The organism is Nocardia sp. NPDC051570 (genome assembly GCF_044454005.1).
In the GTDB taxonomy this organism is placed as follows: Bacteria; Actinomycetota; Actinomycetes; order Mycobacteriales; family Mycobacteriaceae; genus Nocardia.
Map to the genome: position 1 here is coordinate 1 of NZ_JBITDI010000002.1, position 113,909 is coordinate 113,909.

Sequence of the window (113,909 nt, forward strand, 5' to 3'; positions counted from 1 at the left end):
ATGACGGGCTGCGACGACCTGAGCTACACAGTTACATCAACCGGCCCTGAGGGCGCGATTCAAATGTTTCTGCCATACGTAAATCTCGTATATGGAGGGGTTAATGCGCAGACTCAGATTCCCGGCTCGAAAACCTCGCTACAACGCATGGCCGGCAACGGTAACGGGTGGCCCGGATATGGGCTTTGGCCGTTCGACTACGGAAACCCTATCCCAGGATTCTACAACTGACCCATAGCTCCACCACACGACAAAGGACTGGGAGCGGACCGGACACCAAGCGACAGTCCGCTCCCAGCACTGCACCAGAGGCATAGTCGCCATCCACAACAGCTGACTCGGTCATAGACCGGTTGTACATAAGATGGGACGGGTGAACTACTCCGTTCCATATGCCGACGGGCGGCCTGCGCTGCATCTGACTGATCAGCTCGTGCCGGCCTACGCATTGCGACCCCGCGCCGACAACACCCATAAGACAGCGCGTTCCCCAAGCACGTGAGCCAGCCTTCACTCGGTGATCCCCCAACGCCTGACACAGCGGACTCGCCATCGACCAGGGCGTTGACCAACCCATTCGTGCCATTCGCGGCGCGCTGGTCGTACATCGCGGCAAGCTGGTCCGGCGACGGCTCATCCTCCGACCGCCCAAGGGGGCGGAACTCGATCTGCTCTTGGTCCATGACCAGAATGTGGGCGCAACTCCCCTCCGCTCGAAACTGACTGTTACCCAACATGATCCGGCAACTCGACAAAGGAGGCGCCACATATACGAAGTCTGGTTAGGTCCAGCCGTCCAGGCCGTTGATGCGCTGGTAGTAGGCGTCGTCGGCTGCTTGAATCTCCTCTTCGGTCCTCGGCCGCTGGGGTGCGGTCGAGCCTTCCGTTTCGGAGACGTCGCGTAACTCGTTCAGCTGGTTCCTGATTCGAGGATCGACAGCTCGCAGGACTCGCTCGGCCTTGGCTGCGGCGTCGATACGGGCACGACGGTGACAGTCGAGCAGCGAAGCGGTCAATTGTGTGCTGGGCCAGCGCATCACGCCGGGCGCGATCTGCAGGTTGGTGATGTCACCGGCCGCGCTGACCTCGATGGTGATGCCGCGGACCTCGCCGCGTCCGCGGACGACCGCCATCGCCGCATTCAGCCGGTGGCCGCTGCGGCGGATGTCGGACAGCTCCTGTTTGAGCTGTCGTTCCCAGTCTTCGGGGTTTGTCATCGGATCCTGCATTTCGAGTTCATCGACTCGCGAGGAATTCGTTCCAGCCCGGCGCGATCTCGAGCATGATCTGTTCGGTCGGATCGGTTTGTTCGATGATGCCATCGTCATAGAGTTGGATGGCCTTGTCGTAGTCGGCCCAATAGATCCGTCCACGTCCTGCACATCGAGGCGGGCACGGTCGAGGAGTTCATGGCGCTGCTGCGGCGCATGGTCGAGTGGTCCGGCCGCTCCCGCGGGCAGATCACGACCATATCCGGATTGCCGCGATCCACGGTGTATCGCTACACCAGCGCGAAGAACTCGGCGCTACCGAAGAATCTGACCAGCTCAAGGCGGGCGGTTTCGAGCGATCGTCGCAAGACATAACCGGAGCCCATGGTGCCACTTGAACGCCAGTCGTCAATGGCAGAGATTGCCAAACATCCTGGATGGCCGACCGCTGTCGAGCTAGGGTGAGATTCAATACATCGAATGTCTCATTTGAGACACCATACTAATAGTGTCTCGGAAGGAGCGAATCTCTACTTCGCGCTCACGACTCTCGTCGAAGAGGAGGATGTTGTGAAGAGCATGTCTGAAAGCACTTTGACAGCAGAGGTTTTCGTCACTCCGACCATCCCGGCACAGACCAGCATCCCCGGGAAGAGCTCGATCTGGCCACCCATATCGGCCACCCTGATCTCCGGTACGCGCGACGCGGTCCTGGTCGATGCCTTCCTGACCGAGGATCAGGCCCGGGACCTGGGCGACTGGATCGAGGCATCGGGAAAGAACCTCACCACGATCTACCTCACCCACGGCCACGGCGACCACTTCTTCGGCATGACACCACTGCTGAAACGGTTCCCCAACGCCCGCGCCGTCGCCACCCCCGGCACCATCGCGCACATGCATCACGATCTGGAACCCGAATACTTCCAAGGATTTTGGGAATCAACCTTCCCCGGTCAACTCCCGAGCAACCTTCAGGTGGCCCAACCCCTGGCCGACGGAGTGATCGACCTCGAAGGACACGAACTACGCGCCGTCGAGGCAGGCTACAGCGACACCAACGACACCACATTCCTGCACGTACCCTCGCTCGACCTCGTCGTTGCGGGCGACATCATCTACAACGGCGTACACCAATACCTCGCCGAATCCAGCAAAACCACACGGCAACAATGGATCTCCGCAGTCGACCAGATCGAAGCCCTGCATCCGAAACGAGTGATCGCCGGCCACAAAGCACCAGGCGCCAAGGACTCCCCACAGGCAATCGCCGACACCCGCGCCTACCTCACCGATTTCGACCAGCTGCTCGACAAGGCCGGCGACCCGGCCGAACTCATCGACGCGATGCTCGCCCGCTACCCCGACCTCATCAACCCCTATGCCGTGGAACTGTCCGCACGAAGTGTCTTCGCCAGGCAACAAGCACACAGCCCTGCATGATCGGTCGCCCGACGCAGACGGCAGCGAACGGGGCACGTTTCAGGTGACCGGTGTGGCAGCCGGTGCTCCGCTCAGCGCCTGGCGCAAAAACTGTGTCAGTGCGCTGCGCGGATCATCGGCGACATCTTCCGGCGTACCCTGCGCGACGAGCAGGCCGCCGTCCGCCGGGCCGTCCGGGTGCTTCAGACCAGGGCCTCTTCTTCCCGGCGTTGTTGATCGCGAGCGCGGATCCTACGAGAAGATCGCCGGAGCCATCGGCGTGCCCGCCGAACAGATCCTGTTCCTGTCCGATCATCCCGACGAGCCCGACGCCGCGGTGGCCGCGGGCTGGTCGGCGGTCGGCGTGACGCGGCCCAGGGGAGCCGAATTCGCCTCGGCCGCCGCATCGCTGGATCGGTTCGTTCGCGCAGATCGAGCTGTAGCCCTCAGAAGCCGAACATCAGCCAGGATTGGTGGCTCACCCAATCCGGGTAGAGCTTGGTCATCTCGTTGTAGATCTCCTCATCGGAGAGCGACGACTCGCGCAGGCGGCCGAAGTCGCGCAGATAGTTCTTGGAACCCTCGATCGCATCGGGGGTATCCGGAGCACCGGTCTTCTTGTGCCCGGCGACCGCGATCCTCGGCTTCAGCGCGGCCAGGCGATCCAGCGCGGCGATCCAGTTCTCACGGCTCTCCGGCGTGGTGTCGCCGACGAACATGTGGCACTGGTTGTAGAGCACATCCCCGCCGACCACCAGATCGATCGACGGCACGTGCAGCGAGGTGCTGTCCACGGCTTCGGTGCGCCCCTGCTCGATGATGCGGAGCTCGTGGCCCTCGAGGGTGAAGGTATCGCCGGAATACGGTTCTGGCGTCACGATTCTCGTCGGGAACTGTCCCGGGAACATCTTCTGGGAATGCCGCGCCAGATCCGGATCGGTCCGGTTCATCAACTCCACCGACCCGGGCGTGGCGATGGCCCGCGCATCCGGGAACCGATCCAGCAGCACACTGAGCCCGAAGTAATGATCGAAATGCCCGTGCGTGATGTAGATGGTCGTCAGATTCCGCCGATGCAGCGCCACCCACTCGGCCAGCGCCCGCGCATCGTCCACCGTAGTCAGCGGATCCACCAGCACGGCATCGAATTCCCCGTAGATCAGCGTCGACGTTATCGGATCCCACCCGAACGGCGGCCCGAACGGCTGCGGCCGCTCACCCACCACCGCCTTCCCCGGCGCGGTGAAAACGTTGAGGCCCAATTCGGTCGGAGCAGTAGACATCGGAATCTACCTCCCTGTCAGGGATTGCGGACTTCACTATTCCGCGCGAGTACCTCGATCGCAATGCCACTACCGCTCCAGCTCTGCCGGCACCTTTCGCCATTCTCAGAGCACATCAGCTCAGTTCGCATGAATGCGTGAGGCTACGGTGTTGGCGTCGAGTTGCTGTCCAGTAATCATGAGACGCCCCCTGGTCACCTGTCGGTCGGATTGTGTGCGGCACTGGCGGTTTCGGGCGTGAGTAGTTCGACGGCAGCGCTGCCGAAGTCGAGTTCGAGACCGCTGGAGGTCTGCATGCCCTGTTGCATGAGCCGACCTATGCGGGCGGCGACGTCGGGGCGTCCGAGGGCTTCACGGAAGCGTTCGGACTCCTCGGCCAATTCCGCCGGGGCGGGCAGTGTGATCGGATCGACCATGGCCTTCACCGCGGCGATCGCCTCGGATGGGAGGGAAGCGATGCGGTGGGCGAGTCGGTCGACGAAGTCGTCGAGTTCGGCGTCGGGCAGTGCGCGGTTGATCCAGCCGTAGCGTTCGGCGAGCTGGGCCGGGAAATCCTCACCGCCGAGGAGCGCCTCGAGCGCTCGGCCTCGGCCCATCAGGCGCGGAAGCATCTGGGTGCCGCCGCTCCCGGGGAGGGCGCCGATGATGATTTCGAGCTGGCTCAAGATCGCTCGCTCCGCGGACGCGAACCGGAGATCGCACGCGAGTGCGACCTCACTGCCGATGCCGCGGGCCCGGCCGGCGATTTTGGCGATGGAGACTTTCGGTATGCCGGGCAGCCTCCCCAGAATCTTCTCGGCCGAAGGCATCGCGGCCGGGATGGCGGCGCCGACCGCGGTCATATCCCAGTGCGCGAGAAAGAATTCCGGGTTTGCCGATTCGAACACGACCACTCGGATCGAGTCGTCGTCCTCCACCCTGTCCACGAGCTTGTTGAGGCTGATGAGGGTCTGCGGTCCCACCAGGTTGATCGGCGGGTTGTCGAAACGTGCCCACAACACCCCGCCGTCCTGACGGGTCCGGATGGTCGGCAACCGTTCGTTCATCAGACGCTCCATTCTTGTTGTCGCACTGCCGTTTCCGCGTTATCCGTCCTGGTTCTCACTCAGGACCTGTGCGATTGGCAGGCGCTTGGAGACAGCGGGCCTGGCGAACGCGCTAGAACGCGTGCACCTGAAATAGCACGACACGGACGCGACCTACATCATAGTAGCTGGGTAGTTGCTGTTATCAGATAACCTGCTGTGGATCCCGCCTCTAGTGCCTCACCTGGAGGAACTGGTGAAATTCGCTCGTTCGGCGGCGATTGTCGCCGCGCTTGTCGCGACGGCCGCGATCAGCGCATGTGGGGGACAACTCGTCCTCGTCGTCGGAGTCGTCGGGCGCGGAACGGTCCTGTTCGGCAGCCGCCGACGAAGCGATCAATACGCAACCCTTCCCGGCACCACCGCGTCGGGCCGGGAACACCGTCATGACCGCGTCACGGTACGGGGAGCGCGGGACGCCGCCGAGCACACCCGCCAATACCGGAAATCGCCTGGACACCTACGGATTCCGCGCCAAAACGACTCGCCCGATCGCCTTGACCGCGTCACGTTCTGGAGCGAACGTTTGTGTCGTGAAGTGTACTGAATTGTCCCGAAATGCAGCGAAAACGCACCAAAGAACACTCTGAACTGCGGAAATGGGTGGTTTCAAATCCCCTATCCTCCGCCCCGGCAAACGCCTCCGACTGAGAACTGAGGCAGCCGACGGCGGCTATACATCGCAGCCTCCGTATTCGTGACCCGCGAGGACGTAGCGCTTCTCCGCGCAAAGTGCCATTGCGAGTTGTGTTCTCCTCACGATAATCGGCTACCACGTGTTCAGCCGCCGTCGCCACGATCGGTTCGCATAGCGGATCACCTGCTGTTGGTGGTCCCACAACTGACAACGGAGCCAAACTTGCCGGTCTACGATACACACAATGGAGGTAGACCGATCGTCTATTCAGACGGAGGTACGACCATGACTACGAGCACCCACCGGACCGTGACGATCCATCCCCACGCCGGCGGCTGGGCCGCACTGCGGCTCGATAACCCGCCGCTCAACCTGCTGGACCAGCATGTCTATCGGGAGCTGGTGGATGCTCTCGAACGGTTGGCGGCCGATCCGCGGACCAAGGTCGTTGTGCTGGAGTCGGCGGATCCGGAGTTCTTCTCGGCGCATTTCGATATGAGCCTCACCACCGAGGCGATGGCCGAGGCGTCCGCTCTCTATCCGCGACTGATCAAGGCGCTGCAATCGCCCGAATTGGTGAGCATCGCCAAGGTTCGTGGCCGCGCCCGTGGTGGCGGAGATGAGCTCATCCTGCTGTGCGATATGCGTTTCGCTTCGATCGACAACAGCTTCTTCGCCCAGCCGGAGGTCGGGTCCGGGCTCATCCCTGGTGGTGGCGCGCTGCAGCTGCTGCCCGCCTTGATCGGTCGGGGTCGGGCGCTCGAGCTGATGTTGAGTGGGCGCAATATCGACGGCGCCACCGCTGAGCGATACGGCGTCGTGAATCGCGCGCTGCCGGACGACGAACTCGACGACTACGTCGACAGCCTCGCTGCGCACATCGCGAGCCGTTCCGGTGCCGCCCTGGCGGCTGTCAAGAAGGCTGTCGATCGTCGGAACCTGCCCGCCGATGCCGACTTCCGCACGGATACCGAGGATTTCACTCGGCTGTATGCAACCGCCGAGGTCCGCGCGGCGACCGCTGCCGCTCTGGCCGCGGGTCTGCAAACCAGGGGACCGCTCGAATACAACCTGGGCGATTGAATCGACTGGACCTACCCGACGCGGACCTCTAGAGCTTCCTGTTGTCGAAATCGATGACCTGCACGACTGTTTGGTCGCTGGATGGAAGGCCTCGTGATGAAGCTCCCGAAAACCGCGCACACCGACCGCTCTTGGCGGATCCATGAGATCACCGGCGACTTCCGGCTCGAGGATGTGTGGGCGTTGCCGACGCCCGGCGGACCCGACGACTTCCCGCGACTGGTGCGGCAGCTGGCGGAAGGCGACGGCGCGCACAGATCAGGGATAGTCCGCGCGCTGTTCGCGATTCGCTGGAAGCTCGGGGAGCTGCTCGGCTGGGACGGACCCGACTGCGGCCTCGGTTCCCGAGTGCGTACGCTTCGCGACAGATTGCCGCCCGATCTCCGCGACATGCCCGCCGGTCCGGACCTGCACGCGGTTCCGTTCACCTCGGTGTACTTGACGCATGAGGAGTGGGCATTGGAGAGCGCCAACCGGACGGTGCACGCAATACTGCACATCGGTTGGGTACCGGACGAGGCGACTGGTGGCTACCGCGGCCAGATGGCCATGCTGGTGAAGCCCAACGGCGTGTTCGGGGTCATCTACTTGACGGCGATCGCACCCTTTCGGCGCCTGATTGTGTGGCCGTCCATGATCCGGATGATCGGGCGCGACTGGCAATATCGGCAGCGGCAATTCCAGAAGCTCCCACCGCATGTCCGTCAACACCCGGTACCGAACTCCAAACGACGAAACAACGATGACCTCGCCTGCCACGGGACGACCGCACCAACGACAGAGAGCCCAAGTCCCGATTGCACCGAGCTGTTCTGAAATACACTGGCCAACTTCGGTTTCCGCGACGGTCACGGCGACGGCCGGATGTGGTGCTGATGGACATCAGCATGCCCGGAATGAACGGTGTCGAGGCCGCCAGGCGTATCGGTGCGCAGAGTGACGGCCCGTCGGGTACGGCGAACCGTCCAGCCGGGACACCCGCGCCCCGATCAATCCGATCCGCCTGGCCTCAACATACTGACAGGTCCGAATTTCACATTGTGTCGAGCAATTCCGTTGTGCTCGAACGCATCTCATTCATGATCTTCCGCTGCGCTCACTCGCTGCTTGCTGGTATAACCGAAGCGCCCATTAGGGGCCGATCGTGCTCTTAGGATTGATCCGTCAACACATCCGGCGACAGGGGATGATTCCAATGACCGACAGCACCACGCATGTGGACCAGTCGAAGCCGAGTATCGCCCGCGTGTACGACTATCTGCTCGGTGGTAAGGACAACTACGCGATCGATCGCGAGGTCGGTGACTTCTTCGTCAAGGATCTACCCGGTTCGGTCGCGATCGCATTCGCCAACCGCCAGGCCCTGATTCGCGCCGTCGGTGATATCGCCCGCGACGGCATTCACCAGTTCGTCGATTTCGGCAGCGGACTGCCGACCGCGGACAATGTGCATCAGGTCGCCCAGCGCCGCGACTCCGATGCGCATGTGGTCTATGTCGACAACGATCCGATCGTGCTGGCCCACGGCCGCGCACTGCTGGCCACCGACACCAATACGACCGTCATCACCGCCGATCTGCGTGAGCCTGAGGCGATCTACAACAATCCGGAGGTGCAGCGCCTCATCGATTTCGACCAGCCGGTCGGTTTGATCTTCAGCGCGATCCTGCACCACCTCAACGACGATGAGCGGCCCGCCGATCTGGTGCGCTGGTGGGTGGACCGGGTGCCCTCGGGCAGCGAGGTCTACATCTCGCACTTCCAGTCCGGCCACAACGAGGAGACCCGCCTGGCCGAACAGAAGCTGCAGGGCAGCTTCGGGCGCGGCCGCTGGCGCAACGACGACGAGATCCTGGCCCTGTTCGGCGATCTCGAGGTCCTCGAACCCGGCCTGGAGTTGTGCACGCTGTGGCGTCCCGCGGCCGATCCGGGCGAGGACGTCACCAAGATCGGTGTGGACACCCGCGAGCTGACCGTCTGGGAACAGCTGATCTCGTGCGCTCTGGCCCGCAAACCCTGAGGTCGCTGTTACCTTGTGCGCATGATCCTCGGTGCGCACACCATCCTCTACGCCACCGACGCCGAGGCGGCGCGCGCATTCCTGCGCGACGTGCTGGGTCTGGCCCATGTCGATGCCGGTGGCGGCTGGCTGATTTTCCGATCGCCGCCCGCCGAGCTGGCCGTGCATCCGGCCGAGACTCCGGAGAACGGGCGGATCGAGTTGTATCTGATGTGTGACGACCTGGCCGCGACGATGGCGGAGCTGACCGCCAAGGGCGTGCGGTTCACCAGTGCGGTCAGCGAGGCGCGGTGGGGTCTGCTCACCACGCTCGCGGTGCCGGGCGCGGGTGAGATCGGGCTGTACGAGCCCCGGCATCCGGTCGCCTACGACCTGACCTGAGTCGGCCACTCCCCCAGGTCTTTTCGTCCGCGTCCACGGTGCGCACCGTGCCGACTTGCGCCTAATGAAATTAGGTATAACCTAATGTAATTAGGAAAGGAGGGCGGCATGTCCCCACGAGCGGGCCTGAGCGCGGAACGCATCACCGTGGCCGCGGCCGAACTGGCCGATGAGATCGGCTTCGATCGGTTGACGCTGTCGGCGGTGGCGCGGGCGGTCGGAGTGAAGGATCCGAGCCTGTATTCGCATGTGCGCAATCTGCACGACCTGCGGGTGCGGGTGGCGTTGCTGGCCGCGTCGCAGATGAACGAGCGCATCGCTGCGGCGGTGGCCGGGCGCGCGGGTAGGGATGCGTTGATCGGATTCGCCGACGCCTATCGCCGCTTCGCGCTCGACCATCCGGGTCGCTATGCGGCGACCCAGATTCGGATGGATCCGGCCGAGGTCGGCGCCGAATCCGCACTGCTGCGCAGCATCGAGCTGACCGCGGCCATCCTGCGCGCCTATGGGCTGGCCGAACCGGAGGGCACCGATGCGGGCCGGTTGCTGCGCAGCACCTTTCACGGTTTCACCACGCTCGAGGCGGCGGGCGGCTTCGCGCATTCGCGACCGACCGACGCCAGCTGGCGCCACATTCTCGACGCCCTGCATCAGACGTTGTCGCAGTGGCCGTCCCATACCGAGGAGACCGAGTCCCGATGAGATCGGACATCCTGGCCGTCCCCGGCGCGCACCTGTATTACGAGATCCGCGGTGAGGGCCCGCTGCTGTTGCTGATTCCCGGCGGCGGGGGTGACGCGAGCCATGCCGACGAGTTGGCCGAGGCGCTGGCCGCGCATTTCACGGTGGTCGCCTATGACGTGCGCGGCTATTCGCGCAGCACGCTCGATACCGGGCGTCCCGAGCCGCAGCGGGTGGCGGTGCAGAGCGAGGATGCGGCGCGGTTGATCGACCATCTCTCGGGGGCACCGGCTTTCGTGTTCGGCGGGAGATGGTCGATCACCGGGCTGGATCTGCTGGCGCGGTATCCCCAGCGGGTGCGCGCGTTGGTCGCGCACGAACCCCCGTGTTTCGGCGTGCTGCCCGATGCCGCGGATCATCGCGCCTGGGTCGAGCAGGTGTATCGACTGCTGCTCGCCGAGGGCCCCGCGGCGGCCGGCGCCCATTTCCTCGCGGGCCTCGGCAATGCGATGGGCCCGTCCCCGCAGCCCGCCGAGATGACGCCCCGCCAGGCCGAGACCTGGGCGCGGCTGGCGGCCAACGGCCCGATCATGATGCGGTACGAACTGCGCGAATTCACCTCACATATCCCCGATCTCGACGCCCTGGCCGCGGTCTCGGATCGGCTGATCATCGCGGCCGGGCGCGACACCCGCGGGTATCTGCCCTACCGGCCCGCCGCCGAGATCGCCGACCGACTGGGCCGCCCGCTCGCGGAATTCCCGGGCAAGCACAACGGGCCCCGCACCCATGCGGCGGAATTCGCCCGCCAGCTCATCGAGGTGTTCACCACCGAGGCGAGCCGCCTCAGCTGAGCAACCGGCGGGCGGCACGCACCAGAACAGCGTTGTCGCCCACCGGATTTCCGTCCGGATCGGTGAGCACATCCTCGAGCCCGATCCGGGTGGACAGCCCCGACGCCGCGGCCAACCGCAGCACAGGCCAGGCCCCGCCATCGACCCCGTGCAGCAGAATCGGCCGCGCCAGCCCCGAACCCAACTCGGCCAGCAGCGTTTCGGCCGTGCCGACCGCGGACCGCGGATCGGCGTCGACAACCTCGGCCAGCACCCGCAATACCCGCGCGGCCACCGCGGACCGGCGAAACCGTTGCGCCGCATCGGTTCCGGAGAAGATCCCCGCCTCGACCCCGACGCCCCGCTCCCACAGCGCACCGGCCACCGCCTCGGCCCCGTCCTCATGCCAGTTCACCGACGCATGATCGGGCAGCACCGTCCACGCCCGCACCGACGCCACCCGCCGCCGCGGATCCGGCTCGGCCCACGCCCCGGTGGTGACCCCGACCGCGACCCCCGGCACCGCCTGCCTGATGCGCGTCACGACCTCGGCCACCACCGCGCCATCGAGAGTGTCCCGCCCTGCCGAATCCTTCGGGTGCACATGCAGATCCACGGCCCCCGCCGCGACCGCCGCCCGCGCGGCGACCGCGATCTGTTCCGCTGTCATCGGCAACTGCGCACAGTCGGCCGTGGTCCGATCCCCGTTCACACACGCCTGCAGCACCCATGCAGCCTAGGCGCGATCGGTGGGAGTCGCGAGGGTCACATTGACCGCCGCCGCGGCCCTGATCACACTCGAGGAAGCTTCACCTGCGTGTTTTTCTTGTGCTCGATCACGAGGAGGAGACAGTGGGATCAGCGGTGCTGGCGGGAGTGGCGGCGGTGGCCGCCGGGTTGGTGTTGAATACCGGCGGGTTCGTGGTGCTGGCGGTCATCGGGCGGTCGCGGGGTCCGGTGCTCGACCCTCACAGTGCCGAGGGCAGCGGGTGGTCGGATTCCAGTGCGGGCAGCGCGTCGATGCTCGCGGAGTTGTCCCCGGCGATGCGGCGGGCGAAATCCTCATCGGATTTGCGGGCGTGATGTTTGTCCAGCACGGGGCGTTCGTCGACCAGTTCCAGATAGGGCACGCTGAAGCCGCACGAGTCGGCGATCCGCTCGCAGTCGACCACGATCACCGCACGCACGCCCGGATGGTCGGTGCCGAAATGTGCTCGTAGCGTCGTGAATTCGGCGTCGTCGGGGCGCACCACGCGGCCGGTTCCCTGCAGTCGCAGGATCTTCGAGTTGCGGGTGAACGAGCAGAACATGACGGTGATGCGGCCGTTCTCGCGCAGGTGCGCGATGGTTTCCACGCCGCTGCCGAACAGGTCCAGATAGGCCACGGTGTGATCGTCGAGCACCGCGAAGGTGTCGCGATATCCCTTGGGCGACAGGTTGATCCGACCGTCGTGGGTGGGTGCGGTGGCGACGAAGAACATCGGCTGGGCGAGGATGAACCGGCGCAGTGATTCGTCGATATGCGGGTACAGCTTGCTCATCAGGAGTACTCCCGTCTCCGGCACGGCGATCCCTTTACCGTAATGCCGCGGCCACCGGATCCGAACGTGTAATCGGACACGATCCGAGCGCGCGTCATGCGCGGGCGCGCACCAGGCCCGCGCGTAAGCTGCGGCCATCATGTGCGCACCCCACATCGTCCGCGTGGCCCACGACCAGGCCGTCGCGCACACCACCCGCCGGGGGCTGTTCGGGGCCGCGGGTCTGGCCGCGCTGGCCTTCACCGCCGCCCCGGCGGCAGCGCGCTCGGGCTCGGTGGTGGATCTGACCCATACCCTCACCCCGCAGCTGCCGATGTGGCCGGGCAGTCCCTCGTTCGTGGCGGTACCGGTGGCCTGGCATGCCGCGGGTGGTTTCGCCCAGCAGGCGCTGGCGCTGTGGGAGCACACCGGCACCCATATCGACGCCCCACTGCATCGGACCCCGGGCGGGGCGAGCGTGGATCGGCTGGCCGCCGAGGATCTGGTCGCGCCGCTGATCGTGATCGATATCAGCGCCCGCGCCGCCACCGATGCGGACACCACACTGACCCTGGCCGATATCGACGACTTCGAGGCCCGCCACGGCCGCATCCCGCCGCGCGCGTTCGTGGCGCTGCATTCGGGCTGGGAGCAGCGGCTGCCGATCGCGGCCGCGTTCGTCAACCTCGACCCCGGCGGGACTCCGCACGCACCCGGATTCGATGCGCGCGCCGCGGAATTCCTTGTGACCCAACGCGATATCGTCGGCGCGGGAGTGGACACGCTGAGCCTGGACCACGCGTCGAGCCGGGAATTCGGCGCGCATACCGCGGTGCTGGGCGCGGGCCGCTACGGGGTGGAGATGCTGGCCAATCTGGGCGCGGTCCCGCCGGTCGGGGCGACGGTGGTGGTCGGCGCGCCCAAACACGCCGGCGGCACCGGCGGGCCGTGCCGGGTGCTGGCGCTGCTGTGAGCGGTCAGGGCAGCTCGATCGACAGCCGGTGCCGGAACACGTTGCCCGGATCCCGGTCGGCCTTGATCCGTTGCAGCCGTGGATATCCCGCGCCGTAGTAGAACTCGTGCCACGGCACCCCGGAGGTGTTCCAGCGCGGATCGGCCAGATCCGGGTCCGGATAGTTGATGTAGCTGCCGCCGTTGGCCGCATCCGGCACCGGCGCCCCGCCGGTCTCGGCATAGATCTCGCCGTAGAACCGCCGCGCCCAGTCCAGGAAGTGCTCATCGTCGCCGGGCAGCCGCCAGGCCGCGTGGATGAGCATCTTCATGAACGAGTCGCGCGCGGGCATCGCGGTCGCCCCGGGCGCGGCGGCGTTGATCGCGCCGCCGAAGGGCAGGAATTCCAGTTCGGATTCGCCGATCACGCTGGCATCGACCATGTGCCGGTAGCAGATTCGCAGTTGTTCGGTGGTGTAGGGGCGGCGCAGATAGGCGGCCTTGATCTTGACCCGCGGCGGGACGGATGCGGGCGGATAGTAGGCGCGATCGACGGTGTCGGGATAGGAGGCGCGGGTGGGCGGCTCGATCAGCGGTGTCGGGGCGCCGTCGGTGAGCTCGGCGAGGAAGGCGTCCAGGCGGGCCTGCGCGTCGGGCTGGTCGGCGTCGAGCAGGATCAGCATTTCGGCGAAGCCGGTCGCGGTCGGCCGAATGCTCAGCGGGGCATACAGTCCCGCGAAGGGGTCGCCCGGATCGCGGTGGCGGTGGAAGAACTCGAGGTAGTTGCCGAGGAACCGTACGAACGCGTCCTCGGTGGTGATCGGCCAGAACAGCCGCGCGGTGAGCATGGCCTCCGGCGGGCGCGGCAGGGCCCGGCGCGGGTCGGCGCCGTCGGAATCCGGTGAGCGCAACAGATATCGGGTCACCACCCCGAAGTTCCCGCCGCCTCCGCCGGTGTGGGCCCACCACAGGTCGCTGTTCGGTCCGTCCTTGGTCGCGGTGACCAGCGCCGCCTGCCCGCGCGCGTCGACGGTGACGATCTCGACCCCGTAGAGATGATCGGCGACCAGACCGTGCCGCCGCGACAGCGGACCGTATCCGCCGCCGCTGATATGCCCGCCCGCCCCGACGCCCTTGCAGATGCCCGCGGGCACGGTCACACCCCAGGAGCCCAGCGCCTGATACACCGCGCCCAGGGTGGCGCCCGGGGCGACGGAGAAGGCGCGGTACCGCTCGTCCCATCGAATGTCGGTCATCCGCCCGAGATCGATGAGGGCCCGGGTGTCGGCGTTGTCGACGAAGTCGTCGAAACAGTGCCCGCCCGACCGCGCCGCCGGGCGCAGCCCGTCGCGCACCGCCTCGGTGACCGCGGTACACACCTCCTCGGCGGTGCCGGGCTCGACGATGCGCGCCGGGCGAGCGACGAAGCGGCGGTTGTACCCGCGCAGAGTCGCCGCAAGATAGCCTGGATCCCCGGGCACGAACATCCGCGGATCGCCCTGCGCCCCCGCCCGTCCCGCGACGGCACCCACGGCCCCGACCGCCGCGGCGGCGATGAACCCTCGGCGTGACAACGACATCGGCATTCCCTCGAGGCGGCGGCGGTGACGAGGGGACCCTAGCCCGCCGCGACGACCCCACCCCGCCGACACACGGCCGACACGCCAGATCACCGCCCCCGAAACCCACCCACTCGACCCCATCCGCGCACCTGTTCCCGCGCTTCGCACCCGCTATAGCCGCCCACAAAGGATGCGAAGCGTCGAAAAGGGTGCGGCTGCACAAGGCGACCACCGGGGACCCGCCGCGCACCAAACCTTCGCACCCCTTCCCGCGCTTCGCACCCCTTGCGGGCGCCTGGAGAGGGTGCGAAGTGCGGGAAGGGGTGCGAAGCGCGAAGCAGACCGGCGACGCAGTGTGGAAGGGCGACGAGGCGCGCGGGGTGTCGCGAGGGTCAGCCGCGGTGTGGTTGCGAGCGCAGGAGGCCGCCGAGTCCGGCGTTGCCGGCGGGCAAGGGGCGCACGATGCGGGCGGCGATGCGGATCTGGCTGCCGCCCAACAGGATCGACAGCACTCCGACCAGCACCGACAGCGCGGGCATGGTGTCGATGGGCCAGACGATCACCATCAGCCCGGCCACCAGCGTGAGCATGCCGACGACCTCGCTGCGGCCGGTATCGGGCAGCTCGTCGGACCAGACCGCGATGATGGCCTGCACGATGCCGTGCATCGCCCAGCCCATACCCACCCACAGCGCCAGCAGCGATACCCAGTCCCCGCTCTGCACGCACCACACGGCCAGCAGCGCGGTGAGCCCGGCGGTGAGGAATTGCATGATCCGCAGTCCGCGGCGGATGCGGGTCCCGAAGGTGATCACCAATTGCCAGGCCGCCGTGAGCAGCAGGCACAGGCCGAACAGCAGTTCGCTGACCCGTACCGACTTGTCCGGCCACACCAGTAACACCACTCCCAGACCCACCGAGGCGCATCCGATGACGAAGGCCGCCTGCCAGGCGTCACCGGCGAACAGATCGGTGCGACCGGCGACTCGCAGAGTGGGCATAGCTCAATGATATGACCGCCGCACCCAATAACTGATCGTTTGCCCAACATATGTCCGAATCGTCACGTCGGGGGTCCGATTCCCGCGCGAATCCGGGACGATCTCGGGGTTGCGCCGGATGCGCTGTGCGCCTTGGCATTTCTAGCGTGGATCCATGCGTCCGCTCCGACTCCTGCCCGCCGCGGCGACCCTGCTGGCGATGGCCCTGCTGCTGTGCGGCTGCCCCGTCGACCCGCCCGCGTCCGCGCCGCCGCCGACCGGCATCGAGCGCGTGCGCGCCGATCTGGACGCCGCGATCCGCACCGGCGCGGTCGGTGCGATCGCCACCCTCGCCGACGGCGACCGCAGCGTCACCCTCACCGCCGGGCGCGCCGATATCACCACGGGCGCACCCATTCCCGCCGATATCCCCCAGTACGTGCGGGTCGGCAGCATCACCAAAACCTTCACCGCCGCGCTCGTGCTGCACCTGGTCGACGAGGGCGGCATCGAACTCGACGCGCCGATCGATACCTACCTGCCGGGGCTGCTCACCGGCGCGGGCGTCGACGGCCACGCGATCACCGTCCGCCAGATCCTGCAGCATCGCAGCGGGCTGCCCGAATTCGCCGACGATCCGCGGATGGACGAGTACGAGGCCGCGCTGTCGCGGCGCACGGTCACTCCCGCCGCCGAGATTGCTGACGCATTGCTGCGGCCCGCGCAATTCGCGCCGGGCGGCCGGTACGAGTACACGAATACGAACTTCATCGTCGCCGGAATACTCGTCGAACGCGTCACCGGCCGCCCCTACGCCGAGGAACTGCAGCGCCGCGTGCTCGCGCCACTGGATCTGATCCACACCTATCTGCCCGCCGCCGGTGAGGTGCGGATGCGCGATCCGCATCCGCGCGGCTACACCGCGGACCGCCCGCCGACCGACGTATCGCTGGTGGAACCGTCGATTCCATGGTCGGCGGGGGCGCTGGTGTCGACCGGAACGGATCTGAACCGCTTCTACTCCGCCCTGGTTGCCGGGAAAGTCGTTGCGCCGCACCTGCTTCGCTCGATGCTCGATGGGGTGCCCACCGACGAGGGCGGTTTCTACGGCCTCGGCGTCGGCTACGCCGATCTGCCGTGCGGGGCCCGCTACGTCGGCCATTCCGGCGGCATCCACGGATTCACGACCCTGTCCGGCGCGACCGCGCAGGGCCGCGCGGTCACCTTCACCATGACCGGACTGCCCGATCGGGCGGTGACCGAGGGCGGTATCGATCCGCGGGCCATGCTCACCCGCGCGCTGTGCCGGTAATGGCCGGGCGATCAGGGCGTTGGCGGCCTGTGGAATTGGGCCTACCGTAGGTGGAACGCGTTCGTTTCGCCGCCGGAGGGGATGATCGTCATGACCGCTGCCTATCCGCCGGGTCCCCGGCTGCCCCGGATCGCGCAGACGGTTCTGTACGCGCGCCGGCGCGCGCCGTTCGTGCACGCCATGGCCCGCCGCTACGGCGATGTGTTCTCCCTGCGCATGCTGCCGCCGTATGCCGAACGCATGGTGGTGTTCTCCCGGCCCGAGCACATCCGCGAGATCTTCGCCGCCGATCCGGCGGATCTGCATGCGGGCGAGGCCAATCGGCTGTTGCGCACGGTGATGGGCGAGCATTCGCTGCTGCAGACCGACGAGGCCGACCATGCCCGGGCGCGGCGGTTGCTGATGCCCGCCTTCGCCGGGTCGATGTTGCGCGGATATCGGGAGCTGGTGGCCGCGATCGCCAAGACGCAGGTCGACGGCTGGGCCTCGGGCTCGACGGTGGTGGCGCTGGATCGGATGAACGATCTCACCCTCGAGGTGATCATCCAGGTGGTGTTCGGGGTGACCGATGAGCGCCGCCGCGCGGAGCTGACCCCGCGGCTGCGCCGCATCCTGAACGTGAGCCCGGTGGTGTTCATCGGCTGGACCCGCCCGTGGCTGCGGCGCTTGCCGCCGTGGAAACGCTTCGGGGAGAATCTGTCCGCACTCGACGAGCTGCTCTACGCCGAGATCGCCCGCCGGCGTGAGCATCCGGATCTGGATTCGCGCGCCGATGTGCTGTCGCGGCTGCTGGCGGTCGGCGCCTCGGAACATCCGGCCGAAACCCCGCTGCGCGACCCCGAACTCCGCGACCAGCTGGTGACGCTGCTGCTGGCCGGGCACGAGACCACCGCCTCGGCACTGGCATGGTCACTGCGTGAATTGGCCGCCGCCCCACAGGTTCAGCAGCGCGCCCGCCGCGCCGCCGCCGAGGGCGACGACAGATACTTGGAGGCGGTGCTGAAGGAGGCCATGCGCCGCGACCCGGTGATCGCCGGAGTCGTGCGAAAACTGACCCGCGACCTGCCCCTGTGCGGCGTGGATCTCCCGAAGGGCACGGTGGTGGGAACCTCGATCGTGCTCGCCCACTCCGATGCCCGCAATCACCCTGCCCCGGAAGCCTTCTGCCCCGAACGATTTCTCGACGGCACCCTCGCGGTCAACACCTGGCTCCCCTTCGGCGGCGGCGTCCGCCGCTGCATCGGCGCAGGCTTCTCCCTGATGGAAGGCACAGCCGTCCTGCGCGAAATCCTCTCCCGCTACACCCTCACCCTCCCACCCGAGGCAACCGCTCGCCGCGGCACCATCCGCAATATCACCAACGTCCCCGCCGACAGCGCCCGAATCATGGTGACAGCCGACCCGATTCGCTCGTGACACCCGCCATGCCGATCCTCCGGCGCGCTCCGCGAATCATGGTCGCCGCGAGCCCGATTCGGCCGTGACCCGCAGGTAGCGGCCCTCGGCGCCGATCTTCGGCACGTGATGCGGGAGTGCAGTGACCGCAACCGGTGGCTACGAGATCATCGACCGTGACCGCGACCCCTGCTAGGCACTACACCACCCATACGGCCGCGCACCCGAACGTACGGGCCCTGTACCCGGACGGTGCGACCGCCGACCCTGGCCACCGCGAGCCGACGAGATCCTCACCCGGCACTACCGGACCCATTCGTCGTCATTTCGGTGGTGACCTGGTGTCCGGCACCGTGATTCGAATCACGCGAATTGGCATATGCGTGGCCGGGGCGTCGATCCGTACGGTCGATTCCGGACTTCGATCATCACAGGAGGCGGATATGACGGACAGATCGGTGCCCCAGCTCTGGGGCGGGAATCTGCCAGACACGCTGGATTTCTATCGCACCTTGGGCTACGAGGTCACCCGCGAGATGACCCGGCCCTATACCTACGGCGTGGTGCGGCGCAATGGATTCGAATTGCACTTCGGACCCACACCGAAAGATGTCACCGCCGAACAGGCGTATATCGGTTGTCTGGTCATGGTGGACGAGGTCGCGCCCTGGCACGCGGAATTCACCACCGCGCTGCGCGCCCGCTACGGCCGGGTGCCCGCGCGGGGCCTACCCCGAATCACCCGATTCCGGCCCGGACAGACCCGTTTCACCGTCGTCGATCCGGTCGGCAACTCCGTCATCTACCTTCAGCACGACATTCCCCGACTGCGATACGGCGGAGCAAAGGATCTCGCGGGCCTGGCCCAAGCGCTGGACAATGCCCGCAACCTGCGCGAATTCAAGACCGATGACGCCGCGGCCGCCCGCGTCATCGAAACGGGCCTGCGCCGCCACGGCGCGGCCTCGACTCCCGTGGACCGTGGCCGCGCCCTGGCCATGCTCGCCGAAATCGCCGCTGCCGCAGGCGACTCCGACCGAGTCACGAACCTCGTCACCGAGATCGGGCAGCTGGATCTGACGGCCGCCGATCATGCGCTGGTCACCGCGGAACTCCGGCTGGTCACCGACCTCGAGCAGTGGCTGACCGACGAACTCTAGCCAGGACGGCGTACCGGTCGCCTCGGGTTCGGCGTAGGGAATGCGAGGGCTCCGCGAATCATGGTCGCCGCGGGCCCGATTCGGCGGTGACCCGCAAGGCAGGGGCCCTCGGCGCCGATCTTCGGCACAGGGTGCAGGAGTGCGGTGACCGCAGCCGATGGCTACGAGAGCACCGACCGTGGCCGCGCCGTCTACCGCGAGCACTCTCGCGGCGGACGGCGCGCGGATCGTCCTGGCCGTGGGTCCAATCCGGCCGCGGCGCTAGTGCAGATAGGAGGCGCCGTTGACGTCGAGGACCGCGCCGGAGCTCCAGGTGGCTTGCGGGGAGGCCAGATAGCGCACGGCGGCGGCGATCTCGGTGGGGTCGGCGACGCGACCGAAGGGGCTCTGGGCGCGCACGTCGTCGGTGACGCGGTCGGCGACTCGTTCGGTGGCGACGAAGCCCGGTGCTACCGAGGCGACCGCGATACCGTACGGCGCCAGCGATACTGCCAGTGATTGGCCCATCGCTTGTACGGCGGCCTTGGTCGCGCCGTAGGCGGGATGATCGGGTTCGCCGCGGAACGCCCCGCGCGATCCGATGTTCACGATTCGTCCGGCCACCGCGCGCTCGATCATGTGCCGGGCGGCGCAGTAGGACACGTGCGCGGTTCCGAGGAGATTCACATCCACCGTCTGCCGCCAGATCTGTTGCCACTGCGGATAATCCGTGTCCGCGACCGGATGGGCGAGGTTCACCGCCGCGTTGTTCACCAGGACGTGTACGGTCCCCAGGGCCGCGACGGCCGCTTCCACGATCGCCGCGGCCCCCTCGGGTGTCGCCACATCCCCGCCGACGAGCACATGTCCGTCCCCGGCCAACCCGGCCAGCGTCTTCTCCGCCTCCTGTCGCCGCGAGGAGTAGTGCACCGCAACCCGATCCCCCTGTTCGGCGAACGCCGCCGCGATCGCCCGCCCGATCCCCCGCGACGCCCCCGTCACCAACACACCCCGACTCACATCATCCTTCACCATGGGATCGAGCCTGCCATGGCGGGTCGACCGCGCGCACTGCCGGTCGGCATCGGGCGATCCCACCGATTCGATCGACGCATCGACACAGTGGATTCGGTTCTGATCCACACCGCCGTTGATCATCTCGGGCCCGACGCATCGTCGACGTGATGGGCCGAATTCGCCCGCATCGGCCGCCGACGCGACCACGGGCCGGGGGCGTCGAGTTCGGTCCCGGCGCGAAAGGATGTGGGCCGCAGTCGATCCGGACGACTACCATGCGGAAGGAACGATACGACGGGGAAGGGGTGAGTGCCGTGACACACGCACTGATCATCGGCGGCGGAGTCGCCGGTGCGGCCACCGCCATGGCGCTGCACAAGGCTGGAATCTCGGCCACGGTCTACGAGGCGTATCCCAGCGGGGGCGAGGATATCGGCGCATTCCTGATGATCATGCCCAACGGCATGAACGCCCTCCGGGCCATCGATGCGCACGGCCCGGTCGTGGCCGCGTCGTTCCGCACCGACCACGTGGAATACCTCGACGCCGCCGGAAAGGTCTTCACCGCCCGGCAGATCCACGATTCCGACCCCGACGGACCGCGCACCCTCACCCGCGCCGCGCTCTACCATGCCCTGCAGGGTGAATTGCTCGCGCGCGGCGGCCGTATCGAACACGGCAAACGGCTGACCACCGCGACCACTACCCCGTACGGGCGGGTGCTGGCGTCCTTCGCCGACGGCACGCGCGCCGAGGGCGATCTGCTCATCGGCGCGGACGGTATGCGCTCGGTGACACGAACCCTCATCGATCCGCAGGCCCCCGCGCCGCGCTACACCGGCGAAGCGGTCGTCTACGGCTACACCGAGGTCGCCGATATTCCTCAGGCGCACAACACCTTCCGCATGATCCACGGCACCCGCACCAGCTTCGGCTACACCACCTCGACCGAGGGTGTCACGTTCTGGGTGGCGCATGTGCCCGGCCCCGAACGCAGTCGGGCCGAGCTGGCGGCGACACCGTGGCGGGAGCGGGCGCTCGAACTGCTGCGCGACGACCCGGATCCGGCGGCCGCCCGAATCGTCGCGGCCCCCGGCGCGGACCCGTTGGGCGCGGGCGTCTTCGATATCGCCTCACTGCCCCGCTGGTATCGCGGCTCGATGGTGCTGGTGGGTGATGCCGCGCACGCCGCGGGCCCGCAGGCCGCCCAGGGCGCGTCGATGGCGTTGGAGGACAGCGTCGTGCTGGCGCAGTGCCTGCGCGATCTGCCCGGCCCGGCCGAGGCATTCACCACCTTCGAACGGATCCGGCGCGCGCGGGTGGAACGTCTGGTCGCCCAGAGCGCCGAGCGGGCCGCGACCCTCGACGAGGCCGAGCAGATGTCGCGGCCCGAGCAGCGGTCCTGGCTCTACGAGCACCGCCTCGACTGGGACACGCCGATCACCTCGACGGTTGGGTAGTTCGGCGCGAGTCGGCGAGTAGTTCGTCGAGCAGGCGTTCGGAACGTTCGGCACGGACGAGGGTTTGGGCGCGGGCGTCGTCGACGGCGGCGAGGCGGTCGGCGGCCTCGCGGTGGGCGGTGGCGAGGGTGGCGGCGAATTCGGTGCGCAGGGCGGTGATGTCGGCGGCCGCGGTGCGGCGGGTCTCACTGAGTTCGGTGTGGGTCGTGGCCAGCTCGGCGCGCAGGCGGTCGAGTTCGGCGCGGGTATCGGCCAGGGCCTGATTGCGTTCGGCGACGGCGGTTTCGGCGCGCTCGATGGCGCGTTCGGCGTCGGCGGCGCGCTGGACGGCCAGATCTCGTTCGGCGGCCGCGGCGGTGATCTGCTGGGCGGCCTCGCGTTTGGCGCGTTCGGTCTCGGCGGCGGCCTTCTGCCGGGCCAGGCCGATCTCCTCGGTGGCCTGCTCGCGGGCGCGCTCGACATCCTCGGCGGCCTCGCGGCGCGCGGTGCGGATCTCGGCCTCGGCCTCGGAGCGGGCGGTGAAGACCTCGTCGGCGGCCCGTTTGGTGACCCGCTCGACCTCACCGAGCGCGTCGTCGCGCGCGGCGGCCGCCGCCGCGATGCGGGCCTCGGCCTCCTCGGCGGCGGCCGCGGCGTCCTCGGCCGCGGATTCGGCTGCGGCGCGGGCGTCTTCGGCCTCGCGGCGGGCCTGTTCGGCGGCGACGGTGGCGATATCGGCCTCCGCGATGCGCCGCGCCGCATCGGCCTGCACGGCCTGGACCTGCGCCTCGGCGACGGACGGGTCGGCCAGGGTGGACATCTCGGTCACGGCCGCGGTGAGGGTGGAACCCAGCTGATCAGCCAGCGTGCGGAACTGAATGAGCAGCTCATCGGCCCGCAGCCGGGCCGTGGTCACCGGACCCTGTTGCGTCACAGTGACGTTGGCCGCCGGGGTCTCGGCATCCTCCTGTAACCGCCGCTGCCGCTCCCGCCAGGCCCGCCAGCGCGTGTGGTCGGGATGGTCGCAGTATTCCGAGGGTCGTCCCGGTCCGCCGCCGCGGGTGATCGGTCGCGTACATCCGGGGTAGTTGCATACGTTCGACACCGGAGAATCGTAGCGTTGGTTTCGTCAAATCAAACGGATTGACACGAAACGAAAGCGGTTGCGCCGTATCGGTTCTGACCGCCGATAAGTGAACCTTATCGGCGGTCAGCGACCGTCACTTCGGAATCCGACCGGGCAATCCATTGCGTTTCGTTTGGTTTGTGCACACGAAACGTATTGGCGACGAAACGTATCGAAAACTGTGCTCGCTGTGCGGTCGTACCAATTCGCGGCGACAGAGCCCGAACCCTCACCGGATGATCCCGGTGAGACCGCCTGGCCGACCTTGTCGGTGGTCTGGTCGAGAATGTCGGCAACACGACCCGAGTCCACCGAAAGATGAGGCAGAACAATGACTTCCACCAGGCGCGACGGGGACACCTGGGACCTGGCGTCCAGTGTCGGCGCGACCGCCACCATGGCCGCGGCGGTCCGGGCGATAGCGACCCGTGCGGATCGCGCGCTCATCGACGACCCGTTCGCCGAACCGCTCGTCCGGGCGGTCGGCGTCGAATTCCTCACCCGGCTGGCCACCGGTGACATGCCGCCCGGCGAGTTGGTCGAGCAGGTAGCGATCGATGTGGCCAAGCTACGGACCAAGTTCTACGACGAGTTCCTCCTCGATGCGACGACCGCGGGCATCACGCAGGTCGTGATCCTGGCCTCGGGGCTGGATTCTCGCGCGTATCGACTGCCCTGGCCCACCGGGACCGTCGTGTACGAGGTCGACCAGCCGCAGGTCATCGAATTCAAGACCTGCGCCTTGGCCGAGTTGGGCGCCGCGCCCACCGCCGACCGGCGAGTGGCCGCGGCCGATCTGCGCGAGGATTGGCCCGCCGCACTGCGCGCCGCCGGATTCGATCCGGCCCGGCCGACCGCATGGAGCGCCGAAGGCCTGCTGGGCTTTTTGCCGCCCGAGGCGCAGGATCGCCTGCTCGACACCATCACCGAACTCAGCGCGCCGGGAAGCCGGGTGGCCACCGAAAGCAGGCCCAACCCGCGACCGGGCGAAGACAACACGACGAAGGAAAGCCTGCATCGCATGTCCGACCGCTGGCGTGCGCACGGTTTCGATCCCGATGTGGTGCGGCTGCGGTATTTCGGTGAACGCAACGAAGCGGCGCCCTACCTGATCGACCGTGGCTGGGCGCTCAACGCGATCAAGGTCCGAGACCTGTTCGCCGCCAACGACCTTGCGCCCGTGCGGGACGATATGCGCATGAGTGACATGCTCTACGTCAGCGGCACCCTCACCAAGACCACGAAGTAGCAGCGGCACGCGGAATCGTCGAAGGAGTCGGATCGGCCGGAAACCACACGCCGACAGACCGATTCGGCAAAAGATGGACCGATGACCATCGCACCCGAGATCCGCACGACCACCGGAATCGTGCGCGGCAGATGGGAGGACGCGGTCGCGGTCTTCCGCGGTATCCCCTACGCCCGCACACCCTTCGGCCCGCGCCGATTCGCGGCGCCGGTTCCGCCGCGCCCCTGGGACGGGGTCCGTGACGCCGCGCGGTTCGGCCCGCCGGTTCCCCAAGCGCGGTACCCGATGTCGTCGGATTGCCTGACCCTCAACGTCTGGTCCCCCGATCTCGGTGCCGTCGGGCTGCCGGTGATGGTGTGGATCCATGGCGGCGCCTATCTCGAGGGCACCGCCGCCAACCCGCATTTCGACGGCGCGACGCTGGCCCGATCCGGTGTGGTGATGGTCAGCATGAACTACCGCACCGGCGCCGAAGGTTTCGCCCATATCGCCGGGGCCCCGGACAACCGCGGCATTCTCGACCAGGCCGCGGCGTTGCGATGGGTGCGCGACAACGTCGCCGCATTCGGCGGCGATCCGGACACTGTCACCGTGTTCGGCCAGTCCGCCGGCGCGGGTTGCGTTGCCGCGCTACTCACTATGCCGGGCACCGCCGGGCTGTTTCGTCGGGCGATAGCCCAGAGCGTGCCGGGCACCTACTTCTCCACAGAGCTCGCCGCCGCGATCTCGGCCGCGATCGCCGCGCGGCTCGGTGTGCGGGCCACCGCGGAGGAGCTGGCCCCGATTCCGCCGCGCGCGTTGATCGATGCGACGGAGACGATCATCGCGACGATGCCCGACCGCGCCGACTCCTGGGGACCGATGGCGCTGACACCGACACCGTTCTCCCCCGTCGTCGACGGGGACCTGCTCCCGTGCGCGCCGTGGCGTGCGCTCGCCGACGGTGCCGCGCGGGGAATCGAGCTGCTGGTCGGGCACACCCGTGACGAATACCGGTTGTTCAACACCCTTGTCGGCAGCGAGGTGACCGATGAGCAGGTGAGCACCGCGCTGGCCCGGCTCGCGCCCGCCTCGCGCGACGGCGGTTATCGCGCCGCCTACCCCGAGGCGACCGCCGGGCAGCTGTACGAAGTCGTCCACTCCGACTGGCTGTTTCGGATGCCGAGCCTGCATCTGGCCGAGGCTCAGCACGCCGGGGGCGGGCGGGGCTGGAACTACGAACTGTGCTGGAGTTTCCACCGCGACCAGGGCGCCTCACACAGTCTGGACGTGCTGCTCGTCTTCGGCACACTCGGCGTCGAACAGGTGCGCGGCCATCGGTCTGTCTCTGCGAATGCCGCGGACGAACTCCCCGGTGTGAGTCGCCGGATGCGCGGGGACTGGCGTGACTTCGCGACCACCGGCGAACCCGGTTGGGCGCCTTACGATTCGGACACCCGCGCCACCCGCGTCTACACCGCCGACCCGATCACCTGCCCCTACCCGGAGGAACGCTCGCGCCGTCTCTGGTCGGAGCATCGGTTCGACACCCTGGACCTGCTCACTCCCGAGTGAGCAGCGCCGTCACTGCGGGCGGCGCAGCCCCGCGATGAGCAGTTCGACCAATCGGCGGGGGTCATAGCGTGGATCGTGGTCGCCGCCGATGCAGAGATTGCCGACGCCGCGCATGAGTTCGAACGGCTCGATGCCCGGCCGGATCTCGCCGGAATCGGTTGCCGCGTCGAGTAATTGGCCGCAGACGGGGACGAGGCGGTCGAGGAAGTAGGTGTGCAGGGCCTCGAAGCTCGCATCGCCGGACTGCAGGACCGCGGCGAGGCCGTGCTTGGTGACCAGGAAGTCGACGAACAGATTGATCCACCGGCCCAGTGCGGCATGCGGACTCGCGCACGCGGCCAGCAGGGCCGGGCCGGCCTCGGCGCAGGCCTCGACCTGGTGGCGGTAGACGGCGATGATCAGATCCGCCCGGGTCGGGAAATGCCGGTAGATCGTGCCCATCCCGACACCGGCCTTGGCCGCGATATCGCGTACCGGCGCGTCCACGCCCGAGGCGACGAAGACCGCCGCGGCCGCGTCGAGCAGGGTCTCCTTGTTGCGCCGGGCGTCGGCCCGCTGGGACCGTGAGATGGGTCCGGTCTCGCTGTCGTTCACCGCACGCTCCCTTCCTGCACTGCCCGGACCAAACGGAGCGCATTTCCGCATGCCCCTCGGAGTTCGGATCCGTGTGCCCAGGATGCCAGAGCGTGGCCGGGCGGCCAAACTCCTCACCACGTCTTGTTAAACGGAGCATGGTTCCATATGCTTACGGAACGCCGCTCCGTTTAGAGTACGCGGTCGGCCCAGAGGCAGGGAGACATTTCCATGAGCGAATCAGCGCGGCTATCGGATCGCGGAGACCACCGATGAGAACCCCGCGCGAGTCGCCCTGATCCACCAGCTCAACCGCGCGGATCCCGGCGCGCACGCCCTTATCGCATACCCCGAACCGCATCCAATCCCCTCGAGGAGAACCCCATCATGACCACCCCACCCCGCTTCGGGATCCTGACCGCCCCCATGCAGGTCGACTACGACGACATCCTGCGGGTCTGGCGCGAGGCGGATGCGACCCCGCAGATCGAGCACGCGTGGTTGTTCGATCACCTCATGCCGATCGGCGGCGACCCGGACGGGCCGACCTTCGAAGGCTGGACGCTGCTGTCGGCTCTCGCCGCGCAGACACAGCGGTTGCGGTTGGGACTTCTGGTGTCCAGCAACCGTTTCCGCCCACCCGCGATGCTGGCCAAGATCGCCGCGACCGTCGACATCGTCTCGCGCGGACGGCTGGAGTTCGGGATCGGCGCGGGCTCCCGACCCAGCCATCCCCTGGCCCGGCGCGAATACGACGCCCACGGCCTGCCCTACCACGACGCCGCGCACGCGGTGGAAAATCTCGCCGAGGCATGCGCGGTGATCCGGCGACTGTGGACCGAACCCGAGCCGTTCGACTTCCAGGGCACCCATATCCGGCTCACCGGGGCGTTCGGCAATCCGAAACCCGTGCAACGACCTCATCCCCCGATCGTGATCGGCGGGCGCGCGTCGGCGACACTGCGGGTGGCCGCCGAACACGCCGATGTATGGAACGTCCCGGGCGGCGATATCGCCGATGTCGTGCGCGCGAGCGCCCTGCTGGACCGCCACTGCGCCGAGATCGGCCGCGACCCGGCCACGATCGTGCGCTCGATCCATCTGCCCGTCTCCTACGACCGACCCGCCGCCACCCGCGCCGCGATCGCCGAGTCGATCACCGCCGGATTCACCCACCTGGTTCTCGGTCTGCCCGCGCCCTATCCGCTCGGCGTCGCACAATGGGTCGCCGACGAGCTGATCACCGCCTCGGTTTAGACGTGGCCGACCCGTTCGTCGACACCCTCACCGCGGGAACGATATTCGTGTCCATCATCCCGGCGTGGTCGCCGATCGACAGCCGGCCGGCTTGTCATTCGTCATCGGCACCTCGTCCTCGACGGACACCCGGGAGTGCGCCCTATTCCGGTGCCTGGAAGCCGCCGATCTTCTGCTCGAGCAGTTCGGCCAGCCGCAGCGGGGTGCGGTCCTCGAACATCGGACCGATGAGCTGCACTCCCACCGGTAGCCCCTCGGGGGACCGGCCCGCGGGTATGGCGGTGGCAGGCAGGCCGGGCATGGTGGCCACGCCGGCCCAGACGAGCTGGTCGAAGTACGGGTACTCGACGCCGTCGATGTCGATGTGCCGGTTCTCCAGATCTCCGTTGTGGTCGTGCGGGAAGGCGGGGGTGGGCGTGATGGGGCACACCACGGCATCGAACTCCGCGAAGAGCTGCCGCCAGCCGTGGCGGTGGAGTTCGCGACGGTTGTTCGCCTCGACCCAGTCGCGGTGGCTGAGCACCATGCCGCGCAGCCGCGCCGCATCGAGACTCCGATCGTCCACGCTCAGGGCGGCGGCGTGGGTCCGCAGCTGTTCGTACATGTCGACGGAAAGGCTTGCGGCGGCGTTCGAGAGCATCAGCAGCATGTAGAGCGTCGCCGCGTCGGTCGGATCGGGCAGCAGCGGACTGTGCCGTTCGACGCGGGCGCCCTCGTCGACGAGCGCCTCGGCGACCCGGTTCACGCCCGCCCGCACCGCCGATCCGGTCGGAAGGAGCGGATGGTCCTCGATGATCAGGACACGGAAGTCCGACAGCCGCTCGTGACGCGCGGGCGGCAGCGCGAGGTCGTAGGCGACGCCGTGGGTCAGCGGGTCCGGTCCGGCCATCACATCGAGCAGCAGCGCGAGGTCGCGGGCGGTGCGCGCCATCGGGCCGACGACGGCGAGGTCGAGGTCGATCGGCAAGGCCGGCGCGGGCGGCGCGACCATGCCACGGGCCGACGCCAGCCCGAGTGTCGGCTTATGCGCGTAGACACCGCAGAAATGCGCGGGGGTGCGCAGCGAACCGCCCTGGTCGGAGCCGATGGACAGCGCGCCGAATCCAGCCGCCAGGGCCGCCGCCGAACCGCCGGACGACCCACCCGACGTGCGGCCGTGATCCCACGGATTGTTGGTGGTGCCGTAGATCTCGTTGAAGCTCTGGATATCTCGCAGCATCAACGGCACATTGGTCTTACCGAGCACCACCGCGCCTGCGGCCTCGAGCCGCGACACCTGTACCGCGTCCTCGGCCGGCACATGGTCCCGGTACTGCGGCATGCCCCAGGTCGTGGGGAGCCCGGCGATGTTGTAGGACTCCTTGACCGTCACCGGAATGCCGAGCAGCGGCCGGTCCTCACCCCGGGCCCGCGCCTCATCGGCCGATCGCGCCGCAGCCCGCGCCCGGTCGAAGTCCGGCACACAGATCGCGTTGATCACCTTGTCGTCGCGCTCGATACGAGCGATCGCCTCATCGGTCAGTTCCACCGAGGTCACCTCACCGGCACGCAAGGCGGACGAAAGCTCTTCGGCCCCAAGAAAACTCCATTCCATGAATCCGAGGCTATCGGCCCGCCGCAGAGGACATGAAATGCAGCTTCGCACAACGGGAAGGTCGAACGGGCCACCTTTACCGGCCCAGTCACTCACTCGTTCTGCCGTCGAAGATGACCCACCCCAGGTCACGGTGTCGGCAGTGGGCCGACTCCACTAGTACAGGACATGAAATGCCGCTTCGCACCACGGGATAGATGTCTCAATGCTCATCATGTTCCTCTCCCTCCACAGACTGTTCGCCCGACCGCTGGCCATGGCGACGCGCGGCAGGATCGGTGTCGGCCGGGAAGTTCAGAAGACCTTCATCATGTCGGCCCCGCACGATCATGGTGGACGAATAACGACGGTCGCCCGCGCCTTTCGCCGCGGGCGACCGTCGAATTCACCCGTCGCGCCGGGTGCCTGCGGTCAGGCGAAGCTCGCGCTGACGTCGGCCGACACGCCCGCCATGCCGCCGTCGGGCGCGCAGGTCGCCTGCGGAGCCCCGTTCACCGACGCCTGGAGCGCATCGCCCTGGAGCTGACCGGCGGTGACGGTGGCGGAGAACGAGGTTCCCGAGGTCTGCCAGCCGATGGTGCTGGTGGCGCCGGAGGACCAGGTGATGGTCGCGGTGCCGTTGCCGCTGGGCTGCACGCCGCACGGGAAGAGGAATGAGGATGCCCCGGTGCCCGCACCGGATCCGGAGACCGTGCCCGACGTCAGGTCGGTGTGCTGACCGTTGGACGAGGTGCAGTTGCTGGTGGTGCCGGTGATCGTCGCGGTGGATTGCCCGCCCGCCACCAGGGCCGGTTGGAAGGCGAGCGACAGCGACGCCGAGCAGCTCAGATCGCCGCTGGCGGCCTGCGCCGGGGCGAGCCCGATCAGTGCCGCGCCGAGCGGCGCCGCCGCGGCCAGCAGGGCGAGGGTTCGGAAATACCGTGTTGTCATGTGAATTACCTCCTGCGAGATCCTCCGAGGGGACCTCACGGTACAACGCGGCAAACTACCCGTGAGTGTCGAAATGCTACGTTAAGACCAACGGGCACTTAATGTTTCAGAGTACCCCTATTGACAACTGCTGTAATACGTTGTCACACAGCATATTTCATGATCATTGATCGTGATCGACTGTCCCCCACTGCCTTTGATCACCCCTGCGCCAGTGCGGTGAGTAGTTCCGCGGCACGCCGGGCGGCGGGGTTGCCCAGTACCGATTTGCGGATCCCCAGGCCGATATGCCGGATCGGAGTCGGGTCGGTCAATTCCACCGCCACCAGGTCCGCGGGCACCTCGGCGGTGGCCAGGCGCGGGATGATCGTGATCCCGATTCCGGTGGCCACCAACGACAAAGCGGTGCGGTAGTCGGGGGTCTGCACCTGGAAATGCGGGATCACCCCCGCCCGCGCGCAGGCGTCGAGCAGGACGCGCCGGCACGGCCCGTCGAGGGGTTCGTTATCGATCCACGCGCGCTCGGCCAGCGCGGCCAGCGGGGCCCGCGTGCGGGCGGCGAGCGGATCGTCGCGGCGCACCACCACGACGTAGGGGTCGGCCAGCAGGCGGCGCACCGCGACCGCCGGTGCGGGCGCGACCGCGGGATCCTCGACGAAGATCTCGACATCGTGCTGGCCCTGGTCGGACTCGGCCAGCCGCAATTCCAGTCGCAGCGCGGGGAATTCGGCGCGCAGCGTATCCACGATCGGCGGCAGCCACGCCGCGCCGACCGAGGGCAGATACCCCAGTGACAGGCTGCCCATCCGGCCCGCGCGCAGATCCCCGACCACCCCGTCGAGGCGACCCAGTTCGGCGAACAGCGCCTCGGACGCGGCGGCCAGGGCGCGCGCGGCCGCGGTCGGTTCGATGCCACGCCCGGCGCGCTCCACCAGTCGCAGTCCGGTCTCGCGCTGCAGGGTGGCCAGTTGCTGGCTGGCCGCGGAGGGGGTGTAACCCAGCGCCGCGGCGCTGGCGCGCACCGATCCGGTGGTGATCACCGTGCGCAGCAACCGAAGTCGAGCGATGTCGAGCATGGCCACGATTGTACAGCTCAACTGAACAATGATATCGAACAATTCGCTTGCGCTGTCCATTCGAGGCGGCGACGATGACCGGGTGAGTACCGATACCTCCCCTGCCGTGCGGTCCGCCGCCATCGATGTCACCGGCGCCGCGGCGGCCGCGGTCGCCGTGGCGTTGTGGGCCTCGGCGTTCGTCGCGATTCGTGATGTGGGCGCGGCGATCTCGCCCGCGCCGCTGGCCCTGCTGCGCCTGGCGGTGGCCGCGGTCGCGTTGACCGTGCCGATACTGGTGCGCCGCAGCACGATTCGGCTGCCGCGCGAGCGGAGCACCTGGGTGCTGATCGGCGCGTACGCGATGCTGTGGCTGGCCGGGTACACCGTCGCACTCAACGCCGCCGAGCAGCAGGTGGACGCCGGAACCGCCGCGCTGCTGGTCAATCTCGCACCGCTGCTGGTGGCGTTCGGGGCGGGGATGTTCCTGGGTGAGGCGCTGCCGCGCACCCTGTTCGCGGGAATGGTGGTGTCGCTGGCGGGAGTCGGCGCGATCGCGCTGGGCGGCGCGGGACGCCACGACACCGGCGGCGTGCTGCTGTGTCTGCTGGCCGCGGTGCTGTATGCCGCGGGTGTGCTGGTGCAGAAACCGGCGCTGCGCCGGGTCGATCCGCTGACCGCGATCTGGTTGGGCTGCCTGATCGGGACCGCGGTGCTGGCGCCGTGGACACCGCAGCTGATCACCGAACTGGCGCACGCGCCCGCCCGGGTGCTCGCCGATGGGGTCTATCTGGGCCTGTTCCCCACCGCGATCGGTTTCACGGCCTGGTCGATCGCGTTGCGCCGCACCGCCGCGAGCCGCCTGACCGCCACCACCTACGCCGTGCCCGCGGTCTCGGCGCTGTTGTCGTGGCTGGCGCTCGGGGAGGTTCCGACGGTGGCCGCGGCCGTCGGCGGGGCGATCTGCCTGGCCGGTGTGGCGATCTCCCGGCGGCGCGCGCGGGCGTGAAATCGACTGGCACCGCCGAGATTTCGCCCGATCCGCACCCCGGGTGTCCGGGTCGCGAGGGCGGGTCGTAAACTGTCGGATCGGTGAGTGGCGTCACTGCGTATCCCCTCGATGCAGAAAGACCACTCGATGAGCAGCAGTGCCCGGATCGAACGCGACTCGCTCGGTGATCTGGAAGTCCCCGCCGACGCCTACTATGGCATCCACACCGCCCGCGCCCTGGACAACTTCGCGGTGACCGGTTCCACGATCGGCCAGTATCCCGCCCTGACCGCGGCGCTGGCGGCGGTCAAGCAGGCCGCGTGTCAGGCCAACCTCGACCTCGGGCGCCTCGATGAGCGCCGCGCGACGGCGATCGTCGCCGCCTGCACCGAGATTCGCGAGGGCAAGCTGGCCGATCAGTTTCCCGTCGACCCGATCCAGGGCGGGGCGGGCACCTCGACGAATATGAACGCCAACGAGGTGATCGCCAACCGCGCCCTCGAGATCCTCGGCCTGCCTCGCGGGGACTACGCCGCACTCGATCCGCTCGAACACGTCAATCTCGGCCAGTCCACCAACGATGTGTATCCCACGGCGGTGAAACTGGCTCTGGTGACCCATCTTCGGCAGGTCATCGCCGGACTGCGCCGGCTGGCGGCCGCGTTCGACCGCAAGGCCATCGAATTCGCCGATGTGGTGAAGATGGGCCGCACCCAGCTGCAGGACGCGGTGCCGATGACGCTGGGCCAGGAGTTCTCCACCTATGCGGTGATGCTGCGCGAGGACTGCGACCGGCTCACCGAGGCCGCGGCGCTGCTGCTGGAATGCAACCTCGGCGGCACCGCGATCGGCACCGGCATCAACGGCCATCCGCGGTATTCGGCGCTGGCGTGTGCGTATCTGCGCGAGATCACCGGTGAGGCGGTCACTCCGGCGAGCAATCTCATCGAGGCCACCCAGGACTGCGGGGTGTTCGTGCAGGTGTCGGGGGTGCTCAAGCGGGTGGCGGTGAAGCTGTCGAAGACCTGCAACGATCTGCGGCTGATCTCCTCGGGTCCCTCGACCGGGCTGGGTGAGATCAATCTGCCCGCGGTGCAGGCCGGTTCGTCGATCATGCCAGGCAAGGTGAATCCGGTGATCCCGGAGATGGTCAATCAGATCGCCTTCGAGATCATCGGCAACGATCTGACCGTCACGATGGCCGCCGAGGCGGGTCAGCTGCAGCTCAACGCGTTCGAGCCGATCATCGCCTACAGCCTGCTGCGCACGATGACCCACCTCGAGGTCGCCGCCGACACCCTGGCGACTCGCTGCGTGGACGGCATCACCGCCAACCGCGAACGCCTCGAGCAGGCGGTGCGCCGCGCGCCGGGCATCGTGACCGCGCTGTCGCCGTATATCGGTTACGCCGCGAGCGCACGCCTGGCCAAACAGGCGCTGGCGACCGGGGAATCGGTGGGCGATCTCGCGGTGAGCGAGGGGTTGCTGACCCGGGCGGCGGTGGAGGAATTGCTGTCGCCGCTGCGGCTGGCGGGTCTGGCTGTTCCGGATAATCCGGAGGTCGGATTGCCCGCACCGGTCCAGGTCTGAGATATCGGCCCCGAAACGAGGATTGCCGCCCGAGGTGGACCGATGGTCCACTCTCGGACGGCAAATCCTACGTCATCCAACAAACACCGCGGATTAGGCGGTGGCCGAGCTCGAAACGAGCGGAATCGCTCAGAGCATCGAGCCGGTGAATGTGGCCAGCACGGTGTTCAGCGCCACCGAGCCCACATAGGTGATCGGCGCGAGGAACGAGCCGATCACGGGCACGGCAGTCGAGAAGATCGCCGTGGGGATGATGTTGAAGATGTCGCAGATGAGCGAACCAACGAGCGGCATTAGATGTCCTTTCGGGTTCGGAAGGTTGTCGACGGCAAATCTACAGCAGCCACTGTGACGCAGGAAACATTCGACCGACATTTGTGATAACTGTTCGGACTCGGATGAGTAACGGACGGGATTCGGAGGTATTTCGTCGAAACGTTCCGCTCTTTATATCGAATTACCGATTATGCTTCCCACCTTGCTGTATCCCTTTGCTCCATGACGGCAACCGGCGGCTATCGATGTCCGGCACCGGTGGCGCATTCGCACCCATAAACGCCCGTCCCGACTAATTTCCAGGCCTAATATCAGCGCTGTAACCGGACCGCGCAACCAATTGGCAATCTCGTAGCAACTTGTTGTTCGGATTGTGCTCACCCGACCGCCGCGTCGCGCGCTCACCGCGGCGTGTCGCCCGGTAGTCTGGCCGACGATGAACGATCCGGCCGATCTCGCCCAATCCTCCAGTGCCGTAGCGGTTCCCGAGGTCGTGCGCACCCAGTTACGCCACGGCGTGCGCAGCGTGCTGGTCGACGCCGCGGCGCTGCGACTGGTGCGTGAGCGGTTCGACGACGAACAGGCCGCGGCGTTGCGGCGGTATCTGGAGGCGTCGCAGTCGCCGAATACGGTGCGCGCCTACCGATCCGACTGGATCGGCTGGTCGGGCTGGTGCGCCACGGAGGGCCGTCAGGCGTTGCCCGCGGATCCACTGGATGTGGCGGTGTATCTGGCCGCGGCCGCCGATGCGCGCAAACCGTCGGGCGAGTGGGCGTTCGGCGCGGCGACACTGGAACGTAAGAGCGCGGCCATCGCGGCGGTGCACGCGGCCAACGGGCTGGCCTCCCCGACGCGCAGCGATGTGGTGCGGTTGACGCTGCGCGGTATCCGCCGCACGCGCCGCACCCAGCCGCGGCGCAAACGTCCGGTCCTGCTCAACACCCTCGAACAGTTGCTCGCGGGATTGCCGGCGCCGGGCTGGCCACGCGAACCGGCCCGACGCCGCGACGCGCTGGTGCTGCTGGTCGGATTCGCAGGGGCGTTGCGGCGCAGCGAGATCGCGGGCCTGCGGATCGGGGATGTGCGGGTCGATCTCGATCACCGCAGCGGCGAACCGGTGCTGCTGGTGCAGTTGCCCGCGACCAAGACCGACCCGACCGGCGCGGGCGCCCAGCGGGTCGCGCTGCCACGCGGCAGCCGTCCGCACACCTGCCCGGTGTGCGCGTTCGCCGACTGGATCCGGTTGCGCCAGGCCCATCTACGCCACGGCGACGCACTGCCCGAACATCTGGACGCACTCGGCGTCGCGGATCCGGCGATCCACCGCTGCCACGGCTTCACCGGCGCCACCGGCGTCGAGACGGAACTACCGCTGTTCCCGGCGATCTCGCGCCACGGCGGCCTCGGCGCGACCGCGATATCGGGCCGCGCGATCGCCGAATTGGTCAAACGCTATGCCGCGCGGGCGGGCCTGGACCCGGCCCTGTTCTCCGGGCATTCGCTGCGCGCCGGATTCGCCACCCAGGCCGCCCTCGGCGGCGCCAGCGACCGCGAGATCATGCGCCAGGGCCGCTGGTCCAATCCCCGCACCGTGCACGGCTACATCCGCACCGCGAACCCGTTGGAGGACAACGCGGTCACCAAACTGGGGCTGTGAGCCGAGTTCCCCTTGCTCGGCCCGTCGGGAACCGCGGACCGGCCGTCTTGCGGAACATGATCGGCAGCATGAGGTCTCGGGCCGTTTGGAACAAGACAAGTTGCAGCAGGTGCCGAATCGCACTCGCTGCCGGACGACCGGCCCATGCCCTCGGCCTGGCTGCTTGTGCCCAGCGAATGCCGCTTTCTGCTCGCGCGGTACTCGGGTTCCGGTAGTAATCGCGCGGAAAACAACGAAATTGCCTGGACCAGCGGCGATGTCGGGTTACCGGTGTCCGGCTTCTCTTCCGGGGATAGCGGCCCGTTTGGTGGCGGGTGAGCGTCAGGTGCGGGGCGGAGTGGTGCTGATGATGCGGTGGATGGTGGAGCGGCCCACGCTGTATTCCTCGGCGAGGTCGGCGAGGCTCGCGTCGTCGTCGGGGTCGTGGTAGCGGCGGTGGATCGTTTTCCGTGCTACGAGAGGCAGTTTCGGCTGGTTGCCCTCGAGGCGGCCTTTCGCGCGGGCCTTTTACGGAACACGCACATCGGCTGCGCCGCGCTGATGGCTGTGTCTGGGTTCAGGAGTTGGTCGTGGTCGCTGCGGTAGCGCGGGCTCGGTTTTCGCGGATCTCGTTGTGGTGCTCGGCGGCCCAGCCGATCAGGGAGGTGACGATCTCGTGCAGGCCACGACCGAGTGGGGTGAGGGAGTACTCGACGCGCGGGGGTACCTCGGCGTAGGCGGTGCGGGTCAGCAGTCCGTCTTGTTGCAGTTGGCGCAGGGTGAGGGTGAGCATGCGCTGGGAGATGCCGTGGATCTCACGTTGCAGGTCGGTGTAGCGCAACGGGCCTGATTCCAGGACCGCGAGCACCAGCAGGCTCCACTTGTCGCCGACGCGGTCGAGGACTTGGCGGATGAACTGCATCTGCTCGGCGGGGATACCGGCGCACGGGCCGCGGCCGGCAGTGGTGTCCGATCGTGCTGTGACCTCCATGGCGCACATTCCTCTCCGTCACACACACCGATGTGCCTTTTGTACCGCTTCCAATTCTGTTCCATCATGGGGCTACGCACAAATCGTATGAATTGGAGGGTGCGTCATGAAAGTAGAGACCTTGTCCGAGGTCACCTGCCCCTGGTGCGGGCTGGCCACCGGCGCCTCCCCGGCGTACGGCCGGACGGCTGCATCGTCCCCGTGCGCGGCTGACGTCCGCCGACTCCTCTCCAATGCGTCCGACCTCGACGTCGGCATTCCCTTCTGAAAAGGCTGAACACCCCATGTCATACCTATTGCACGTCGACGCCTCCTCGCTCGGCGAGGCTTCGATCTCCCGCCAGGTCGCCGGCTCCTTCCGCGCCGCGTGGCAGGGCCCGGTCGTCCACCGCGACCTGGCGGTCTCACCCGTGCCCCACCTCAGCGCGGCGGGCATCACCGCCCGGAGCACCGACCCCGCCCAGCACACCCCCGAACAGGCCGAGGCCGCCCGGATCCAGGACGAACTGATCACCGAGTTTCTCGGCGCCGACGTCTATTTGTTCACCGTGCCCCTGTACAACCTCACGATGCCGTCGGTGTTCAAAGCCTGGCTGGACCAGATCATGATCGAGGGCCGCACCCTCGGCTTCACCCACGGCGCCCCCACCGCCGGCCGCCCCGCCGTGGTGGTCTCCGCCCGCGGTGGCGGCTACGGCCCCGGAGCCCCCAACGAGGGCCGCGACCACTTGATCCCCACGTTGGAGACCGTCCTGGGTTGGTCCCACACCCTCGGACTCGACGTGACCTCGGTGATCCCCGAACTGACCATGGCTCCCGACGTCCCGGCGATGGCCGAGCTCGTCCCGCTGTACGAGACGTCCCTGGCCACCGCCCACGAACAGGCCCGCCGACTGGCCGAGACCCTCGACCGGCGGGCCGCCTGACCCGCCCCGCGCAACACGGGCCCGAAGACCGCCCCGATCAACGTCCGCAAAGTCGGGGACAAGGGCGGCCTACGGCTCTCCCGGGCCAACGCCGCCGCCTACTACCTTCAGCACCTCCCAGATCGGCCGCGCACCGTTCATCACCGACAGGTAGACACACCACCGACCCGAGGTGGACGTCGCGGACTTCGTTGGGCTATCGGCGATTACGACCGGAACCCCATGCGCCCAGCGAGCCGCTACCAACTCGGCGACGACGTCGCCGTCGAGCCGGGCACCGGAGCTGCCGACTACGCGCTCGGATTCGTCGATCTCATCGACAACCGCGCCGACCACAGAACGCACGTGAACCTGGTCAACCCCGGCCTGACACGTCACGACTTTCCCTTTGTCACAGATAACCTCACGAAAGGTTCACTCATGGCCATCCACCGGCTCAACCATGCTGTCCTGTACGTCCGCGACGTTGCGCGCAGCGTCGCCTTCTATCGAGAAATCCTCGGTTTCGAGGTCGTTATCGAGATAGACGGGGCGGCATTCCTGCGCGCTGGCGGCTCGACGAACGATCACGACCTCGGATTGTTCAGCGTCGGCACGCAAGCCGGACCCTCCGAGGCCGGACGCAGTACCGTCGGCCTGTTCCACTTGGCGTGGGAGGTGGAGACACTGCGCAACCTCGTCGAGCTGGCACAACGACTGACCGACGCGATCGATCACCACGTCACGAAATCGCTCTACGGCCAGGACCCGGACGGCTTGAAGTTCGAGATCGCTTGGGTCGTGCCGTCCGACCAGCTCGACGAGGCCGCGTTGGCTCGACCCGACGACACGCCTCTGGACCTCGATCGCGAGATCGCCCGCTACGGCGCGGACACTCCCGGCGGCTAGGGCGTCAGCCGGGCGATCACCGAGGCCAACCCAGCGTGAGCGAATGGGTTACGCCCGCGAATCAACTTGCGTCCTCACCGGCTAGGCCGAATCCGTGTTTTTCCATCGAATGAGTCACCGATCTCTGTCCCGGCGGACCTCGGCGTCGGCGGCCGACGATCGACCACGCCGGTTTCCTGCTTCGGGCGGCCGGTTCAGTCGGGGCGGGGAGAGCGGGCGGTGATCGATGGTGTGTGGCCGGGCGACGTGATCTGATGGATCAATGTCCAGCAAGGGGAGGGCCGCATGAATCAGTTGCCGACGCTGTCCGCCGTCCACATCGCGACGGACCGGGTCCTGCTGCGCAAGGCGCGCGACACCGATCGGGACAGGCTCATCGAGCTGCGGACCGACCCGGAGGTCGGGGCCTACATCGGAGGGCCGCGTCTTCGCGAGGATGTCGAGCAGTACCTCGATGCGATCGGCGGCGTCGCCAACGCCACCGCCACTCCCGGCACCTTCATCATCGCCGATAAGACCACTGACGACCTCATCGGAACATTCGAGCTCAAACGACGCGCCACCGACTACCCCGGTCATGTCGTCGAAGACGGCCTGGAACTGGAACTGGGTTACCTGATGCGGCCCGACGCCTGGGGTGCGGGACTGGCGAGCGAGGCGGCCATTGCCGTATTGCGCGCCGCTGCAGACGAGTTCCCCGACCAGCCGGTCCTCATCGCGACCCAGACGGCCAACAAACGCTCGCTCAGACTCGCGGCCCGCCTGGGATTCCAGCCGGTCAGCACCTTCGAATGGTTCGACGCCGAGCAGACCCTGTGCCTGGCCAGCCTGCACTCGTTCAAAGCCTGATCGGCAGATGACGCGGTCACGTCTGCCGCCGAGCGGCTGGGTCGGTGCGGGCCTGCCGGGCCATCGATGCCGCCGCGGACGGGCGGGCATAGGGGGCATGCGTCAGTTTCGAATGCCGCAGCTGATGCAGTGCTGCTGGATCCGGCCGCCCCGCGTTTCGTCACCGTGCGGGTGGCAGGGTGTGCGAGGGTGCAGGTGATGCCGGATTGCGTTCAGCGGAACGGGGGTTCGTTGAAGGTGCGCAGTTTGCGTGAATGCAGGCGGTCGCCCTCGGCGCGCAGCAGTTCCACCGCGCGGATGCCGATCTGCAGGTGTTCGGAGACGTTGCCCTCGTAGAAGCGGTTGGCCTGGCCGGGCAGTTTGATCTCACCGTGCAGCGGCTTGTCCGAGACGCACAGCAGGGTGCCGTAGGGGACGCGGAAGCGGTAGCCCTGTGCGGCGATGGTGGCGCTTTCCATATCGATCGCGACCGCGCGGCTGAGGTTGAACCGCAGTGCCGAGGCTGAATACCGGAGCTCCCAGTTGCGGTCGTCGGTGGTGACGACGGTGCCGGTGCGCAGCCGCTGTTTGACGTCCTCGCCGGGCATGCCGCTGACGGTTTTGGTGGCGTCGTAGAGTGCGCGCTGCACCTCGGCGATGCTGGGGATCGGAATATCGGGCGGCAGCACCGAATCCAGCACGTGATCGTCGCGCAGATAGGCGTGGGCGAGCACGTAGTCGCCGATGGCCTGGCTTTCGCGCAGGCCGCCGCAGTGGCCGATCATCAGCCAGGCGTGCGGGCGCAGCACCGCCAGATGGTCGCAGATGTTCTTCGCATTGGCCGGGCCCACACCGATATTGACCAGGGTGATGCCCGGACCGGTGGATGACATCAGATGCCACGCCGGCATCTGATGCCGTTTCCACGCCAGATCCGAGACCGCCGATTCGCGGTCGCGGGTGTCGGCGGTGATGACGGTGCCTCCCGCGCAGGACAATCCGTCGAATCCGCTGTCGGGGTCGGCGATCTGTTCGGCGGCCCAGCGCACGAATTCGTCGACGTAGCGGGTGTAGTTGGTGAACAGTACGAACGGCTGGAAATGTTCGACCGGGGTGCCGGTGTAGTGACGCAGCCGGGCCAGGGAGAAGTCGGTGCGCAGCGCGTCGAAATGGCTCAGCGGCAGCGGACCGCTGGTGTCGATGAGCCCGTCGGCGATCTCGTCACCGATATCGGCCAGATCGGTGGTCGGGAAATGCGCGGCCAGATCCGCGCTCATCGACCGGTCCAGCCCCAACTCGGCACCGTCGATCACATACGGGAACGGAATCTCCTGCCGGGACGGGCCGACCTCGATGCGGACGTCGTAGTCGTGCTCGATGGTCGCCAACTGCTCGGCCAGATAATGGCGCAGCAAGGCCGGGCGAGTGACCGTCGTGCGATACACCCCCGGACGCGTCAGCCGTCCCCAGGCCCGCGACCGATTCTTCGGCTCGGCCGCACCGTCCCAGCTGATCCGCAATTCCGGATACACGAACGCGCCACCCTCGCGGCCGGCCCGATCGGGCACGACGCCGTGCTCGACGAATTCGGCCACCGCGCTGCGCAAAGCGGTCACGGCCCGCTCATAGCGGACCTCGAGTTCGTCCAAGGCCTGGGCGGCGGTCACACTGCTGGGGGTACTCCGATCCGGCATGCTGTCCTCTCTACGCAACTGCGGTATTCGATGTTCATGGTATTGACGGCTTCCCACCCCGGCATCCGCGCGTGCCCGCCGTCACCACCGACCGGCCGCGGGTATAGGGGGTCGCGATCACACCACGACGGGTGCTCGGTGTCGCGGGGTACCGCTCGGGGCGAACAGCTGCCGCGCATCGGCTCGGGAGTAGAGCTCGCACTCGACGTCTTCCAGCAGTGAGGTCTCGCGCCTGCGGGCAGGGTCATCCCGATCGACCAGCGACTCCACCCTATCCCGGCGGCGTGGCGGGTCGATGCTCGTCACGTGGTGGCCGGGGGTGTGAGCACCGTCAGCTCGGGTGCGGGGCCCGGATAGGGCTCGATCTGGACGAGGGTGAGTTGGCCGGTGCAGGCCTGGCTGAGGGTGGAGGTGGGGCGGTCGGCGGTGAGGACGTTGGGGTTGCCGTGGCGGCAGAAGCTGGGGTCGGCGGGGTCGGGGTCGTACCAGGCGCCGGTGGACAGTTGGGCCACTCCGGGGCGCACGGCGTCGTCGATGATCAGTCCCGCCAGGCACGAGCCGCGGTCGTTATGGATGCGCACCAGGTCGCCGGGGTGCAGGCCGCGGGCGGCGGCCTCATCGGGATGCAGCCGAACCGGTTCGCGCCCGGCCACTTTCGCCGACTGGCTGTGGGCGCCGATATCGAGTTGGCTGTGCAGTTTGGTGCGGGGCTGGTTGGCGATCAGCTGTAGCGGGAACCGGTCGGCGGCGGGACTGCCGAGCCATTCGCGCGGCGCCAGCCACACCGGATGGCCGGGGCAGTCGGGGTAGCCGTAGGAGTCGATGGTGTCGGAGAAGATCTCGATGCGCCCGCTCGGGGTGCTCAGCGGATGCGCGTCGGGGTCGGCGCGGAAGTCGGCCAGCATGTTTCCCCCGGCGTCGGCGACGGGCAGTTCGAGCCCGGGCCCGGCCCAGAATTCGTCGAAGCCGGGTAGTTCGAGACCCTCGGCGGCCCGTGCGGTGCGCCAGTCGTCGTAGAGGTGGCGCAGCCACCCCGCGGTGGTGCGGCCCTCGGTGAATTCCTTTGCTACGCCGAGACGTTCGGACAGCTCGGCGAAGATGGCGTAATCGTCGCGGGCCTGGCCGTGCGGGCGGGTCAGCGCGGGCATCGGGAAGAACATCGGGTCGTTCTCGCCCGCGCCGTAGTCGTCGCGTTCGATCGTCATCGTGGTGGGCAGCACGAGATCGGCGTGGCGGGCGGTGGCGGTCCAGAACGGGTCGTGCACGACGACGGTGTCGGGTGTGGCGAACGCGCGCCGCAGCCGGGCCAGATCCTGATGGTGATGGAACGGGTTACCCCCGGCCCAGTACACCAGCGCGATATCGGGGTAGGTGAGCCGCTGCCCGTTGTAATCGTAAGTGGCGCCCGGATTTTCGAGCATATCGGTGATGCGGGCGACGGGGATGAAGGTGTCGACGGGGTTGACGCCCTGCGGTAGGCGCGGCACACCGAGGGTGCGGGTGGGTTCGCCCACCATGGCGCTGGAACCGTAGCCGTGGGCGAATCCGCCACCGGGCAGGCCCCATTGGCCGAGCATCGCGGCCAGCACCACCCCCAGCCACAGCGGTTGTTCGCCGTGTTCGGCGCGTTGCAGCGACCAGCTGACGGTGAGGAAGGTGCGCGCGGCGGCCATCTCCCGGGCCAGTGCGGTGATGCGCCCGGGGTCGATCCCGGTCAGCGCCGCCGCCCACGCCGGATCCTTGACCACACCGTCGGTCTCGCCGCGCAGATAGCGGGCGAAACGCTCGTAGCCGACGGTGTATCTGTCGAGGAACTCCGTATCGGCCAGGCCTTCGGCGTCGAGTACCTGGGCGAGGGCGAGCATCAGCGCGGCATCGCTGCCCGGGGCGCGGGGACCACCATTCGGCCTGCGCCTCGGCGGGGATGTCGTCGCGCAGCGGGCTGACCGAGACGAAGCGGCAGCCGCGGGCACGGGCGGCGGCGATCCAGCCGCGGGTGTGGTGGCGCGACACCCCGCCCGGGGTGACGGCCGAATTCTTCGGCGACAGCCCGCCGAAGGCGACGATCAGTTCGCTGTGCTCGGCGAGCACCGCCTTGGTGGTGGAATGGCCCAGCAGCCAACCCGTTTCGGCGAGGATGTAGGGCAGCAGCACCGTGGCGGCGCCGAGGCTGTAGCTGTCGACGCTGCGCACGTAGCCGCCCAGGCAGTTGAGGAACCGGTGGGTCTGGCTCTGCGCGTGATGGAACCGCCCCGCGCTGGCCCAGCCGTAGGAGCCGCCGTACACCGCCGCCGCGCCGGGGCCGTCGTAGACCCGGCGCAGTTCCCCCGCCAGCAGATCCAGCGCCCGATCCCAGGACACCGGCACGAACCGGTCGCTGCCGCGTCCCGGCGCGCCCGGTCCGTGGTCGAGCCAGCCCTGGCGGACGTGCGGCTGCGCGATACGGGTCGGGTGATGTTGCGCGGAGGCCACATTCGCGATCAGCGGCATCGGTTCCGGATCGCCGGACCAGGGCCGGACCTCGGTGAGGCGGTGGCCGTCGCTGACGGCTTCGAACGCTCCCCAGTGCGTCAAATGCGTCATGATCGCCACCCTAGCCCCGGGCACCGACAAGTAACCCACTCATGGACAACCGACCATTTTCGGAGGGGACCAGCGGGCCGCCACCACGATCGGCGCGATACCCTGACTGGCGCCGGTGACCGCGTTGTCCGTCCGAGGAGTCCGATGCGTCCGTTGCGCCGCCGCGAGGCGTTGACCCTGGCCGCTGGCGCCGCCGCGGCCCTGATTCCCGCCACCCGCGCCGGGGCGCGCCCGCCCGCGCCCCCGACGGTGCCGCCGCTGGGCGCGGATTTCCACTGGGGCGTGGCCAGCGCCGGATTCCAGTGCGAAGGCGTTGCGCCGGACAGCAATTGGCGCCGCTACGTGGACAACAACCCCGGCTACGACCGCTACGGCGAGGCGGTGGACTTCTATCACCGCTATCCCGGCGATATCGCCCTGGCCGCGAACCTGGGCACGAGCGTGTACCGGATCAGCGTGGAATGGGCGCGGCTGCAACCGAATCCGGGCGGCTGGGACGAGGCCGGATTCGCCTTCTACGACGCGGTGATCGAGGCCATCACCGCCGCGGGGCTGCGCCCGATGCTGACGCTGGATCATTGGGTGTATCCGGGATGGGCGGCCGCGCGCGGCGGCTGGGCGCATCCCGCGATGCCCGGCGACTGGCTGGCCAATGCGCGAAAGGTGGTGGACCGCTACGCCTCTCGCGATCCGCTGTGGGTCACCTTCAACGAGCCCACCTTCTATCTGGTCAACGAGGTCAGAAACGGCGGCCTGGCGCCCGCGGCGCTGCCGGTGATGGCGCGGGCGGTGATCGGCGCGCACAACCAGATCTACGACCACATCCATCGCGCCCGGCCCGCGGCGCTGGTCACCAGCAATCTCGCCTATATCGCGGGCACGGCCGAACCGGTGGTCAACGGGCCGATCCTCGACGGAATCGGCGCGCGGCTGGATTACGTCGGCATCGACTACTACTACGGCTTCACCCCGCAGTCGATGCTGCACTTCTCCCCCGCGAATCTCGGCGCTGTGGGCGATGCCGTTGCAGCCGGAGGGCATCTACTATGCGCTGCAATACTATTCGCGCCGCTTCCCCGGCAAACCGCTCTACGTCGTCGAGAACGGCATGCCGACCCGCGACGGCGCGGCGCGCGCGGACGGCTACACCCGCGCCGATCATCTGCGCGACCACGTGTACTGGATCCAGCGCGCGGTCGCCGACGGCATCCCGGTGCTGGGCTACAACTACTGGAGCATCACCGACAACTACGAATGGGGCAGCTACACACCGCGTTTCGGCCTCTACACCGTCGACGCGCGCACCGATCCGGCCCTGATCCGTCGCCCCACCGACGCGGTGGCCGCCTATACCGGCCTCACCGGTGCGCGTGGGGTGCCCGCCGACTATCGGCCCACCCGCGCGCCGGCGGCGTGTTCGCTGGTCGACGCCCCCGCCAGCTGTGTCGATCCGGTCACCGTGCCCGGCTGAATTCAAATGGTGAATTCAGCGTAGACTGCCCCCATGGCACGAGAGTGTTCGGTCGCGGCCGCGCTGGGGGTGGTCGGTGAGCAGTGGTCGCTGCTGGTGCTGCGCGAGGTGTTCCTGGGCGTGCGGCGATTCGACGCGATCGCCGAGGCCACCGGCGCCCCGCGCGCGGTGCTGATGCGCCGGTTGCGCACCCTGGTCGACGCGGGTGTGCTCGCGCGGCGCGATTATCGCGAACCGGGTGCGCGGACCCGCCAGGAGTATCACCTCACCGCCGCGGGCCGGGAACTGCAACCGGTGCTGACCGCGCTGATGCAGTGGGGCGACAAGCATCTGGCCGGTCCCGCCGGTCCCCCGCTGACGGTCACCCACGCCGAATGCGGCGCGCCGGTCCGCGCCACACTGCGCTGCGAGCACGGGCATGTACTGGCCGACACCGGACGCGAAATGCAGGCTCGACCGCGCGCCTAGCGGCCACCACCGATCCGATACCTCGGCACCGTCATCGACCGGGCGGTCCGATCGCTCAATTCGACAGCACCAGCAGCGAACTCGACGCACTGGCCAGGAGTTTGCCCTCGCCGTCGCGGACCTCGCCCTCGCCGAATCCGACCCGGCGCCCGGGTTTGGTCACCCAGCCGCGCACCCGGATCTCGCCGGTGTCCGCGCGTACCGGGCGCAGGTAGTTGATCTTGATTTCGATGGAGGTGTAGCCGATCCCGGGCGGCAGCGTGGTGTGGAAGGCGCAGCCGATGGCCGAATCCAGCATCGTGCACACCAGCCCGCCGTGTACCAGGCCGATCGGGTTGTACACCGATTCGTCGGGCACACAGGTGAATCCGACCTCACCCTCGGCGACCGACATCGCGGCGGCGCCGCCGAGCAGGCTCACGATCGGAGCGGGCGGTAGCTGGCCCGACGCCATCGCCCGCATGTATTCCAGGCCCGACAGTGCCAGCCCGGTCTGCGCGGCGGCGACCGGGTCGTACCAGGTCACGGTCTTGCTGCGGGGTTCGCCCCAGATGCCGGGCGCCGCGGTCTGCATCTCCATGGTCATCGCCTGCCCCATCCGTCGTCCCGACCTCGCCGATGCCCGAACCCTACCTTCTGCGTTCATTTACTGAACCCAGAAGGTGACCGGCGTCACATCACCCGATATCGCGAAAGCGTCCGCGACCCTGGCGAATTCACCGCATACCGCCGCGGGCCACCTACAGTGATATCCGACGGCACGGGCGGTCCGCGGCCGCGCGAGGAGGGGGATGCCGGTGACGATCGCGCTACAGCACACCGATGGCAGCACCGTCGACTATCTGGTGATGGGCCTGGGCTGGACACCGGTGACGCGGCGGCGTCTGCTCAGCACCCGCACCGCCCAGGTCGATCTCAACGCCGTCGCCCTGCTCTATCGCGACCGCACCCTCGCCGATGTCGTCTACCACGAACACGTCAGCGCAGCCGACGGCGCGGTGCGACTGCACGGCGACAACCTCACCGGCGAGGGCGAGGGCGACGACGAGATCGTCTCGATCGAGCTGGCCCGGCTGCCCGGCGACATCACCCGCATCTTCCTGGCGGTCACCTGCAGCGTCGGCGAGCCCGCCGATCTGCGCGAGGCCTACTGCCGGTTACTCGATGCCGAATCCGGCGCCGAACTGATCCGCTATCCACTCCACGACCGGTCGCACGCCGGTTTGCTCATGGGCATGCTGGTCCGGGTCGAGCCGGCCTGGAAGTTCCAGCAGATCGCCGCGCCCCTGGCCGCGCGCCATCCCGTGGACGTGGTGCCGCAGCTGGATCGATATCTGGCCTGAGGCGATCGCGCGCATATCATTTCGCCGCGCGGACACGGGTGTGCGCCACGCCACAATCGGCGGGTTCTTAACGGAATTCGTCGCAATCCAGGACTGTTAGCTATTAGTTTGCTGAGCCATGATTGGTGTTCGTTGCCCGGAGCGTCGGGGCAGCACGAAGGAGACACCTCATGCAGCACCAGCCCGTCGCCGACCGCGCCACGATCGAGCAACTCGTCTACCGTCTGACCGCCCGTGACATCGAGGGATTGCTCGAGTTGTTCACCGGCGACGCCCAGGTCGAGATCCCCTTCCAGCCGCCCGGCTTCCCCTCGACCATGGTCGGGCACGGCCAGATCCGCGAGGCGCTGACGGTCCTGGACGTCTACGAATCCGATCCGTTCACCATGTGCCTGGCCGATGCGCGGCCGCTGTCCGAATGCGGGGAATGGCTCGTGCAGGTCGACGGGCGCATGGTGGTCCGCGCGACCGGACGCCCGTATCACAACCGCTATCTGGCCAATTGCCGCATCGCCGCGGGCAAGATCGCGGCCCTGACCGTCTACCACGATCCGCTCACCCAGCTCGCTGCCTACGATCTGGCCCGCACCGAGGGGTTGGACGACTGCGCCTGGGAGCGCGCGGCGATCGAACGCTTCTACGATCTGCTGTTCGTCCAGGATCACGATTCGCTGCTGGATATGGTCGCCGAGGATATCGAATTCCGCCTGCCCTGGCCGCTGCCGGGCCTGCCCGAACGCGTCGTGGGCCGCGAGCCGATGCGTGCGCGCGCGCTGGTGCCGCTGTCGAGGCTGTGGACGCCGGGATGCCTGGCCCGCATCGGAATTCGACCGTTCACCGGGGCCCACACCTGGGTCGCCGACGTGCTCGGCGATCTCACCGCCCAGCACAGCGGCCGCTCGTACCAGGCGCATCTGCGCGCGGAGATCCGCTTCCGCCACGGCAAGATCGCCCAGCTCATCCAATACTCCAACCCCCTGGACCAGATCATCGCCCTGGGCGCGGACATTCCCGGCGTCAACGCGCCCGGGCTGGGGATCGACCTGCCGCTCTGACACGTCATGTGGTTACTTCGCGGTTGCAGGAATTTTGCGCGTCGAGTAGAAGTTGACCCCGAACGTCCGTGATAATCGGACCGCAGTCCGATTGGCAGCGTGGCCGGGACGACGACTTCCACCGACACACAGATGGAGACACCATGACCACGACGACGACCGCGGCCACCTCCGTCCGCACCGACACCCCGGCCGCCGCCGATACCCGCGGCCTCGACCTGGGCCTGCTGATCCTGCGCGTCAGCTTCGGCCTGCTACTGGCAGTCCACGGCACCCAGAAACTGTTCGGCTGGTTCGGCGGTTACGGCTGGTCGGCCACCGCCGCCGCCTTCGATGGCATGGGCTACAACCCCGGGAAGTTCTTCGGTACCCTCGCCGGACTGGCCGAGATCACCGGCGGGTTGCTGCTCGCGCTGGGCCTGCTCACTCCCCTGGCCGCCGCCATCGCCCTGGGCACCATGATCAATGCCGTTGTCGCCATGTGGTCCAAGGGTTTCAGCGCGGGCTGGGAATTCCCCCTGCTCTACACCCTCGCACCCCTGGCCCTCGCCTTCACCGGGCCCGGCCGCTACTCCCTCGACCACGCCCGCCCATGGCAGCGTCAGGGCCTGATCTGGGGCGCCGCGGCGGTGGCATTGGCCGTGATCGCGGCCATCATCACGCTCATCGCCAAGGCCGCGTTCTGAATTCGACTGCGGTGTAACCGGTTCCGCCTCCGGCCACGCCCACCCCCGGTCACCGGCGGACTGCCGGACCGGTCTCCGTGCGGTTTTCGCTGCAGGGCGGATCGGTGAGCGAACTGACCGCCTGCCTGGCCGATATCGACGGCGTCGTCGCGGTCACCGGCACCGACGACGCGAACGGAGCATGAACCGGCCCAACCCCTTTCCACGGGTACATACCGAATGCCGTGCGCCGCAGTTCGGATCGGGTCGAGCGCAATACTCGCCGCAACCGGCCGCTGTTCCTACCGTGCGTAGCACCCCCCACCGACCCGCACGAGGGAGCCGCACCGATGACCGACTCTGCCCAGCCCGCCGATCCCACCCTCGACTGGAGCTTCGAAACCAAGCAGATCCACGTCGGGCAGCTCCCCGACGGCACCACCAACGCACGCGCGCTGCCGATCTACCAGACCACCTCCTACACCTTCCGCGACACCGGCCACGCCGCAGCGCTGTTCGCACTCACCGAGCCGGGCAACATCTACACCCGCATCGCCAACCCCACCCAGGACGCGGTCGAACAACGCCTGGCCGCCCTCGAAGGCGGAGTCGCGGCGCTGCTGCTGTCCTCGGGCCAGGCCGCGGAGGCCTTCGCGATCCTCAATATCGCCGGCGCCGGTGACCATCTCGTCTCCAGCCCACGCCTGTACGGCGGCACCTACAACCTGTTCCACTACACCCTGCCCAGACTCGGCATCGAGGTCAGCTTCGTCGACGACCCCGACGACCTCGAGCAGTGGCGCGCGGCCGTACGCCCGAACACCAAGGCGTTCTACGGCGAAACGATCTCCAACCCGCAGAACCACATCCTCGACCTCCCCGGCATCGCCGATATCGCCCACGCCGAGGGCATCCCGCTGATCGTCGACAACACCGTCGCCACCCCGTATCTCATCCAGCCCCTCGCCCACGGCGCGGATATCGTCGTGCACTCGGCCACCAAGTACCTCGGCGGGCACGGCGCGGCCATCGCGGGCGTACTCATCGACGGCGGCCGCTTCGACTGGACCGTCCGCGACGCCGACGGCAACCCGCGCTTCCCCGGCTTCACCACACCCGATCCCAGCTACCACGGCGTGGTCTACGCCGAACTCGGCGCACCCGCCTACGCACTCAAGGCACGCGTGCAGTTGCTGCGCGATCTGGGTTCGGCCATCGCACCATTCAACGCGTGGCTGATCAGCCAAGGCCTCGAGACCTTGAGCCTGCGCATCGAACGCCATGTCGCCAACGCGCGCACCGTCGCCGATTTCCTCGTCGAACAGCCCAGCGTGACGAAGGTCTACTACGCGGGCCTGACCTCCTCGCCCTGGCACGAGCGCGCAAAACAGTTGGCGCCCAAAGGCGCCGGCGCGATCGTCGGCTTCGAACTCGCCGGCGGCGTGGACGCGGGCAAACGCTTCGTCGAGGCACTGACCCTGCACAGCCATGTCGCCAACATCGGCGATGTGCGCTCGCTGGTCATCCACCCCGCCTCCACCACCCACTCCCAGCTCACCCCCGCCGAACAGCTCGCCGCGGGCGTCACCCCCGGCCTGGTGCGCCTGGCCGTCGGCATCGAGGGCATCGACGACATCCTCGCCGATCTGCGCACCGGATTCGCCGCCGCCGGATGACCATGCGTGGGGTGCCCGACCGCGGGCACCCCACGCATTCCGGCATCGACTGCCGAAAACACCACTGCCCGCCCACGATTCACCCCGGCGTCGGCCGCAACACGCACCGCGTGCCGGTATAGATCGTCGGCATACACAGATTGCAGTGCGTACACCCCGACCGCACCGCCGGATCGGCCGCCAACCGCCCGGATCCGACCAGTCACCGCCGAAGTGAAACACGTTTCAATTCAGGCCGCAATCGCCGATACACCGCACCGGCTGCCCTACCTCGGGGTCGACGCCACCCACGCCGCCTGTCTCGGCCGCATGACGGTGGGCGCCGACCCCGCCGACGCCTCGTTACTCGGCGTGCGGATCCAACGCCACCTTGGCATTTCGACCCGGTCGCTCGGTCGCCAGCGCCGCCTCACCGGCCTCCGACAGCGGATAGCTCGCCGCCACCTCCAGGCGCAACGCCCCACTCGCCGCCAGATTGAACAGCTCCCCGTACAACCGGCCCAGCGCCTCCTCGCCGATCTCCTCGCCGCGCCGCGACGCCCAGAAACCCTTCACCACAGCCTGTTTGAAGATCATCGGCCCCGGCGAGATCGTCATCGGCCGACCCGACAGCGCACCGAAGGAGATCAACTCGCCACGCTCACCCAGCAGCTCCAGCAGATCACTCGCCGCCTCGCCGCCGACCTGATCGATCGCGCGCACGATCGGCTCACCGCCGGTCGCCTCCGCCACCCGCTCGCGCCAGCCCTCCGACCCGGTGTCCACCACCGGTCCGAAACCCGACTCGCGCAACGACTCCGCCGACTCCGCACTGCGCACCAGACTCAGTACCCGCACCCCGCGCCGACTGGCCAGCAGATTGAGCAACCGCCCCACCGCACCGCCCGCGGCATTCACCGCGATCCACTGCCCGCGCTCCACCGCCAGATCCTCCAGCAACATCAACGCGCTGAACGGCATCGACAACAGCTGACTCGCCGTCTCGTCGTCGACCGACTCCGGCACCGGCACCAACTTCCCCGCCTCGGCGAGGAAGTACCGCGCCCACGCACCCTGCACACCCGCGACCGCGACCCGCTGCCCCACCTCGATATCGCTCACACCGGGACCCAGCGCGTCCACCACGCCGACCGCCTCGGTGCCCGGAACATACGGCAGCTCGGGACGATAGCCGTACACCCCGCGCACGATCGCCAGATCATGATTGTGAATCGGCGACAACGTCGTCGCGATCCGCACCTGACCCGGACCCGGCTCGGGCACCGGCCGCTCGGCCGCATGCAGCACTTCCTTCGGCTCCCCGAAGGATTCGATGACAACCGCTCGCATACTCATCGGCTCAGTCCTCGGCAATCTGTAGCTCGACGTCGATATTGCCGCGCGTGGCATTGGAGTACGGGCACACCTGATGCGCCCGCTCGGTCAGCTCCCGCGCCTGCTCGGCCGACAGATGCGGCAGCGACACCTCGAGGGTGACCGTCAGCCCGAACCCGCCCGCGTCGTTGGGCCCGATGCCCACCTTCGCACCGACCGCCGAATCATCGACATTCGCCTTGGCCTGCTTGCCCACCAGCCGCAGCGCTGAATGGAAACACGCCGCATATCCCGCGGCGAACAGCTGCTCGGGATTGGTGCCCTCGCCCGTGCCGCCCATCTCCTTCGGCGTAGCCAGCGTCACATCGACTTTCCCGTCGGTGCTGCGGGCATGCCCGTTGCGCCCGTCCCCGGTGGCCAACGCCTCGGCCGTGTACACGACGTTCATAGCACTCTCCTATCGAATATGGGATGTGAGGGCCGCGGTCATGCGCTGCAGGGTCTCCCGCAGCGCCATGAGCTCCTCGAGTGACAGACCCGTGGCGGTCAACATCTCCGCCGGAATGCAGGTGGCCCGCTCGCGCAGCTCGACCCCGTGCTCGGTCAATCGAATCTCGACCCGTCGTTCATCGGCGGCCGACCGGCTACGCGCCACCAGCCCGGCCGCCTCGAGCCGCTTCAACAACGGCGACAACGTTCCCGAATCCAGCGCCAGCGCCGTACACAGCTCTCCGACGCTACGCCCGTCGCGCTCCCACAGCACCAACATCACCAGATACTGCGGGTACGTCAGCCCGAGCGCCTCGAGCTTCGACCGATACACGGCCGTCATCGCCCGCTGCGCGGCGTACAGCGGAAAGCACATCTGCTGATCCAGCGCCAGGATGTCGGTCACAGAGAGAAATGTAGTGCGCAATTATGTTGTGCGCAATGTAAATGAGCGTGAGCGCGCTCACTCCCGCACCGACGGGTTCCGGTGATTGACAAAACGGAACGACGCTCCGTATCGTTTTCGGAACGATGTTCCGCTTCAATGGGAAGGAAATCCAGATGACGAGCGAATCGCCGTACGCAGCAGGCACTTCCGGCACACCAAGCCCCGTCCTCTCGGTCGGCCCGGTCACGCTGTCGACTCCCGATCGAGCCGTCGACCTGCAGGTGCGTGTCTCCGCGCCCGTATCCGGAACCGAATTACCGGTCATCCTCTTCTCCCACGGCCATGGCCGCTCGAACCACCTGTCCTCACTCAACGGCTACGCCCCACTGGCCAACTTCTGGGCAGCGCACGGCTTCGTCGTCATCCAGCCCACCCATCTCGACTCGGCGACGCTGACCCTGAACCCCGAAACCCCTGGCGCTCCGCTGTATTGGCGATCACGGGCCGAGGATATGAAGCGCATCCTCGACCGGCTCGACGCGATCGAGGCCGCCGTCCCACAGCTCTCCGGACGCTTGGACCGAAACAAGGTCGCCGTGGCTGGGCACTCGCTGGGCGGATACACCGCAAGCCTGCTGCTGGGCGCGCGGCTCACCCATCCCGCGGACGGAACGGAAGTGAACCTGGCCGAGCCCCGGATCACGGCGGGTGTGCTGCTCGCCGCGCCCGGCCGGGGCGGGGAGGCGCTCAGCCCGGTTGCGGCCCAGAACTATCCCTTCTTCCTCACCACGGACTTCTCCACGATGAGAACACCCGCACTCGTGGTCGCAGGCGATAAGGATGCCTCCCCGCACCTGACAGTCGCGGGCGCGGCCTGGCACGCCGATCCGTATTTCCTCTCCCGGGGCCGCAAGTCCCTGCTGACCCTGTTCGACGCGGAGCACGGGCTCGGCGGGATCTCCGGATACGACGTCGCCGAGACCACCGACGAGAACCCCGAACGGGTCGCCGCGGTCCAACAGCTCAGCTGGGCCTACCTCCGCACCGAGCTCTACCCCGGGGACTCCGCCTGGCAGGACGCGTGTGACGCGCTGAGGGTCGGACCCCACCCGCTAGGACGAGTCGAATCCAGGTAAGCCGGGACATCTCAGCGACTCGTCACGCCTCGACGAAATCGGAAGGTCCCGGGATTGCGGTACGCGATGAGCGCAGCCGAATTCATGCCCGGCACAGACGATCCCGCGACCCTGTACAAGGGACCCACACACGCGCCCGTCATGATGAAGCAATTGCTCAGCGAAAACCCACCGATCCGGACACCGCGCGTCATTGCAGCGCCGCGCCCATCAACGCCCCGGCCACGGCGGTGGCCAGCCCCAGGATGAGTGCCCCCACCGCCAGTAGCGACGCCCGCCGTCGTCCCCCACCGCTGCGGCGGGCCAGCCGCACGCACCACACCATCGCAATCACCGTGGCCACCAAGTGAATCCAGATCAGATAGGGCAGTAATGCCGCCGACTGTTCGGACCCGGGCGGCGCCTCCGGCTCCGGGTCCGGCAACTGGGCCAGAACCATGTCCTGTACAGCGGTGAACAGCATCTCGGGCTTGGCCTCCTCCGCCCGCCTGCGCCCGGCTTATGGCCGGAATACCGATCGGAGTTCCACCATACTCATTCGGGCAAATCTCCAGCATCCAGATTGATCGAACTGTGTCCGGGCAGGCGAGGCGCTCCTGCCCGGCTCCTCTTCGAGGCCGGGGTAGGACGTGCGATTCAAGGTGTGCCGCGTTCGCCTGACACGATGATCTTGCATATTTAGATGCGCATATGTAAGTACCGATATTGATTGATATCTCATGTTATGACGAACCCCGCCGACGGACTGAAGCCTCGGTCCTCAGACTCGCAGCGCCGGTTCGGTTTTCGTCATTTCCCCAGCCCGGCGGCGCAGCGGCGGCCACCCGTTCCACTCCCCCAGCAGCCTCGATCGGTCTGCGGCCTGCGTTTGCCGCAGCCTGAGCGCAATTCTGGCGACCGACCGGTTAGCTGGCGAGAGTGGAGGACATCCGGCTCGAGGTTCACTGCGAAGGAGAGGTTCGGCATGCCCGAGAGCACTGAGCGGTTCCGGCCGATCGAGTCCCTGCTTCAGCAGACGGTTGACGACCTGGGAGTGCGATCGGTACTGGTGATGCGGTCGACACCGACCCATATGGCGGTGGAGGCAACCGGCGGTGTCGCGCAGGTGCACTACCCCGTGGGCGCCGAAGGACGAAAGGGCGCAGCCTTCGCCGAGGCGCGCGAACTGTACTGCGAGCGGGTGGTCGAAACCGATACCGAGCTGTTCGTGCGGGATTCGCGGGCCGATACCGATTTCGCGGGCAACGAGGACGAGGTGGAGTTCGGGCTGGTCAACTATCTCGGGTTGGCGGTACACAATCCGGACGGCACGGTCTTCGGCACCGTCTGTGTACTCGACGACCATGGACGGGAGTACACCCCTGAGCAGCGGGCACAGCTGCGAGAGCTGCGTACGGCGGCCGAACGGCTACTCGCGCAGGGTGACCCGCCGTAACAGTCCGGAGACGACGCATGGCCGACAGTCCTGATCACGCGGATTCGGTGTGATCGGTGAGAGGAAGCGCCGCAAGCGATGTCGTGGCGATCGCGGTCAACTCGGCCCGGCCGACTCCGGCCGTCGCGAGTACTTCCATGCCTCGCGTGACCGCGACGAAGTAGGCCGCGAGGGCGTGGGAGTCGGCATCGGCGGAGATCTCGCCGCTGCGTTGCGCATCGATGATGCAGTGCCGGTAGATGCCTTCGAGGCGGGTGAATCCGTCCAGCGCCGACGCCGCGACGTCGGTATCGCGATGCCCCAATTCGACGGTGGCCTTGGTGAACAGCGAGTCCTGACGATCATCGGCGCTCAGGACCAGGGCAACCTTCAACATCTGCGCCTTGATCCGCTCGGGCTCGCCGGTCTGGCGACCGATCCGGATCAGGCGCGCATCTTGCTCGACAACGAAGCCCGGCGTGTGCCGCTCGGGCGGCTCGGGCACCCCTCCGAGATCGCCGACGCGGTCGTCTTCCTTGCCTCACCGCAGGCGAGGTTCATCACCGGCACCGAACTGTTCGTCGACGGAGGGGAATCCCAAGTCTGACGCAGTTCTCGGCTCGACGCGCTCAATGCTGCCGGATGCGAACGGATCTGGGTCGACAAGGCATCCGGCAAGCTCGCGCGCCGTGATGTCGCCGCACTCCCCCGCCGGATCCCAGCGCTCCTTCATTCGCCGGATGCCGTGTCACCGGACGCACTCGCCGCGGGGCGAGTGCGATTCCGTCCCCGCCTCCGGCGTACGAACCTGCCCCCCAACCGGATTGGATCCCCGCCGGGCCTGGGGATTACCGCCGCCCGGAGGACAAGACCACCCGCCCCGGTTCGAGTCGAAACCGAGACCTCACGAGGACCGCTCCGAACGGACTCATCCACTACGGTTGTGGGCTATGGCGCCCATCGAGATCGACGATCTGCCCACACGGACTGCCGACGTGTTGCGCCGCCGCGCCCGGGCGGCGGGCTTGTCGCCGGTCGAGTATGTCCGCCGCGAGTTGATCGCGCTGGCCGATCGGCGGGTGCCGATCGATGCCGTCGTGGACTTCCTCGAATCCGAGCGACCGAATTCGGCTGCGGCAGCGGCCGATCCGGGTGCGACCGCCCTGATCCACACCTACGATCTCCCCGCCGAGACCTGGTCGGTCCTCGGCCGCCGCGCCGCCGCGACGGGTGTCCCCCTCAGCGACCACGTCCACGCCGAACTCGTCGCCATGGCCCGCCGCAGCACCATCGATGACGTCATGCACGAATTCGAGGAAGCGCAACAACACGATCCGAGCCTGCGGATCGATATGGCCGCCATCCGCGAATCCCTGCGCTACGTCCGCGGCCAGTAGGGGCCACCCCGCATCGCAGCCATCCCGTTCGCCGCCGGAGTCAGCATTCCGGCGGCGAACTCGTGCCTGCCGGACGTGCTCCTACCCCACCGGACCGACCGGTCGACATGGGCGATGTTGTTCCGAAAACGCCACATTGCCGACGCAAGATTGTGGGACCATACCGGAGGCGCTGCAGCTTACGCCTAGCATACTTCCGCCCATCCGGAGATCTGCCGTGAATTGCCCAGCAGCACAAACGATTAACCATGATGTAGCGATCCGACCGCTCGGTTGGCAAACATGCCGCCACATGATCGGGGGCGCGCATGGCGATTGACCCTGCGCTACTAGAGCGGCTCGGGGATTGTGATGAGTTCTATCGGCTGCCGGAGTTGGCGGATCTGCTGCCGGAGCGGCGGCGGGTGGCGTTGGCGATTCTGGCGTCGACCGGGAGTTACTGGCAAACCGCCGAGGAGATCATCATCGGCGCTCAGTTGGCGTGGCGCAATGCCGATCGGTGTGTCGGGCGGGCGATGTGGCGGGCGTTGACGTTGCGCGATGCTCGGCAGGTGCGCAGCCCGGCGGAATTGGCCCAGGAGTGCTGGGACTATCTGCGGGCGGCGACCAATGGCGGGGCGATCCGGCCGATGATTCTCGTCGGTCCGCCGAGCCCGGTGGACGGGGACGGGATGCATATCCTCAGCCCGCAGTTGATCCGGTACGCGGGTTATCGCAACGGCGACGGCTCGATCACCGGCGATCCCCTGCATATCGAATTGACCGAGCTGGCCGAGGATCTGGGGTGGCGCGGCGAACGCACGCCGTTCGATATCCTGCCGATGCTGATCCACTCGCCGAGCCGGACCATCGACTGGTTCGAGGTTCCCCGCGAGGTCGTGCTCGAGGTGCCGATCGAACATCCCGAATTCGACGGGTTCACCGATCTCGGCCTGAAATGGCATGCGCTGCCCGCGGTCTCGAATATGCGGTTGGAGGTCGGCGGACTGTCCTATCTGACGGTGTTCAGCGGCAACTTCGTCGAGACGGAGATCGCCTCGCGCAATCTGACCGATGCCGATCGCTACAACACACTGCCGCGCATCGGCGAGCTGATGGGTCTGGATCGGTCCCATGAGCGGACGCTGTGGCGCGACCGGGCACTACTCGAACTCAATCGCGCTGTGCTGCACTCGTTCCGCAAGGCCGGTGCGCGGATCACCGACCATCATTCGGTCGCCAAACAGTTCTGCGATCACGTGGACCGGGAGAAGGCCGCGGGGCGCGGCTGTCCCACGGATTGGAGCTGGGTCAATCCGCCGATCTCCTCGGGGCTGACACCGACCTTCCATCGCTACTACGATCCACCCGATCCGGATCTGCGGCCCGCGTTCGTGCGCGACGAGGTATCGGATCTGGCCCTGCGATCCCTCGCCCGGCGGCGATCCGCCTTCGATCTCGCGAACGCTCCCTGAGGTGCTCGGGAACGCTCTCAGCGATCTCCCAGGCGGTCGTGAGGGCCCTCACCGAATCGGATGAGAGGCTCCCGCGGTGACAGCGACCACTGCCGAGACGATCGTGCCCGAGTCGAACCCGTCCACCCCGGCCTCTCCGCCCACGCTCCCACCCGCGAGCCGCTGGGACCGGTTGGCGCTGGCGGCCCTGCTCCTCGCGACGGCCGTCGCCTATCTGTGGAATATCGGCGTCAACGGGATGGGCAATTCCTTCTATGCCGCCGCGGCCTGGGCCGGATCGCAGGATTGGAAGGCATTGCTGTTCGGATCGCTGGATCCGGGCAACTTCATCACCGTCGACAAGCCGCCGGTCTCGCAGTGGGTGATGGGACTGTCGGGGCAGTTGTTCGGTTTCAGCAGCGTGAGCATGCTGGTGCCGCAGGCGCTGATGGCCGTGGCGGCGGTCGCGCTGATGTACGGCGCCCTCACCCGGGCGACCGGTAGCCGCCGCGCCGGGCTGCTGGCCGGATTCGTGCTGGCGGCAACGCCGGTGGTGGCGTTGATGTTCCGGTTCAACAATCCCGACGCGGTCATGGTGCTGTTGATGACGGCCGCGGCGTACTGCACGGTCCGGGCGCTGGCGGTCGCGAGTGCGCGCTGGCTCGTCCTGGCCGGGGTGGCATTGGGTTTCGCCTTCCTGGCCAAGATGCTCGAGGGGCTGATGGTGCTGCCCGCGCTCGGGCTGGCGTATCTGCTCGTCGCACCGACCACATTCGGTAAGCGGATGCTGCATCTGAGCGCCGCGGCGATGGCGCTGTTCGTATCGGCCGGATGGTATGTCGTGCTGACCATGCTGTGGCCGCAGTCCGCGCGACCGTATCTGGCCGGGTCGAAGGACAACACGTTCATGGATCTGGTGCTGGGCTACAACGGTTTCGCGCGCTACCTGGGCCGCAACCATATGGGGCACAATGCGCTGTTCTCGCTGCCCAAGGGGTACGAGTTCCCGCGATTCGGGCATGGCGGAGGCGGATTCGGCGGTTTCGGGTCGGGTCCGGATCGGTTGTTCACCGGGGAGATCGGCTTCGAGATCTCGTGGCTGATCCCGGCGGCCGTGGTGGCGTTCGTCTTCGTACTCATCGCGCGGTGGCGCGCCGGGCGCACCGATCTCGTGCGTGGGGCCGCACTGGTGTTCGGGCTGTGGCTGCTCATCGACTCGGTCGCGTTCACGGGCATGCAGGGCGGCATGCACGCCTACTACACCCTCGCGGTCGCACCGGCCGTGGTCGGAACCTTCACCCTCGGCGTATACGAGGTGTGGCAGCGCCGGGCGACGGCCCTGGGCCGGATCGGGGGGGCCGCACTGGTGCTGGCCTGCGGCGTCTGGGGATTCGTTGTGCTGCAGCGCAATGCGGACTGGCAGCCGTGGCTGCGCTGGACGGTGCTCGCGGTGAGCGTGCTGGCCGCGGCCGGACTGCTGGGCGCTCTGGTGTCGCGGCGGTTGTGGAAACTGTCCGGGATGGCGCTGGTCGTCGGCGTCCTGGCCGGACTGGCCGGATCGACCGCCTACGCCGGGGCGACACTGCCGCAGGCGCATACCGGCGGCGGTCCGTCGGTGGGTCCTGCCCGGCCCGAACAACCGGGCCCGTTCGCCGAATTCCGCCGCCAGATGGCCATGTTCATGGGTGACGGCGAGATCGATCCGCAGCTGGCGTCGATGCTGCGCGCCACCACGACCCGGTGGTCGGCCGCCATCGATCGCTCCTCCCCCGCGGCCGGACTCGAATTGGCCACGCGCACCTCTGTTCTCGCGATCGGCGGCTTCACCTCCGAGGATCCGGTGCCCACCCTCGCCGGTTTCCAGGACATGGTGCGCCGCCACGAGATCACCTACTATCTCGTGCCCGAGGTGAAGCTGCCCGATTCGTGGCGCACGGACAAGAACGCGAGCCCCGCGCCGGCACAACAGGATCCGGACGCCGGCTGGTGGCGGCCGGTCGGCAATACCGCGCTCTACGACTGGGTGGCCGCGCACTACACCCCGCAGCGGCTCGACGGTTTGGCGATCTACGACCTCACCGCGCCCGCGCACTGAGCCGTTGCGGGCGTGTCGTGGTGCAGTGATGCGCATACCTTCATGTTCACGCCGTCGCACTCGGTAGCGTCGTAGCCGTGGATGTGCTCGCGGAGATGTTGCAAGGGATCCGCGCCGAGGGATCGCTGCTGTGGCGGGCCGACCGCCAGACGCCGTGGTCCTGGCTGGCGGATCGGGCCGCACCGCTGACCCTCTACGCCGTGCTGCATGGGCACGCCTGGCTCAGCCGCGACGGCGGCGCCGACGAATTGAGTGCGGGTGATGTCGCCCTGATCAGAGGGCCCGGACCACAGCCCGGCGCGGATGGGCCCGCGCCCCTGACCGCGCGGGACTGTACGGCCCTGCGCGCGCCCGCCCCCGGGCACGGCCCGCGCGCGGTCGTCATCGCGGGCACCTACGGCAGCACCGATATCGCCGGGCGGCGACTGCTGGACTCGTTGCCGGAGTATGTCTGTGTCACCGCCGAATCCGGCGCCTCGCCCGCGCTGGCACTGCTCGACGAGGAGATCGACAGCATCGGCCCGGGCCGCCAGGTGGTCCGCGACCGGCTGCTGGACGCGCTGCTGGCGCACACCCTGCGCGCGTGGCTGGCGGGCGCCGAACCGGATTCGCCGGGATGGCGTGCGGCCCTGCGCGATCCGGTGGTCGCCCGCATCCTCTATGCCATCCACTCCAGTCCGGGCAACCCGTGGACCGCCGAATCGCTGGCCGCCCATGCCGCGGTCTCGCGCGCCACGCTCTATCGCCGGTTCACCGCACTGTTCGGCGAATCCCCGCTGTCCTATCTCAACAGCCGCCGCATGACCCTGGCCGCGGGCCTGCTCGCGCGGGGCGAGCCCGTGGCCGCAGTGGCCCGGAAGGTGGGCTATACCAATCCCTTCGCCTTCAGCACCGCGTTTCGGCGACATCACGGACAACCACCCCGGACCCTGCATCCGCAGGGTTGAATGGCGCTACAGGACTGACGCTCGAGCGTCGCCGTCGGTCCAGAACACCACCAGATCGTCGCGGACCTGGTCTGGCCGTTCCTCGTTCGGCAGATGTCCCACGCCCCGGTACACCGCGACGCGCGCGCCCAGCTCCGCCGCGAAGCGCTCGTGCACCTCGGGCGCCCACAGATCCCCGGTATCGCCGTACCCGACCAGAATCGGCACCCCCGCCGCGCGCACGACCGCGGGCGCAGGCGGGCGGGTCTGCATGGTGCGCACGATGCCGACCAGATTCGCCTTCCTCGTCGCGAAGATCCGCCGATGCAGGAACTCCCGCTTCGCCTGGTCGAGAACCTCCGTCGCGCCCGCGCCGGCGAGCATCTGCCACACCACATCCTGGCCGCCGGCCTCGATCAGCTGTTCCACCTGCGCGGGCGGCGGAAAGGCGATGTCCTGGAGCGAGGACGGTCCCGACGCCAGCAGGGTGAAGGTGCTGAAGAGGTCGGGCCGTGCCACCACCGCGGTACGCGCGACATATCCGCCGAACGAATGACCCACCAGATGCACGGGCGCGCCGAGACTTTCGACCACGCCGATCAGATCGGCGGAGAAGGTCTCGATGGTGTAGTCGTCGCGATCCTCGGAACCCTCGGATTCGAACTGACCGCGCTGATCGTAGGCGACACAACGGAATCCGGCGTCGGCCAGGATCGGCAGCAGACCCGCGAAGTCCTCCTTGGAGCCGGTGAAGCCGGGCACCAACACGGCCGTGCCGCGGGTGGCGACACCCGGCGGCGGCGCGCACTCCCATCCGGCGAGGGCGCCCGCACCTCCCCGCAACGACATCGGAACGATCCGGGATTCGGTGGCGCGACTCATCGGGAACCTCTCATGCGACTGCGGGCACGACGACGTACCCGAGCGTCATACTAACCGAGTACTCGGTAGGTAGAGCGGTTCCGCGCGATAGGATTCGGACATGTCCACACCGAACCGCGGCGACGCACGCAAGGAGCGCATACTCGAGGTCGCGCTGAAGACCTTCGCGGACAACGGCTTCCGCGGCGCCTCGATCGCGGAGATCGCCGATCGGTGCGGGCTGTCACAGCCCGGGCTGCTGCACCACTTCCCCAGCAAGGCGGCGCTGCTGGCAGGGGTACTCGAGTATCGCGATCGGCTCGACGCCGAACGCCTGGGTACCGACGAGCAGCCGCGCGGCCCGCTCGCGCTGCATCAGCTCGTGCGCGCGGTCGAGCACAACACACAAGTGCCCGGACTGGTCCGGCTGTTCACCGTCGTCACCGCCGAGGCGGTCGCGGCGGATCATCCCGCGCACGACTGGGCCGTCGCGCGCTATCGGCATCTCGAAGCGTGGATCACCCGCGCACTGGACGCGGGCATCGCCGACGGCACGATCCGGCCCGGCATCGACGCGGTCGCGGTGGCCCGGCAGATCATGGCGATGATGGACGGGTTGCAGCTGCAATGGCTGCTCGACCCCGAGAACATCGACATGGCAACCCTTTTCCGCACTCACATCGAGGAGTTGCTGGCACGCATCGCGGTCGCCGCGGCGGATTAGCGACCGGCAAACCTCCGGCCACCCCCACGCAATCGGACATATCGCCGCCTCGAGGCCCGCTGACCGGGCGCGGGGCGGTGACCACTATCACGGGTAGATCTCATTGCAATTTCGGCAGATCACCGAACAGACCGGCCTCGTCGTTCACGGCAACTGAAAACAGTTTAGCGCTACTAAAAATGGCCGGTTCCGAGTGGAATTTCCGCCCGTAAACGGCTATACGTTAGCCGTGATAACAGACCCTAGGTTCGTAACGGGCAGTGAACCAGGGGTCTCGGGTATCTATATGAGGGAATGTGCATGCTAACGTTCAGCAAACGCTCGAATTCCCCAGACCCCAAGCGTCACCTGTGGGTTTTGGGACTCATCGCGCCGGCCAGCGCCTTGCTGCCGTCGCAGTTGGTGTTACACACCGGCCTGCCGGTGTTCTGGTGGATCGGCCCGATCATCATCTTCATCGTGATCCCCGTGCTGGACTGGGTCGTCGGGCAGGATGGCAACAACCCCCGCGACGAGGACTACGAGCTGCTGTCCAATGATCGCTACTACCGGTGGTGCACCTTCCTGTTCCTGCCGGTTCAGCTGATCGGCCTGCTCATCGCCTGTGCCATGTGGGCCGGCAACGAGTTGAGCCTGGTGGACAAGCTCGGCCTGGCGGCCACGCTCGGCTTCGTCAGCGGTATCGGCATCAACGCCGCGCACGAGCTCGGCCACCGCGTGGAGCATGCGGAGCAGTGGCTGGCGAAAATCGCGCTGGCCCAATCGGGTTACGGACACTTCTTCGTCGAGCACAACAAGGGCCATCACGCACGCGTCGCCACCCCCGACGATCCGGCGAGCGCGCGGTTCGGCGAATCGCTCTACGAATTCCTGCCCCGCAGCGTGTTCGGCGGTCTGCGCTCGGCCATCGAGCTGGAGCGGAATCGGTTGCGGCGCAAGAACCATGGCTGGTGGAGCATTCACAATCATGTCCTGCAGGCCTGGTCGATGACCGTCGTGTTGTTCGGTACGCTGCTGGCCGTGTGGGGTTGGACCATCCTTCCGTATCTGCTGCTGCAGGCGGTGCTCGGTGCGGCGCTGCTCGAGACCGTCAACTACATCGAGCACTACGGGCTGCAGCGCGAGCGCCGGCCCAACGGCCGGTGGGCGCGCTGCTCGCCGCGCGACAGCTGGAACAGCGATCGGCTGGTGACCAACATCTTCCTGTTCCATCTGCAGCGGCACAGCGACCATCACGCCAACCCGGGTCGCCGGTATCAGACGTTGCGGAGCAGCGAGGAATCTCCGCAATTGCCAGCGGGTTACGCGACGATGATCCTCTTCGCGATCTTCCCGCCGGTGTGGCGTCACGTCATGGACGCCCGGCTGCTCGAGCACTACGACGGCGATCTCGGGCGCGCCAATGTTCTCCCGCGTAAGCGCGCCAAGCTGTTGGCCGCCCACGGGTCCGATGAGGAAGTGCAGGCCGCCGCGTGAGATCGGCATATTTGTTCCACGGTAAATGCAAGAAAGTTTCACGAGTTATCGCGGGGCGACGCGAAAATCGCGCCGCTTCCCTTTTCCCCAGTTTGCGACACGGCAAGAAGTGGCAGGAGTGACGATGACCGGAATTCGCTCAGGGCGTCGATGGCGAGCGGTGATGCGGCGGATGACCGTACGCCTCGCCGTCACGGCGGCGGCGATCACCGCGGCGCTGGCGACGGCGAGCCCCGCTCAGGCGACGGCGATCTACCCGATCGCCGACCCGGATCCGTTCTACGCGGCGCCGGCCGATATCGGGAACTTCCGACCCGGAGATGTGGTGCGCAGCCGCCAGATCCCCGCGGTCCAGTTCCCGGGCTCGACGGTCTGGCAACTGTTGTACCGATCGACGGACTCCGGAGGCGATCCGATCGCCGCGATGACCACGGTGATCCTGCCGCTGGGCGGCGGGCACAATCAGCCGCTGGTGTCCTATCAGCCGTTCATCAACGCGCTCGGTCTGCAGTGCGCGCCCTCGCACGGCCTGTTCACCGGTGAGGTGAAGGAGTCGGTGGCGCTGAATCTGCTGCTGGCCCGCGGCTGGGCGGTCACCGTGCCGGACTACCTCGGACCGGACAGCGCCTACGGTGCGGCCAAGATGGGCGGCCGGCTCGTGCTCGACAGCACGCGAGCGATCAAGCGGTTCAAGCAGATCGGCCTGGCCGACAGCCCGGTCGCCCTCGCCGGCTACTCCGGCGGCGGCATGGTGACCGGCTTCGCGGCGGCGTTGGCGCCGGACTACGCGCCCGAACTGCCGATCGTCGGTGTGGCCATGGGCGGCGTGGTGGAGAACATCGGCAAGCTGGCCCTCGACACGTACGGCGCCCCCAATCCGCTGTTCGGACTGGGCTTCGCGGGCGCGGTCGGACTCGAGCGCGAGTATCCGAAGGATATGGCGCTGGACAAGTGGCTGAACCCGGCCGGCCTCGCGTTGCGCAACCAGATGTCCAACGCGTGCACCGAGGAGATCATCGCCGACGCGGCCAACAAGAAGTTCACCGACTACTTCAACGGCAGCGCCGACGACGTCAACGCCACCCAGGTCCACATCATCCACGCCAACAGCCTCGAGACCTTCGACGGCGTGCCGCGGGCCCCGATCTACCAGTGGCACGGCACCTCCGACGTGGTGAGCCCGCAGCTCGTCCGCGAGGTCGCGGGCCGCTACTGCCATGCGGGAACTCCGGTGCAGCTGGACATGCTGCCCGGCGCCGACCACGGCACGGGAATGCTCAACGCCCCGCGTGCCATCGACTACCTCGCCGATCGGTTCGCGGGCAGGCCCGCACCGAGTAACTGCTGAAAGCCGGCCCAGGGGAAGGGCTTCCGTATCGGTCCATGCGAAAGGAGCCGGTACGGAAGTAGCGGATCGCGCGCGTCGCCGAGGCCGTCGACGCGCGCGGTCCGCTTTTCGCTGTCTTGTCGGCATCGCTCCGATGCTCCAGGCGACTCGCGCGACACGCCGGGTCGCGACACGATTTCGAGCTACTCCCTGGCTACTGTTGCTGAATGCGACAGTCCCTGCATCGGCGGCTGCTGGCCGCGGCGGCCGCGGTGACCGCCCTGGTCGCGACCGGTCCGGTCGCCGCCGCCGCGCCCGCACCCGCGGCGGAGCTGCCGTCGCTGGGCGAGCAGTTCCTGTGGGGTGTGGCGGCCTCGGGCTTCCAATCCGAAGGCCGTGCCCCCGACAGCAATTGGACCCGCTACATCGCCACCGGCGCGGTCGAGCCGTACCACGATTCGGTGCGATTCCTCGATCGCTACACCGCCGATATCGATCGCGCGGCCCGGCTGGGTGCCAAGGTGTTCCGGATCAGCATCGAATGGGCTCGGGTGCAGCCGAATCCGGACCGCTGGGACGATGGCGCGTTCTCGGTCTACGACGCGATCGTCAACGCCATCGAGGGCGCGGGCATGACGCCGATGCTGACCCTGGACCATTGGGTCTATCCGGGCTGGGCCGCTGATCGCGGCGGCTGGCGCCAGCAGGGCATGGTCGAGGACTGGCTGGCCAACGCGCGGAAGGTGGTGGGGCACTTCGCCTCCCGCAATCCGATCTGGGTGACGATCAACGAGCCCGGCGCCTATCTGGGCACCGAGCGCCGGATCGGCGCGATCACCGACGAGCAGTGGCCCGCGGCCATGGATCGAATGGCCCAGGCGCATAACGCCATCTACGACGAGATCCACCGGATCCAGCCCAAGGCCCTGGTCACCAGCAATGTCGGCTACGTGCCCGGCGCCGAGACCTCGGTCAACCAGCCCTTCATCGACAAGGTGCGCGATAAGCTCGACTTCCTCGGCATCGACTACTACTTCGGCCCCGATCCGGGTCCCCAGCAGGGCGCCACCGCGGCGGGTGCGCCCGGGATGTGGAATCTGCCCCTGCAGACCGAGGGCATCTACTACGCGCTGCGGCACTACGCCCGGCAGTTTCCCGGCAAGCCGCTGTACGTCGTCGAGAACGGCATGCCGACCGAGAACGACCGGCCCCGCCCGGACCAGTACTCGCGCGCCGATCATCTGCGCGACACGATCTACTGGCTGCAGCGCGCCAAGGCCGACGGCATGAACGTGATCGGCTACAACTACTGGAGCCTCACCGACAACTACGAATGGGGTTCCTACGCACCGCGTTTCGGCCTGTTCACGGTGAACGTCGTCGACGATCCCGAGCTGGTGCGCCGCCCCACCGAGGCGGTCGAGGCCTTCGCGACCCTGGCCCGCGCGGGCGGGGTACCCGCGAACTATCGCCCCACCCGCCCGCCCGTGCCCTGTTCGCAGGTCGATCCGCCCGACAGCTGCGACAATCCGGTCGACTCGGTCGAACGCTGAGATCAGGCGCCGACATAGGCGGCGAGATGTTCGCCGGTGAGGGTGGAGCGCGCAGCGACCAGATCGGCGGGCGTGCCTTCGAAGACGATCGTGCCGCCGTCGTGTCCCGCGCCCGGGCCCAGATCGATGATCCAGTCGGCGTGCGCCATCACCGCCTGATGATGTTCGATCACGATCACCGACTTCCCGGAATCCACCAGCCGATCCAGCAGGACGAGCAGCTGTTCGACATCGGCCGGATGCAGCCCGGTGGTCGGCTCGTCGAGCACGTAGACACCACCCTTGTCCGCCATATGCGTGGCAAGCTTGAGCCGCTGCCGTTCACCGCCGGACAGCGTAGTGAGCGGCTGCCCGATCGTGAGATAGCCCAGTCCGACCTCGGCGAGCCGCTCCAGGATCGCATGCGCGGCGGGGAGTTTCGCCGCGCCGGAGGCGAAGAACCGCTCGGCCTCGCTCACCGGCATCGCCAGCACCTCGCTGATATCGCACCCGCCGAGGCGGTACTTCAGCACCGACGCGTCGAATCGCTTCCCGCCGCACTCCTCACAGACGCTGGCCACACCGGCCATCATCGCCAGATCGGTGTAGATGACACCGGCGCCGTTGCAGTTCGGGCAGGCGCCCTCCGAATTGGCGCTGAACAGAGCCGGTTTCACGCCGTTGGCCTTCGCGAACGCCTTGCGGATCGGCTCGAGCAGTCCGGTGTAGGTCGCCGGATTACTGCGCCGTGAACCGCGGATCGGGGTCTGGTCGACCGAGACGACATCGCCGGGCGGGATCGAGCCGTGCAGCAGCGAACTCTTGCCCGAGCCCGCGACGCCGGTGACGACGACCAGCACTCCGAGCGGGATGTCGACGTCCACATCGCGCAGGTTGTTGGTGTTCGCGCCGCGAATCTCCACCGCGCCGTTCGACTTTCGCACATCGGTCTTGAGCGCGGCCCGGTCGTCGAAGTGCCGGCCGGTAATGGTGCGGCTGGACCGCAGGCCCGCCACGGTGCCCTCGAAGCAGACCGTGCCGCCCGCCGCGCCCGCGCCGGGACCGAGATCGACGATATGGTCGGCGATCGCGATCGTCTCCGGTTTGTGCTCGACGACCAGCACCGTATTGCCCTTGTCGCGCAATCGGAGCAGCAGGTCGTTCATGCGCCCGATATCGTGCGGATGCAGGCCCGCGGTGGGCTCGTCGAAGACGTAGGTGACATCGGTCAGTGCGGAGCCCAGGTGGCGAATCATCTTGACGCGCTGGGCCTCTCCGCCCGAGAGCGTGCCCGCCGACCGCTCCAGCGCCAGGTAGCCCAGCCCGATCTCCACGAACGAGTCGAGGGTGTGGCGCAGAGCGTCGAGCAGCGGCGCCACCGAGGGTTCCTTCAGTGCGCCGACCCACCCCGCGAGATCGCTGATCTGCATCGCGCAGGCGTCGGCGATGCTCTTACCCTTGATCTTCGAGGTTCGGGCGCCCTCGTTCAGGCGGGTGCCATCGCAGTCCGGACAGATCTGGAAGGTGACCGCGCGCTCCACGAAGGCGCGGATATGCGGCTGCAGCGCGTCGACGTCCTTGGACAGCATGGACTTTCGGATCCTGGGGATCAGACCCTCGTAGGTGAGGTTGATGCCGTCGACCTTGATCTTGGTCGGTTCCTTGTAGAGCAGATCGTCCAGCTCGCGCTTGGTGAACTTCTTGATCGGCTTGTCCGGATCGAAGTACCCGCAGCCGGTGAAGATCCGGCCGAACCAGCCGTCCATGCTGTAGCCAGGGATGGTGAGCGCGCCCTCGTTGAGGGATTTGGTGTCGTCGTAGAGCTGGGTCAGGTCGATATCGTTGACCGCGCCGCGGCCCTCGCAGCGCGAGCACATGCCGCCGGTGACGGTGAAGGTGCGGCGCTCGCGCACCTGGCGGCCGCCGCGCTCGAAGGTGACCGCGCCCCCGCCGCTGACCGAGGCGACGTTGAACGCGTAGGCCCGCTGCGAGCCGATATGCGGTTTCGCGAGGCGGCTGAACAGGATTCGCAGCATCGCGTTGGCGTCGGTGGCGGTGCCGACCGTGGAGCGGAGGTCACCGCCCATGCGCTGCTGATCGACGATGATCGCGGTGGTCAGCCCCTCGAGCACATCGACCTCGGGCCGGGCCAGCGTGGGCATGAAGCCCTGCACGAAGGCGCTGTAGGTCTCGTTGATCAGCCGCTGCGATTCCGCGGCGATCGTATCGAAGACCAGTGAGCTCTTGCCCGAGCCGGAGACGCCGGTGAACACGGTCAGCCGGCGCTTCGGGATCTCGATGCTGATGTCTTTGAGATTGTTCTCGCGCGCGCCGTGCACGCGAATCAGATCGTGGCTGTCGACCTTGCTCATCGGGTCTCCCTGTTCTCGGGCCGGATGGCTCAGCCCAGTTGCTGGATGCGGATGAGGTTGCCCGCGGGATCGCGGAACGCGCAGTCGCGCACGCCGTAAGGCTGATCGGTCGGTTCCTGGACGACCTCGGCGTCGGCGGCCTGCAGCCGTTCGAAGGTGCCGTCGACGTCCTTGCTGGCCAGCACCACGGTGCCGTAGGTGCCCTTGGCCATCATCTCGGTGAGGGTGCGGCGCTCGTCGTCGGTCAGGCCGGGCGTCGCGGCGGGCGGATACAGGACGATGGCGGTATCGGGCTGATCGGCCGGGCCCACGGTGATCCAGTACATCCCGTTGTAGCCCACATCCTTGCGGATCTCGAAGCCGAGGGTGTCGCGATAGAAGGTCCGGGCCGCGTCCGGATCGTTCTGCGGGAGGAAGCTGGCGGCGATGCTGATATCCATGAGGATCAGGCTAATTGCGGCTTGGTTGCCTGCGCTTCTCGATTCCTGATCGGTCTGGTGACCTGTTTCGCCACGCACGACGGCATTCCCTCCGTCGACTGCGCCTGCTCCTTGCGATAGACGCTGGGCGATACGCCGACCAGTTCGGTGAACCGCGTGGAGAAGGTGCCCAGCGAGGAGCAGCCGACCGCGAAACACACCTCGGTGACGGTGAGATCGCCGCGCCGCAGCAGCGCCATCGCGCGCTCGATGCGCCGCGTCATCAGATAGGAGTACGGCGATTCCCCGTAGGCGAGCTTGAATTGGCGACTGAGATGTCCCGCCGACATATACGCGTCCCGCGCGAGCGCCTCGACGTCCAGCGGCTGTGCGTACTCGCGGTCGATGCGATCACGCACGCGCCGCAAGCGCGCGAGATCCCGCACATTCTGCTCCGCGGCAGGTTTGCTCACGGTGCACATCGTCGCACGGACACCGGGAGTTGCCTATCGTGCCGGACTCGCCGCGCCGCAGGCCCGCGACGTCCGCTAATAATCGGACCGGCCGGTATTATCCGATCGGTTATCGACCACCGATGTTCGATTCTCGCGAGAGGAACCGGCGATGGCGGCGAGACGCGGGTGACGGGACTGCCGCAGTACGCGCCGATGCACGCGACTGCGGGCACGCTGCCCGAGGACGACTCCGCGTGGAACTACGAGGTCAAATTCGACGGCATTCGAGCCATCGGTTATATCGGCCATGACCTGCGGCTGGTGTCGCGGAACAACAAGGACATCACCGTCGCCTGGCCCGAATTGGCGGATCTGGCTCCCTCGGATCCCCCGTTCGTCGTCGACGGGGAGATCGTCGCCTTCTCGGCCTATGGGCGAACCTCGTTCGAGGCATTGCAGCCGCGGATGCATCAGCGCAACCCGGCGACGATCCAGGCCCTGACGAAGTCCGTCCCGGTGACCTACATGATCTTCGATCTGCTCCACATCGGCGACCGATCGCTCATCGATCTGCCCTATCGGCAGCGACGCCGACTGCTCGAGCAACTCGGCTTACGCGGCCCGCACTGGCAGGTTCCGTCCCGACTGCCCGACAGCGGCGCCGACGCCCTCGCCGAATCCCGGCGACTCCGGCTCGAGGGCATCCTCGCCAAGCGGATCGACGGCCCGTACCTGCCCGGGCGGCGCGGCCCGCACTGGATCAAGGTCAAGAACATCACCACCCAGGAGGTCGTGATCGTCGGCTGGCGTCCGGGATCCGGACGCCGCGCGGGTGGGATCGGCTCACTGCTCATGGCCGTCCACGACGATACCGGGAAACTGATCTACATCGGCAACGTCGGTACCGGCTTCACCCACGCGATGCTCGATCGGCTCCGGGCCGAACTCCAACCGCTGCAACGCGAAACACCCACCGTCGACACCGACGTGACGGACGCCGTCTGGGTCGAACCACAGATCGTGGGTGAGGTGTCGTTCGCCGAGTGGACGGGTGACGGCAAACTCCGTCACCCCTCCTGGCGAGGACTCAGGCCGGACAAATCTCCCCGCGAAGTCATCCGGGAATGACTGCCGACCCGAGTTCACCCTGACAGCGTGCCGCCGATGACGGGGCTACCGCGCCCTGCTCAGATCCGCTGCCAGAGTGCGGGTGTCGCGTCGGGAGTCCAGTCGGCCTGGGCGGTATGAGCCTGCAGACACCGGTATTTCGCGCCGTTGTAGTTCACCACATCCCCGGCGTTGTAATGTCCGGCTGCCTGCCAGTCCGCGACGGCGGGGGTGATCGGGTTGGTGACCTCGAGCCACGTTTGCCCGGCGAACCACACGCGCGGCTTACCGGGCTCGTCGTATACCGCCGTCAGTGTGGTCGTCCCGACCTTTGTCGGCGTGTACTGCGCCGTCGCCATGCCGTTGGCGATGGAGGCCACGCCGAGATCGGTGCCACCCGCCGTGATATGCACCGTGGCATCGGCCGGTACCGAGGCCGTCGACACGCTCAGCGCGACACTCTCATTCGGATGGTGAACCAGCCCTGACATGGTGATGAGCTTGTCCGTCAGGCTGCCGCCGGTCGGTTCGGGCACGATCGGAGCGGGCGTCTTCGGCAGCTGGCTCACATCGACCCCGGGACCACCGTACGAGATCATCCCGTGGGCTGCCGTCCATTCCTCGATGAGCAGATCGTGGGTGCCCGTCATCGTGGGGTACCAGGTCACCGATGCGGTGTTACCGTTGGGCCGCTGCGGACCGCCGCCGATGAGGATGTCCGACTTCATCACGTTGGTGCTCTTGCTATCCCATACCCTGTCGTAGAAGAAGATCTGCGCGTTCTGATCATCGGCCCCGCTCCCACCCAGGGTGGCCGACACCGTGTACACCCCCGGGTCACCGCCGACGCCCGGTTTCGCATCCGTGGCCCATACGGTCGCGGAGGCGGTGGGCGCGGGTAGTGTGCCCACCATCGCGGCCACCGCTACCGCGATGATTCCCGTTCCCACTCGACGTATTCTCTTGTCCTGCATGGCATTTCCCCCTTGCTCACAGGTGGCGGCGGCAACCGGCGCCGATAACGAACCTAGCTCTGGCGCACTGAAGCCCGACAGGCCTTACCGGCAAAACACCTATATGAGACAGAACACAGGGGCGTTTACGAGGCTTGATCGAATCGACTGATGTACAACCCTAAGGGCCGCTCAGTTGGTCGTCGGCGCGCCGGTGGCGCTGGGTGCCGGTTTGCCGGAACGGTTGCGGGGCTGTGCGATTCGGGTCGCCGTGATGCTGTTTCCCGACGCCTGCCCGTCGATCATCACCGGGGTGCCGACCGCGAATTCCGATGAGGTTTCCGGTTTGTCGTTGCTGCCGAAGGTTGTCGACGATGTGATCGTCACGGTCTCGGTGGCACCGTCACGTGTGGTGATCGTCCAGGTGTTCCCGTTCTCGGCGGCGATCGTGCCGAAGACCGCATTTCCCCGATGCGGGCCGGGCGCGGCCGACGCCTGCGCTGAGCTGGTGGGCGCGGCCGACGATGTAGGTGCCGAACTCGGGCTACCGGACGAACTGCAAGCGGTCAGCATCGCGGCGGCGACTACGCCACCGACGGCACCGATCAGCAGGATGGTGCGACGGCGTGCCCGTGTTGCCGAACCGGACCGGGACCCCGAAGGCATCGAATGTGTCATGGCGGCAACGCTATGCACCGTCCTTGGGAGATCCCTCGTGGCGGCCTGTCAGCTGGCTCAGTACCGTATCCGGCACCTCGGACCGGGTCTGCGTCAGACTGCGACGCTGTAATGGCCTCGGGTGAAGCTCCAGCTGTCTATCGCTTTTCCATCGATGGCGTGGAGCGGGATGGCCGCAGCGATCGGCACTCCCGCGTTGTCGATGATCGCCACCACCTCGGTGGTGATGTGGATTTCGTGTTCGGATGACGGTGGGGAGGTCATCGCAGGCACGGTCAGCGTGCCCCGGCTCAGTTTCCATGCGCCCGCGACGGTGGGTGCGGTCTTGTCGACCACGGACGATTTCGGGATGGTCAGCGTCGCGTCGACCAGACAGCATGCGGCGCTCTTGGACAGATCGGGCGATGCTGTGGGAATCAGGAGCGCGGCGGCCACCACCTCCCCGTTGTCGTTGTGGCCCAGGACATGGGTCTCCTCCGTGGCCGCGGATTTCGCCTCACTCTTCGACAATGAATGGTGCACATGGCCCGATACGTGACGCAGTACGACGTGGCCGCCGGATACATGTTTGTGCTCCGACTCCGGAGGGAGCAGGGCGATGACCGGGCTGCGGCGGCCGTGGCCGACCCAGACCGGGATGCGCGTTTGAGAAGTGAACGCTTCCATGGACTTCGGCTCCTTGTCCGTCACCCGTTGGCCGATCCGTTACCCGAGAGAATGGGAATCTCGTCGAGAACATGACTCAACGGGTCATCGCCGTCATTGATGGTCGAGTTGTCGGCGCATTGCTGCTGCTGAGCCGAGGACAAGACCGGAACATCCTGAACTCCGACATTGATCAACGCGAGAACGCTCTGTATGCCCAGCTTCCCGACGCCGATGCACGGCTTGTTGAGCGTGCCTTGGATCAAGCTCATCTGAGGGCTTTCCTCACCTCCGGTCCTCGTATTGCCGTATCCGGTCTTCGAGCCGTTGGCGTTGGCGATATCGCTGTCGTTACCTGCCATGGTGGTCCACCTTCCCGCAGTACACGATCGGGCAAATACCTCGAATTACCCACTGCCACCGCATATTTCGAGTTAACAGCAGATCTATTCTACGGCGTTGTCACCGCGCGGTCGGCACAATCGCACAATATCCGCCGCTGCCCCGAAGTATCTCGCGTCGCGTTTCACGCACCTTCTGATCGGCACATCGCGGCACGGATAGTGTGACTGTATGGACGACCCTGTGCGGCAACGTCATTCGTCATCGTTCGGTGCGGCGGCGCCCGCCTACGCCGAGCACCGCCCGGACTACGCGGCGGCCGCGGTGCGCTGGGCGCTGGAGTCCGCGCCCGGACTGCGGGTGCTGGATCTCGGGGCCGGAACCGGCAAGCTGACCGGCACGCTGATTGCGCTGGGCGCCAACGTCATCGCGGTCGAGCCCGACCCTGCGATGCTGACCGAGCTGCGTCGTGTACTGCCTGCCGCCCGCGCTCTGCCGGGTAGTGCCGAGAAGATACCGCTGCCGGACGCGTCCGTCGATGCCGTGCTGGCCGACAACGCCCTGCACTGGTTCGACATGGCCGTCGCCGGGCCCGAGATAGCCAGAGTGCTTGCACCCGGCGGCATCCTGGCCGGTTTGTGGAACGTCATGGACAACCGGGTCGAGTGGGTTGCCGGACTCGAGCGGGTCAGCGGAAGCGCGGCCATCGGCCCGCGGGACACGGCCACCGGCTGGCGCGCCGCGACGGCGGGCTTGCACCGTCCCGGCACCGGCCTGATCGCTCGGTTCGGCTCCCCGGAGCAGGCCGAGTTCCCGCATGGGCAGCGCCGCACCGCCGACTCGCTCGTCGCGACACTCGCGACGCGGGCGGGTGTGCTGGTCATGCCGGAACCCGAACGACAGGCCACGCTCGGCCGCATCCACGCATTTCTCGCGAGCAGACCGGAGACCACCCACGGCGAATTCACCCTCCCGATGCTGACCGGCGTACTGCGCGTCCGGCAGCCGTGAAGGCCGTCGACGGGGCGATCTCTCCCGCGGATGTCGAGAATCCGAATTCGGCTTCGTCCCCGGGATGAACACGGTCACAATGGGCCGACCGCACCAAGGAGAACGACCGTGCGACCGAACGAGATCACCGAGATCCTGAACCGGCCGATCAGCCGGGAACTGCTGGCTCGCGACCTGACCCGCCTGGCCTACGTCGCCGAGGACGGCACCCCGCGCACCGTGCCGATCGGCTTCACCTGGAACGGCTCGCAGATAGTGATGTGCACGAGCACCAACGCCCCGAAACTGCCTGCCCTGCGCCACAATCCGGCGGTCGCCCTGACGATCGACACCGAGGTGCATCCGCCCCGGATCCTGCTCATCCGCGGCCGAGCCGAACTGGATGTCGTCGAGGGCATCCCGCAGGAGTACCTCCAGATGAACGGCACCTACGAGATGACACCCGAGCAACGGATCAACTGGGAGGCGGAGGTGCGTTCGCTCTACGAGAGCATGGTCCGCATCGTCGTCACCCCGACCTGGGCGAAGCTGATCGACTTCGAGACAACCCTGCCGAGCGCGGTCGAGGAGATGATCCGGCGGCGGGCCCAGCGCCAGGGCTCCTGACGATAATGCCTTGCCTGCCGGGCACTTTCACGGTCACGATCATGCCATGCAAGCCGAACGGTCAGCGGCGTTGGCGCCCGGCATCACCCCGGCCCGCCGAATCACCCTGGACGAGTTGCTGATTCGCCAATGGCAGCCGGAGGATCTCCGGCCGCGCTGGGAAGCGATCACCGCCTCGTTCGACCATCTGCGCCCCTGGTGGAGCGACAGCCTCATCGAACTCGCCACGCTCGACGGCCAACGCGTCTACGGCCGCAACGCCGAGCATTGGCCCACCACCAGCGGCGACTACCGCTACGGCATCTTCGATCACCACGACACCGTGCTCGGCGGCATCAATCTCCAAGACAGACTCGGCAGCGGCGCAATCGAACTCGGCTACTGGTGCCATGTCGCGCATACCGGCCACGGGGTGATCACGCGCGCGGCGGCCGCCCTGACCGAACTCGCCCTGGCACTACCGGGCATCGACCGCGTCGAAATCCATTGCGATGTAAACAATCTCCGCAGCGCCGCGGTCCCCCGGCGGCTCGGATTCCGCCTCGACCGGACGCAGCCGCGCGAGAAGTCCGCGCCGTCGGACTCGGGCACGGAGATGTGCTGGATCAGGGACCGATGAGCTACCCCGCGGCGACCGTTGTGCGGAAGGTGCGCCGGTAGGTCAGCGGGGTGACGCCGATCGCCTCCTGCAGATGCTGGCGCAGCGAGGCGCCGGTGGCGAAACCGACCTCGGCGGCGATGCGGTCGATGGTGAGGTCGGTGGCCTCGAGCAGTTCGCGGGCCCGGAACAGACGCTGCTGGATGAGCCAGCGGCCGGGGCTGAGTCCGACCTCGTCGCGGAAGCGGCGGGCGAAGGTGCGTCCGCTCATGCGGGCCTGGTCGGCCAGCTCGGCCATGCTGATCGGCAGGTGCAGATGTTCGAGCGCCCACTGCCGCGCGGTGGCGGTTCCCGCCGCGGACGGCGGTGGCACCGGTTGTTCGATGAACTGGGCTTGGCCGCCCTCGCGCCACGGCGGGACCACGCAGCGGCGCGCCACCGCATTGGCCAGTTCGCTGCCGTGATCACGGCGCAGCATATGCAGGCACAGATCGATTCCGGCCGCGGCGCCCGCGGAGGTGAGGATGTCGTCGTCGTCGATGTAGAGCACGCCGGGATCGAAGCGCACCCGGGGAAAGGCGCGGCGGAACAGGTCGCTGAGATCCCAGTGGGTGGTCGCCGGGCGATCGTCGAGCAGCCCCGCCGCACACAGCACGGCCGCGCCCGTGCAGATCGATACCAGCCGCGTGCCCGCCGGGATCATCTCGAGCGCCGCCGAAACATTCGGCGGCAGATCATCATTCAGATATGGCGTGACATCGCACGGCGGGATGACGACGGTCTGCGCGGTCGCCAGGATCGACGCGTCATGCTCGACGGCGATCGTGAAATCCGCCTGACTGTGCACCGGGCGGCCGTCGAGTGAACAGGTGAGCACCTCGTAGTGGCCGTCGGCCGTGCCGAACACCCGGTTCGCAATCCCCAGTTCGAACGGATACACCCCGTCCAACGCCAGCACGACCACGCGATGAGGATCCGGACTCGTCATGGCACGATCCTATCGAATTATGGCGATCCCGCCATTTTCGGGCCCGCGAATCCCCGGCAAGCTGAAGTCATGACCGAATACGACATCCCCGACACCATGCGCGCCATCAGCCAGGACATCCTGGGCGGACCCGAGGTACTGCACGAGATCGAACTGCCGGTGCCCCGGCCCGGGCCGAGCGAGCTGCTGATCCGGGTGCACGCGACCGGTCTGAACCCCACCGACTGGAAGCACCGCGCGTACGGCGGCCTGTCCGGGCTGAAGCCGCCGTTCACGCTGGGCTGGGACGTCTCCGGCGAGGTGGTCGCGACCGGCTACGGCGTGACCATCTTCGCGCCGGGCGACGAGGTCTTCGGCATGCTGCCCTATCCGCACGGGCACGGCGCGGCGGCCGAATACGTCGTCGCCCCGGCCCGCGCCCTCACCCGAAAGCCGAAGAACTTCGACCACATTCAGGCCGCCGCCACCCCACTGGCCGCCCTGACCGCCCGCCAGGTGCTGATCGACACCGCGAATCTGCAACCGGGACAGCGGGTTCTGGTGCATGCCGCCGCGGGCGGTGTCGGTCACTTCGCCGTACAGATCGCCAAAGCCCACGGCGCGTATGTCATCGGCACCGCGAGCACACCCAATCACGATCTGCTTCGCGAACTCGGCGCGGACGAGGTGATCGATTACCGCACAACCGATGTCGCGGCCACGGTCACCGATATCGACGTGGTCCTCGATCCCCTCGGCGGCGACAGCGCGCTCGGCTCCCTGCGCACGCTACGCCCCGGCGGTGTCGTGGTCTCGTTGCTGCCGGTACCCGAGGCCGCGCACGCCGCGGCCGGCGTGCGCGCCGCGGTGCTCCTGGTCGAGGCCGATCACGCGGGTATGACCGCGCTCGCGGATCTGGCCGAGGCCGGGCGGCTGCGCCCGACGATCGCGGGTGTGTTCCCCCTCGCCGAGGCGGCCAAGGCCCACGCCCTCGGCGAAACCAACCGCACCGCAGGCAAACTGGTCCTCACCGTGCGCTAGCTGCGGACGTCACATCCGCCGCATCACCGAGACCACCTTGCCCAGCACCACCGCCCGGTCGCCGTCGATGACGGCGTAGGCCGGATTGCGCGGTTCGAGGTAGACGTGGCCGCCGCGGCGGCGATACACCTTCACCGTGGCCTCCTCGTCGATCATGGCGGCCACGATGTCACCGGAGTGCGCCTCGTGCTGTTGGCGCACCACCACGATATCGCCGTCGCAGATGGCCGCGTCGATCATCGAGTCGCCGCGCACCCGCAGCGCGAAAACCGTTCCGCGCCCGACCATCTGGCGTGACAGGGTGAGCATATCGTCGGTGTGCTCCGCGGCGAGGATCGGGGTGCCCGCGGCGATATCGCCGACCACCGGCACCGTCACCGCATCCTCGTCGCGCTCGCGCGGCGCGGTGGCCCGCAGGAACAGCCGCACGTCGACCGGCCGCGTCATGGTCTCGCCGCGGCGCAGGAAGCCCTTGTCCTCCAGCGCCTTCAGATGTTTGGACACCGACGAGCTCGAGCGCAGCCCGACCGCCTCGCCCAGTTCCCGGGTGCCGGGCGGATATCCGTGGCGCACCACCCAGTCCGCGATAGTGGCCAGGATGTGCTGCTGGCGCGGCGGCAGGGCCGAGGTGTCGAGCTGGTCGAACGCGTCGTCGTATCCGGTCACCGGGGCATCCTAAGGCGAGGCCGCCGAGAAGCCCGCGCGCACACGCGGGTTCAGTTCACACAGGGGATATCCGATCCGATGCTGGTGGTGACCGGCTTCCCGGAATCGGGCAGGCCGTCGGCGACCGCCGAGGCCGACGCGCCACCCGAGGTCGTGGTCGACGAGCTCGAACCGGTGGGTTCGGCCGAGGAGGTGGTCGATGCCGAGCCGCCGGTGGTCATGCCGTCGGGCATGGCGAAATCGGACCCGAGCACGACCTTCACGTGACCGGCCTCGACATTCTTCGACGGGGCGGTCGGCAGGCCGCCGAGCATATCGGCCACCTGGGTGGCGTCGGCGTCGGTGCTCGTCGCCGGGTAGTAGACGATCGAGCTGGTGCCGTCGCCGTATTCGGCGTTCTTGGCATCGCCCTGACGGAATCCCTTGTCGGCCAGGAAGTTCGACACCTTGCCCGCCATGCCGCCGGTCGCGCCCGCGTTGCGGACGTCGATGGTGCTCAGCGGCGCGGTCTTGGGCGCGGTCGGCTGCGTGGTCTGCACGCCGAACGCGGCGCGCACTGTCTTCTTGATCGCGGCGGGATCGACGATGTTGACGTCCTGGCCGTCGATGGTGTCGTAGGTCTTCACCGGCAGGGTCTGGAATTCGATCGGGATCGAGCCCGCCTTGCCCATGGTCTGGGCGAAGTCGAGCACGTTCCAGCCGTCCGACAGCACGATATCGTTCTGCGCGGCGGTGATCAGCTGCTGCAGCTTGCCGACATTGGTCAGCGTGCCGGAATCCTTGAGCTGCTTGGCGACCGAGGTGAGGAACGCCTGCTGGCGATGGGTGCGGTCGAGGTCGCCGTTGTCCAGGCCGTGCCGCTGGCGCACGAACGACAGCGCGTTGGCCGCGTCCAGATGCTGGCGCCCGGCCGGGAACACCGCGCCGGAGTAGTACTCGTCGTCGACCGCGTGGTTCAGGCAGACGTCGACGCCGCCGAGGATGTTGGCCAAATCGTAGAAGCCGACCAGCGAGACCTCAGCGAAGCGGTTGATCGGGACGCCGGTGAGCTGCTTGACGGTCGCCACGATGGATTCGCGCCCGGCCTCGCGGCCCTGACGTTCCAGTTCCACCTTGTCCTTGACGCCCTGATTCTGCAGCTTCTGTTCCGCCGAAGCCTTCTTCAGCCCGTAGGCCTCCTTGATCTTGGCGTGGTCGTAGCCGGGGATGTTGTTGACCGCGACATAGTCGTCGCGCGGGATGGAGAAGGCGGTGATCTTGCTCAGATCCTTCGGAATATGCACCAGGATCAGCGAATTGGCGTTGTAGCCGCCCTCGCTGCCGTCGCCGGCGTGCAGCTGATCGAGGATATTCTTGGGAAGATCGTTGCCGTTCAGATCCTTCCGGGTGTCCAGACCGATCAGCAGCAGATTCATATCGCCGTCGAGGGCGGCCGCGTCACCGGCGCTGATCACCTGGGATCGGGTGAAGCCCTCGTTGACGCTCTTCTCGGTGTAGTAGGCGAATCCCGTGCCGGACACCACGATCACCGCGGTGGCCGCCGCGGCGAGGCGGCCCACGATACGCGCGCGCCGGGCCTGTTTACTGGGTCGCTTGGCGGCGGCGCGGCGGGTGCTGCGGCTCGGCTTCGCCGGAACGTACCGGTCGGTCGGCGCATCCGCCAGATCGGCGGCGGCACTCTTGGCGCGCGGGCGGCGAGCCTCGATGTCACGCCCCGCGTCGACGCGTTCGCCGCGACGCGCGTTCGCGCGCTCGGCGCTCGGACGCGCGGTGCGACGCGCGGGCGCCTCGGGGCGCTCCGCGCGGCGCGGCGCGGCCTCTGGGGCTTCCTCGCGCGCACGACGGCTCGTGCCGCTCGCCTCGAGGCGAGCGGCACGTTCTGCCGGAGTGGGGGCCGGCCCGGACCGATCCGGGGCCTGATTCTCCGCGCGCGCGTGTCGGGCGTGGCGACCACTGGTGCGTGGGTCCGGCACGACCGGGATCGGTTCGGTGTGATCGTTCATCTCGCCGTTCAGTTTCACATCACCGTGCTGAGGGGAAGCTGAGAATGCCTTTCATCGGATCGTGTCATCGTGCCCGATGTTTGTGACAAATGCACATCCCGGGGTGCGCTATTCGCTCGCCGCGGCGGACAGTCCCAGTATGCCGCCCAGGTTGTCCAGGTGCCGCTCGAACAGGTCCGCGCGATCGGTGAAACTGCCCGGCCCGTACATGTCGAACACGTCGAAGCTCACCGCGCCGAACAGTCCCGTCCACACCGAGATCCCCCGCGCCAGCAGCCAATCGGGTACCTCGAGCGCGAATTCGGCTCGGATGGCGGCGAAATCGCCCGACAGCGGATGCGCGATGACCGGCGGCGGCTCGGGGCTCGCCAGAACGCCTGCCGCATACGCTCTTTCGATCACACGCATCAGGGCCACGATGACTCGGATCCCCGGCGGGCTGGTCTCCTCGGCGGGCGCCTGATATCCCGGAACCGGTGTGCCGAACAGCAGTCCGTAGCGCGCGGGTTCGGCCAGCGCCCATTCGCGCACGGCCCGCCCCAGCACCCGCAGCCCCTGCGCCGGATCCACCGGAGCGGCGGCCAGCGCGGCGTCGACGGCGTCGGCCAGCTCGGTATAGCCGTCGACCACCAACAGGGTGAGCAGTTCGTCACGGCTGCGGACATAGCGGTACACCGCCGAGGACACCACGCCCAGATCCCGCGCCACGGCCCGCAACGACAGCGCGGCCGCGCCGTGCACGGCCAGATGATCGCGGCCGATGCGGACGATATCCGCCATGGTGCGGGCGCGCGCTCGCGCTCGCGGTGTGGTCGCCGTCATTCCCTCACCCTGCCATATCGAGAGCACTGCATTCAAATGTGAACGTCGCTTTCCGTGGGATGGACCACAATTGCCCGCTCGAAGTGATCCAGGTTACTGTCACCGATCGGCCGCGATCGGCCGGCGGGCTCCGATCGGCGAATCACGTGGGGTAACACTATGTTTCGACACCGTCGTCCACTTCGGGCGGTTGCGACCGCGGCCGTCTCGGCACTCATCCTCGGGGCGCTGGCCTTCGCACCGGTCACCCACGCCGATCCCGGCGACGGCGCCCGCTGGACCGCGCTGCAGGACGGGCCGCCGAAGTACCCTGGCGTGCATATCGACTGGGATGTGCCGATCACGATGAGCGACGGCACGGTGTTGAAGGCCAATGTGTATCGCCCGGCCGACGCCGCGGGGCCGATCACCGAGCGGCTGCCGGTCGTGGTCAATCTGACGCCCTATACGAAACTCGTCTCCAACGTGGCGGATTCGATGCTGTCGGTGCCGGTGCTCGGCGATGCGCTGATGAACTTCCTGCGCGGTTTCGATCTGTCCGGCCTCGGGCTGGGCGGCGCCTCGGATCTGGGCAAGGCGCTGCCGGGCGGGCTGGCGCGCACGTTCACGGTGGACCGCAAGCTGATTCAGAGCGGCTATGTGCAGGTCGTCGTCGATGTCCGCGGAACCGGCTTCTCCCAGGGGGATTGGCAGGTCTTCGGCGACCGCGAGCAACGCGACGGCCCGGAGGTCGTGGAATGGGCCGCCCGGCAACCGTTCTCGGATGGGGCCGTCGGAATGTCGGGAGTGTCCTATTCGGCGATCAACCAATTACAAACGGCCGAGCGGCATCCCGCGGGCCTGAAGGCGATCTTCCCGGTGGTGCCGGGCAGCGATCTGCTGCACGATATCGTCGCCACCGGCGGCGGGCTGGGCACGGGCTTCCTGCCGATGTGGCTGGCCGCGGTCGACATCGCCAAACTGGTGCCCGATGTGGGATCGCTGCTGAACGGGCGTTTCGATATGCGGTGGCTCGCCGATCGGATCGCGGATCCGTTCACCTTCTTCGATTATCTGTTCGCGGCGCTGACCGTGCCCAGCATCGACACGATTCCGGACTCGCTGCGCTCACTCATCCAGCAGGGCAGCCCGATTCGCGATTCCTGGCTGGGCCGTCCCGACACCATCGACGTGCCGACCTTCCTCTACGGCGGCTGGCACGACATCTTCTCCTACGACCAGACCAAGATCTACCGCGCGATACCACTGCCCGCGGGCGAGAAGAAGATGATCATGGGCAACACCTTCCACATCTCCTCCGCCTCCGGACTGGGCGAACCGGGCGCGCCGCCGCGGCTGGATGTGCTGCAGCGCGCGTGGTTCGACAAGTGGCTCAAGGGTATCGATAACGGTATCGACGCGTATCCGCCGGTGACGACGTGGCAACAGGGCGGCGGCTGGGCCGCGGCGGCGCAATTCCCGCGCCCCGACGCCGATTACCGGCGGCTGTATCTGAACTCCGCGCCATCCGGGACGGTCGCGGTGAGCGCGCACGACGGCAGTCTGTCGGCCGCGCCGGGCGATCCGGCGCGCCTGACCGTCGCACCCGGCCTCGCGACGCTGTGCTCGCAGGACGCCGCGACCGGCACCGGCGGGATCACGGCCGTCCTCGACGCGTGCACCCGGGATTCGCGGATCGCCGAGACCAGCGCGCTGACCTTCACCAGTGCGCCCGTCGCCGCGGCGACCGAGCTGTCGGGCCCGATCGCGGTGCATCTCGACACCGTTCTGGACGCGACCGACGGATTCTGGGCGGTGACGCTCAACGATGTCGCACCTGACGGCCGTTCGACGGAATGGACGTACGGCCAGCTGGCCGCATCCCTGCGCGCGATCGACGAGGCCGCCTCGACCCGCTCCCCCGGCGGCGACTACACCGATCCCTATCCGATCCTCACCCTCGACACCCGCCAGCCCGTCGTGCCCGGCCGGCCGACCGTCGTCGACATCGGGCTCGACGCGACCGACGGCGTACTGCAGCCCGGCCATCGGCTGCGGGTGGATGTGTACGCGCTGGACTTCCCGCGCAGCCTTCCGCTGCGGCCGCTGCTCAACGAGAGCGGCCTGCGCCCGCAGCATGTGGAGCTGGATCCGAGCCGGCCGAGTTGGGTGAATCTGCCGGTCCTCGGGGCCCCTGGGTGGTAAGCCGTACCCCGCGACACAGGTACCCTACCCGGTAGTAACGTTGTCGGGGTCACAGGCGACCGCGAGCGAGGAGTGTCACATGGCACAAAACGACACCGATTTCGATGTGCTCATCGTGGGTTCGGGCTTCGGCGGCAGCGTGAGCGCGCTGCGCCTCGTGGAGAAGGGCTATCGGGTCGGCGTACTCGAGGCCGGGCGGCGGTTCGCCGATGACGAATTGCCCCGCAACAGTTGGGATCTGCGCAAGTACCTGTGGGCGCCGCGGCTGGGCTGCTTCGGTATTCAGCGCATCCATCTGCTGCGCGATGTGATGATCCTCGGCGGCGCCGGGGTGGGCGGCGGCTCGCTGAACTACGCCAATACTCTCTACGTGCCGCCGGAGCCGTTCTTCCGGGACGCGCAGTGGCGCGATATCACCGACTGGCACTCGGAGCTGACGCCCTACTACGAGCAGGCCACCAAGATGCTCGGCGTGGTGCGCAATCCGCACATCACGCCCGCCGATGAGGTGTTCAAGCAGGTCGCCGAGGATATGGGCGTCGGCGACACCTTCGTGCAGACCCCCGTCGGGGTGTTCTTCGGCGAGCCCGGACAGACCGTCGCCGATCCGTATTTCGGCGGCGTCGGCCCGGACCGGACCGGCTGCACCGAATGCGGTGAATGTATGACCGGATGCCGGCACGGCGCGAAGAACACACTGGTGAAGAACTATCTGTATCTCGCGGAAAAGGCCGGGGCGCAGGTGATTCCGCTGACCACCGCCACCGCGGTGCGGCCGCTGCCGGGCGGCGGCTGGCAGATCGACACCCAGCGGACCGGGGCGTGGCTGCGCAAGTCGCCGCGCTCGTTCACCGCCGGACATGTGGTGCTCGCCGCCGGCACCCGCGGCACCCAGCAGCTGCTGTTCGCCATGCGGGACAAGGGGATTCTGCCCGGGCTTTCCCCGACGCTGGGCCGGATGACCCGCACCAATTCCGAATCCATCGTGGGCGCGGCGACCCGGAAGGTGAATCCGGCACACGACTACAGCCACGGCGTGGCGATCACCTCCTCGATCCATCCCACCCCCGACACCCATCTCGAGCCGGTGCGCTACGGCAAGGGCTCCAATGCGATGGGGTTGTTGCAGACACTGATGGTGGACGGCGGCGGGCGGATTCCGCGCTGGCTGCGGTTCGTGCTGGAGGTGTTGCGCCATCCGGTGACGCTGGTGTCGATGCTGACGGTGCGGAATTGGAGCGAGCGCACGATCATCTGCCTGGTCATGCAGCAACTCGACAATTCGATCACCACCTACACCAAACGGGGCCTGTTCGGCCGCAGGCTGACCTCCAAACAGGGCCACGGCGAACCGAATCCGACCTGGATCCCCGCCGGCAACGACGTCACCCGCCGGGTCGCCGACAAGATCGGCGGCGTCGCCGGGGGCAGCTGGGGCGAGGTGTTCAACATTCCGCTCACCGCGCACTTCCTCGGCGGTGCGGTGATCGGCGCCTCCGCCGATCAGGGCGTGATCGATGCCTACCATCGCGTCTACGGCTATCCGACCCTGAGCGTCGTCGACGGCGCCGCGGTCTCGGCCAATCTCGGTGTCAACCCGTCGCTGACCATCACCGCCCAGGCCGAACGCGCCGCCGCCCTGTGGCCCAACAAGGGCGAACGCGACACCCGCCCGCCGCAGAGCGAGGGCTATCAGCGCATCGCCCCCACCGCACCGAACCGCCCCATCGTCCCCGCCGCGGCCCCCGCCGCCCTGATCCTCCCCATCGTCGAAATCACCCGCGACAGCGCCTGATCCACCCCCACCCCGCACCCTTTCCCGCGCCTCGCACCCTGTGCGGGCGGCTGGAGAGGGTGCGAGGGGCGGGAAAGGGTGCGAGGTTATTGGGTGGTGATGTGGGAGAAGCCCATCGGCGAGGTAGGAGGCGGGGCGGCGGTTGCCGGAGCCCGGAACTCCTGGAGGGCGGTCAGGACGTCGACGTGTCGCCCGGCGTAGCAGCGGACCTGCGGGAGGGCGTGGGCTACCTCGCTGCGCTCGAGCGGTTCGGCGTCGATGTAGCCGATGGCGTTCAGGTCCAGGCGCAGCTGCTGGGTGATGCGGTGGATTGCGGCGGATTTGCGACCCCAGCCGACCTCGACGGCGCCGAACAGTCCGTGCAGGCCGTGTTTATGCAATTTGCCGGTGGTCCAAGCCCATTCGCCGCGGCTGGCGACCGCATGCACCACGCCCCGGCGGGTCAGGGTGCGCAGGGCCCGCAAGGCGTCCGGTCGCAGCGCGCCACTGGTCGAGTCGCAGACCACACCGTCCCACAGGATGTTGTCCACCTCCCAGACAAGGCATTTCACGGCCGGTGATGTCATATCCGCCCCTACGGTCGACGCTTCGACAGCAACGATTCAGGTACCACTCGGCTGGAACAAGCCCCGGATTCTCGGGCCGCCCCCGCGAGAGGACATAGTAGGTTCGCGCAGAGGCGAATTCCAGTCCGGCAAGAGTTGTTCGCTCTGTGGGCCTGGCCCTGGTGCGCTGGTTCTGGGATTGAGTGTCAGCTGGCGTTGGCAGGTTCGTGTATAACATCCGACCTGCACCGAAACTAGCCACCACGCGTATACACCGCGGTGTCATCGAGGGCCGTAACCGATCTCGACGTGATCGAACCACCGTCGAAACATCCTGGTAAGGCGGTTCACTTGACGAACCAGCCGCGGCGGTTGTGTTCCTCGTAGAACCGGTCCTCGTCCTCTTCGAGTTGCTGCTCCCGCCGGATCTGCTCGGCGTCCAGGCGCGCGGTGTTGGCCTCGGTGAATGTCGAGAGGGCTTCGAAGTGAGGATCGGCCCGAAGCTCTCGGGTGGCTTCCTCGACCTTGGACTGCACATCGTCGACTGCGGCCTGATAGGCGGCGACGATGATGGCCGCCTCATCGACATTCACCGACAGCAATCGGTATTCCGCATCCACGATTACGCGGATACCGTTGACCACGCCGACACCGCGGGCCTGTTCCAGTGCGTACTGGGCGCGCTGCACCTTCGCACCGAGTTCGTCGAAATCATTGTGCTGCACGGACATTCGCTACTCTCCATCGGCTCACAGATCGTCGTCAAAAAGGCCGATGGAGTTCCGCTGGTTGCGGAGTCGTCGTGCCCAGGTTCGCCCTCGGGAAGCATGGCGATCCCGCGGTGATACTGAGCGATTGCTCCTTGGCGGACACGTACCGCACGACCAAGCCGTAGCCATCGGGAGTGCGCACCGGCGCCCATGCCGAATTCACGTCGGACTCGAGTCGATAGCCCCGGCCGATCCAGGTATCGCGGACGACCTCGAAGTAGTGGGCGTTGCGCCCCGCCGGGATACCGACGACCCAGTACCGGATCTGTACCTGCTCCGGACCGCCGGTGTGAACGTCGCTGTCCTCGCACGGAACGGTGATCGCGGCTTCATCACCGAAGGCTCCCAGACCAGGGTTGTCCGGCTGATGCGATAACGCAGCCCCGGGCGGCAATGCCTGCAACGCCTCCAGGAGGTAGGTGTTGATGCGTTCTCTCGCCGTGGCTTCCGTCAGAGAGGCGTTCACCTGCGCCCCCTTGCCGTCGTTGTCTCCATTGTCACTTCCACGTCCAGTCAGCATTCCGACCGTCGCCAGCAGTGCGATCGCGCACGCTGCGACCATTGAGCTCATCCCCCGTTTCGATATCATCCGGTGAGCTCGTCCCCCATTTCGGTATCACGTGGTATTCACCACCGCATCTCCGTGACCGGCGATGATGTCGCCCATGCCGCGTAGTGATGAGCTGTTCTGGTCCCAATACTGGCTGTGCGCCTGTGCGCTGAAGCCAGCGTACGGACCCGACTTTCCCGGATCCGAGTCGAACACCCGAGCTCCGAAACTCCTTCCAGCAGGGTCCGGGCCGAAGTCGTCGATCGCGTGCCCGGCGGTACTGCCCACGACGTCGGCAACCACATTGCCAGGACCGAAGGGCAGGCACTGGTTCACGGTGTTCGAGATCGCCCAGTGCTCGATCCTGTGTTCCAGCTGACCACCTCGTTCCCTCGCATACTCGGGAACCGGATCGTGGTCGGCCTCGGTGGCGAAGATGTGTTTGGCCACCTCGTCGTGCGGCACACCGGTCAGGCTGAGGTCCCCGGCATGGTCGACCGTGGTCCCCGGACTCGCGACCATCACCGCGGCATCGGCATCGAGGCTACGGCCGTGGCCGGCGGCGTCGCCGACCAACACGGTGCCGTAACTGTGCCCGACCACCGAATTGTAGGATGGCGCACCCTCGTGCGAAGCGCGCAGTCCATCCTGGAACCGGTCCAGAGCCGGTGCCCCGGCATCGGCATAATCGCGCTGCGTGGCGCCGGTCACTATGTCCTGCGGGGCGTCGTAGCCCAACCAGGCGATCACCGACGGCCGCGCGGCACCGGCATTCAAGGCTTCGGCTTTCATCGCGTCCACCCGCTTCATGTCATCACCCATTTTCGCTGGTCGCGAACCGGTACCCGGCACATAGGTGGCCACATTGCTGCTGGTGTCGGGATTTCCGGACGCGATGGCGACGTGCGGGATCCTGCCGGATTGGGTGTCCAGTTGCAGCAGGTAGCGGTCCGGTCTGTCGACCGACGCCGCGATCGTGCGCAGATCGTCGAGCTTGTCCTTGACCGCCGGGTCGCCGGCTCGAGCGCGGGCGAGCTCGTCCTGCAGCTTCATCCGGTTGTAGTGGTCACGATCTACTGCGGGGAGGCCGTCGTGATTGCCGAGGTACTGGTCGTGCTGCCACAACGCGTCTTTCTCCGCCGGAGTCAGGGTCTGCCAGAAATCGTGCAACTGCCTGGGATCCGTCGGCAGCTGCGCACGGCCGTCGACGATGTCTCGCACCCGCGACCGCAGCGGCACCCCGTCCGGGGTCCGCTCGTAGCCGGTAAGGAACCGCAGGTCGGTCGTGATCGCCTGTGCCGCTGCGGCTTCGGCATCACCGAACTGCGCGAGCAAGGTCTTGATACGAGTCTGAAAGCATGCGGCCTGGCCGTCGAGGGCCTGCTGCAACAGGGCTACCGCGAGCGGTGTGCCCGCATGGGCCGGGGGCCTCGACGCGGTGACATTACCCTCGTCGTCCACGGTCATGCCCGCGAACGGGAGGCAGTTGTCGACAATGTTCAGCAGCGACGTCCGATAGCCGTCGAGCTCACCGCCGTAGGTAATGAATGTGTCGGCGATCGTGACGACAGTTTCACTCAAGTGATTGCCGACCAGCTCTTGCGATAACCCGCAGGCGGAAGCCGCTGTAGCTGCTTCGCCCTTCCAGGTGTGCATAGCGGTGTCGACGTCACGGTTCATCTGCCCGACCCGACCCGTGAAGGTGTCGTTCTGAGCGGCCAGATCGGCCGCGTAGGTAACCATCGACTGTGGATTACATTTGCGCACATAGCTGATCGTGGTCATCGCACACCTACTCGCCCGCGATATATCGGTGGAGCTGGCCGGCGAACGCCTGATCAGTCTTCTCGTAGGTCTCGGCCGCCGACTTCGATCCGTCGGACATCCGACGAATATTGTCACCGATGAGTTTGTACGCGGTGACCACCGCGTCATTGACCTGCGACGACACAGCCTGGATCGGCGAGTCCGGCATCGTCACCGTGTCCGATATCCTGATCTGATCGATCGCATCCGCATGTCCGGCCAGCGTGGCGCCGAGTCGATGCAGGGTGTCGAGATCAGCTTGAAGCATGTCCTCCACGGGAACCACCTGGCAAAGTGCTAAACGTTGTGGGGAAGCTAACACACCACTTGCAGTTATTTCCATGTGGAATTATCACGAAGCCGAAGAATGTGATACCAATCACCGTTCGAGGCAGTGGCGTTGGAGTTCGGCGAGCCATCGCTGGATCTGGTGGAGTAGGTCGGGGTGGAGTGCGGGGCGAAGCGGGGATGGGCCAGCAGCCAGTGATGCACGACCGGTGCCTTGTGTGCCGACAAGTTGTCAACCGCCAGTCGAACCTGCCGACGTCAGCTGACACTCAATCCCAGAACCAGCGCACTAGATGAATCGCGTCACGGGCTGTACTGCCTCCACCGGATGCCCCGCCTGAATGGGTTCGCCGATCGCGGCGAGGCGCCACGTCGTATCGTCGCGGTACACCTTCGCCACGATCATGCCGGTATGCGAACCGCCCGCGCGCAGATTGCCGCGGGCCAGTTCGGCGTTGGTGGTGCCATCGATCATGCGCCAGTAGGAGTTTCGCACCCGTTCGAAGGTGTGCCCGGCGTAGGAGGTGACCACGAATACGACCGAGGTGACCTGCGCGGGCAACCGGGCCAGATCGACGGTGATGGTCTCGTCGTCGCCCTTGCCGTCGCCGGTGACGTTGTCGCCGGAATGCCGCACCGCGCCATTGCGCGAGGCGAGTTGTTGGTAGAAGGCGACATCCACCAGATCGTGGCCGATGAACAGCAGCGCCGAGGCGTCCAGATCGATCTCGACATCGCGCATCCCGCGCGCGCCGTGCACCTTCACCGGATCCCAGGCCAGGCCCATCTTCACCATGGTGAGCTCATCCTTGCGGATCTGGTGCAGCGGGACCTCCTGGCCCGGATTCAGCACGGCCGGACCGCGATACGCCGGTTGATCGCCCGGGCCGCCGCCGACCGGCACGCCATGCGCCTTGACCAGCGCCTCGAATCCGGCGGAATACCCATGGCCGAGCACCCGCACCTGCCAGACCTGTCCGACCCGGTCCAGATCGAAGGCGATCACCGTGGATTCGGGTCCCAGCCCCTCGATCGCGTACTCGTACAACAGATTTCCGGCCGGATCGTCGATGCGCAGCTCCGGGGGCGGATAGTCGCCGAAATGCGCCTGGCGGTCGTCGAGGGTCACCACCACGCGGACGTGATCGATCTCGGTCGGGAGCCGGCGTAGATCGAGGGCCAGCGCGGGCGTCTGTCCGGGGATCAGCCGCAGGCCGGGGCCGGCGGGCTTGTTGTAGAAGATGAGATCGCTCTCGCCGCGGACCCGGCCGCCGGCATCGAGCAGCATGGCCGCGATATCGATCGGCTCGCTGTGCCGAACTGCCACGACGATGTCGTCGACGGTGAGTCGGTCCACCTGTCCCCTGGTCAGCTGAGCGGCCACCCATCCACTGTACGTTGCCCGGACCGGCATTTCGGGCAAGACCACACCACCCGCACGCCCGGGCGGACAAGCGATTCCGGGCATTCGCGGCGAACGGGTAACGTACCGGGGACGAGAAGGCCATGGGAGGAGAGGGATTCCGGTGCGGCTTGGCATCCTGGGAATCGGGGCGGTGGCGATGCTGGCCCTCGCACCGGTGATCGGCGGATGCGGCACCACCGATCGTTCCGAACCGGTCGCGCTGGGCCCCGGGCCCACATCGCATCCCACCACCGCGCCGAGCACCACGGCGACCGCCGCCGCGATCCCGGCCGTCGACGAATTCGCCGACAGCCCACTGATCGACCACACCGAGTGGACCACCGATCCCGACGGCCGCCGCCTGCACGTCTACCCCACACCGGCCGGACGCGCCGACACCTTCCCCGCGGCGCGCGACCGCGCGTGGGGCGAGGTGCTCATCGATGCACCCGATGCCGACACGCCCGGCATGTACGACCAATTCCGCTGCCATTGGGACTGGGCGCGGCTGTTCCGGCCGGATAAGCCCAGCTGGAATCTCGAGCCGTGGCGCCCGGCCGTCGGCTACGACGCGACCGTACAGGCGCTGTGTAATCCGGGCGGACCCGATCCGGCCGGGAACTGAATCAGGTCAAGCGACCGATCACACCGGCCGTGCCGCCGCGAATCAGACTGTCGTCGGCCGTCATCCGGCCGAAGACGACCTCGTACCACGGCCCGAGCCGATACCACAGCAGCGCCCGGGCACGCTGCTCGTCGCTCACGCCGTACTCCGCGGCGAGGGCGTCGGCGAACGCCGCGGGCGCCCCGTGCAGCGCCCACGCCAGATCGATGGCCGCGTCGCCCAGATGCGCATCGCCGAAATCGATGATGCCGGTGAGTCCGTCCGCGTCGACGAGGAGATGATCGGGGCCGAGATCGCCGTGCACCACGGTATCGGCGGGCAGGTCGGCGACCGCGCCGAGCAGATCCCACGCGCGCGAGCGAACAGCGCTGGGCAGCAACGGAATCACCTGCGCGCGGAACTGTCCGACCGCCGCGGCACGCTCGGCCGCGGTCCGCTCGGCCGACGGCAGCCCGTGCCGCAGTGCCTCGTCCACCGGACTGTCGTGCAGGGCGCGCAGGAACGCACCGAGTGCCGTTCCGTGCCCGGCCGCCGGTTCGCACAACGGTTCACCAGCAATCATGCGGTGCCGCACCGCGACCGGATCCCCGTCGACCGCTTCGGGAACCGGCACGGGCAGCGGCAGCCGCGGCGCGAGCCACGGCATCAACCGCGTCTCGCGGCGCAGCTGCTCGACGATCTCCGGTCGCTGCGGCCGTCGATACACCCACCCGTCGACGAGCGTCGCGACACTGTCCCATCCCCGTCCGATTTCCACGAACCGGACGGTAGGCGATCATGATCCGGCACCGCCACCCGATTCCCTACAGCGTCGGCGGGCCGGACATACACGGATCGGCGCCATGGTCATCGACGCCGATCATCCGGCAATCGGCACGAAACGCACACTGGCACTCGATGCCGCACCGAATCGACTACGGCAGCGCGATCGGTGGCATCGGGTGGCGGCTCGGCAGCATGAGCACGCCCAGCAGCCAGCCGAGCAGGCCCGCCATGATCGGGATGCCGGTCCACAGCTCGACCACCGAGGGCGCCTGCCCGGCCGCGGCCGCCGCGATGCCTATGTACAGCGACCAGGTGAAAAACGCCGCCGCGCAGGAGAATCCCCAGTAGATCCCGGGCCGGGCCGCGCACGGGTCCAGGCACAGGATCAGCAGATCCACGCCGACCGCGGCGATGACGAACGCCAGCAGCACGCTGACGTTGTTACCGCCGGTCTCCGCGCCGGACACCACGATCACCGGCAGCATGGTCAGCATGCCCGCACCGAACGGCAGCCGCCAGCGCCGCGCCAGGAACAGCAACGGCACGAGCAGCACCGCCGCGCTGATCACCACCGACGCGGCCAGTTCGCGCACCGGCGAATCGTCGGTCTGCGAGAGCACCTCCACGATCCGCGCCGCGGAGTAGGTGATCGCATTGCCGTAGCCGACGAACACCATCACCAGCGCCGCGGCCAGCCCGGTGGTCAACAGCGCGGGCCACAGCAACCGCAGCGGCGGCGCCTCCCCCACATCGGCCCGGCCCATCGCCGAACGCACCGGCGAGGTGACCAGCACCAGCATCGACACCGCGAGCCCGAGATGTCCGGGCGCGAACAGCATTCCGATACCGGTCTGGGCGCCGAAGTACGCATGCCAGATCAGATCGATCACGCCCGATACCGCGAAACCCGCCACCGCGACCACGGTGGACCGATAGCCCAGCGGCACGGCCGCGAATCCCCGGAGCCCGCCGCGGGTCCGCCGCCACACCAGGGCGAGCGTCCACCCCGCCATCGCGACGAATCCGGTATCGAAGACGAGATGCCAGGCGGCGAAGAACGATCCGGGTTCGGGCGTGGCGCCATGCGCCCAGGCCTCGAGCACCAGACCACTCACCAGCCATAGCGCGGCGAGCGCGGTCACGGCATCATCGAGTGCGGTGGCGGGTAACCCGCCGCGACGCGGATCGCCCAGCACCGCCAGCACCCTCGTCCCCACGCCCGCTACGCTCACCGGCACGACGGTACCGAGTGAGTCAGCTCACCGCATCCGGGTGGATCGGGCTTCCGGCGTGTCGAATTCGCGCTACAGCGTGCCCAGATCGGCCGAGTACCAATGCTCGGGCCGCAGCGCCACGATCACCTGCTCGCCGAACTCCTCGGCGCGGCGCAGATACGGCCGGACCTTGTCCTCGGGCAGATAGCGCCGTGCCATATGCAGATGCAGTTCGTCGCTGGCCGGGGTGATCCGGGACAGCGATCCCTCCACATTCACATACCGCACCGACGGCTCCTGCCGCTCGGCCATCATGCTGAACCGCCCCGCGGCCTTGATCAATTCGACCTTCTTCGACTCCGCCCCGGTGAGTAGCCACAATTCCTCACCCGGGGAGTAGTCGTACCAGATCGGCACGGTCAGCGGCGCCCGGCCGGGCCCCGCGTCCACGGATAGCGCACCGATATGCGGTTCGGACAGGAACAGTTCGCGCTCTCGAAGGGTCAGTGGCATGGCGAACAAAGTACCGGCCCCAAACCTGTTGTCGGCGAAACCCTTCGAATCGGCGCGTCGAAAGTGCGTATCGTGGTGGGGTCGGAGCGTACGACCCGAAGGGAGCGTCGCGTTGCGGTTACCTGCGTCTTCATCGGCCCCCGTGCGGGCGGCGGCCGATCCCGAGCGCGGGTTCGACCCGGACCGGATCCGCACCCTGTTCCCCGCCGTCGCCGACGCGCGCGAGACCTACCTCGACAGCGCCTCCACCACACAGAAACCGCTCCCGGTGATCGAGGCGATCCATCGGTACCACTCCCACCACACCGCGAACGCCGGGCGGGGCAGCTACGGCTGGGCCACGAGCCTGGATCGGCGGATCGAATCGGTCCGGGCGCGCACGGCCGAGTTTCTGGGCGCGCATCCGGACGAGGTGGTGTTCACTCCCGGCGCGACCGCGGGACTCAACGCGATCGCGCTGTCGTGGGGGCTCGCCGAACTCGACGACGGCGACGAGATCCTCTACAGCCCACGCGATCACTCCGCCAACGTCTATCCGTGGCTGCGATTGCGCGACACCCTGGCCCGCTTCGGACGCCGCATCCACGTGCTGCCGTATCGGGTGACCGCCACGGGCGAGGCCGACGCCGAGGACGTCGCCGCCCGGATCACCCCGCGCACCCGGTTGATCACCGTGAGCCATCTGCATCACGTCTTCGGCGCGCTGACCACGCTCGAACAGCTGCGCCCCCGGGTGGATCCGCGCATCCTGTGGTGCTTCGACTGCAGCCAGAGCGGCGGACATCTGCCGGTCGATGTGACCGCGCTGGGCGCGGATTTCGCGGTGCTGTCGGCGCATAAGATGTTCGGCGCGCCGGGCACAGGGGTGCTCTACTGCGCGCGCCGCGTGCACGAGCGGCTCACGACGTTCCTGCCGGGCGGCAATTCCGGTGTGGCCGTGACCGATTCGGGCCTGCGGCCCACCGGCATGCCGCATCAGCTCGAGGGCGGCACCCACAACATCCCGGGCATTCTCGCGCTCGGTGCGGCGCTGGAGGTCCTCGGCGACTTGGGCGTGGCCGCCATCGCCGAGCACAATCGCGGGCTGACACGACAACTCGTCGAGGGTCTGCGCCCGCTGCCGGGACTGCGTTTCCTGCCCGGCCCCGCCCACACCCCGCGCGAGAGCGGCCACGGCATCGTCTCGTTCACCCTCGACGGCATCGGCGCCACCGATCTGGGCTTCGTCCTGGCCGAGCTCGGATTCCTGGTGCGCACGGGCGCCCACTGCATACCCTCCGAGGACGTCGGCGCGGATTCGGTGCGGGTGAGCACACACGTCTACACCACCGGCGACGACATCGACCGGTTCGTTCGATGTGTCGCCACGATCGCCTCGGAGGTCCGATGAGCACCCCCAGCTACGACCGGCGCGCCGCCTCCCGGGTGCTCGCCGGGCTGGCCTATCCCGGCCTGTTCGCCCCGCTACCCGTCGCGAGACCGGTACGCATCGAATACACCTGTGCGACAGTGCGTTCCGAGCCCAACAGCCACCTGACCCTGTCGCAGCGGCTGTATCTGGAGCGGTTCATGCGGCCGTGCCGCGCCGACCAGGTCACCAGTGCCACCCACCGCATCGCCTGGACCGACTCCGACGGCATCCCCAATACCGGCTTCTTCCGCTCCGGCGGGCTCGGGCCGATCGTGCCGATCGCCATGCGCGAGACGGTCCTGACGCTGTGGCATGCCCTCGAGTCGAATAGCGCACTGGCCGAACGCATCTCGAAGGTCGCCACGCGCGACCGCACGATCCTGGCCGCCACCACGACCGATCACGAGCCGATCGATATCTTCCGGGTCGGCATCGAGGCCTGCGGGCGGGCGCTGGCCCAGCACGCGCTGCTGGCGCGATGGACGCCCTATCGTACGCCCGCCGAATTCGCCTGCGGCATGCGCGATTCCGGTATCTTCTCGGCCGTGGCAACCCGCTGGTACTGGGAGCTGCAGGCGTCGACCTATCGGCGCGGCATGATCCCGGTGGCATTCGCCGCGCAGCCCGACGGGACCGTGCGCTACACCGCCGATACGGTCGCGACGCTGCGCGCGATGAAGGACGCCACCATCGCCGACGCGCATACCGTCATGCGCCGCGCCACCACCTCCGAGGGCCTGTCGACCCCTGCGGCGATCGCGAAGTATCACGACGATCTGGATCTGATCTCGCGCCAGTACGCGCTGCTGCCGCAGGGCACCCGTCCGGCCTGTCTGGCCGCGATGCCGCATACCGTCGACGGCGGGCATTACAGCGTCCTGCCGGTGGTGGCCGACCGGTTCGTCGACACCTTCGCCACGACGGCCGCACACCTGTCGGTCATCGAGGTGGCCGGCGAATCCGCCGACGAGACCAGCGAATTGGCGGCCGAGGATCGGGTGTTCTACGTCCCGGACATGAACTGCAAACACTGCGTGCACACCATCACCGGGGTGCTGGAGTCGATGCGGATCCGAGTGCACGACATCGATCTGATCAGCAAACGCGTGGTCGCCGAATTCCGCAGCCCGCGCAACCGCCAGCGCGCCTTCGAGGCGCTGCGTGACGGCGGCTACAACCCGGTCGCGACCCGTCCCACCGCCACGCCCGATCGGCCGCAGGCCACGGAAACGGCCGTATGACGACTCCGGTGCCCGCGCTTCCGGCGAAGATCCATCCGCTGGTGCGCGCCTTCCTCGACACCCCGGATGCGGCCCACGACGGCCTGGCACGGTTCGGCTCGCCCGCGCATCTACTGTTCCCGCAGGTCTTCTCGGACAATCTGGCCCGGCTGCGGTCGGTCCTGGACCGGCACGCGGTCCGATATCGAATCTGCTACGCGCACAAGGTGAATCGGTCGCGCGCCTTCCTGCGCACGGCCGAACGCGCCGGGATCGCGGTCGACGTGGCCTCCGCACAGGAGCTCGCGGCCGCCGCGAGCGCCGGATTCGCACCGGACCGCATCGAGGTGACCGGCCCCAAGGGTGAGCGGCTGCTGCGCGAGTTGATCGAGGCCCGGGTGACGATCAATGTCGACAATCTCTGGGAGTTGCAGCGGCTGGCGGAGTTCGACGGCGACCATACGGAAGTGCCGGTGCTGCTGCGCATCTCAGGTTTCCCCGCGAGCGCGATGAGCCGGTTCGGAATCGCGCTGGCCGAGGCCGATCGGGCGCTGACGCTCGCGGCGACACATCGCAGCCGAATCACGCTGCGCGGCTTCGCCTTTCATCTCGACTCCGGGGAGCCGGGCGAGCGGGTGCGCGCGGTGCAGGAATGTCTGGGGCTGGTGGAACGCGCCTACGGTCACGGCCTGACCCCGACGGTGCTCGATATCGGCGGCGGCTTCCGGCAGGTGTTCACCGCCGACGCCGATCGCTTCGACGGCTACGTCGCGGCGCTGCGGGCGGCGCTGCTCGGCCGCGGCGAACCGATGACCTGGGGGCACAACACCTTCGGCTATCAGGTCGACGATACCGGCGTGCACGGCACGCCGGTATTCCACAAGTACGCCAATACCGTGCCCGCCACCCGGATGCTCGACGATCTGCTCACCGCACCGCTGGACGCGCACGGCGGGCGCACGGTCGCGCAGGTGGCCGGGGAGAATCTGCTGGAGCTGTGGCTCGAGCCGGGCAAGTCGCTGGTCGACCACGCCGGAATCACCGTGGCCCGGGTCGAATTCGTCAAACAGGCCGCCGACGGCAGCATGCTGGTCAATCTCGACCTCAGCCGCGATACCGTCACCCCGGCCGATCAGGAGGTGATGGTGGATCCGCTGATCCTGCCCGGCCCGGCCCGGCGCGAAACGAACGGCGCCGGACCGGTGGGGGTGTACTTCGCCGGGCGACTGTGCCTGGAACGCGACATGATCACCAATCACAAGGCGTGGCTGCCGCATCGTCCGCAGGCGGGCGATCTGGTCGTATTCCCGAATACGGCCGCCTACCACCAGGATCTGTCGGCGGCCGCCGCCTCGATGCATCCGCTGCCGCCGAAACTGGCGGTGACCCGGCACGGCGGCGAATTCCGGATCTGCCCCGATACCGACTACGAACCGGCGCTGGTGATGCCCTGATGCGCTATGACCACATCACCGATCTGATCGGCAATACCCCACTGCTGCGGCTGGATCCGGCCGCGCACGGGCTGGACAACGTCGAGCTGTACGCGAAGCTCGAGTTCTACAACCCGTTCGGTTCGGTGAAGGACCGAGCGGCCTGGGGCATGATTCGCGACGATATCGACGGGATCGCCACGCGCGGACAGGATTTCATCGAGGCGTCCAGCGGTAACACGGCCAAGGCGCTGCGCATCCTGGGTGCCATGCGGGGAATAGGGTTGCGGGCGGTCACCAACCGCGTCAAGGTCGCCGAGGTGCGCGAGCTGCTCGAACTGTTCGGCACCGAGATCGAGGAGCTGCCCGGACTGTCGGAATGTCCGGATCCGACGACGCCGAACAATGTGTACGCGGTGATCGAGGCGGAGCTGGCGCGCAATCCCGGCGCCTACTTCTACCCCTCGCAGTACACCAATGAGAAGAATATCGACACGCACTATCACGGCACCGGCCGGGAGATCCACGAGGATCTGTCCCGCGACGGAATCACCCGGATCGATTATCTGATAGGCGGTTTGGGCACCACCGGATCGACCCGCGGCACGGCCACCTACCTGCGCAAACATCATCCGGACCTGCGCACCATCGCGGTGGTGTCGGAACGGTCGGACTTCATCCCCGGCATCCGCTCGGAGACCGAGATGTGGGATGTCGGGCTGTTCCAGCCGGATTTCTACGACCGGATCGTGACCATCGACTCCGGCCAGGCCGTCGACGCCACCCTGGATCTGGCCCTGCGCCACGGTGTGCTCGCCGGTCCGACCAGCGGCGCGTCCTATGCCGCGGCGCTCGATCTGCTGGGTACCGACGAGTTCCCGGCCGCCGGCGCCGACGGCCCGGCGGTGGCGGTGCTCATCGTCTGCGACCGCATCGAACCGTATCTGTACTACATCAAGAAGCGGCGCCCGGACCTGTTCGGCCGCAGCGCCTCCCGCATCCCGCCACCCAGCCCGCAGGAGCTGGCCGCGGTCCCGGCGGTATCCCCCGATGCCGTGGCCACCCTCGCGGACCCGATCATCGTCGACACCCGCGGCGCCATGGCCTATCGCATCGGTCACGTCCCCGGCGCCATCAACATCCGCGACGATCAACTCGACGATATGTTCGTCCAGGGCATCCCGTTCCCCCGCACCCGCCCGCTGCTGTTCGTCTGCCCCGTCGGCGAACTGTCGCGACGCTTCGCCGCCCTGGCCCGCCGCGCCGGTCACGACGCGGCCAGTCTCGACGGGGGCATCGTGGGGTGGCGGGATTCGGGAAACCCGTTGGAGTCGAACCAGATTCCGACCCAAAGCCCCTCCGGACAGCGGCCCGGCTGACCGATCCCGCCGAATCATCCACTGCGCCACCTACTCGACTTCGCCCTGCGCCAATTCCGTTGGCGAGCAGCCGGTTACCTTCCGTTCATCCCGAATGTCACAAGTCGGCCGTCACGGCCTCTTGTGGCGGCGACCACGCGTCCCTAGCGTGACTGGCACCGGTATCTCTACCAATCGGAAGGAACTCGAATGTCGAAGTCCCGGTGGGCGATTGCCAGCATCCTGGCCGCTCTCACTGCCGGATCGGTCGTAGCCGCCGTCCCGGCGGGTGCGGACACATCCCAGGACCATATGCTCTCGGTGGCGAATTCGGCGCGGGCGCGATACGGCGCGGCCCCGCTGAGCTGGAACTCCGACTTATCTTCCAGCACACAGCAATACGCCCAGTCATGCAAGTTCGAGCATTCGAATTCCGGCGGCCGCTACGGCGAGAACCTGTACGCGGGTACCGGAACGGTCGCCTTCGACGACGCGCTGCAGAACTGGATGGCCGAGGCAACCGCCTACGACTACAACCACCCCGGCTTCTCCGCCGAGACCGGACACTTCACCCAGGTGGTCTGGAAGGGCAGCACGCAGATGACGGTGGGCATCGCCTCCTGTCCGGCGGGCACCGTCTTCCCCGAGCCCAGCACCTTCGTCATCGCCCGCTTCACCCCACCCGGAAACGTTCTCGGCCAATTCCCCGATAACGTCGGCCGCCCACAGAGCTGACCCGTCCGATGCCGAGCGTCATCCGGATGAGATTGTCGGCCATGTTCGTACCGCTGATCGCGATGGTCGTCCTGGGCGGCCCCGCCGCGGCCGAGCCGACCGGTGCGGTGGTATCGACTCCGCCCGCCGAATGCATCGATCCGGCACTGCCGCTCGGCCCGGAGGAAATGCGATTGAGCAGGCCGGAACCGGCGGAGTTGATCGAGGGCGGTGGCTTCGCCGATCTGGTGCGGTCGTTCGTCTCGGATCTCTGTGCGGCGCCGAACTATTCGTCGGCACTCGCCTCGGCCGGCACCGATGCGAGACGGCTGTGGCGCCACGCGGTGGACCGCGCCCAGGGCAAGGAGCCGCCCGGCTCCTTGTCCGCCAGCGACGATCGGCCGCTGTACTGGGCTCGGCTGGCCGAGGTGGCATCGGTGCGGCAATGGCGGCCGTCGTTCGCGTTACCGGCACGCCAACGCGCCGAGATCGTCGCGGCCATCGACCGAATCGGTCGCGGCCAGGACGCCCTGACCTTCGCCACGACCCATTCGACCACCCGGCACATCCTGATCACCGGCTTCGACCCCTTCACCTTGGACTCGGACATCAGGCACGGCAATCCCTCGGGCGCGGCCGCTCTGGCGTTGGATGGCACGACCATCGAAACCGCCCACGGCCGTACCGAATTCGCCGCTGCCCTGTTCCCGGTCCGCTGGCGCGACTTCGGCGAGGGAGTCGTCGAACGGACGCTGCGGCCGTTATTGACCGGCGACGTCGGCCGAGTGGATCTGTTCGCCACCGTGAGTGTGGGCAGCCCGGGCGAATTCGACCTCGAGCAGACCAACGGCGCATGGCGCGGCGGAAAGTCCGATAACGAATCCGCCTGCTATCTCGGACAGACTCCCCACACCGCGGCCGCGGGCGCGGCGCCGCAATGGACTCGATCGACCTTGCCGCTGTCGGAGATGGCGGCCACGCCCGGGCCTTTCCCGATCCGGGTGCGCACCGAGGTGGCCATCGCACCGCCCCTGTTCCCCGCCCTGCCCGTGATCACGACCTGCGGCCTCCCCGCGCTGCCGAGCATCTCCGTGCCCGACGGGCCACCCCCGGGGTCGATCGCGCGGGCGGGTGGCGGCGGAAGTTACCTGTCCAACGAGATCGCCTATCGCGCAACACTCTTACGCGATGTGGCGGGCGCCGTCCTGCCCGGCGGCCATATCCATGTCCCGATTCTCGAGGGTCTCCCCCAGTCCGGACTGACCAGCCCGGAGTTCGACGACCATCGCGACGCGATCATCGCCCAGCTCACCGATCTGCTCGTGACCGCCGCGGACTCCGGCGGGAGCTGAATTCGCTATCGGGCCCGGCGTGGCGGGCCGGGCTGGCGGATATGTTCGGTCATCGCCTCGGCAATAGGAGCAGCCCGCGGTGCGGCGGGGGCGGCGACGGAGCGGGCGTCGTGGGAGATTCTGATGAGCAGGGCGATGATCACGTAGTTGGCCAGCAGTGAGGAGCCACCGTAGGACATGAACGGTGTCGTGAGGCCGGTCAGCGGAATCAGTTTCGTCACCCCGCCGACCACGACGAACAGCTGCCAGCCCAGCGAGAACGCCAGCCCGCCGCCGAGCAGTTTGCCGAAGGCGTCACGGGTGGCCAGGGCCGCGGTGAAACCGCGCACGGTGATCACGGTGAACAGCAGGATGATCGCGGTCAGGCCGAACAGACCCATCTCCTCGCCGATCGTGGCGATGATGAAGTCGGTCTTGGCGAAGGGCACCTCCTGCGGTCGTCCGCCGCCCAGCCCGGCGCCCCACAGACCGCCGGTGCCCAGCCCGAACAGTCCCTGCGCGATCTGATATCCATTGGTGTAGTAGGTCGCGAACGGGTCCTGCCAGACGTGCACCCGCACCCGCACATGCCCGAACAGGTTGTAGGCGATCACCGCGCCGACCGCGAACATGGCGATCCCGATCAGCAGCCACGAGGCCCGCCGGGTCGCGATATAGACCATCGCCAGCACGGTCCCGAACACCAGCAGCGAGAAGCCGAGGTTCTTCTCGTACACCAGCACCAGCACCGATACGAACGTCACCAGCAACAGCGGACCCAGATCCCGCAGCCGCGGCACGGTGAAGCCGAGGAACTGCGTCCCGGCCGTGCCGAACAGATCGCGATTGTCGACCAGGAACGCGGCGATGAAGATCAGCAGCAGCACCTTGGCGAACTCACCGGGCTGAATCGAGAAGCCGTGGAACAGGATCCAGCTCTTACCGCCGTTGACCTCACTGAACCGCGAGGGCAGCACGGCCGGGAGGAGCAGCGCCACGAGACCCGCCAGCCCACACGTGTAGCCGTAGCGCGCGGGCTGGCCGTGATTGCGCACCAGCGCCAGCAACAGCGCGAACAACGCGATTCCCGCTGCGGTCCAGATCAATTGGTGCGCCGCGTCCGAGGAGGGCGCGGGTTTCCCGAACGCCGCGGCGCTGGCCGCCTCGGCCCGGTCGAGCCGGTCGATGAGCACCAGCCCCAGCCCGTTGAGCACGATCACACACGGCAGAATCACCGGATCGGCCTTCGGCGCGAGCACCCGCACCGTCAGATGCGCCAGCAGCGACAGCCCCGCGAACACCGCCAGCGCCCACTGCAACGCACTCCCGTCACCTCCGCCGGTCGCCGCGGCCATGGCCAATCCCGCCACACTCACCAGCGCCACCGCCGCCACGCACAACACCAGCTCGGTGCGCCGCGGCTTGGGCAACCCGATCGGCCCGGAGACGGCACCGACCGGCCCGGATGAGAACCCTTCCCGAAACGCGCTCACGGCAACCAGTATGCGTGCGTCGTCGCGATCACCGTTTCCCGAGAGCGCGAACGAGCAGATCCTTCATCTCGGCCATGTTCTCCTCGATGGTGCGCACTCGAGCGTTGGTGTCATCGAGTTTGCTGGTGAGCCTCTGCTCGACATCGTCGATCTTCTTCTCGAGCCGGCTCTCGACTCGGTCGATCTTCGCGTCCGCCACATCGAACCGCTCCCGGGTCTGCAGACTCAGGACGTTGACGACACCCAACATCAGCCGGTGTCGTTGATCGTGCCCATCGAGCCGACGATCGACATCATCGAACCGGCGATCATGCTCGTCGAAGCGGCGATCATGCGCTTCGAGCCGACGATCGATATCGTCGAACCGGCGGTCATGGTCGTCGAACCGGCGGTCGACGGCATCGAACCGACTGTCGATATCGTCGAACCGACTGTCGACATCGTCGAACCGGCGGTTCAATGCGTGGAGGGCCTGCAGCACTGCTTTGTTGTCCACGCGATCGGCTTCCAGCGCTGCGACGCGGGTCTCGAGTTCGGGGAGATTGGCGGGCATGGGGCGATCTTATCGACGGGAACCGGGCCCGCGCAGCAATCAATCCACCCTCGCACCCCTTATGACCAGAATCGATCCAATTGCCCTGGTCACCATCCGAACTGGCACTATGACGAGGTGCATATCGCGTTCGGTCTGGTGGTGCTGGTCGCCGCGGCGATCGGGTTGGCCGCGCTCGCCCGGCGGCTGGGGGTGGCCGAACCGCTGTTTCTGACGCTGGCCGGGATCGCGGCCTCCTATCTGCCGTTCGTGCCCCGCGTCGAGGTCAATCCCGAGATCGTGATGCTGGGCCTGCTGCCGCCGCTGGTCTACACCGCGGCCATCAGCACCTCGCTGGTGGAGTTCCGGCCCAAGAAGCTGTCGATCGCGCTGCTGTCGGTCGGGTTGGTGCTGTTCACGACGTTCGCGGTGGCGGTGGTGGTGTGGAAGCTGCTGGACGTGCCGTTCGCGGCGGCCGTCGCGATCGGCGCGGTGGTATCGCCGCCGGATGCGGTCGCCGCCAGTTCGATCGCGCGGCGGGTCGGCATGCCGCGGCGCATCGTGACGCTGCTCGAGGGCGAGGCACTGTTCAACGACGCGACCGCGCTGGTCACGGTGCGGACCGCCATCGTCGCCATGACCGGGGCGTTCAGCATCTGGCGCGCGGGCGCGGATTTCGCGATCGCCACGATCGGCGGCGCGGCGATCGGCATCGTGACGGCCGGGGTGCTGGTCGTGCTGCGGCGGCGCATCACCGATCCCGTGCTGGACACCAGCGTGTCGCTGCTCGCCCCGTTCGCGGCGTATCTGCCCGCCGAGGCCGCACATGCCTCGGGCGTCATCGCGGTGGTGGTGTGCGGCCTGATCCTCGGTCAGGGCGCGCCGGTGTGGCAGAGCGCGGCCTCGCGCATCGCCGACCGCACCAATTGGCGCACCATCCAATTCATCCTGGAGAACGCGGTTTTCCTGCTCATGGGCCTCGAGGTGCGCCACATCCTCGAGGAGGCGTGGGCGGGCGGCATCGGCCACACCACCCTGCTGCTGACCTGTGCCGCGGTACTGCTCACCGTCGTCGTGGTGCGCCCGATCTGGGTGTATCCGGCCATCTACTTCGCCTGGTACGTGGAGAGCCGCCCGCGCGGCGTGGCGAAACCGGTGTGGACCGGTCCGGCGGTGGTGTCGTGGGCGGGTATGCGCGGGGTGGTCACCCTGGCCGCTGCGCTGCTGTTACCTTCGGACACACCGCAATTGGCGACCCTGAAACTGCTGGCGCTGGTCGTCGTCGGCGGAACGCTGCTGCTCCAAGGCTTTTCGCTGCCGTGGCTGATCCGGCTGCTGCGCCTGCGCGGTCCCAGCCGCGCCGAGGACGCGCTGCAGGAGGCGAATCTGTTACAGCAGGCCACGGCCGCGGGCCTGGCCGCCCTCGAGGCCGAGATCGCCCCGGAGACACCGCCGGAGGTCGTCTCCGCCCTGCGCGATCGGGTCGCCCGGCGCGCCAACACCGCATGGGAACAGCTGGGCCGCGCCGAATCGGTACGCATCACCCCCAGCGGCGAATACCGGCGGCTGCGGCTGGTGATGCTGCGCGCCGAACGCGAAACCCTGTTGCGCGCACGCGATTCCGGCACCCTCGACCATGAGGTGCTCGAACACGTGATGACCACCCTCGATATCGAGGAGTCCACCGTCGACCGCGTCGTGGCGGCCGACGACGAGGCCGGCGAACCGCTGCTGGCACCGGGCGGCTCGGGCTGTGAACATCTGCGCGACGCCCCGAAGATCGCCCTGACCCAACTGCCCGACTCCTGCGCCGAATGCGTGGCCGAGGGCCTGACCTGGGTCCATTTGCGCATGTGCCTGGCCTGCGGTCACGTCGCCTGCTGCGACTCCTCGGTCGGCAACCACGCCACCGGCCATTACCGCGGCACGCACCACGCGGTGATGCGCAGCGTCGAACCGGGCGAGAAGTGGCGCTGGTGCTACGTCGACGAGATCCTGGGCTGATCCCCCGCCTCGTCCGGCGGGGTCGGCCTGCTCAATCGGATCACCCCCGCGTCGAGATCCAGATCCAGCCGCGGGCGGTGGGTCTGCCCGTCGCTGTCTCCGCCGCCTTCGTCCTCGAGCTTTCCGCCGGGGAACAGTTCACCGATAACACCCATATCTCCACGCTACCGAGCCGCGGCGAGCAGGGTGGGTAATCGGCGGCTCACTCACCAGATCCGGCTCAGGGCAGGCGGATTCGCGCGGGCACCCGGCACCCGGTCCATGATCGGTTCGCCTCGACCGCGCGAGCCACGGCCCGGGACCGGACAGCGGGTACTCGCGGCCGCGGCGGCCACGGGCATTAGTGTTGGCCCGTGCCCACAGGTCAGGACTCCGCCGGCGGTGAACCCCGCATCTGGGGCGGCACCACGCTCACCGAGCGCCGCGAGGCGCGGCGGGCGGCGCTGCTGGACGCCGCGCTGGATCTGATCGGTGAGGCGGGCGCGGGTGCGGTCACGATGCGGGCGGTCTGCCGCACGGCCGGGCTCACCGACCGATACTTCTACGAGAGCTTCACCAGCCGCGACCAGCTCCTCGACATCCTCTACCGGCAGGTGGCCGACGAATTCCTCGCGCCGATGACCGCCTTCGCCGCCACCGACGATCCGGCCCGCGATCGCGAACTGGCCCGGGTGCTGGTCGACAAGGTGCTCGAGGATCCGCGCAGATCGCGGCTGTTCCTGGTCGAACCGTATTCCAGCACCGGCCTGGGCCAGACCACGATCGCCGTCATGCCCGCGTTCACCCGGCTCATCCAGGACCATCTGTTCACCCATATCGCCGATCCCGAACGACGCCGCCTCGCCGCGGTCACCATGGCCTCGGGCAATGCGGGCATGTTCTCGGCCTGGCTGAACGGATCGCTGCGGGTGACCCGCGAACAGGTCGCCGACCATCTCGTCGCGGTCATCACCGCCTATCGCGCCATGTACCGCGATTGATCCTCGGGTACATTCCCCTTGTGTTCGCGCCCGAAGGAGGTGGTTGGCATGCCTGATGGCATTTGTCCGTATCGATTTGCCAACTGTTCACTCGACGACCCCCGCGCGCGCCACGGATTTCCCACCCCCGTCCGGTAGCCTGCGCGGCGCGGGTCGCCGCCAAATCCGGAAGGGTCCCATGACAACTGTGGAGATGTTGCTACGGCTCGGGGCCGGAGTCGGCTGCGGCGCGATGATCGGCCTGGAACGGCAGTATCGCGCGCGGATGGCCGGTCTGCGCACCAATACGCTGGTGTCGGCCGGTGCGACATTGTTCGTCTTGCTCTCGGTGCACGGCTTCCACGGCGCCGACGCCGATCCGACCCGGGTCGCGGCCCAGATCGTCTCGGGCATCGGCTTTCTCGGCGCGGGTGTGATCATGCGCGAGGGCTTCACCGTGCGCGGGCTCAATACCGCGGCGACGCTGTGGTGTTCGGCCGCGGTCGGATCGCTGGCGGGTGCGGGCATGTTCAGCACCGCGCTCGCGGGCACGGTGGTCATTGTCGCGGTGAATATCGCGCTGCGCTGGGCCGGGCGCGCGGTGGACCGCGCCCCGGACGCCGGCAAGGAGCAGTCCACGGCCTATGTGTTCACCGCGGTCACCGACGACGCTGGTGAGGCGCATGTGCGCGCGCTGCTGGTACAGGCCCTGACCCGCACGGACTTTCGGCTCGTCTCGATCTCGAGTCGCAACCGCGAGGATGCCACGGGTCTCGTCGAGGTGCGCGCGGAACTGGTCGGCGATCATCGCGACGACCGCCAGATGGAATCCGCGGTCAGCCGCCTGAGCCTCGAGCCGTCGGTGACCAGCGTCGGTTGGAACATCCCGCAGCCCGCCGGAGCGGAGCACTGATGTCGGCGTTGCGTTCCTATCCCGCCCGCGGGACCCTCGACCGGCCGCGCTCGCGGCTCGCCGATGTGGTGGTGTTCCTCGGCGCGGCCGTGCTGATCTGGGTGATCGTGCGCCTCTCGGCCGGGCTGAATGTGCCCTTCCGCGAGGGCGAGACGACCGCCGTGGTCTCCACCGACGCCACCGAACTGCCCTACTATGCCGCCCGCTCGCTGCTGCGCATGTTCATCGCGCTGGGCCTGTCGATCCTGTTCACCTTCGGCTACGCCACCGCCGCGGCCCGCATGCGGCGCGCCCGCACGGTGCTGCTGCCGATGCTCGACATCCTGCAATCGGTGCCGATCCTGGGCTTCCTGTCGGTGACGGTGACCGCGTTCATCGCACTCGCCCCGGGATCGCAGCTCGGCCTGGAGTTCGCGTCGATCTTCGCGATCTTCACCTCGCAGGCCTGGAATATGACCTTCGCCTTTTATCACAGCCTGGTCTCGCAGCCGCACGAGATCGACGAGGCCGCCCGCAACCTGAGACTGTCGCGCTGGCAACGGTTCTGGCGGGTGGACGTGCCCACCGGCATGGTCCCGCTGGTGTGGAACGCGATGATGAGTTTCGGCGGCGGCTGGTTCTTCCTGGTCGCCTCCGAGGCGATCAGCGTGAACAACCACAAGTACGTGCTGCCGGGCATCGGCTCCTATGTCGCCGCCGCGTCCGAACAGGGCGCCACCGGCAGGGTGCTCATCGCCATCGCCGTCATGATCGTCATGGTGATCGCGGTGAACGTCGTGTTCTGGCGGCCGCTGACCGCCTTCGCCGAGCGGTTCCGCTTCGAGGACTCCGAACCCGCCCAGGCCCCGCGCAGTATCACCCTGGATCTGCTGCGCCGCTCGCACATTCCCGAACTGTTCGGAAAGGTGCTGGGGCCGTTGGTATTTCCGATCGATCGCGCCATGCGGGTGTTCGGGCTGGCCGAACATCCGCTGCATGTGCCCCTGCGGCGACGGCGGGCGGGCGATATCGTCTTCGGGCTGGTGGTCACCGTGCTCATCGCATGGGGCTGCTATCACGTGGTCACCTATATCGACGACACCGTCGGCTTCGGTGAGGTGGCGCATGCGTTCGGACTCGGCGCGCTCACCCTCGTGCGGGTGGTGGTGCTGCTGGTGCTGGCCAGCGTGATCTGGGTGCCGATCGGGGTGTGGATCGGGTTGAACCCCAGGGTGTCCCGCTTCGCGCAGCCGATCGTGCAGGTGGCGGCCAGCTTCCCCGCCAACTTCCTGTTCCCCCTGGTGACCGCGGCGCTGGTGGCCACGGGCGCGAGCCTCAACTGGGCCGGGACACTGCTGATGGCCCTGGGCGCGCAGTGGTACATCCTGTTCAATGTGATCGCCGGGGCCAGCGCGGTGCCCAACGATCTGCGCGAGGCCGCGGCGAATCTGCGGCTGCCGCGCGGATTGTGGTGGCGCAAGCTGATTCTCCCGGCCATCTTCCCCAGCTACGTGACCGGCGCGATCACCGCGGCGGGCGGCGCCTGGAACGCCTCGATCGTCTCGGAGGTGGTGAGCTACCGGGACACCACCCTCACCGCGGCGGGCCTGGGCGCCTATATCGCCGAGGCCACCGGCTCCGGCGACTGGCCGCGCATCCTGGTCGGCGTGGTGGTGATGAGCATCTACGTCGTCGGCATCAACCGGTTCTTCTGGCGTCGCCTCTATGCCCTGGCCGAACGTCGATACTCGTTGTGACAGGAGAGCTTTCATGACCGCCACCGGTGATACGGCCGAGGTCCTGCTGCGGGTCGACGGCGTGGGCAAATCGTTCCACGGCGCGGCCGGGGACACGCTGCGCGTACTCGACGATATCGATCTGACCCTGCACGACGGGGAATTCGTCGCGCTGCTGGGCCGCTCGGGTTCGGGCAAGTCGACGCTGCTGCGCACGATCGCGGGCCTGATCGCGCCGACCACCGGGGAGGTCCGCTATCGTGGCCGCCGCCTCGACGGCGCGAATCCCGGTGCGGCGCTGGTGTTCCAGTCCTTCGCGCTGATGCCGTGGCTGAGCGTGCAGGACAATGTGGAACTCGGCCTGGCCGCGCGCGGTGTCACCCCCGCCGAGCGCCGCCGCCGCGCGCTCGACGCGATCGATCTCATCGGCCTGGACGGATTCGAGACCGCCTATCCCAAGGAGCTGTCCGGCGGTATGCGCCAACGGGTCGGCTTCGCCCGCGCGCTGGTGCTCGAGCCGGATCTGCTGCTGATGGACGAACCGTTCTCCGCACTCGATGTGCTGACCGCGGAGAACCTGCGCACCGAACTGGTGAACCTGTGGGGCACAGCCGATTTCCCCACCAAATGCATCTGCATCGTGACCCACAACATCGAGGAGGCGGTGCTGCTGGCCGACCGGGTGGTCGTGCTCGGCTCGAATCCGGGCCGCATCATCGCCGATATCCCGGTGGCCATGCCCCGCCCGCGCGACCGCCGCGCCCCCGGCTTCGAACTGCTCGTCGACGAGATCTACGGCCTGCTCACCGGCCGAGACACCGAACGCGTCATGCCCGAACCGGATAAGGCGACCCCGACCGCGACGCCGCTGCCCGACGCCTCGGTCGGCGGGCTGGCCGGTCTGGTGGAGCTGGTCTACGCCTCGGGCGGGCGCGCGGATCTGCCGGAGATCGCCGACGAATTGAACTTCGAGATCGACGATCTACTGCCACTGGTCGACGCCGCGGCCCTGCTGGGCCTGCTCACCGTGGAATCCGGCGATGTGACGCTCACCCAGACCGGCACCCGCTTCACCACCGCCGATATCCAGGAGAGCAAGAAGATCTTCGCCGAGCAGGCCCGTCACCGCGCACCGCTGGTGCGCACCATCTGCAAGGGCCTGGCCGGCAGCGCCGACGGCAGCCTGCGGTCGAGCTTCTTCCTGGATCTGCTGCGCCGCGGCTTCGGCCCCGACGACGCCCGCCGCCAGCTCGATATCGCCATCGACTGGGGCCGCTACGCCGAGCTCTACGATTACGACGCCGACGACGATCAGATCACCGCGGATCCGGCAGCGGAGGAGTTCGCGGGCGTGCGGGATCAGTGGAGCTGAGCCGGGCCGCCAAACCGTCGAGCACGCAGACCAATCCGAAGTCGAAGGCCATCGCGCGGTTGGCCTCCTGATCGGTGTCGGCATACTGCTCGAGGTCCGACGCCAACTCCGGATAGCCGCCGGCGAGGTCGCGAAGGGCCCGCATGACTCCTTCGGTATCGAAGTCCGCCGGTTGACGGTCCGACCTCCGCTGGAATGTGGTTTCGGGGACCACCTGGCCGAGCACGTAGCTGATCACCGTTCCCGAAGCGAAGTAGACGTCCATGCCCGAGAATCCGGCGGCGTGGAACGTGCGGCGCATTCGTTCGTTGAGCCGAAGGACGTTGGGCCCCAGGCTCACCATGCGCCCGGTCAACTCCACCATCCACGGATGGGCGCGCATGGTCGTGCGCAGGTTGTAAGCCAGGACACCGGCGGCCTCACGCCACGGCGTGGTCGGCGGATCCGGTAGGTCGACCTCCCCCCACATCTCGTCGAGCACCAGCTCCAGCAGTTCGTCCTTGTTGGTGACATACCAGTACAGACTCGTCGCGCCCGCGCCCAGTTTCGCGCCGAGCTTGCGCATGCTCAACGCGCCCAAGCCCTCGGTGTCGAGCAGCTCGATCGCCGCGGCCACGATCTGCTCACGACTCAGACCGGAGGTCTTCGGCTGGCGCGGCGGCCGCAGCCAGACCGAGGAGAAGGGCTTGGTCACCTGGTCACCTTAATTCACTCGCACGCTGTTCCAGTTTATCGTACACTGTGCGAGTGAATTCGAACGCTGTACGAGATCCCGGCGAAGAGCGTGCCGGGACCAAGGGGGCTACAGATGCCGGAACCATGGCGGCTACAGATGCCGGAACCATGGCGGCTACAGATGCCGGGACTATGGGGGCTCGGGGTCCCGAGACGATGACGATCGACCGCGATCCCCGGCGCTGGTGGGTGCTGGGCGTCCTGTGCCTGTCGGTGCTGGTGATCGGGATCGACAGCACCGTGCTCAATCTCGCGATCCCGTCGCTGATCCGGGAGCTGCATGCGAGCCCGTCGGATATCCAGTGGATCCTCGACGCCTATGTGCTGGTCTTCGCCGGACTGCTGCTCACCGCGGGCAGCCTGTCCGATCGGTTCGGGCGGCGGCTGGCCTTGATCAGCGGTGTGGCGATCTTCGGCGCGGCCTCGCTGTTCGCGGTGCTGGCCACCGAACCATGGCAGGTGATCGCGGCGCGGGCGGTCATGGGCGTGGGCGGTTCGGTGCTCATGCCCTCGACGCTGTCGATCATGATGACCACCTTCGCCGAGGACGAGCGCCGCAAGGCCATGGCGGCCTGGTCGACGGTGGCCATGGTCAGCATCGTGCTCGGCCCGACGCTGGGCGGCTTTCTGCTGGAACACTTCTGGTGGGGCTCGGTCTTCCTGCTCAACATCCCCTTCGCGGTGATCGCGATCGCCGCCGCGGTGATCCTGATGCCCGAGACCAAGGGCGATCAGCGCCCGGTGGATCCGGTGGGGGTGGCGCTGTCGATCGTGACCCTGACCGCGACCGTGTACGTCATCATCCAGCGGGAGTGGAACATCCCCGTGATCGCGCTCGCGGTCATCGCCGGCGCGGCGTTCGTGTTCTGGGAATCGCGTTCGGCCCATCCGATGCTGCCCCTGCGCGTATTCCGCAGCCGCGACTTCACCGGCACCTGTCTGACGTTGCTGCTCATGGTGTTCGGCATGGGCGCGGTGATGCTGATGCTCACCCAGTATCTGCAGTTCGTGCTCGGCTTCGGCCCCATGAAGGCGGGCCTGGCGCTGTTGCCGTTCGCGGTGGCCTCCACGATCTGCAACGGCCTGGGCGCGACGCTGGGCAAGACGGTGAGCAACAAGATCCTGATCATCGCGGGCCTGCTCGTGATGGCCGCGGCCTTCGCCGTACTCGCCAATGCCGACAGCTACGGGTGGGTGCTGATCTCGATGATGATCATGGGCATGGGCAGTGGCCTGACGGGCCCGGCGGCGTACGCGGCCATCATGAGCGCCATCCCGCTCGAGCATGCGGGCGTCGGCTCGGCCATGAACGACACCATCCAGCAGGTCGGCATGGCCATCAGCATCGCGGTCCTGGGCAGCGTCCTCGCCGGTCAGTTCACCGGCAACATGCCCGCCGACATCCCGGCCGCGGCGCGCGAATCGATCGGCGCCGCATTCCAACTCGGCTACGCCGACGCCGCCAAATCCGCCTTCACCAGCGCCATGTCCTACGGCTCCTGGATCAGCAGCGGATTCGCCCTCGCCGCAGCGGTTCTGGGCGCGGTGCTGTTGAGACCCCGCACACCGCAACCGGTTCCGAGAACCGGCACCACACCCGTGGCGTAGTACGCACCCGCACGCCGCCCACGTCCAGGACGCGGGCGGCGTGTTCGGTCATCCGCAGGCCTTCTTATAGGGAACCGCGTGCACGTACTGCCGCCACTGTTGTTCCGAGATCACCGGAACCATGGCGCATAGTCGCGACTGGACCTTACCCACATCCAGGACCGTGAAATCCAATTCGGGTTGAATTCCCCACGGATGACCGATCGTCTGATACACCACGGTGTCGGAGTCCGTGAATTCCACATAGTCGAAACGGGCTCCGGAGGATTGCGACACCTCCGGGATCTGGAATCTCTGCGCGGGACTTCGCACCTTCGACACGTCCCACACATCGATACGTCGTACCGCGATTCGGCGAGCTAGTGCCCCATCAGCACCGGCGCATCCGTGCCCTCGGGGATCTTGGGCTTGGTACGCGGCAGGAATGCCGCCGGGATCAACGTCACCACGACGAGGATCACCGCGACGATGTAGGTGTGTGCGAACGCGCCTGCGGCCGCGGAGAATCCGCTCTCGAGCGCATCCGGCGGCACCTGGGCGGCGATCTCCGGCTGGCTGCGTGAGGCGATCGCGAGGCCGATCAGCTTGTTGCCGGTGAGCTGATTGGTCAGCACCACCGAGATGACCGCGGTGCCGATCGAGGCGGCCGTCTGGTTGACGATGTTCATCAGCGTCGACCCGCGCGCCACCTGCTCGTGGGTGAGAGTCTGGATGGCGGCGGTCATGGTCGGCATCATGGTGCAGCCCATACCCAGGCCCATCACGAACAGCGCCACGCCGATCAGTACATAGGACGTGTCACTGTGCAATCGGGTGAAGAACAGCAGGGCCACCGCGATGATCGACACCCCGGTGAGCACGATCTTGCCCGGACCGATCTTGTCGACCAGCCGTCCCGCGATCGGCATCGTGACCATCGCACCCAAACCCTGTGGGGCCAGCAGCAATCCGGCCGCCAACGCCGATTCACCGCGCACCTGCTGCAGATAGGTCGGCAGCAGTAGACCGGATCCGAAGAACGCCACCGCGAACAGCAACATGGTGAGCACCGCGAAGGTCAGCGACCGGTTGCGGAACAGATGCA

Annotated in this window: 111 protein-coding genes and 2 pseudogenes (1 of these 113 running past the window's edge); 62 read left to right on the forward strand and 51 right to left on the reverse strand. The window is 67.6% G+C overall.

Features of this window, described 5'->3' with window-relative positions; genetic code table 11:
- Nucleotides 1-231: hypothetical protein (locus ACIA76_RS03480; protein ID WP_397148012.1), on the forward strand; the 231-nt coding region annotated here is incomplete at its 5' end.
- Between the two features lie 551 nt (nt 232-782).
- Here the strand turns inward: ACIA76_RS03480 and ACIA76_RS03485 are convergent.
- Entirely contained in the window at nt 783-1,217 is a 435-nt protein-coding gene (locus ACIA76_RS03485; protein ID WP_397148014.1) for a hypothetical protein, read from the reverse strand.
- Between the two features lie 192 nt (nt 1,218-1,409).
- Between ACIA76_RS03485 and ACIA76_RS03490 the strand changes: the two genes are divergently transcribed.
- Nucleotides 1,410-1,586, forward strand: coding sequence for a hypothetical protein (locus tag ACIA76_RS03490; protein ID WP_397148016.1), 177 nt, complete (start codon nt 1,410-1,412; stop codon nt 1,584-1,586).
- 204 nt (nt 1,587-1,790) lie between these two features.
- On the forward strand, nt 1,791-2,654 hold the full coding sequence (locus ACIA76_RS03495; RefSeq protein ID WP_397148018.1) for an MBL fold metallo-hydrolase: 864 nt from the start codon (nt 1,791-1,793) through the stop codon (nt 2,652-2,654).
- A gap of 425 nt (nt 2,655-3,079) precedes the next feature.
- On the opposite strand, the gene ACIA76_RS03500 is transcribed toward ACIA76_RS03495, so the two are convergent.
- Nucleotides 3,080-3,916: an MBL fold metallo-hydrolase gene (locus ACIA76_RS03500; protein WP_397148020.1), complete on the reverse strand. Its 837-nt coding sequence runs from the start codon at nt 3,914-3,916 to the stop codon at nt 3,080-3,082.
- A gap of 194 nt (nt 3,917-4,110) precedes the next feature.
- On the reverse strand, nt 4,111-4,962 hold the full coding sequence (locus ACIA76_RS03505; protein ID WP_397148022.1) for an enoyl-CoA hydratase/isomerase family protein: 852 nt from the start codon (nt 4,960-4,962) through the stop codon (nt 4,111-4,113).
- A gap of 235 nt (nt 4,963-5,197) precedes the next feature.
- Here ACIA76_RS03505 and ACIA76_RS03510 point away from each other — a divergent pair, with 235 nt between their 5' ends.
- From ACIA76_RS03510 to ACIA76_RS03540, 7 genes are all read left to right on the forward strand, one after another.
- Nucleotides 5,198-5,548, forward strand: a complete 351-nt coding sequence (locus ACIA76_RS03510) for a hypothetical protein (RefSeq protein ID WP_397148024.1) — start codon at nt 5,198-5,200, stop codon at nt 5,546-5,548.
- Nucleotides 5,549-5,923: 375 nt separating this feature from the next.
- Nucleotides 5,924-6,721: an enoyl-CoA hydratase/isomerase family protein gene (locus ACIA76_RS03515; RefSeq protein WP_397148026.1), complete on the forward strand. Its 798-nt coding sequence runs from the start codon at nt 5,924-5,926 to the stop codon at nt 6,719-6,721.
- Between the two features lie 96 nt (nt 6,722-6,817).
- Complete coding sequence (locus tag ACIA76_RS03520; RefSeq protein WP_397148028.1) at nt 6,818-7,537, forward strand: DUF2867 domain-containing protein; 720 nt, start codon at nt 6,818-6,820, stop codon at nt 7,535-7,537.
- A gap of 379 nt (nt 7,538-7,916) precedes the next feature.
- The gene (locus ACIA76_RS03525; protein ID WP_397148030.1) at nt 7,917-8,741 is read left to right on the forward strand and encodes an SAM-dependent methyltransferase; all 825 of its coding nucleotides are present in this window, start codon (nt 7,917-7,919) and stop codon (nt 8,739-8,741) included.
- A 21-nt stretch (nt 8,742-8,762) separates the two neighbouring features.
- Complete coding sequence (locus ACIA76_RS03530; RefSeq protein WP_397148032.1) at nt 8,763-9,122, forward strand: VOC family protein; 360 nt, start codon at nt 8,763-8,765, stop codon at nt 9,120-9,122.
- A 108-nt stretch (nt 9,123-9,230) separates the two neighbouring features.
- Nucleotides 9,231-9,824: a TetR/AcrR family transcriptional regulator gene (locus ACIA76_RS03535; RefSeq protein WP_397148034.1), complete on the forward strand. Its 594-nt coding sequence runs from the start codon at nt 9,231-9,233 to the stop codon at nt 9,822-9,824.
- Nucleotides 9,821-10,657: an alpha/beta fold hydrolase gene (locus tag ACIA76_RS03540; RefSeq protein ID WP_397148036.1), complete on the forward strand. Its 837-nt coding sequence runs from the start codon at nt 9,821-9,823 to the stop codon at nt 10,655-10,657. Before ACIA76_RS03535 ends, ACIA76_RS03540 begins: the two co-directional genes overlap by 4 nt.
- On the opposite strand, the gene ACIA76_RS03545 is transcribed toward ACIA76_RS03540, so the two are convergent.
- Together ACIA76_RS03545 and ACIA76_RS03550 are read right to left on the reverse strand one after the other, a co-directional pair.
- Nucleotides 10,650-11,363, reverse strand: a complete 714-nt coding sequence (locus tag ACIA76_RS03545; protein WP_397148038.1) for a 3-keto-5-aminohexanoate cleavage protein — start codon at nt 11,361-11,363, stop codon at nt 10,650-10,652. The genes ACIA76_RS03540 and ACIA76_RS03545 overlap by 8 nt on opposite strands.
- A gap of 241 nt (nt 11,364-11,604) precedes the next feature.
- Nucleotides 11,605-12,177 carry a pyridoxamine 5'-phosphate oxidase family protein gene (locus ACIA76_RS03550; protein ID WP_397148040.1) on the reverse strand — a complete coding sequence of 191 codons (573 nt, stop codon included), beginning with the start codon at nt 12,175-12,177 and terminating at the stop codon, nt 11,605-11,607.
- A gap of 139 nt (nt 12,178-12,316) precedes the next feature.
- Here ACIA76_RS03550 and ACIA76_RS03555 point away from each other — a divergent pair, with 139 nt between their 5' ends.
- Nucleotides 12,317-13,129, forward strand: coding sequence for a cyclase family protein (locus ACIA76_RS03555; protein ID WP_397148042.1), 813 nt, complete (start codon nt 12,317-12,319; stop codon nt 13,127-13,129).
- Between the two features lie 4 nt (nt 13,130-13,133).
- Here the strand turns inward: ACIA76_RS03555 and ACIA76_RS03560 are convergent, their stop codons facing one another.
- Both ACIA76_RS03560 and ACIA76_RS03565 read right to left on the reverse strand, forming a co-directional pair.
- Complete coding sequence (locus ACIA76_RS03560; RefSeq protein WP_397148044.1) at nt 13,134-14,687, reverse strand: FAD-binding oxidoreductase; 1,554 nt, start codon at nt 14,685-14,687, stop codon at nt 13,134-13,136.
- A 374-nt stretch (nt 14,688-15,061) separates the two neighbouring features.
- Entirely contained in the window at nt 15,062-15,670 is a 609-nt protein-coding gene (locus ACIA76_RS03565) for a DUF308 domain-containing protein (protein WP_397148046.1), read from the reverse strand.
- Between the two features lie 154 nt (nt 15,671-15,824).
- Between ACIA76_RS03565 and ACIA76_RS03570 the strand changes: the two genes are divergently transcribed.
- The 3 genes from ACIA76_RS03570 to ACIA76_RS03580 all read left to right on the forward strand — a co-directional run bounded on the left by ACIA76_RS03570 (nt 15,825) and on the right by ACIA76_RS03580 (nt 19,516).
- Nucleotides 15,825-16,961 carry a serine hydrolase domain-containing protein gene (locus tag ACIA76_RS03570; RefSeq protein WP_397148048.1) on the forward strand — a complete coding sequence of 379 codons (1,137 nt, stop codon included), beginning with the start codon at nt 15,825-15,827 and terminating at the stop codon, nt 16,959-16,961.
- A gap of 90 nt (nt 16,962-17,051) precedes the next feature.
- On the forward strand, nt 17,052-18,377 hold the full coding sequence (locus tag ACIA76_RS03575) for a cytochrome P450 (protein WP_397148050.1): 1,326 nt from the start codon (nt 17,052-17,054) through the stop codon (nt 18,375-18,377).
- 422 nt (nt 18,378-18,799) lie between these two features.
- Nucleotides 18,800-19,516, forward strand: a complete 717-nt coding sequence (locus ACIA76_RS03580; protein ID WP_397148052.1) for a glyoxalase — start codon at nt 18,800-18,802, stop codon at nt 19,514-19,516.
- 261 nt (nt 19,517-19,777) lie between these two features.
- On the opposite strand, the gene ACIA76_RS03585 is transcribed toward ACIA76_RS03580, so the two are convergent.
- Complete coding sequence (locus ACIA76_RS03585) at nt 19,778-20,530, reverse strand: SDR family NAD(P)-dependent oxidoreductase (protein WP_397148054.1); 753 nt, start codon at nt 20,528-20,530, stop codon at nt 19,778-19,780.
- Between the two features lie 296 nt (nt 20,531-20,826).
- On the opposite strand from ACIA76_RS03585, the gene ACIA76_RS03590 reads away from it, so the two are divergent.
- Complete coding sequence (locus ACIA76_RS03590; protein ID WP_397148056.1) at nt 20,827-21,972, forward strand: FAD-dependent monooxygenase; 1,146 nt, start codon at nt 20,827-20,829, stop codon at nt 21,970-21,972.
- Here ACIA76_RS03590 and ACIA76_RS03595 read toward each other — a convergent pair.
- Complete coding sequence (locus ACIA76_RS03595) at nt 21,953-23,056, reverse strand: hypothetical protein (protein WP_397148058.1); 1,104 nt, start codon at nt 23,054-23,056, stop codon at nt 21,953-21,955. The genes ACIA76_RS03590 and ACIA76_RS03595 overlap by 20 nt on opposite strands.
- A gap of 352 nt (nt 23,057-23,408) precedes the next feature.
- Here ACIA76_RS03595 and ACIA76_RS03600 point away from each other — a divergent pair, with 352 nt between their 5' ends.
- Complete coding sequence (locus ACIA76_RS03600; RefSeq protein ID WP_397148060.1) at nt 23,409-24,326, forward strand: SAM-dependent methyltransferase; 918 nt, start codon at nt 23,409-23,411, stop codon at nt 24,324-24,326.
- An 81-nt stretch (nt 24,327-24,407) separates the two neighbouring features.
- Nucleotides 24,408-25,880, forward strand: a complete 1,473-nt coding sequence (locus ACIA76_RS03605) for a carboxylesterase/lipase family protein (protein ID WP_397148062.1) — start codon at nt 24,408-24,410, stop codon at nt 25,878-25,880.
- Nucleotides 25,881-25,889: 9 nt separating this feature from the next.
- Here ACIA76_RS03605 and ACIA76_RS03610 read toward each other — a convergent pair whose 3' ends face one another.
- Entirely contained in the window at nt 25,890-26,474 is a 585-nt protein-coding gene (locus tag ACIA76_RS03610; RefSeq protein WP_397148064.1) for a TetR/AcrR family transcriptional regulator, read from the reverse strand.
- Nucleotides 26,475-26,840: 366 nt separating this feature from the next.
- Between ACIA76_RS03610 and ACIA76_RS03615 the strand changes: the two genes are divergently transcribed.
- The gene (locus tag ACIA76_RS03615) at nt 26,841-27,710 is read left to right on the forward strand and encodes an LLM class flavin-dependent oxidoreductase (RefSeq protein WP_397148066.1); all 870 of its coding nucleotides are present in this window, start codon (nt 26,841-26,843) and stop codon (nt 27,708-27,710) included.
- A gap of 142 nt (nt 27,711-27,852) precedes the next feature.
- On the opposite strand, the gene ACIA76_RS03620 is transcribed toward ACIA76_RS03615, so the two are convergent.
- The 3 genes from ACIA76_RS03620 to ACIA76_RS03630 all read right to left on the reverse strand — a co-directional run bounded on the left by ACIA76_RS03620 (nt 27,853) and on the right by ACIA76_RS03630 (nt 31,310).
- Nucleotides 27,853-29,304: an amidase gene (locus ACIA76_RS03620; protein WP_397148068.1), complete on the reverse strand. Its 1,452-nt coding sequence runs from the start codon at nt 29,302-29,304 to the stop codon at nt 27,853-27,855.
- A 411-nt stretch (nt 29,305-29,715) separates the two neighbouring features.
- Complete coding sequence (locus ACIA76_RS03625; protein ID WP_397148070.1) at nt 29,716-30,234, reverse strand: hypothetical protein; 519 nt, start codon at nt 30,232-30,234, stop codon at nt 29,716-29,718.
- A 200-nt stretch (nt 30,235-30,434) separates the two neighbouring features.
- Nucleotides 30,435-31,310: a LysR family transcriptional regulator gene (locus ACIA76_RS03630; protein WP_397148072.1), complete on the reverse strand. Its 876-nt coding sequence runs from the start codon at nt 31,308-31,310 to the stop codon at nt 30,435-30,437.
- Between the two features lie 82 nt (nt 31,311-31,392).
- On the opposite strand from ACIA76_RS03630, the gene ACIA76_RS03635 reads away from it, so the two are divergent.
- Together ACIA76_RS03635 and ACIA76_RS03640 are read left to right on the forward strand one after the other, a co-directional pair.
- Nucleotides 31,393-32,298 carry a DMT family transporter gene (locus ACIA76_RS03635; protein WP_397148074.1) on the forward strand — a complete coding sequence of 302 codons (906 nt, stop codon included), beginning with the start codon at nt 31,393-31,395 and terminating at the stop codon, nt 32,296-32,298.
- A gap of 129 nt (nt 32,299-32,427) precedes the next feature.
- The gene (locus ACIA76_RS03640) at nt 32,428-33,870 is read left to right on the forward strand and encodes an aspartate ammonia-lyase (protein ID WP_397148076.1); all 1,443 of its coding nucleotides are present in this window, start codon (nt 32,428-32,430) and stop codon (nt 33,868-33,870) included.
- A 129-nt stretch (nt 33,871-33,999) separates the two neighbouring features.
- On the opposite strand, the gene ACIA76_RS03645 is transcribed toward ACIA76_RS03640, so the two are convergent.
- Nucleotides 34,000-34,164 (reverse strand): hypothetical protein, encoded by a 165-nt coding sequence (locus ACIA76_RS03645; RefSeq protein WP_397148078.1) that lies wholly within the window; start codon nt 34,162-34,164, stop codon nt 34,000-34,002.
- A gap of 418 nt (nt 34,165-34,582) precedes the next feature.
- Here ACIA76_RS03645 and ACIA76_RS03650 point away from each other — a divergent pair, with 418 nt between their 5' ends.
- Nucleotides 34,583-35,803 (forward strand): site-specific integrase, encoded by a 1,221-nt coding sequence (locus tag ACIA76_RS03650; protein ID WP_397148080.1) that lies wholly within the window; start codon nt 34,583-34,585, stop codon nt 35,801-35,803.
- A gap of 556 nt (nt 35,804-36,359) precedes the next feature.
- Here ACIA76_RS03650 and ACIA76_RS03655 read toward each other — a convergent pair.
- Complete coding sequence (locus ACIA76_RS03655) at nt 36,360-36,704, reverse strand: winged helix-turn-helix transcriptional regulator (RefSeq protein ID WP_397149371.1); 345 nt, start codon at nt 36,702-36,704, stop codon at nt 36,360-36,362.
- Between the two features lie 353 nt (nt 36,705-37,057).
- On the opposite strand from ACIA76_RS03655, the gene ACIA76_RS03660 reads away from it, so the two are divergent.
- Complete coding sequence (locus ACIA76_RS03660; protein ID WP_397148082.1) at nt 37,058-37,699, forward strand: FMN-dependent NADH-azoreductase; 642 nt, start codon at nt 37,058-37,060, stop codon at nt 37,697-37,699.
- Between the two features lie 69 nt (nt 37,700-37,768).
- On the opposite strand, the gene ACIA76_RS03665 is transcribed toward ACIA76_RS03660, so the two are convergent.
- On the reverse strand, nt 37,769-38,044 hold the full coding sequence (locus tag ACIA76_RS03665; RefSeq protein WP_397148084.1) for a hypothetical protein: 276 nt from the start codon (nt 38,042-38,044) through the stop codon (nt 37,769-37,771).
- Here ACIA76_RS03665 and ACIA76_RS03670 point away from each other — a divergent pair, their 5' ends adjacent.
- The gene (locus tag ACIA76_RS03670) at nt 38,045-38,587 is read left to right on the forward strand and encodes a VOC family protein (protein ID WP_397148086.1); all 543 of its coding nucleotides are present in this window, start codon (nt 38,045-38,047) and stop codon (nt 38,585-38,587) included. It abuts the gene before it with no gap.
- Between the two features lie 285 nt (nt 38,588-38,872).
- On the forward strand, nt 38,873-39,436 hold the full coding sequence (locus ACIA76_RS03675; RefSeq protein WP_397148088.1) for a GNAT family N-acetyltransferase: 564 nt from the start codon (nt 38,873-38,875) through the stop codon (nt 39,434-39,436).
- A gap of 212 nt (nt 39,437-39,648) precedes the next feature.
- On the opposite strand, the gene ACIA76_RS03680 is transcribed toward ACIA76_RS03675, so the two are convergent.
- Nucleotides 39,649-41,109: an AMP nucleosidase gene (locus ACIA76_RS03680; RefSeq protein ID WP_397148090.1), complete on the reverse strand. Its 1,461-nt coding sequence runs from the start codon at nt 41,107-41,109 to the stop codon at nt 39,649-39,651.
- Between the two features lie 302 nt (nt 41,110-41,411).
- Nucleotides 41,412-43,692, reverse strand: a pseudogene (locus ACIA76_RS03685) (molybdopterin guanine dinucleotide-containing S/N-oxide reductase).
- A gap of 144 nt (nt 43,693-43,836) precedes the next feature.
- On the opposite strand from ACIA76_RS03685, the pseudogene ACIA76_RS03690 reads away from it, so the two are divergent.
- The 3 genes and pseudogenes from ACIA76_RS03690 to ACIA76_RS03700 all read left to right on the forward strand — a co-directional run.
- Nucleotides 43,837-44,454 (forward strand): annotated as a pseudogene (locus ACIA76_RS03690) (family 1 glycosylhydrolase); the annotation flags it as partial.
- A 256-nt stretch (nt 44,455-44,710) separates the two neighbouring features.
- Entirely contained in the window at nt 44,711-45,163 is a 453-nt protein-coding gene (locus ACIA76_RS03695; RefSeq protein ID WP_397149373.1) for a family 1 glycosylhydrolase, read from the forward strand.
- Nucleotides 45,164-45,196: 33 nt separating this feature from the next.
- Nucleotides 45,197-45,631: a winged helix-turn-helix transcriptional regulator gene (locus tag ACIA76_RS03700; protein WP_397148092.1), complete on the forward strand. Its 435-nt coding sequence runs from the start codon at nt 45,197-45,199 to the stop codon at nt 45,629-45,631.
- Between the two features lie 55 nt (nt 45,632-45,686).
- Here ACIA76_RS03700 and ACIA76_RS03705 read toward each other — a convergent pair whose 3' ends face one another.
- On the reverse strand, nt 45,687-46,217 hold the full coding sequence (locus tag ACIA76_RS03705) for a PaaI family thioesterase (RefSeq protein ID WP_397148094.1): 531 nt from the start codon (nt 46,215-46,217) through the stop codon (nt 45,687-45,689).
- A 211-nt stretch (nt 46,218-46,428) separates the two neighbouring features.
- Here ACIA76_RS03705 and ACIA76_RS03710 point away from each other — a divergent pair, with 211 nt between their 5' ends.
- The 4 genes from ACIA76_RS03710 to ACIA76_RS03725 all read left to right on the forward strand — a co-directional run bounded on the left by ACIA76_RS03710 (nt 46,429) and on the right by ACIA76_RS03725 (nt 50,370).
- Complete coding sequence (locus ACIA76_RS03710; protein ID WP_397148096.1) at nt 46,429-46,974, forward strand: TerD family protein; 546 nt, start codon at nt 46,429-46,431, stop codon at nt 46,972-46,974.
- 170 nt (nt 46,975-47,144) lie between these two features.
- Complete coding sequence (locus tag ACIA76_RS03715) at nt 47,145-48,029, forward strand: nuclear transport factor 2 family protein (protein ID WP_397148098.1); 885 nt, start codon at nt 47,145-47,147, stop codon at nt 48,027-48,029.
- A 143-nt stretch (nt 48,030-48,172) separates the two neighbouring features.
- Nucleotides 48,173-48,715 carry a DoxX family protein gene (locus ACIA76_RS03720; RefSeq protein ID WP_397148100.1) on the forward strand — a complete coding sequence of 181 codons (543 nt, stop codon included), beginning with the start codon at nt 48,173-48,175 and terminating at the stop codon, nt 48,713-48,715.
- 329 nt (nt 48,716-49,044) lie between these two features.
- Nucleotides 49,045-50,370 (forward strand): bifunctional o-acetylhomoserine/o-acetylserine sulfhydrylase, encoded by a 1,326-nt coding sequence (locus tag ACIA76_RS03725; RefSeq protein ID WP_397148102.1) that lies wholly within the window; start codon nt 49,045-49,047, stop codon nt 50,368-50,370.
- 342 nt (nt 50,371-50,712) lie between these two features.
- Here the strand turns inward: ACIA76_RS03725 and ACIA76_RS03730 are convergent, their stop codons facing one another.
- From ACIA76_RS03730 to ACIA76_RS03740, 3 genes are read right to left on the reverse strand one after another with little or no spacing between them, the layout of a single operon-like run.
- Nucleotides 50,713-51,705, reverse strand: coding sequence for a zinc-binding dehydrogenase (locus tag ACIA76_RS03730; protein WP_397148104.1), 993 nt, complete (start codon nt 51,703-51,705; stop codon nt 50,713-50,715).
- A 4-nt stretch (nt 51,706-51,709) separates the two neighbouring features.
- On the reverse strand, nt 51,710-52,132 hold the full coding sequence (locus tag ACIA76_RS03735; protein ID WP_397148106.1) for an organic hydroperoxide resistance protein: 423 nt from the start codon (nt 52,130-52,132) through the stop codon (nt 51,710-51,712).
- Nucleotides 52,133-52,141: 9 nt separating this feature from the next.
- Nucleotides 52,142-52,579: a MarR family winged helix-turn-helix transcriptional regulator gene (locus ACIA76_RS03740; RefSeq protein WP_397148108.1), complete on the reverse strand. Its 438-nt coding sequence runs from the start codon at nt 52,577-52,579 to the stop codon at nt 52,142-52,144.
- Between the two features lie 155 nt (nt 52,580-52,734).
- On the opposite strand from ACIA76_RS03740, the gene ACIA76_RS03745 reads away from it, so the two are divergent.
- Nucleotides 52,735-53,697 carry an alpha/beta hydrolase family protein gene (locus ACIA76_RS03745; RefSeq protein ID WP_397148110.1) on the forward strand — a complete coding sequence of 321 codons (963 nt, stop codon included), beginning with the start codon at nt 52,735-52,737 and terminating at the stop codon, nt 53,695-53,697.
- A gap of 190 nt (nt 53,698-53,887) precedes the next feature.
- Here ACIA76_RS03745 and ACIA76_RS03750 read toward each other — a convergent pair whose 3' ends face one another.
- Nucleotides 53,888-54,160 (reverse strand): hypothetical protein, encoded by a 273-nt coding sequence (locus tag ACIA76_RS03750; protein WP_397148112.1) that lies wholly within the window; start codon nt 54,158-54,160, stop codon nt 53,888-53,890.
- A 501-nt stretch (nt 54,161-54,661) separates the two neighbouring features.
- On the opposite strand from ACIA76_RS03750, the gene ACIA76_RS03755 reads away from it, so the two are divergent.
- Nucleotides 54,662-55,132 carry a GAF domain-containing protein gene (locus ACIA76_RS03755; protein ID WP_397148114.1) on the forward strand — a complete coding sequence of 157 codons (471 nt, stop codon included), beginning with the start codon at nt 54,662-54,664 and terminating at the stop codon, nt 55,130-55,132.
- Nucleotides 55,133-55,166: 34 nt separating this feature from the next.
- Here the strand turns inward: ACIA76_RS03755 and ACIA76_RS03760 are convergent, their stop codons facing one another.
- A complete protein-coding gene (locus ACIA76_RS03760; RefSeq protein WP_397148116.1) occupies nt 55,167-55,508 on the reverse strand; it encodes a TetR family transcriptional regulator C-terminal domain-containing protein in 342 nt (113 codons plus the stop codon).
- A gap of 60 nt (nt 55,509-55,568) precedes the next feature.
- Between ACIA76_RS03760 and ACIA76_RS03765 the strand changes: the two genes are divergently transcribed.
- The 5 genes from ACIA76_RS03765 (at nt 55,569) to ACIA76_RS03785 (ending at nt 60,983) form a co-directional block, all read left to right on the forward strand.
- Nucleotides 55,569-55,718, forward strand: a complete 150-nt coding sequence (locus tag ACIA76_RS03765) for an SDR family oxidoreductase (RefSeq protein WP_397148118.1) — start codon at nt 55,569-55,571, stop codon at nt 55,716-55,718.
- Nucleotides 55,719-56,061: 343 nt separating this feature from the next.
- Nucleotides 56,062-56,508, forward strand: a complete 447-nt coding sequence (locus ACIA76_RS03770) for a hypothetical protein (RefSeq protein WP_397148120.1) — start codon at nt 56,062-56,064, stop codon at nt 56,506-56,508.
- Nucleotides 56,509-56,816: 308 nt separating this feature from the next.
- Entirely contained in the window at nt 56,817-57,962 is a 1,146-nt protein-coding gene (locus tag ACIA76_RS03775) for a nitric oxide synthase oxygenase (RefSeq protein WP_397148122.1), read from the forward strand.
- 76 nt (nt 57,963-58,038) lie between these two features.
- The gene (locus ACIA76_RS03780) at nt 58,039-60,036 is read left to right on the forward strand and encodes an ArnT family glycosyltransferase (protein WP_397148124.1); all 1,998 of its coding nucleotides are present in this window, start codon (nt 58,039-58,041) and stop codon (nt 60,034-60,036) included.
- Nucleotides 60,037-60,113: 77 nt separating this feature from the next.
- A complete protein-coding gene (locus ACIA76_RS03785; RefSeq protein WP_397148126.1) occupies nt 60,114-60,983 on the forward strand; it encodes an AraC family transcriptional regulator in 870 nt (289 codons plus the stop codon).
- 6 nt (nt 60,984-60,989) lie between these two features.
- Here ACIA76_RS03785 and ACIA76_RS03790 read toward each other — a convergent pair whose 3' ends face one another.
- Nucleotides 60,990-61,844 carry an alpha/beta fold hydrolase gene (locus tag ACIA76_RS03790; protein ID WP_397148128.1) on the reverse strand — a complete coding sequence of 285 codons (855 nt, stop codon included), beginning with the start codon at nt 61,842-61,844 and terminating at the stop codon, nt 60,990-60,992.
- Between the two features lie 100 nt (nt 61,845-61,944).
- Between ACIA76_RS03790 and ACIA76_RS03795 the strand changes: the two genes are divergently transcribed.
- From ACIA76_RS03795 to ACIA76_RS03810, 4 genes are all read left to right on the forward strand, one after another.
- Nucleotides 61,945-62,547 carry a TetR/AcrR family transcriptional regulator gene (locus tag ACIA76_RS03795; RefSeq protein WP_397148130.1) on the forward strand — a complete coding sequence of 201 codons (603 nt, stop codon included), beginning with the start codon at nt 61,945-61,947 and terminating at the stop codon, nt 62,545-62,547.
- 300 nt (nt 62,548-62,847) lie between these two features.
- Nucleotides 62,848-64,023 carry an alkane 1-monooxygenase gene (locus ACIA76_RS03800; RefSeq protein ID WP_397148132.1) on the forward strand — a complete coding sequence of 392 codons (1,176 nt, stop codon included), beginning with the start codon at nt 62,848-62,850 and terminating at the stop codon, nt 64,021-64,023.
- A gap of 172 nt (nt 64,024-64,195) precedes the next feature.
- Nucleotides 64,196-65,371, forward strand: a complete 1,176-nt coding sequence (locus ACIA76_RS03805) for a lipase family protein (RefSeq protein WP_397148134.1) — start codon at nt 64,196-64,198, stop codon at nt 65,369-65,371.
- A gap of 206 nt (nt 65,372-65,577) precedes the next feature.
- On the forward strand, nt 65,578-66,903 hold the full coding sequence (locus tag ACIA76_RS03810; protein WP_397148136.1) for a family 1 glycosylhydrolase: 1,326 nt from the start codon (nt 65,578-65,580) through the stop codon (nt 66,901-66,903).
- A gap of 2 nt (nt 66,904-66,905) precedes the next feature.
- Here the strand turns inward: ACIA76_RS03810 and ACIA76_RS03815 are convergent, their stop codons facing one another.
- From ACIA76_RS03815 to ACIA76_RS03825, 3 genes are read right to left on the reverse strand one after another with little or no spacing between them, the layout of a single operon-like run.
- Nucleotides 66,906-69,254 (reverse strand): ATP-binding cassette domain-containing protein, encoded by a 2,349-nt coding sequence (locus ACIA76_RS03815; RefSeq protein WP_397148138.1) that lies wholly within the window; start codon nt 69,252-69,254, stop codon nt 66,906-66,908.
- A 29-nt stretch (nt 69,255-69,283) separates the two neighbouring features.
- Nucleotides 69,284-69,694, reverse strand: coding sequence for a VOC family protein (locus tag ACIA76_RS03820; RefSeq protein WP_397148140.1), 411 nt, complete (start codon nt 69,692-69,694; stop codon nt 69,284-69,286).
- 5 nt (nt 69,695-69,699) lie between these two features.
- A complete protein-coding gene (locus tag ACIA76_RS03825) occupies nt 69,700-70,155 on the reverse strand; it encodes a helix-turn-helix transcriptional regulator (protein WP_397148142.1) in 456 nt (151 codons plus the stop codon).
- Between the two features lie 159 nt (nt 70,156-70,314).
- Here ACIA76_RS03825 and ligD point away from each other — a divergent pair, with 159 nt between their 5' ends.
- A complete protein-coding gene (gene ligD, locus ACIA76_RS03830; protein ID WP_397148144.1) occupies nt 70,315-71,256 on the forward strand; it encodes a non-homologous end-joining DNA ligase in 942 nt (313 codons plus the stop codon).
- A 59-nt stretch (nt 71,257-71,315) separates the two neighbouring features.
- Here ligD and ACIA76_RS03835 read toward each other — a convergent pair whose 3' ends face one another.
- From ACIA76_RS03835 to ACIA76_RS03850, 4 genes are all read right to left on the reverse strand, one after another.
- Nucleotides 71,316-72,185 carry a carbohydrate-binding protein gene (locus ACIA76_RS03835; RefSeq protein ID WP_397148147.1) on the reverse strand — a complete coding sequence of 290 codons (870 nt, stop codon included), beginning with the start codon at nt 72,183-72,185 and terminating at the stop codon, nt 71,316-71,318.
- Nucleotides 72,186-72,380: 195 nt separating this feature from the next.
- Nucleotides 72,381-72,866 (reverse strand): DUF5666 domain-containing protein, encoded by a 486-nt coding sequence (locus ACIA76_RS03840; RefSeq protein WP_397148149.1) that lies wholly within the window; start codon nt 72,864-72,866, stop codon nt 72,381-72,383.
- Between the two features lie 93 nt (nt 72,867-72,959).
- Nucleotides 72,960-73,532 (reverse strand): hypothetical protein, encoded by a 573-nt coding sequence (locus ACIA76_RS03845; RefSeq protein ID WP_397148151.1) that lies wholly within the window; start codon nt 73,530-73,532, stop codon nt 72,960-72,962.
- Between the two features lie 20 nt (nt 73,533-73,552).
- Nucleotides 73,553-73,873, reverse strand: coding sequence for a rodlin (locus tag ACIA76_RS03850; RefSeq protein ID WP_397148153.1), 321 nt, complete (start codon nt 73,871-73,873; stop codon nt 73,553-73,555).
- 211 nt (nt 73,874-74,084) lie between these two features.
- Here ACIA76_RS03850 and ACIA76_RS03855 point away from each other — a divergent pair, with 211 nt between their 5' ends.
- The 3 genes from ACIA76_RS03855 to ACIA76_RS03865 all read left to right on the forward strand — a co-directional run bounded on the left by ACIA76_RS03855 (nt 74,085) and on the right by ACIA76_RS03865 (nt 76,089).
- On the forward strand, nt 74,085-74,864 hold the full coding sequence (locus ACIA76_RS03855; protein WP_397148155.1) for a class I SAM-dependent methyltransferase: 780 nt from the start codon (nt 74,085-74,087) through the stop codon (nt 74,862-74,864).
- Between the two features lie 108 nt (nt 74,865-74,972).
- Entirely contained in the window at nt 74,973-75,470 is a 498-nt protein-coding gene (locus ACIA76_RS03860) for a pyridoxamine 5'-phosphate oxidase family protein (protein WP_397148157.1), read from the forward strand.
- Between the two features lie 46 nt (nt 75,471-75,516).
- Nucleotides 75,517-76,089 carry a GNAT family N-acetyltransferase gene (locus ACIA76_RS03865; protein WP_397148159.1) on the forward strand — a complete coding sequence of 191 codons (573 nt, stop codon included), beginning with the start codon at nt 75,517-75,519 and terminating at the stop codon, nt 76,087-76,089.
- A 1-nt stretch (nt 76,090) separates the two neighbouring features.
- Here ACIA76_RS03865 and ACIA76_RS03870 read toward each other — a convergent pair whose 3' ends face one another.
- On the reverse strand, nt 76,091-77,056 hold the full coding sequence (locus tag ACIA76_RS03870) for a GlxA family transcriptional regulator (protein WP_397148162.1): 966 nt from the start codon (nt 77,054-77,056) through the stop codon (nt 76,091-76,093).
- Between the two features lie 69 nt (nt 77,057-77,125).
- Between ACIA76_RS03870 and ACIA76_RS03875 the strand changes: the two genes are divergently transcribed.
- Nucleotides 77,126-78,076 (forward strand): NADP-dependent oxidoreductase, encoded by a 951-nt coding sequence (locus tag ACIA76_RS03875; protein ID WP_397148164.1) that lies wholly within the window; start codon nt 77,126-77,128, stop codon nt 78,074-78,076.
- 9 nt (nt 78,077-78,085) lie between these two features.
- Here ACIA76_RS03875 and lexA read toward each other — a convergent pair whose 3' ends face one another.
- The 3 genes from lexA to ACIA76_RS03890 form a co-directional block, all read right to left on the reverse strand.
- Nucleotides 78,086-78,742 (reverse strand): transcriptional repressor LexA, encoded by a 657-nt coding sequence (lexA, locus tag ACIA76_RS03880; protein WP_397148166.1) that lies wholly within the window; start codon nt 78,740-78,742, stop codon nt 78,086-78,088.
- A gap of 50 nt (nt 78,743-78,792) precedes the next feature.
- Complete coding sequence (locus tag ACIA76_RS03885) at nt 78,793-80,745, reverse strand: LCP family protein (protein ID WP_397149375.1); 1,953 nt, start codon at nt 80,743-80,745, stop codon at nt 78,793-78,795.
- Between the two features lie 108 nt (nt 80,746-80,853).
- Nucleotides 80,854-81,567, reverse strand: a complete 714-nt coding sequence (locus ACIA76_RS03890; protein ID WP_397148168.1) for a TetR/AcrR family transcriptional regulator — start codon at nt 81,565-81,567, stop codon at nt 80,854-80,856.
- Between the two features lie 159 nt (nt 81,568-81,726).
- Here ACIA76_RS03890 and ACIA76_RS03895 point away from each other — a divergent pair, with 159 nt between their 5' ends.
- The gene (locus ACIA76_RS03895; protein ID WP_397148170.1) at nt 81,727-83,751 is read left to right on the forward strand and encodes a CocE/NonD family hydrolase; all 2,025 of its coding nucleotides are present in this window, start codon (nt 81,727-81,729) and stop codon (nt 83,749-83,751) included.
- A gap of 79 nt (nt 83,752-83,830) precedes the next feature.
- Nucleotides 83,831-85,546, forward strand: coding sequence for a GMC oxidoreductase (locus tag ACIA76_RS03900; protein ID WP_397148172.1), 1,716 nt, complete (start codon nt 83,831-83,833; stop codon nt 85,544-85,546).
- 86 nt (nt 85,547-85,632) lie between these two features.
- Here the strand turns inward: ACIA76_RS03900 and ACIA76_RS03905 are convergent, their stop codons facing one another.
- From ACIA76_RS03905 to ACIA76_RS03930, 6 genes are all read right to left on the reverse strand, one after another.
- Nucleotides 85,633-86,112 (reverse strand): hypothetical protein, encoded by a 480-nt coding sequence (locus ACIA76_RS03905; RefSeq protein ID WP_397148174.1) that lies wholly within the window; start codon nt 86,110-86,112, stop codon nt 85,633-85,635.
- A 326-nt stretch (nt 86,113-86,438) separates the two neighbouring features.
- Complete coding sequence (locus ACIA76_RS03910) at nt 86,439-86,822, reverse strand: hypothetical protein (protein WP_397148176.1); 384 nt, start codon at nt 86,820-86,822, stop codon at nt 86,439-86,441.
- A 31-nt stretch (nt 86,823-86,853) separates the two neighbouring features.
- Complete coding sequence (locus ACIA76_RS03915) at nt 86,854-87,327, reverse strand: hypothetical protein (protein WP_397148178.1); 474 nt, start codon at nt 87,325-87,327, stop codon at nt 86,854-86,856.
- A gap of 150 nt (nt 87,328-87,477) precedes the next feature.
- The gene (locus tag ACIA76_RS03920) at nt 87,478-89,196 is read right to left on the reverse strand and encodes an alpha/beta hydrolase (RefSeq protein ID WP_397148180.1); all 1,719 of its coding nucleotides are present in this window, start codon (nt 89,194-89,196) and stop codon (nt 87,478-87,480) included.
- Nucleotides 89,197-89,203: 7 nt separating this feature from the next.
- Complete coding sequence (locus ACIA76_RS03925; protein ID WP_397148182.1) at nt 89,204-89,503, reverse strand: hypothetical protein; 300 nt, start codon at nt 89,501-89,503, stop codon at nt 89,204-89,206.
- Between the two features lie 291 nt (nt 89,504-89,794).
- Entirely contained in the window at nt 89,795-90,889 is a 1,095-nt protein-coding gene (locus ACIA76_RS03930; protein WP_397148184.1) for a TerD family protein, read from the reverse strand.
- 142 nt (nt 90,890-91,031) lie between these two features.
- Between ACIA76_RS03930 and ACIA76_RS03935 the strand changes: the two genes are divergently transcribed.
- The gene (locus tag ACIA76_RS03935; RefSeq protein WP_397148186.1) at nt 91,032-91,535 is read left to right on the forward strand and encodes a DUF2599 domain-containing protein; all 504 of its coding nucleotides are present in this window, start codon (nt 91,032-91,034) and stop codon (nt 91,533-91,535) included.
- Nucleotide 91,536: 1 nt separating this feature from the next.
- On the opposite strand, the gene ACIA76_RS03940 is transcribed toward ACIA76_RS03935, so the two are convergent.
- The 3 genes from ACIA76_RS03940 to ACIA76_RS03950 form a co-directional block, all read right to left on the reverse strand.
- Nucleotides 91,537-92,292 carry a phosphotransferase family protein gene (locus ACIA76_RS03940; protein ID WP_397148188.1) on the reverse strand — a complete coding sequence of 252 codons (756 nt, stop codon included), beginning with the start codon at nt 92,290-92,292 and terminating at the stop codon, nt 91,537-91,539.
- Between the two features lie 157 nt (nt 92,293-92,449).
- Complete coding sequence (locus ACIA76_RS03945) at nt 92,450-93,532, reverse strand: hypothetical protein (protein WP_397148190.1); 1,083 nt, start codon at nt 93,530-93,532, stop codon at nt 92,450-92,452.
- Nucleotides 93,533-93,604: 72 nt separating this feature from the next.
- The gene (locus ACIA76_RS03950) at nt 93,605-94,027 is read right to left on the reverse strand and encodes a pyridoxamine 5'-phosphate oxidase family protein (RefSeq protein WP_397148192.1); all 423 of its coding nucleotides are present in this window, start codon (nt 94,025-94,027) and stop codon (nt 93,605-93,607) included.
- A gap of 112 nt (nt 94,028-94,139) precedes the next feature.
- Here ACIA76_RS03950 and ACIA76_RS03955 point away from each other — a divergent pair, with 112 nt between their 5' ends.
- From ACIA76_RS03955 to ACIA76_RS03980, 6 genes are all read left to right on the forward strand, one after another.
- The gene (locus ACIA76_RS03955) at nt 94,140-95,417 is read left to right on the forward strand and encodes an aminotransferase class V-fold PLP-dependent enzyme (protein ID WP_397148194.1); all 1,278 of its coding nucleotides are present in this window, start codon (nt 94,140-94,142) and stop codon (nt 95,415-95,417) included.
- Entirely contained in the window at nt 95,414-96,679 is a 1,266-nt protein-coding gene (locus ACIA76_RS03960; protein ID WP_397148196.1) for a heavy-metal-associated domain-containing protein, read from the forward strand. Before ACIA76_RS03955 ends, ACIA76_RS03960 begins: the two co-directional genes overlap by 4 nt.
- A complete protein-coding gene (locus ACIA76_RS03965) occupies nt 96,676-98,112 on the forward strand; it encodes an alanine racemase (protein ID WP_397148198.1) in 1,437 nt (478 codons plus the stop codon). Before ACIA76_RS03960 ends, ACIA76_RS03965 begins: the two co-directional genes overlap by 4 nt.
- Nucleotides 98,112-99,470, forward strand: a complete 1,359-nt coding sequence (locus ACIA76_RS03970; protein WP_397148200.1) for a pyridoxal-phosphate dependent enzyme — start codon at nt 98,112-98,114, stop codon at nt 99,468-99,470. Before ACIA76_RS03965 ends, ACIA76_RS03970 begins: the two co-directional genes overlap by 1 nt.
- Nucleotides 99,471-99,659: 189 nt before the next feature.
- On the forward strand, nt 99,660-100,184 hold the full coding sequence (locus ACIA76_RS03975) for a CAP family protein (protein WP_397148202.1): 525 nt from the start codon (nt 99,660-99,662) through the stop codon (nt 100,182-100,184).
- 26 nt (nt 100,185-100,210) lie between these two features.
- On the forward strand, nt 100,211-101,515 hold the full coding sequence (locus tag ACIA76_RS03980; protein ID WP_397148204.1) for a hypothetical protein: 1,305 nt from the start codon (nt 100,211-100,213) through the stop codon (nt 101,513-101,515).
- A 5-nt stretch (nt 101,516-101,520) separates the two neighbouring features.
- Here the strand turns inward: ACIA76_RS03980 and ACIA76_RS03985 are convergent, their stop codons facing one another.
- Both ACIA76_RS03985 and ACIA76_RS03990 read right to left on the reverse strand, forming a co-directional pair.
- On the reverse strand, nt 101,521-102,987 hold the full coding sequence (locus ACIA76_RS03985; protein WP_397148206.1) for an FtsW/RodA/SpoVE family cell cycle protein: 1,467 nt from the start codon (nt 102,985-102,987) through the stop codon (nt 101,521-101,523).
- Between the two features lie 28 nt (nt 102,988-103,015).
- Nucleotides 103,016-103,237 (reverse strand): hypothetical protein, encoded by a 222-nt coding sequence (locus tag ACIA76_RS03990; RefSeq protein WP_397149377.1) that lies wholly within the window; start codon nt 103,235-103,237, stop codon nt 103,016-103,018.
- A gap of 420 nt (nt 103,238-103,657) precedes the next feature.
- Here ACIA76_RS03990 and ACIA76_RS03995 point away from each other — a divergent pair, with 420 nt between their 5' ends.
- Complete coding sequence (locus ACIA76_RS03995; protein ID WP_397148208.1) at nt 103,658-105,523, forward strand: Na+/H+ antiporter; 1,866 nt, start codon at nt 103,658-103,660, stop codon at nt 105,521-105,523.
- Here the strand turns inward: ACIA76_RS03995 and ACIA76_RS04000 are convergent.
- The gene (locus ACIA76_RS04000) at nt 105,499-105,678 is read right to left on the reverse strand and encodes a hypothetical protein (protein ID WP_397148210.1); all 180 of its coding nucleotides are present in this window, start codon (nt 105,676-105,678) and stop codon (nt 105,499-105,501) included. The two genes, ACIA76_RS03995 and ACIA76_RS04000, sit on opposite strands and share 25 nt — an antisense overlap.
- Nucleotides 105,679-105,876: 198 nt before the next feature.
- Between ACIA76_RS04000 and ACIA76_RS04005 the strand changes: the two genes are divergently transcribed.
- The 4 genes from ACIA76_RS04005 to ACIA76_RS04020 all read left to right on the forward strand — a co-directional run bounded on the left by ACIA76_RS04005 (nt 105,877) and on the right by ACIA76_RS04020 (nt 110,482).
- Nucleotides 105,877-106,503 (forward strand): TetR/AcrR family transcriptional regulator, encoded by a 627-nt coding sequence (locus tag ACIA76_RS04005; RefSeq protein ID WP_397148212.1) that lies wholly within the window; start codon nt 105,877-105,879, stop codon nt 106,501-106,503.
- Between the two features lie 178 nt (nt 106,504-106,681).
- Nucleotides 106,682-107,395: an MgtC/SapB family protein gene (locus ACIA76_RS04010; protein ID WP_397148214.1), complete on the forward strand. Its 714-nt coding sequence runs from the start codon at nt 106,682-106,684 to the stop codon at nt 107,393-107,395.
- Nucleotides 107,395-109,131, forward strand: coding sequence for an ABC transporter permease (locus ACIA76_RS04015; protein ID WP_397148216.1), 1,737 nt, complete (start codon nt 107,395-107,397; stop codon nt 109,129-109,131). The genes ACIA76_RS04010 and ACIA76_RS04015 overlap by 1 nt, the downstream gene beginning before the upstream one ends.
- A gap of 13 nt (nt 109,132-109,144) precedes the next feature.
- Nucleotides 109,145-110,482 (forward strand): nitrate/sulfonate/bicarbonate ABC transporter ATP-binding protein, encoded by a 1,338-nt coding sequence (locus ACIA76_RS04020; RefSeq protein ID WP_397148218.1) that lies wholly within the window; start codon nt 109,145-109,147, stop codon nt 110,480-110,482.
- Here ACIA76_RS04020 and ACIA76_RS04025 read toward each other — a convergent pair.
- Nucleotides 110,427-111,176 (reverse strand): TetR/AcrR family transcriptional regulator, encoded by a 750-nt coding sequence (locus ACIA76_RS04025; RefSeq protein ID WP_397148220.1) that lies wholly within the window; start codon nt 111,174-111,176, stop codon nt 110,427-110,429. The two genes, ACIA76_RS04020 and ACIA76_RS04025, sit on opposite strands and share 56 nt — an antisense overlap.
- A 197-nt stretch (nt 111,177-111,373) precedes the next feature.
- Here ACIA76_RS04025 and ACIA76_RS04030 point away from each other — a divergent pair, with 197 nt between their 5' ends.
- Entirely contained in the window at nt 111,374-112,825 is a 1,452-nt protein-coding gene (locus ACIA76_RS04030) for an MFS transporter (protein WP_397148222.1), read from the forward strand.
- A gap of 48 nt (nt 112,826-112,873) precedes the next feature.
- Here ACIA76_RS04030 and ACIA76_RS04035 read toward each other — a convergent pair whose 3' ends face one another.
- Together ACIA76_RS04035 and ACIA76_RS04040 are read right to left on the reverse strand one after the other, a co-directional pair.
- Nucleotides 112,874-113,146, reverse strand: a complete 273-nt coding sequence (locus ACIA76_RS04035; RefSeq protein ID WP_397148224.1) for a hypothetical protein — start codon at nt 113,144-113,146, stop codon at nt 112,874-112,876.
- Between the two features lie 38 nt (nt 113,147-113,184).
- Nucleotides 113,185-113,909, reverse strand: partial view of a DHA2 family efflux MFS transporter permease subunit gene (locus tag ACIA76_RS04040; protein ID WP_397148226.1) — the end only. 811 nt of this gene lie beyond the right edge of the window; the window shows 725 of its 1,536 coding nt (coding positions 812-1,536); its start codon lies beyond the right edge, outside the window; the stop codon is at nt 113,185-113,187.

Coding starts and splice junctions, on each gene's coding strand:
- ACIA76_RS03625 (WP_397148070.1), bottom strand. CDS start 30,234: ATGACAACACGGTATTTCCGAACCCTCGCCCTGCTGGCCGCGGCGGCG.
- ACIA76_RS03800 (WP_397148132.1), top strand. CDS start 62,848: ATGCTAACGTTCAGCAAACGCTCGAATTCCCCAGACCCCAAGCGTCAC.
- ACIA76_RS03775 (WP_397148122.1), top strand. CDS start 56,817: ATGGCGATTGACCCTGCGCTACTAGAGCGGCTCGGGGATTGTGATGAG.
- ACIA76_RS03705 (WP_397148094.1), bottom strand. CDS start 46,217: ATGACCATGGAGATGCAGACCGCGGCGCCCGGCATCTGGGGCGAACCC.
- ACIA76_RS03675 (WP_397148088.1), top strand. CDS start 38,873: ATGAATCAGTTGCCGACGCTGTCCGCCGTCCACATCGCGACGGACCGG.
- ACIA76_RS03720 (WP_397148100.1), top strand. CDS start 48,173: ATGACCACGACGACGACCGCGGCCACCTCCGTCCGCACCGACACCCCG.
- ACIA76_RS03485 (WP_397148014.1), bottom strand. CDS start 1,217: ATGACAAACCCCGAAGACTGGGAACGACAGCTCAAACAGGAGCTGTCC.
- ACIA76_RS03875 (WP_397148164.1), top strand. CDS start 77,126: ATGACCGAATACGACATCCCCGACACCATGCGCGCCATCAGCCAGGAC.
- ACIA76_RS03540 (WP_397148036.1), top strand. CDS start 9,821: ATGAGATCGGACATCCTGGCCGTCCCCGGCGCGCACCTGTATTACGAG.
- ACIA76_RS03865 (WP_397148159.1), top strand. CDS start 75,517: ATGCAAGCCGAACGGTCAGCGGCGTTGGCGCCCGGCATCACCCCGGCC.
- ACIA76_RS03760 (WP_397148116.1), bottom strand. CDS start 55,508: ATGTTGAAGGTTGCCCTGGTCCTGAGCGCCGATGATCGTCAGGACTCG.
- ACIA76_RS03490 (WP_397148016.1), top strand. CDS start 1,410: ATGGCGCTGCTGCGGCGCATGGTCGAGTGGTCCGGCCGCTCCCGCGGG.
- ACIA76_RS03850 (WP_397148153.1), bottom strand. CDS start 73,873: ATGGCAGGTAACGACAGCGATATCGCCAACGCCAACGGCTCGAAGACC.
- ACIA76_RS03900 (WP_397148172.1), top strand. CDS start 83,831: ATGGCACAAAACGACACCGATTTCGATGTGCTCATCGTGGGTTCGGGC.
- ACIA76_RS03980 (WP_397148204.1), top strand. CDS start 100,211: ATGAGATTGTCGGCCATGTTCGTACCGCTGATCGCGATGGTCGTCCTG.
- ACIA76_RS03770 (WP_397148120.1), top strand. CDS start 56,062: ATGGCGCCCATCGAGATCGACGATCTGCCCACACGGACTGCCGACGTG.
- ACIA76_RS03845 (WP_397148151.1), bottom strand. CDS start 73,532: ATGGAAGCGTTCACTTCTCAAACGCGCATCCCGGTCTGGGTCGGCCAC.
- ACIA76_RS03630 (WP_397148072.1), bottom strand. CDS start 31,310: ATGCTCGACATCGCTCGACTTCGGTTGCTGCGCACGGTGATCACCACC.
- ACIA76_RS03810 (WP_397148136.1), top strand. CDS start 65,578: ATGCGACAGTCCCTGCATCGGCGGCTGCTGGCCGCGGCGGCCGCGGTG.
- ACIA76_RS03570 (WP_397148048.1), top strand. CDS start 15,825: ATGCGTCCGCTCCGACTCCTGCCCGCCGCGGCGACCCTGCTGGCGATG.
- ACIA76_RS03820 (WP_397148140.1), bottom strand. CDS start 69,694: ATGGATATCAGCATCGCCGCCAGCTTCCTCCCGCAGAACGATCCGGAC.
- ACIA76_RS03730 (WP_397148104.1), bottom strand. CDS start 51,705: ATGAGTATGCGAGCGGTTGTCATCGAATCCTTCGGGGAGCCGAAGGAA.
- ACIA76_RS03585 (WP_397148054.1), bottom strand. CDS start 20,530: ATGGTGAAGGATGATGTGAGTCGGGGTGTGTTGGTGACGGGGGCGTCG.
- ACIA76_RS03535 (WP_397148034.1), top strand. CDS start 9,231: ATGTCCCCACGAGCGGGCCTGAGCGCGGAACGCATCACCGTGGCCGCG.
- ACIA76_RS03495 (WP_397148018.1), top strand. CDS start 1,791: ATGTCTGAAAGCACTTTGACAGCAGAGGTTTTCGTCACTCCGACCATC.
- ACIA76_RS03640 (WP_397148076.1), top strand. CDS start 32,428: ATGAGCAGCAGTGCCCGGATCGAACGCGACTCGCTCGGTGATCTGGAA.
- ACIA76_RS04030 (WP_397148222.1), top strand. CDS start 111,374: ATGACGATCGACCGCGATCCCCGGCGCTGGTGGGTGCTGGGCGTCCTG.
- ACIA76_RS03795 (WP_397148130.1), top strand. CDS start 61,945: ATGTCCACACCGAACCGCGGCGACGCACGCAAGGAGCGCATACTCGAG.
- ACIA76_RS04020 (WP_397148218.1), top strand. CDS start 109,145: ATGACCGCCACCGGTGATACGGCCGAGGTCCTGCTGCGGGTCGACGGC.
- ACIA76_RS03910 (WP_397148176.1), bottom strand. CDS start 86,822: ATGTCCGTGCAGCACAATGATTTCGACGAACTCGGTGCGAAGGTGCAG.
- ACIA76_RS03530 (WP_397148032.1), top strand. CDS start 8,763: ATGATCCTCGGTGCGCACACCATCCTCTACGCCACCGACGCCGAGGCG.
- ACIA76_RS03605 (WP_397148062.1), top strand. CDS start 24,408: ATGACCATCGCACCCGAGATCCGCACGACCACCGGAATCGTGCGCGGC.
- ACIA76_RS03715 (WP_397148098.1), top strand. CDS start 47,145: ATGCAGCACCAGCCCGTCGCCGACCGCGCCACGATCGAGCAACTCGTC.
- ACIA76_RS03755 (WP_397148114.1), top strand. CDS start 54,662: ATGCCCGAGAGCACTGAGCGGTTCCGGCCGATCGAGTCCCTGCTTCAG.
- ACIA76_RS03745 (WP_397148110.1), top strand. CDS start 52,735: ATGACGAGCGAATCGCCGTACGCAGCAGGCACTTCCGGCACACCAAGC.
- ACIA76_RS03555 (WP_397148042.1), top strand. CDS start 12,317: ATGTGCGCACCCCACATCGTCCGCGTGGCCCACGACCAGGCCGTCGCG.
- ACIA76_RS03975 (WP_397148202.1), top strand. CDS start 99,660: ATGTCGAAGTCCCGGTGGGCGATTGCCAGCATCCTGGCCGCTCTCACT.
- ACIA76_RS03805 (WP_397148134.1), top strand. CDS start 64,196: ATGACCGTACGCCTCGCCGTCACGGCGGCGGCGATCACCGCGGCGCTG.
- ACIA76_RS03565 (WP_397148046.1), bottom strand. CDS start 15,670: ATGCCCACTCTGCGAGTCGCCGGTCGCACCGATCTGTTCGCCGGTGAC.
- ACIA76_RS03790 (WP_397148128.1), bottom strand. CDS start 61,844: ATGAGTCGCGCCACCGAATCCCGGATCGTTCCGATGTCGTTGCGGGGA.
- ACIA76_RS03520 (WP_397148028.1), top strand. CDS start 6,818: ATGAAGCTCCCGAAAACCGCGCACACCGACCGCTCTTGGCGGATCCAT.
- ACIA76_RS03920 (WP_397148180.1), bottom strand. CDS start 89,196: ATGACCACGATCAGCTATGTGCGCAAATGTAATCCACAGTCGATGGTT.
- ACIA76_RS03990 (WP_397149377.1), bottom strand. CDS start 103,237: ATGTTGGGTGTCGTCAACGTCCTGAGTCTGCAGACCCGGGAGCGGTTC.
- ACIA76_RS03885 (WP_397149375.1), bottom strand. CDS start 80,745: ATGAACGATCACACCGAACCGATCCCGGTCGTGCCGGACCCACGCACC.
- ACIA76_RS03855 (WP_397148155.1), top strand. CDS start 74,085: ATGGACGACCCTGTGCGGCAACGTCATTCGTCATCGTTCGGTGCGGCG.
- ACIA76_RS04000 (WP_397148210.1), bottom strand. CDS start 105,678: ATGGGTGTTATCGGTGAACTGTTCCCCGGCGGAAAGCTCGAGGACGAA.
- ACIA76_RS03950 (WP_397148192.1), bottom strand. CDS start 94,027: ATGCCACTGACCCTTCGAGAGCGCGAACTGTTCCTGTCCGAACCGCAT.
- ACIA76_RS03695 (WP_397149373.1), top strand. CDS start 44,711: ATGCCGTTGCAGCCGGAGGGCATCTACTATGCGCTGCAATACTATTCG.
- ACIA76_RS03580 (WP_397148052.1), top strand. CDS start 18,800: ATGACGGACAGATCGGTGCCCCAGCTCTGGGGCGGGAATCTGCCAGAC.
- ACIA76_RS03825 (WP_397148142.1), bottom strand. CDS start 70,155: ATGTGCACCGTGAGCAAACCTGCCGCGGAGCAGAATGTGCGGGATCTC.
- ACIA76_RS03560 (WP_397148044.1), bottom strand. CDS start 14,687: ATGTCGTTGTCACGCCGAGGGTTCATCGCCGCCGCGGCGGTCGGGGCC.
- ACIA76_RS04015 (WP_397148216.1), top strand. CDS start 107,395: ATGTCGGCGTTGCGTTCCTATCCCGCCCGCGGGACCCTCGACCGGCCG.
- ACIA76_RS03725 (WP_397148102.1), top strand. CDS start 49,045: ATGACCGACTCTGCCCAGCCCGCCGATCCCACCCTCGACTGGAGCTTC.
- ACIA76_RS03840 (WP_397148149.1), bottom strand. CDS start 72,866: ATGACACATTCGATGCCTTCGGGGTCCCGGTCCGGTTCGGCAACACGG.
- ACIA76_RS03515 (WP_397148026.1), top strand. CDS start 5,924: ATGACTACGAGCACCCACCGGACCGTGACGATCCATCCCCACGCCGGC.
- ACIA76_RS03870 (WP_397148162.1), bottom strand. CDS start 77,056: ATGACGAGTCCGGATCCTCATCGCGTGGTCGTGCTGGCGTTGGACGGG.
- ACIA76_RS03970 (WP_397148200.1), top strand. CDS start 98,112: ATGCGCTATGACCACATCACCGATCTGATCGGCAATACCCCACTGCTG.
- ACIA76_RS03620 (WP_397148068.1), bottom strand. CDS start 29,304: ATGGAATGGAGTTTTCTTGGGGCCGAAGAGCTTTCGTCCGCCTTGCGT.
- ACIA76_RS03680 (WP_397148090.1), bottom strand. CDS start 41,109: ATGCCGGATCGGAGTACCCCCAGCAGTGTGACCGCCGCCCAGGCCTTG.
- ACIA76_RS03905 (WP_397148174.1), bottom strand. CDS start 86,112: ATGACATCACCGGCCGTGAAATGCCTTGTCTGGGAGGTGGACAACATC.
- ACIA76_RS03700 (WP_397148092.1), top strand. CDS start 45,197: ATGGCACGAGAGTGTTCGGTCGCGGCCGCGCTGGGGGTGGTCGGTGAG.
- ACIA76_RS03895 (WP_397148170.1), top strand. CDS start 81,727: ATGTTTCGACACCGTCGTCCACTTCGGGCGGTTGCGACCGCGGCCGTC.
- ACIA76_RS03575 (WP_397148050.1), top strand. CDS start 17,052: ATGACCGCTGCCTATCCGCCGGGTCCCCGGCTGCCCCGGATCGCGCAG.
- ACIA76_RS03750 (WP_397148112.1), bottom strand. CDS start 54,160: ATGCTGTTCACCGCTGTACAGGACATGGTTCTGGCCCAGTTGCCGGAC.
- ACIA76_RS03550 (WP_397148040.1), bottom strand. CDS start 12,177: ATGAGCAAGCTGTACCCGCATATCGACGAATCACTGCGCCGGTTCATC.
- ACIA76_RS03815 (WP_397148138.1), bottom strand. CDS start 69,254: ATGAGCAAGGTCGACAGCCACGATCTGATTCGCGTGCACGGCGCGCGC.
- ACIA76_RS03655 (WP_397149371.1), bottom strand. CDS start 36,704: ATGCAGTTCATCCGCCAAGTCCTCGACCGCGTCGGCGACAAGTGGAGC.
- ACIA76_RS03890 (WP_397148168.1), bottom strand. CDS start 81,567: ATGACGGCGACCACACCGCGAGCGCGAGCGCGCGCCCGCACCATGGCG.
- ACIA76_RS03525 (WP_397148030.1), top strand. CDS start 7,917: ATGACCGACAGCACCACGCATGTGGACCAGTCGAAGCCGAGTATCGCC.
- ACIA76_RS03500 (WP_397148020.1), bottom strand. CDS start 3,916: ATGTCTACTGCTCCGACCGAATTGGGCCTCAACGTTTTCACCGCGCCG.
- ACIA76_RS03600 (WP_397148060.1), top strand. CDS start 23,409: ATGACTTCCACCAGGCGCGACGGGGACACCTGGGACCTGGCGTCCAGT.
- ACIA76_RS03650 (WP_397148080.1), top strand. CDS start 34,583: ATGAACGATCCGGCCGATCTCGCCCAATCCTCCAGTGCCGTAGCGGTT.
- ACIA76_RS03960 (WP_397148196.1), top strand. CDS start 95,414: ATGAGCACCCCCAGCTACGACCGGCGCGCCGCCTCCCGGGTGCTCGCC.
- ACIA76_RS04010 (WP_397148214.1), top strand. CDS start 106,682: ATGACAACTGTGGAGATGTTGCTACGGCTCGGGGCCGGAGTCGGCTGC.
- ACIA76_RS03505 (WP_397148022.1), bottom strand. CDS start 4,962: ATGAACGAACGGTTGCCGACCATCCGGACCCGTCAGGACGGCGGGGTG.
- ACIA76_RS03660 (WP_397148082.1), top strand. CDS start 37,058: ATGTCATACCTATTGCACGTCGACGCCTCCTCGCTCGGCGAGGCTTCG.
- ACIA76_RS03735 (WP_397148106.1), bottom strand. CDS start 52,132: ATGAACGTCGTGTACACGGCCGAGGCGTTGGCCACCGGGGACGGGCGC.
- ACIA76_RS03615 (WP_397148066.1), top strand. CDS start 26,841: ATGACCACCCCACCCCGCTTCGGGATCCTGACCGCCCCCATGCAGGTC.
- ACIA76_RS03645 (WP_397148078.1), bottom strand. CDS start 34,164: ATGCCGCTCGTTGGTTCGCTCATCTGCGACATCTTCAACATCATCCCC.
- ACIA76_RS03965 (WP_397148198.1), top strand. CDS start 96,676: ATGACGACTCCGGTGCCCGCGCTTCCGGCGAAGATCCATCCGCTGGTG.